This window comes from Brevibacterium sp. BDJS002 (genome assembly GCF_028201555.1).
Classification (GTDB): domain Bacteria; phylum Actinomycetota; class Actinomycetes; order Actinomycetales; family Brevibacteriaceae; genus Brevibacterium; species Brevibacterium aurantiacum.
Genome location: NZ_CP116392.1, coordinates 3334530 through 3446670 on the forward strand (window position 1 = coordinate 3334530; position 112141 = coordinate 3446670).

General features: G+C 63.4%; 109 protein-coding genes and 4 pseudogenes (2 of these 113 only partly in view). 63 read left to right on the plus strand and 50 right to left on the minus strand.

The features are described from left to right. Positions 1 to 1249, minus strand: the beginning of a protein-coding gene (locus PGC08_RS15450; RefSeq protein WP_114384882.1) for an ATP-dependent DNA ligase. Its footprint begins 1259 nt before the window's first position; only the first 1249 of its 2508 coding nucleotides appear in the window; its start codon is at positions 1247 to 1249; the stop codon falls past the left edge of the window. Between the two features lie 124 nt (positions 1250 to 1373). Here PGC08_RS15450 and ku point away from each other — a divergent pair, with 124 nt between their 5' ends. Together ku and PGC08_RS15460 are read left to right on the plus strand one after the other, a co-directional pair. Continuing rightward, entirely contained in the window at positions 1374 to 2258 is an 885-nt protein-coding gene (gene ku, locus PGC08_RS15455) for a non-homologous end joining protein Ku (protein WP_271708828.1), read from the plus strand. A gap of 66 nt (positions 2259 to 2324) precedes the next feature. After that, on the plus strand, positions 2325 to 2525 hold the full coding sequence (locus tag PGC08_RS15460; protein ID WP_193069702.1) for a CsbD family protein: 201 nt from the start codon (positions 2325 to 2327) through the stop codon (positions 2523 to 2525). 110 nt (positions 2526 to 2635) lie between these two features. On the opposite strand, the gene PGC08_RS15465 is transcribed toward PGC08_RS15460, so the two are convergent. After that, positions 2636 to 3151, minus strand: coding sequence for a MarR family winged helix-turn-helix transcriptional regulator (locus tag PGC08_RS15465; RefSeq protein ID WP_226823666.1), 516 nt, complete (start codon positions 3149 to 3151; stop codon positions 2636 to 2638). Between the two features lie 112 nt (positions 3152 to 3263). Between PGC08_RS15465 and idi the strand changes: the two genes are divergently transcribed. The 11 genes from idi to PGC08_RS15520 are packed head-to-tail and all read left to right on the plus strand — an operon-like array spanning position 3264 to position 11356. Continuing rightward, the gene (gene idi, locus PGC08_RS15470; protein WP_271708829.1) at positions 3264 to 3824 is read left to right on the plus strand and encodes an isopentenyl-diphosphate Delta-isomerase; all 561 of its coding nucleotides are present in this window, start codon (positions 3264 to 3266) and stop codon (positions 3822 to 3824) included. Next, positions 3817 to 4881 (plus strand): polyprenyl synthetase family protein, encoded by a 1065-nt coding sequence (locus PGC08_RS15475; protein WP_271708830.1) that lies wholly within the window; start codon positions 3817 to 3819, stop codon positions 4879 to 4881. The genes idi and PGC08_RS15475 overlap by 8 nt, the downstream gene beginning before the upstream one ends. Positions 4882 to 4892: 11 nt before the next feature. Next, a complete protein-coding gene (locus tag PGC08_RS15480) occupies positions 4893 to 5543 on the plus strand; it encodes a hypothetical protein (protein WP_271708831.1) in 651 nt (216 codons plus the stop codon). Next, a complete protein-coding gene (locus PGC08_RS15485; RefSeq protein WP_271708832.1) occupies positions 5540 to 6106 on the plus strand; it encodes a cytochrome P450 in 567 nt (188 codons plus the stop codon). Before PGC08_RS15480 ends, PGC08_RS15485 begins: the two co-directional genes overlap by 4 nt. Next, positions 6103 to 6456 (plus strand): lycopene cyclase domain-containing protein, encoded by a 354-nt coding sequence (locus tag PGC08_RS15490; RefSeq protein WP_193069700.1) that lies wholly within the window; start codon positions 6103 to 6105, stop codon positions 6454 to 6456. Before PGC08_RS15485 ends, PGC08_RS15490 begins: the two co-directional genes overlap by 4 nt. Beyond that, positions 6446 to 6769: a lycopene cyclase domain-containing protein gene (locus tag PGC08_RS15495; protein ID WP_096162948.1), complete on the plus strand. Its 324-nt coding sequence runs from the start codon at positions 6446 to 6448 to the stop codon at positions 6767 to 6769. Before PGC08_RS15490 ends, PGC08_RS15495 begins: the two co-directional genes overlap by 11 nt. Further along, positions 6766 to 8346, plus strand: a complete 1581-nt coding sequence (locus PGC08_RS15500; RefSeq protein WP_271708833.1) for an FAD-dependent oxidoreductase — start codon at positions 6766 to 6768, stop codon at positions 8344 to 8346. The genes PGC08_RS15495 and PGC08_RS15500 overlap by 4 nt, the downstream gene beginning before the upstream one ends. A gap of 30 nt (positions 8347 to 8376) precedes the next feature. Beyond that, a complete protein-coding gene (locus PGC08_RS15505; RefSeq protein ID WP_271708834.1) occupies positions 8377 to 8859 on the plus strand; it encodes a TspO/MBR family protein in 483 nt (160 codons plus the stop codon). Then, the gene (locus PGC08_RS15510; RefSeq protein ID WP_271708835.1) at positions 8859 to 10358 is read left to right on the plus strand and encodes a cryptochrome/photolyase family protein; all 1500 of its coding nucleotides are present in this window, start codon (positions 8859 to 8861) and stop codon (positions 10356 to 10358) included. Before PGC08_RS15505 ends, PGC08_RS15510 begins: the two co-directional genes overlap by 1 nt. Then, positions 10355 to 11182 (plus strand): SDR family oxidoreductase, encoded by an 828-nt coding sequence (locus tag PGC08_RS15515; RefSeq protein WP_009884240.1) that lies wholly within the window; start codon positions 10355 to 10357, stop codon positions 11180 to 11182. The genes PGC08_RS15510 and PGC08_RS15515 overlap by 4 nt, the downstream gene beginning before the upstream one ends. Before the next feature lie 3 nt (positions 11183 to 11185). Then, positions 11186 to 11356: a hypothetical protein gene (locus tag PGC08_RS15520; protein ID WP_009884241.1), complete on the plus strand. Its 171-nt coding sequence runs from the start codon at positions 11186 to 11188 to the stop codon at positions 11354 to 11356. Here the strand turns inward: PGC08_RS15520 and crtI are convergent. The 4 genes from crtI to PGC08_RS15540 form a co-directional block, all read right to left on the minus strand. After that, positions 11320 to 12954: a phytoene desaturase family protein gene (gene crtI / locus PGC08_RS15525; protein ID WP_193069698.1), complete on the minus strand. Its 1635-nt coding sequence runs from the start codon at positions 12952 to 12954 to the stop codon at positions 11320 to 11322. The genes PGC08_RS15520 and crtI overlap by 37 nt on opposite strands. After that, positions 12951 to 13838 carry a phytoene/squalene synthase family protein gene (locus PGC08_RS15530; RefSeq protein WP_096178707.1) on the minus strand — a complete coding sequence of 296 codons (888 nt, stop codon included), beginning with the start codon at positions 13836 to 13838 and terminating at the stop codon, positions 12951 to 12953. Before PGC08_RS15530 ends, crtI begins: the two co-directional genes overlap by 4 nt. 14 nt (positions 13839 to 13852) lie before the next feature. Further along, positions 13853 to 15388, minus strand: coding sequence for an SDR family oxidoreductase (locus tag PGC08_RS15535; protein WP_193069697.1), 1536 nt, complete (start codon positions 15386 to 15388; stop codon positions 13853 to 13855). Between the two features lie 137 nt (positions 15389 to 15525). Beyond that, complete coding sequence (locus tag PGC08_RS15540; protein WP_009884245.1) at positions 15526 to 15885, minus strand: hypothetical protein; 360 nt, start codon at positions 15883 to 15885, stop codon at positions 15526 to 15528. Positions 15886 to 16072: 187 nt separating this feature from the next. On the opposite strand from PGC08_RS15540, the gene PGC08_RS15545 reads away from it, so the two are divergent. The 6 genes from PGC08_RS15545 to PGC08_RS15570 are packed head-to-tail and all read left to right on the plus strand — an operon-like array spanning position 16073 to position 29776. Continuing rightward, a complete protein-coding gene (locus PGC08_RS15545; protein ID WP_009884246.1) occupies positions 16073 to 16297 on the plus strand; it encodes a hypothetical protein in 225 nt (74 codons plus the stop codon). Between the two features lie 56 nt (positions 16298 to 16353). After that, a complete protein-coding gene (locus tag PGC08_RS15550) occupies positions 16354 to 26982 on the plus strand; it encodes a non-ribosomal peptide synthetase (RefSeq protein WP_271708836.1) in 10629 nt (3542 codons plus the stop codon). Positions 26983 to 27022: 40 nt separating this feature from the next. Further along, complete coding sequence (locus PGC08_RS15555) at positions 27023 to 27229, plus strand: MbtH family protein (protein WP_231442584.1); 207 nt, start codon at positions 27023 to 27025, stop codon at positions 27227 to 27229. Then, positions 27229 to 28212, plus strand: a complete 984-nt coding sequence (locus tag PGC08_RS15560) for an ATP-binding cassette domain-containing protein (protein WP_271708837.1) — start codon at positions 27229 to 27231, stop codon at positions 28210 to 28212. Before PGC08_RS15555 ends, PGC08_RS15560 begins: the two co-directional genes overlap by 1 nt. Next, positions 28209 to 29009: an ABC transporter permease gene (locus tag PGC08_RS15565; RefSeq protein WP_271708838.1), complete on the plus strand. Its 801-nt coding sequence runs from the start codon at positions 28209 to 28211 to the stop codon at positions 29007 to 29009. The genes PGC08_RS15560 and PGC08_RS15565 overlap by 4 nt, the downstream gene beginning before the upstream one ends. After that, the gene (locus PGC08_RS15570; protein WP_271708839.1) at positions 29006 to 29776 is read left to right on the plus strand and encodes a 4'-phosphopantetheinyl transferase family protein; all 771 of its coding nucleotides are present in this window, start codon (positions 29006 to 29008) and stop codon (positions 29774 to 29776) included. The genes PGC08_RS15565 and PGC08_RS15570 overlap by 4 nt, the downstream gene beginning before the upstream one ends. A 148-nt stretch (positions 29777 to 29924) precedes the next feature. On the opposite strand, the gene PGC08_RS15575 is transcribed toward PGC08_RS15570, so the two are convergent. Continuing rightward, on the minus strand, positions 29925 to 31208 hold the full coding sequence (locus PGC08_RS15575) for an MFS transporter (protein WP_271708840.1): 1284 nt from the start codon (positions 31206 to 31208) through the stop codon (positions 29925 to 29927). Between the two features lie 123 nt (positions 31209 to 31331). Continuing rightward, the gene (locus tag PGC08_RS15580) at positions 31332 to 31682 is read right to left on the minus strand and encodes a hypothetical protein (RefSeq protein ID WP_271708841.1); all 351 of its coding nucleotides are present in this window, start codon (positions 31680 to 31682) and stop codon (positions 31332 to 31334) included. A gap of 420 nt (positions 31683 to 32102) precedes the next feature. On the opposite strand from PGC08_RS15580, the gene PGC08_RS15585 reads away from it, so the two are divergent. Beyond that, positions 32103 to 33509 (plus strand): MBL fold metallo-hydrolase, encoded by a 1407-nt coding sequence (locus tag PGC08_RS15585; protein ID WP_271708842.1) that lies wholly within the window; start codon positions 32103 to 32105, stop codon positions 33507 to 33509. A gap of 42 nt (positions 33510 to 33551) precedes the next feature. Here PGC08_RS15585 and fdhD read toward each other — a convergent pair whose 3' ends face one another. Then, entirely contained in the window at positions 33552 to 34439 is an 888-nt protein-coding gene (gene fdhD / locus PGC08_RS15590; RefSeq protein ID WP_271708843.1) for a formate dehydrogenase accessory sulfurtransferase FdhD, read from the minus strand. A 5-nt stretch (positions 34440 to 34444) separates the two neighbouring features. Then, complete coding sequence (locus PGC08_RS15595) at positions 34445 to 35014, minus strand: MogA/MoaB family molybdenum cofactor biosynthesis protein (RefSeq protein WP_271708844.1); 570 nt, start codon at positions 35012 to 35014, stop codon at positions 34445 to 34447. A 79-nt stretch (positions 35015 to 35093) separates the two neighbouring features. Between PGC08_RS15595 and PGC08_RS15600 the strand changes: the two genes are divergently transcribed. The 4 genes from PGC08_RS15600 to PGC08_RS15615 all read left to right on the plus strand — a co-directional run bounded on the left by PGC08_RS15600 (position 35094) and on the right by PGC08_RS15615 (position 37922). Continuing rightward, positions 35094 to 35543: a MarR family winged helix-turn-helix transcriptional regulator gene (locus tag PGC08_RS15600; RefSeq protein ID WP_009884884.1), complete on the plus strand. Its 450-nt coding sequence runs from the start codon at positions 35094 to 35096 to the stop codon at positions 35541 to 35543. A 60-nt stretch (positions 35544 to 35603) separates the two neighbouring features. Continuing rightward, on the plus strand, positions 35604 to 36791 hold the full coding sequence (locus PGC08_RS15605; RefSeq protein WP_009884883.1) for an LLM class flavin-dependent oxidoreductase: 1188 nt from the start codon (positions 35604 to 35606) through the stop codon (positions 36789 to 36791). Next, positions 36788 to 37354, plus strand: a complete 567-nt coding sequence (locus tag PGC08_RS15610; RefSeq protein WP_009884882.1) for an NADPH-dependent FMN reductase — start codon at positions 36788 to 36790, stop codon at positions 37352 to 37354. Before PGC08_RS15605 ends, PGC08_RS15610 begins: the two co-directional genes overlap by 4 nt. A gap of 103 nt (positions 37355 to 37457) precedes the next feature. Continuing rightward, positions 37458 to 37922, plus strand: a complete 465-nt coding sequence (locus PGC08_RS15615; RefSeq protein ID WP_009884881.1) for a DoxX family protein — start codon at positions 37458 to 37460, stop codon at positions 37920 to 37922. Here PGC08_RS15615 and PGC08_RS15620 read toward each other — a convergent pair. Then, entirely contained in the window at positions 37870 to 38826 is a 957-nt protein-coding gene (locus PGC08_RS15620; RefSeq protein WP_271708845.1) for a GlxA family transcriptional regulator, read from the minus strand. The genes PGC08_RS15615 and PGC08_RS15620 overlap by 53 nt on opposite strands. Positions 38827 to 38995: 169 nt before the next feature. Here PGC08_RS15620 and PGC08_RS15625 point away from each other — a divergent pair, with 169 nt between their 5' ends. Then, on the plus strand, positions 38996 to 39634 hold the full coding sequence (locus PGC08_RS15625; RefSeq protein WP_009884879.1) for an isochorismatase family protein: 639 nt from the start codon (positions 38996 to 38998) through the stop codon (positions 39632 to 39634). A gap of 1 nt (position 39635) precedes the next feature. On the opposite strand, the gene PGC08_RS15630 is transcribed toward PGC08_RS15625, so the two are convergent. The 4 genes from PGC08_RS15630 to arsB are packed head-to-tail and all read right to left on the minus strand — an operon-like array spanning position 39636 to position 43106. Then, positions 39636 to 40046, minus strand: coding sequence for an arsenate-mycothiol transferase ArsC (locus PGC08_RS15630; RefSeq protein ID WP_083248953.1), 411 nt, complete (start codon positions 40044 to 40046; stop codon positions 39636 to 39638). 17 nt (positions 40047 to 40063) lie between these two features. Then, on the minus strand, positions 40064 to 41578 hold the full coding sequence (locus PGC08_RS15635) for an NAD(P)-binding protein (protein WP_271708846.1): 1515 nt from the start codon (positions 41576 to 41578) through the stop codon (positions 40064 to 40066). Continuing rightward, positions 41575 to 41991, minus strand: a complete 417-nt coding sequence (locus tag PGC08_RS15640) for an arsenate reductase ArsC (RefSeq protein WP_096146391.1) — start codon at positions 41989 to 41991, stop codon at positions 41575 to 41577. Before PGC08_RS15640 ends, PGC08_RS15635 begins: the two co-directional genes overlap by 4 nt. Then, positions 41988 to 43106, minus strand: a complete 1119-nt coding sequence (gene arsB / locus PGC08_RS15645; RefSeq protein WP_271708847.1) for an ACR3 family arsenite efflux transporter — start codon at positions 43104 to 43106, stop codon at positions 41988 to 41990. The genes PGC08_RS15640 and arsB overlap by 4 nt, the downstream gene beginning before the upstream one ends. Positions 43107 to 43190: 84 nt before the next feature. On the opposite strand from arsB, the gene PGC08_RS15650 reads away from it, so the two are divergent. The 4 genes from PGC08_RS15650 (at position 43191) to PGC08_RS15665 (ending at position 47176) form a co-directional block, all read left to right on the plus strand. Continuing rightward, positions 43191 to 43541, plus strand: a complete 351-nt coding sequence (locus tag PGC08_RS15650) for an ArsR/SmtB family transcription factor (RefSeq protein WP_009884874.1) — start codon at positions 43191 to 43193, stop codon at positions 43539 to 43541. A 123-nt stretch (positions 43542 to 43664) separates the two neighbouring features. Next, on the plus strand, positions 43665 to 45272 hold the full coding sequence (gene mdlC / locus PGC08_RS15655; RefSeq protein WP_009884873.1) for a benzoylformate decarboxylase: 1608 nt from the start codon (positions 43665 to 43667) through the stop codon (positions 45270 to 45272). Positions 45273 to 45417: 145 nt separating this feature from the next. Then, positions 45418 to 45858, plus strand: a complete 441-nt coding sequence (locus PGC08_RS15660) for a MepB family protein (RefSeq protein ID WP_009884872.1) — start codon at positions 45418 to 45420, stop codon at positions 45856 to 45858. A 148-nt stretch (positions 45859 to 46006) separates the two neighbouring features. Beyond that, positions 46007 to 47176 (plus strand): calcium:proton antiporter, encoded by a 1170-nt coding sequence (locus PGC08_RS15665; RefSeq protein WP_069600803.1) that lies wholly within the window; start codon positions 46007 to 46009, stop codon positions 47174 to 47176. A gap of 58 nt (positions 47177 to 47234) precedes the next feature. Here the strand turns inward: PGC08_RS15665 and PGC08_RS15670 are convergent, their stop codons facing one another. Further along, the gene (locus tag PGC08_RS15670) at positions 47235 to 47756 is read right to left on the minus strand and encodes a winged helix-turn-helix transcriptional regulator (RefSeq protein WP_069600804.1); all 522 of its coding nucleotides are present in this window, start codon (positions 47754 to 47756) and stop codon (positions 47235 to 47237) included. Between the two features lie 75 nt (positions 47757 to 47831). On the opposite strand from PGC08_RS15670, the gene PGC08_RS15675 reads away from it, so the two are divergent. After that, complete coding sequence (locus PGC08_RS15675; RefSeq protein WP_009884869.1) at positions 47832 to 48266, plus strand: PaaI family thioesterase; 435 nt, start codon at positions 47832 to 47834, stop codon at positions 48264 to 48266. Position 48267: 1 nt separating this feature from the next. Then, complete coding sequence (locus tag PGC08_RS15680; RefSeq protein ID WP_009884868.1) at positions 48268 to 48777, plus strand: PaaI family thioesterase; 510 nt, start codon at positions 48268 to 48270, stop codon at positions 48775 to 48777. A gap of 426 nt (positions 48778 to 49203) precedes the next feature. Here the strand turns inward: PGC08_RS15680 and PGC08_RS19455 are convergent. Both PGC08_RS19455 and PGC08_RS15690 read right to left on the minus strand, forming a co-directional pair. Continuing rightward, positions 49204 to 50106, minus strand: a pseudogene (locus PGC08_RS19455) (GmrSD restriction endonuclease domain-containing protein); the annotation flags it as partial. 29 nt (positions 50107 to 50135) lie between these two features. After that, positions 50136 to 51284: a GmrSD restriction endonuclease domain-containing protein gene (locus PGC08_RS15690; RefSeq protein ID WP_009884866.1), complete on the minus strand. Its 1149-nt coding sequence runs from the start codon at positions 51282 to 51284 to the stop codon at positions 50136 to 50138. Between the two features lie 223 nt (positions 51285 to 51507). On the opposite strand from PGC08_RS15690, the gene PGC08_RS15695 reads away from it, so the two are divergent. Then, positions 51508 to 52161 (plus strand): hypothetical protein, encoded by a 654-nt coding sequence (locus PGC08_RS15695; RefSeq protein ID WP_271708848.1) that lies wholly within the window; start codon positions 51508 to 51510, stop codon positions 52159 to 52161. 48 nt (positions 52162 to 52209) lie between these two features. Here the strand turns inward: PGC08_RS15695 and PGC08_RS15700 are convergent, their stop codons facing one another. Genes PGC08_RS15700 through PGC08_RS15710 form a run of 3 tightly spaced genes read right to left on the minus strand, consistent with a single transcriptional unit; the run spans position 52210 to position 54668 of the window. Beyond that, on the minus strand, positions 52210 to 53007 hold the full coding sequence (locus tag PGC08_RS15700) for a sulfite exporter TauE/SafE family protein (protein WP_271708849.1): 798 nt from the start codon (positions 53005 to 53007) through the stop codon (positions 52210 to 52212). 54 nt (positions 53008 to 53061) lie between these two features. Next, on the minus strand, positions 53062 to 53778 hold the full coding sequence (locus tag PGC08_RS15705; RefSeq protein WP_271708850.1) for an enoyl-CoA hydratase/isomerase family protein: 717 nt from the start codon (positions 53776 to 53778) through the stop codon (positions 53062 to 53064). After that, a complete protein-coding gene (locus tag PGC08_RS15710; RefSeq protein WP_009884862.1) occupies positions 53778 to 54668 on the minus strand; it encodes a LysR family transcriptional regulator in 891 nt (296 codons plus the stop codon). Before PGC08_RS15710 ends, PGC08_RS15705 begins: the two co-directional genes overlap by 1 nt. A 79-nt stretch (positions 54669 to 54747) precedes the next feature. Between PGC08_RS15710 and PGC08_RS15715 the strand changes: the two genes are divergently transcribed. From PGC08_RS15715 to PGC08_RS15735, 5 genes are all read left to right on the plus strand, one after another. Continuing rightward, on the plus strand, positions 54748 to 55665 hold the full coding sequence (locus PGC08_RS15715; RefSeq protein ID WP_271708851.1) for an EamA family transporter: 918 nt from the start codon (positions 54748 to 54750) through the stop codon (positions 55663 to 55665). Beyond that, positions 55662 to 56312 carry an NAD(P)-dependent oxidoreductase gene (locus PGC08_RS15720; RefSeq protein ID WP_009884860.1) on the plus strand — a complete coding sequence of 217 codons (651 nt, stop codon included), beginning with the start codon at positions 55662 to 55664 and terminating at the stop codon, positions 56310 to 56312. The genes PGC08_RS15715 and PGC08_RS15720 overlap by 4 nt, the downstream gene beginning before the upstream one ends. A 71-nt stretch (positions 56313 to 56383) precedes the next feature. Further along, positions 56384 to 57700, plus strand: a complete 1317-nt coding sequence (locus tag PGC08_RS15725; RefSeq protein ID WP_271708852.1) for an MFS transporter — start codon at positions 56384 to 56386, stop codon at positions 57698 to 57700. A 115-nt stretch (positions 57701 to 57815) separates the two neighbouring features. Then, positions 57816 to 58508, plus strand: coding sequence for a GntR family transcriptional regulator (locus tag PGC08_RS15730; RefSeq protein ID WP_069600811.1), 693 nt, complete (start codon positions 57816 to 57818; stop codon positions 58506 to 58508). A 32-nt stretch (positions 58509 to 58540) separates the two neighbouring features. After that, positions 58541 to 59548: an aldo/keto reductase family protein gene (locus tag PGC08_RS15735; protein WP_096159656.1), complete on the plus strand. Its 1008-nt coding sequence runs from the start codon at positions 58541 to 58543 to the stop codon at positions 59546 to 59548. Here the strand turns inward: PGC08_RS15735 and PGC08_RS15740 are convergent. Continuing rightward, the gene (locus PGC08_RS15740) at positions 59540 to 60022 is read right to left on the minus strand and encodes a hypothetical protein (protein ID WP_271708853.1); all 483 of its coding nucleotides are present in this window, start codon (positions 60020 to 60022) and stop codon (positions 59540 to 59542) included. The genes PGC08_RS15735 and PGC08_RS15740 overlap by 9 nt on opposite strands. 41 nt (positions 60023 to 60063) lie before the next feature. Next, entirely contained in the window at positions 60064 to 60579 is a 516-nt protein-coding gene (locus tag PGC08_RS15745) for a hypothetical protein (protein WP_009884855.1), read from the minus strand. Positions 60580 to 60753: 174 nt separating this feature from the next. Between PGC08_RS15745 and PGC08_RS15750 the strand changes: the two genes are divergently transcribed. Both PGC08_RS15750 and PGC08_RS15755 read left to right on the plus strand, forming a co-directional pair. Further along, positions 60754 to 61119 (plus strand): VOC family protein, encoded by a 366-nt coding sequence (locus tag PGC08_RS15750; protein ID WP_096157516.1) that lies wholly within the window; start codon positions 60754 to 60756, stop codon positions 61117 to 61119. 198 nt (positions 61120 to 61317) lie between these two features. Further along, positions 61318 to 62745, plus strand: coding sequence for an MDR family MFS transporter (locus PGC08_RS15755; RefSeq protein ID WP_205676957.1), 1428 nt, complete (start codon positions 61318 to 61320; stop codon positions 62743 to 62745). On the opposite strand, the gene PGC08_RS15760 is transcribed toward PGC08_RS15755, so the two are convergent. After that, a complete protein-coding gene (locus PGC08_RS15760) occupies positions 62746 to 63234 on the minus strand; it encodes an SRPBCC domain-containing protein (protein ID WP_271708854.1) in 489 nt (162 codons plus the stop codon). A 16-nt stretch (positions 63235 to 63250) separates the two neighbouring features. Here PGC08_RS15760 and PGC08_RS15765 point away from each other — a divergent pair, with 16 nt between their 5' ends. After that, the gene (locus PGC08_RS15765; RefSeq protein ID WP_069600816.1) at positions 63251 to 63622 is read left to right on the plus strand and encodes an ArsR/SmtB family transcription factor; all 372 of its coding nucleotides are present in this window, start codon (positions 63251 to 63253) and stop codon (positions 63620 to 63622) included. Positions 63623 to 63656: 34 nt separating this feature from the next. On the opposite strand, the gene PGC08_RS15770 is transcribed toward PGC08_RS15765, so the two are convergent. After that, complete coding sequence (locus PGC08_RS15770; RefSeq protein ID WP_193084185.1) at positions 63657 to 64862, minus strand: MFS transporter; 1206 nt, start codon at positions 64860 to 64862, stop codon at positions 63657 to 63659. A gap of 91 nt (positions 64863 to 64953) precedes the next feature. Continuing rightward, on the minus strand, positions 64954 to 65892 hold the full coding sequence (locus PGC08_RS15775) for a YihY/virulence factor BrkB family protein (RefSeq protein WP_271708855.1): 939 nt from the start codon (positions 65890 to 65892) through the stop codon (positions 64954 to 64956). 163 nt (positions 65893 to 66055) lie between these two features. On the opposite strand from PGC08_RS15775, the gene PGC08_RS15780 reads away from it, so the two are divergent. Continuing rightward, positions 66056 to 66601 (plus strand): hypothetical protein, encoded by a 546-nt coding sequence (locus tag PGC08_RS15780; protein WP_113717842.1) that lies wholly within the window; start codon positions 66056 to 66058, stop codon positions 66599 to 66601. 60 nt (positions 66602 to 66661) lie between these two features. Here the strand turns inward: PGC08_RS15780 and PGC08_RS15785 are convergent, their stop codons facing one another. Next, on the minus strand, positions 66662 to 66886 hold the full coding sequence (locus PGC08_RS15785) for a hypothetical protein (RefSeq protein WP_096159668.1): 225 nt from the start codon (positions 66884 to 66886) through the stop codon (positions 66662 to 66664). A gap of 435 nt (positions 66887 to 67321) precedes the next feature. Further along, the gene (locus PGC08_RS15790) at positions 67322 to 68491 is read right to left on the minus strand and encodes a hypothetical protein (RefSeq protein ID WP_009884845.1); all 1170 of its coding nucleotides are present in this window, start codon (positions 68489 to 68491) and stop codon (positions 67322 to 67324) included. A 220-nt stretch (positions 68492 to 68711) separates the two neighbouring features. On the opposite strand from PGC08_RS15790, the gene PGC08_RS15795 reads away from it, so the two are divergent. The 3 genes from PGC08_RS15795 to PGC08_RS15805 all read left to right on the plus strand — a co-directional run bounded on the left by PGC08_RS15795 (position 68712) and on the right by PGC08_RS15805 (position 71208). Then, the gene (locus PGC08_RS15795) at positions 68712 to 69668 is read left to right on the plus strand and encodes a WYL domain-containing protein (RefSeq protein ID WP_009881949.1); all 957 of its coding nucleotides are present in this window, start codon (positions 68712 to 68714) and stop codon (positions 69666 to 69668) included. A gap of 354 nt (positions 69669 to 70022) precedes the next feature. Then, the gene (locus PGC08_RS15800; protein WP_271708856.1) at positions 70023 to 70691 is read left to right on the plus strand and encodes a hypothetical protein; all 669 of its coding nucleotides are present in this window, start codon (positions 70023 to 70025) and stop codon (positions 70689 to 70691) included. A gap of 37 nt (positions 70692 to 70728) precedes the next feature. Beyond that, the gene (locus PGC08_RS15805) at positions 70729 to 71208 is read left to right on the plus strand and encodes a hypothetical protein (protein ID WP_096157518.1); all 480 of its coding nucleotides are present in this window, start codon (positions 70729 to 70731) and stop codon (positions 71206 to 71208) included. Positions 71209 to 71239: 31 nt separating this feature from the next. On the opposite strand, the gene PGC08_RS15810 is transcribed toward PGC08_RS15805, so the two are convergent. Both PGC08_RS15810 and PGC08_RS15815 read right to left on the minus strand, forming a co-directional pair. Next, positions 71240 to 71683, minus strand: a complete 444-nt coding sequence (locus PGC08_RS15810) for an NUDIX hydrolase (RefSeq protein ID WP_271708857.1) — start codon at positions 71681 to 71683, stop codon at positions 71240 to 71242. Between the two features lie 12 nt (positions 71684 to 71695). Further along, positions 71696 to 72322: a DNA-3-methyladenine glycosylase I gene (locus PGC08_RS15815; protein ID WP_009881945.1), complete on the minus strand. Its 627-nt coding sequence runs from the start codon at positions 72320 to 72322 to the stop codon at positions 71696 to 71698. A gap of 102 nt (positions 72323 to 72424) precedes the next feature. On the opposite strand from PGC08_RS15815, the gene PGC08_RS15820 reads away from it, so the two are divergent. After that, complete coding sequence (locus tag PGC08_RS15820) at positions 72425 to 73309, plus strand: aspartate dehydrogenase domain-containing protein (protein WP_271708858.1); 885 nt, start codon at positions 72425 to 72427, stop codon at positions 73307 to 73309. 125 nt (positions 73310 to 73434) lie between these two features. Here PGC08_RS15820 and betT read toward each other — a convergent pair whose 3' ends face one another. The 3 genes from betT to PGC08_RS15835 form a co-directional block, all read right to left on the minus strand. Beyond that, positions 73435 to 75504, minus strand: coding sequence for a choline BCCT transporter BetT (gene betT, locus PGC08_RS15825; protein ID WP_271708859.1), 2070 nt, complete (start codon positions 75502 to 75504; stop codon positions 73435 to 73437). Positions 75505 to 75653: 149 nt separating this feature from the next. Next, a complete protein-coding gene (locus PGC08_RS15830; RefSeq protein ID WP_096178602.1) occupies positions 75654 to 77033 on the minus strand; it encodes a short-chain fatty acid transporter in 1380 nt (459 codons plus the stop codon). Positions 77034 to 77179: 146 nt separating this feature from the next. Further along, the gene (locus PGC08_RS15835) at positions 77180 to 78559 is read right to left on the minus strand and encodes an NAD-dependent succinate-semialdehyde dehydrogenase (RefSeq protein WP_009881941.1); all 1380 of its coding nucleotides are present in this window, start codon (positions 78557 to 78559) and stop codon (positions 77180 to 77182) included. A 177-nt stretch (positions 78560 to 78736) separates the two neighbouring features. Between PGC08_RS15835 and PGC08_RS15840 the strand changes: the two genes are divergently transcribed. Continuing rightward, positions 78737 to 79090 (plus strand): nuclear transport factor 2 family protein, encoded by a 354-nt coding sequence (locus PGC08_RS15840; protein WP_009881940.1) that lies wholly within the window; start codon positions 78737 to 78739, stop codon positions 79088 to 79090. 29 nt (positions 79091 to 79119) lie between these two features. On the opposite strand, the gene PGC08_RS15845 is transcribed toward PGC08_RS15840, so the two are convergent. Beyond that, complete coding sequence (locus PGC08_RS15845) at positions 79120 to 80001, minus strand: 3-hydroxyacyl-CoA dehydrogenase NAD-binding domain-containing protein (RefSeq protein ID WP_271708860.1); 882 nt, start codon at positions 79999 to 80001, stop codon at positions 79120 to 79122. Positions 80002 to 80173: 172 nt separating this feature from the next. Between PGC08_RS15845 and PGC08_RS15850 the strand changes: the two genes are divergently transcribed. Continuing rightward, positions 80174 to 80962, plus strand: a complete 789-nt coding sequence (locus tag PGC08_RS15850; protein WP_271708861.1) for a hypothetical protein — start codon at positions 80174 to 80176, stop codon at positions 80960 to 80962. 103 nt (positions 80963 to 81065) lie between these two features. Here PGC08_RS15850 and PGC08_RS15855 read toward each other — a convergent pair whose 3' ends face one another. Further along, positions 81066 to 81848, minus strand: coding sequence for an IclR family transcriptional regulator (locus tag PGC08_RS15855; protein ID WP_009881937.1), 783 nt, complete (start codon positions 81846 to 81848; stop codon positions 81066 to 81068). A 134-nt stretch (positions 81849 to 81982) separates the two neighbouring features. Here PGC08_RS15855 and PGC08_RS19460 point away from each other — a divergent pair. The 3 genes and pseudogenes from PGC08_RS19460 to PGC08_RS15865 form a co-directional block, all read left to right on the plus strand. Further along, positions 81983 to 82237: pseudogene (locus PGC08_RS19460) on the plus strand (FAD-dependent monooxygenase); the annotation flags it as partial. A gap of 154 nt (positions 82238 to 82391) precedes the next feature. Further along, positions 82392 to 83540, plus strand: a complete 1149-nt coding sequence (locus tag PGC08_RS15860; RefSeq protein WP_333937928.1) for an FAD-dependent monooxygenase — start codon at positions 82392 to 82394, stop codon at positions 83538 to 83540. Between the two features lie 445 nt (positions 83541 to 83985). After that, the gene (locus PGC08_RS15865; protein WP_125188224.1) at positions 83986 to 84939 is read left to right on the plus strand and encodes a hypothetical protein; all 954 of its coding nucleotides are present in this window, start codon (positions 83986 to 83988) and stop codon (positions 84937 to 84939) included. A 138-nt stretch (positions 84940 to 85077) separates the two neighbouring features. Here PGC08_RS15865 and PGC08_RS15870 read toward each other — a convergent pair whose 3' ends face one another. The 5 genes from PGC08_RS15870 to PGC08_RS15890 form a co-directional block, all read right to left on the minus strand. Beyond that, entirely contained in the window at positions 85078 to 86709 is a 1632-nt protein-coding gene (locus PGC08_RS15870) for a long-chain-fatty-acid--CoA ligase (RefSeq protein ID WP_271708862.1), read from the minus strand. 213 nt (positions 86710 to 86922) lie between these two features. Further along, complete coding sequence (locus PGC08_RS15875) at positions 86923 to 87681, minus strand: enoyl-CoA hydratase (RefSeq protein WP_096157523.1); 759 nt, start codon at positions 87679 to 87681, stop codon at positions 86923 to 86925. 156 nt (positions 87682 to 87837) lie between these two features. Beyond that, positions 87838 to 88407 (minus strand): GNAT family N-acetyltransferase, encoded by a 570-nt coding sequence (locus tag PGC08_RS15880; RefSeq protein ID WP_271708863.1) that lies wholly within the window; start codon positions 88405 to 88407, stop codon positions 87838 to 87840. After that, positions 88407 to 89564 carry a trans-sulfuration enzyme family protein gene (locus tag PGC08_RS15885; RefSeq protein ID WP_271708864.1) on the minus strand — a complete coding sequence of 386 codons (1158 nt, stop codon included), beginning with the start codon at positions 89562 to 89564 and terminating at the stop codon, positions 88407 to 88409. The genes PGC08_RS15880 and PGC08_RS15885 overlap by 1 nt, the downstream gene beginning before the upstream one ends. Before the next feature lie 43 nt (positions 89565 to 89607). Next, complete coding sequence (locus PGC08_RS15890; protein ID WP_271708865.1) at positions 89608 to 90525, minus strand: LysR family transcriptional regulator; 918 nt, start codon at positions 90523 to 90525, stop codon at positions 89608 to 89610. Between the two features lie 86 nt (positions 90526 to 90611). Between PGC08_RS15890 and PGC08_RS15895 the strand changes: the two genes are divergently transcribed. The 3 genes from PGC08_RS15895 (at position 90612) to PGC08_RS15905 (ending at position 94847) form a co-directional block, all read left to right on the plus strand. Next, positions 90612 to 91715, plus strand: a complete 1104-nt coding sequence (locus PGC08_RS15895) for a YeiH family protein (protein ID WP_271708866.1) — start codon at positions 90612 to 90614, stop codon at positions 91713 to 91715. A gap of 162 nt (positions 91716 to 91877) precedes the next feature. Then, on the plus strand, positions 91878 to 93281 hold the full coding sequence (locus PGC08_RS15900; RefSeq protein WP_009881929.1) for an NAD(P)/FAD-dependent oxidoreductase: 1404 nt from the start codon (positions 91878 to 91880) through the stop codon (positions 93279 to 93281). A 147-nt stretch (positions 93282 to 93428) separates the two neighbouring features. Beyond that, the gene (locus PGC08_RS15905; RefSeq protein WP_009881928.1) at positions 93429 to 94847 is read left to right on the plus strand and encodes an SLC13 family permease; all 1419 of its coding nucleotides are present in this window, start codon (positions 93429 to 93431) and stop codon (positions 94845 to 94847) included. A gap of 136 nt (positions 94848 to 94983) precedes the next feature. Here the strand turns inward: PGC08_RS15905 and PGC08_RS15910 are convergent, their stop codons facing one another. After that, positions 94984 to 95571, minus strand: coding sequence for a GNAT family N-acetyltransferase (locus tag PGC08_RS15910; RefSeq protein ID WP_069600831.1), 588 nt, complete (start codon positions 95569 to 95571; stop codon positions 94984 to 94986). 169 nt (positions 95572 to 95740) lie between these two features. On the opposite strand from PGC08_RS15910, the gene PGC08_RS15915 reads away from it, so the two are divergent. After that, positions 95741 to 96067 (plus strand): GNAT family N-acetyltransferase, encoded by a 327-nt coding sequence (locus tag PGC08_RS15915; RefSeq protein WP_009881926.1) that lies wholly within the window; start codon positions 95741 to 95743, stop codon positions 96065 to 96067. Here the strand turns inward: PGC08_RS15915 and PGC08_RS15920 are convergent. Next, on the minus strand, positions 96013 to 96519 hold the full coding sequence (locus PGC08_RS15920; protein WP_035278249.1) for a DUF2306 domain-containing protein: 507 nt from the start codon (positions 96517 to 96519) through the stop codon (positions 96013 to 96015). The two genes, PGC08_RS15915 and PGC08_RS15920, sit on opposite strands and share 55 nt — an antisense overlap. Before the next feature lie 119 nt (positions 96520 to 96638). Between PGC08_RS15920 and PGC08_RS15925 the strand changes: the two genes are divergently transcribed. Both PGC08_RS15925 and PGC08_RS15930 read left to right on the plus strand, forming a co-directional pair. After that, positions 96639 to 97319: a MerR family transcriptional regulator gene (locus PGC08_RS15925; RefSeq protein ID WP_271708867.1), complete on the plus strand. Its 681-nt coding sequence runs from the start codon at positions 96639 to 96641 to the stop codon at positions 97317 to 97319. A 114-nt stretch (positions 97320 to 97433) separates the two neighbouring features. After that, entirely contained in the window at positions 97434 to 98891 is a 1458-nt protein-coding gene (locus PGC08_RS15930; RefSeq protein ID WP_271708868.1) for an NAD-dependent succinate-semialdehyde dehydrogenase, read from the plus strand. A 39-nt stretch (positions 98892 to 98930) separates the two neighbouring features. Here PGC08_RS15930 and PGC08_RS15935 read toward each other — a convergent pair whose 3' ends face one another. Together PGC08_RS15935 and shiA are read right to left on the minus strand one after the other, a co-directional pair. Beyond that, positions 98931 to 99917 carry a zinc-dependent alcohol dehydrogenase gene (locus PGC08_RS15935; protein WP_009881921.1) on the minus strand — a complete coding sequence of 329 codons (987 nt, stop codon included), beginning with the start codon at positions 99915 to 99917 and terminating at the stop codon, positions 98931 to 98933. Beyond that, positions 99917 to 101281 (minus strand): shikimate transporter, encoded by a 1365-nt coding sequence (gene shiA / locus PGC08_RS15940; RefSeq protein ID WP_069600834.1) that lies wholly within the window; start codon positions 101279 to 101281, stop codon positions 99917 to 99919. The genes PGC08_RS15935 and shiA overlap by 1 nt, the downstream gene beginning before the upstream one ends. Before the next feature lie 214 nt (positions 101282 to 101495). Here shiA and PGC08_RS15945 point away from each other — a divergent pair. From PGC08_RS15945 to PGC08_RS15955, 3 genes and pseudogenes are all read left to right on the plus strand, one after another. Beyond that, positions 101496 to 101633: pseudogene (locus PGC08_RS15945) on the plus strand (IclR family transcriptional regulator); the annotation flags it as partial. 308 nt (positions 101634 to 101941) lie between these two features. Further along, complete coding sequence (locus PGC08_RS15950; protein WP_271708869.1) at positions 101942 to 102280, plus strand: IclR family transcriptional regulator domain-containing protein; 339 nt, start codon at positions 101942 to 101944, stop codon at positions 102278 to 102280. 87 nt (positions 102281 to 102367) lie between these two features. Continuing rightward, entirely contained in the window at positions 102368 to 102880 is a 513-nt protein-coding gene (locus tag PGC08_RS15955; protein WP_096146356.1) for a putative immunity protein, read from the plus strand. A 33-nt stretch (positions 102881 to 102913) separates the two neighbouring features. On the opposite strand, the gene PGC08_RS15960 is transcribed toward PGC08_RS15955, so the two are convergent. From PGC08_RS15960 to galU, 3 genes are all read right to left on the minus strand, one after another. Further along, positions 102914 to 104812 carry a hypothetical protein gene (locus PGC08_RS15960; RefSeq protein WP_271708870.1) on the minus strand — a complete coding sequence of 633 codons (1899 nt, stop codon included), beginning with the start codon at positions 104810 to 104812 and terminating at the stop codon, positions 102914 to 102916. Positions 104813 to 104885: 73 nt separating this feature from the next. Further along, complete coding sequence (locus PGC08_RS15965; protein WP_069600837.1) at positions 104886 to 105482, minus strand: GNAT family N-acetyltransferase; 597 nt, start codon at positions 105480 to 105482, stop codon at positions 104886 to 104888. 28 nt (positions 105483 to 105510) lie between these two features. Beyond that, complete coding sequence (galU, locus tag PGC08_RS15970; protein ID WP_096157533.1) at positions 105511 to 106413, minus strand: UTP--glucose-1-phosphate uridylyltransferase GalU; 903 nt, start codon at positions 106411 to 106413, stop codon at positions 105511 to 105513. 41 nt (positions 106414 to 106454) lie between these two features. On the opposite strand from galU, the gene PGC08_RS15975 reads away from it, so the two are divergent. Both PGC08_RS15975 and PGC08_RS19465 read left to right on the plus strand, forming a co-directional pair. Further along, a complete protein-coding gene (locus PGC08_RS15975; protein WP_271708871.1) occupies positions 106455 to 107189 on the plus strand; it encodes a 5-formyltetrahydrofolate cyclo-ligase in 735 nt (244 codons plus the stop codon). Positions 107190 to 107321: 132 nt separating this feature from the next. Further along, positions 107322 to 107414: pseudogene (locus tag PGC08_RS19465) on the plus strand (FmdB family zinc ribbon protein); the annotation flags it as partial. Positions 107415 to 107476: 62 nt separating this feature from the next. Here the strand turns inward: PGC08_RS19465 and PGC08_RS19470 are convergent. Further along, on the minus strand, positions 107477 to 107620 hold the full coding sequence (locus tag PGC08_RS19470) for a hypothetical protein (RefSeq protein WP_307722855.1): 144 nt from the start codon (positions 107618 to 107620) through the stop codon (positions 107477 to 107479). 164 nt (positions 107621 to 107784) lie between these two features. Here PGC08_RS19470 and PGC08_RS15985 point away from each other — a divergent pair, with 164 nt between their 5' ends. Both PGC08_RS15985 and mscL read left to right on the plus strand, forming a co-directional pair. Beyond that, positions 107785 to 108414, plus strand: a complete 630-nt coding sequence (locus PGC08_RS15985; protein WP_101582953.1) for an SAF domain-containing protein — start codon at positions 107785 to 107787, stop codon at positions 108412 to 108414. Positions 108415 to 108631: 217 nt separating this feature from the next. Then, complete coding sequence (gene mscL, locus PGC08_RS15990; protein WP_009881911.1) at positions 108632 to 109108, plus strand: large conductance mechanosensitive channel protein MscL; 477 nt, start codon at positions 108632 to 108634, stop codon at positions 109106 to 109108. A 139-nt stretch (positions 109109 to 109247) separates the two neighbouring features. Here mscL and PGC08_RS15995 read toward each other — a convergent pair whose 3' ends face one another. Both PGC08_RS15995 and PGC08_RS16000 read right to left on the minus strand, forming a co-directional pair. Beyond that, positions 109248 to 109427 (minus strand): hypothetical protein, encoded by a 180-nt coding sequence (locus PGC08_RS15995; protein WP_069600840.1) that lies wholly within the window; start codon positions 109425 to 109427, stop codon positions 109248 to 109250. Then, a protein-coding gene (locus PGC08_RS16000; protein ID WP_333937929.1) for a DUF4011 domain-containing protein crosses the window boundary here: on the minus strand, positions 109420 to 112141 show its 3' portion. Its footprint extends 2282 nt past the window's final position; only the last 2722 of its 5004 coding nucleotides appear in the window; its start codon lies beyond the right edge, outside the window; it ends in the stop codon at positions 109420 to 109422. The genes PGC08_RS15995 and PGC08_RS16000 overlap by 8 nt, the downstream gene beginning before the upstream one ends.

Sequence of the window (112141 nt, forward strand, 5' to 3'; positions counted from 1 at the left end):
CACCGTATTGGCCCTTCGCGATCGTGCCCTCGAAGCTTCCGTATTCGAGGGGGTGATCCTCGGTCTGGACCGCCAGGTGGTTGTGCTTCGGGTCGGTGGGAGGCCCTTTCGGCAGCGCCCAGGAGACCAGCACGCCTTCGTGTTCGAGCCGGAAGTCCCAGTGCAGCGAGCTGGCGTGGTGTTCTTGGATGACGAAGGTGAGCTCGTCCCCGCTGGCTCCGTGGCTGTCGGGAACCGGTTCACTGGTGCGCTTCGGGTCACGCTTCGATCGGTAGATGTCCAGGCGGTCGCGGGGTGCTGCCGAGGTGAGCGATGGGTTCGTCGACTCCCCCGAAGTTTTCGCCAACGGTTCGAGCAGGTCGCCGAGGTCGTCGATCCTGTCGAGCACCACTTCGAAGCGCAGCTGCTCGATGGTATCCGGGTCGTCGAGTTCGTCCCATGTGCGTGGTGCCGCCACGGTGGGAGTGAACCGGCCGCGCAGCGAATAGGGTGCGACCGTCGTCTTCGCTGCCGAATTCTGGGACCAGTCGATGAGCACCTTGTTCTCACGGAGCGTCTTCTTCATCGCTGAAACGACGAGGTCTTTGTGATCGGATTCGAGACTGCGTGCCAACTCGTGGGCGACATCTGAAATCTGCTGACTCGTTGCAGTGGCGTCGAGCGGCGCATAGAGGTGGATTCCTTTGGAGCCGCTGGTCACCGGGTAGACGTCCAAGTTCATTCCGGTCAACAGTTCTCTCACCAACTGGGCGACCTCGACGCAGTCAGCCAAACCACGTCCCGGACCGGGGTCGAGATCGAAGACCATGCGGTCCGGGTGCCGGCTCGTCGAGTCGATGGTGCCGGGGTCAGACGAGCCTTTCGCGACCTGCCATTGGGGAATGTGGATCTCGAGTGACGCCATCTGCGCAAGGTAGGTCAGAGTCGCACGATCCTGGACCAGCGGGTAGCTCTTGGACCCGGTGGAGTGACGGATGGAGCGGCAGGCGATCCACGAGGGGGCAGATTCGGGCAGGTTCTTTTCGAAGAACACCTTGCCCGGCTTCTTGGGGGTGCCGACGCCGTCGACCCAGCGTTTGCGGGTGGCGATGCGATCATGGGCGTGCCGGATCAGATGCTCATGGATGCGCGCGTAGTAGTCGAGCACCTCACCCTTGGTCGTGCCCGTCTCCGGATAGAAGACCTTGTCGAGATTGGTCAGTGTCAACCGATGCCCGTCGACGGTGACCTTCTGTTCATGACCTGACATGGATACCTCCTGTTCCGTGTACGCTACTCGCTCGCGACGGCGGGAACGAGAGAAGCGGAGGAAGAACCTCGGCGATGGAGCCCTGCGGGGGGCCAAGGTTCTGAGACTGGGCTTCAATGGAGGGATGAGAGCCATTTGGACCGGATCGATTGCGTTTGGGCTCGTCAACGTTCCGGTGAAGCTGTATTCGGCCACCGAGAGCCATGACGTCAACATGCACCAGGTACATGAGAAGGACGGCGGGCGCATCCGCAATCAGCACCGTTGTCAGGAGTGCGGGAAGGTCGTCGAGTACGAGGATATGGTCAAGGCCTACGACGATGGCGACAATCGCGTGATTCTCACGAAGGACGATTTCGAGGCCCTGCCCGCCGATGAGAATGACGACCTCGACGTCCTCCAGTTCGTGCCCAACGATCAGATCGATCCCATCATGCTGGAGAAGTCGTACTTCCTGGAGCCGACGTCGAAGACGCCGAAGGCCTACCTGCTGCTGCGCCAGACCCTTGAAGACACCGACCGCACAGCCATAGTGAAACTCACTCTGCGTACCCGCACACGGCTGGCGATCCTGCGAGTCAGCGGAAAAGTGCTCATGATCCAGACGCTGCGGTGGGCCGATGAGATCCGCGACGTGGATTTCAAGGGAGTGAACTCGCAGGCGAAGATCTCCAAGAAGGAACTGGAGATGTCGGCCAAACTCGTCGACTCGTATTCGGAGGACTTCACGCCGGAGGAGTTCAACGACGACTACCAGGACGAACTGCGCAAACTCATCGATGCCAAGATCGACAAGGGCGAGACCCTGGACCTGGAGAAGGCCTTTCCCGACGAAGACGAGGACGAAGAGCCTGGCGGTGACGTCATCGACCTGATGGAGGCTCTGCAGAAGTCCGTGGACAGTTCGCGCTCAAAGAAGAAGAGCTCGAGTGGTTCCGGGGCGAAGAAGGCCGGTTCGAAGAAGAGTTCGTCCTCCTTGAAGAAGGGCGAAACGAAGAAGACCGGCTAACAACGCTCAAAGTGGTGTTGCGCATCGCATGGGGCAGGACCTGCTGCCCAACCGAAAGGAAGATCAATGAGCAACGAGAACTCCCACAAGGCCGAAGAATTCAAGGGCAAGGCGAAAGCCGCTGCCGGCAAGGCCACCGATGACGAATCTCTCCAGGCTGAGGGAAAGGCCGACGTGGCCCAGGCCAAAGGCAAACAGGCTGGCGCGAAAGCCAAGGACGCCGTTCAAGGCGTCGCCAACTCGCTCAAGGACTCCCCTGAGCGCTGAGCCGCACATGGTCTGAGAATGGGAGCGGCAGTTCTTTGCCGCTCCCATTCCTATGTGTATCTCAAGCGGGGCGGTGGTGTCGTCGACGACGCAGTCGCTGTGTTACCAGCTCACTGCGCGGTCAGATCTCCCTGCGGTTCGTCGGCTTCGGCCAGTGCCGTGAGAAACCGGACGACGACCTCGCGTTCTTCGCTGCTCATGGCGGCAGCGGCAGCGAAGCGGCGCGAGTGTTGGCGGCCGATCGTCTCGCGTGCCGCTTGAGCTGTCTGTGGAGTCACATTGATGCAGATCGTTCGCTGATCCTCAGGATGCGGTGCGCGAGTCAGGTGGCCTGCCGCGACGAGTCGGTCGATGAGCTTCGTCGTCGACGCACTGGAGATTCCCACCTCATGAGCAATGTCCTTCGGCGTGATGACCAGCCCCTGCTTCTGCGCCTGCATGAGCATTCGGATGGCACGCATGTCGCTCTCGTTGAGACGCATGAACCGCCTGGACGCCTCCGACAGTGCCCGATCTGCTTCCCGCCAGTGGTGCAGCGCCTCCATGACGGACATGCACTGCGTGATTTCGGACTGCGAAAGCTGCGAACGATCGGAGAACTCGGGATCGTTCGAAAAGTACTTCAATTCTGAATCCTTGTGGATTCTTTGCTCTGCGCTCGACACGAAGACAGCATACCGTTGCTATGCTAGATTTAATCTCTCGCCTGGCTAACGAAAGTGGGTTCAAACAGTGGAAATGGTTGTTCTCGTCGACCACACCGGAGACCCCATCGGTGTCCGCGCCAAGGCCGAAGTCCACGGCCTCTCCACCCCACGACACCTGGCATTCTCCTGCCACGTCGTCGATGGACGCGGCCGACTTCTCGTCACGCGGCGCGCACTGTCGAAGAAGACGTGGCCGGGAGTGTGGACGAATTCCTTCTGCGGCCACCCCGCGCCCGACGAAACCCTTGAGGAAGCAGTCCGTCGCCGCTCCGAATTCGAGCTGGGACTGAGCATCGATCACATCACCTGCGCCATCCCCGACTTCGCCTACGTCGCCCGTGATGCCTCCGGAATCGAAGAGAACGAACACTGCCCCGTCTTCATCGCCCGAGCCACATCCTCACTGACACCCAATCCCGCCGAGGTGGCAGAGACTCAGTGGACAACGGTCGCGGAGCTGGCAGCGGCGATCGACTCGGCACCATGGGCATTCAGCCCGTGGCTGGTCGAGCACTTCCCCGAACTTGCACCCCGTGCCGCAGAGCACATCACCGAGTCGGGGTTCAAAGAGGGAGCGGGCCACAATGACTGATTCGATCACTTCACTCGACGACATCGCGTTCTCGTTCCAGGACCGACTCGTACAGGTGCTCACGGACGCACGACACCGGTCGCGCGGCGTCTCCGCACAGTACGGGCAGCTCTGGGAGTCGCTGACGCGAATGGCCACGGGCGGCAAGCTGATCCGACCGCGGCTGCTCATCGACGCACATCGCGGTCTGGGCGGAGGCGACCAGGCAGCCGCCGTCGACGCGGCGTGTGCCATGCAGCTCCTGCACATCGCACTCGTCATCCATGACGATGTCATCGACAACGACACCGTCCGCCGTGGTGAGGCGAACATCTCCGGAGAGTTCGCCTCCGATGCCATGCACCGCGGCGCCGGCCGGCGTGAGGCTCACACTTGGGGAGACGCAACAGCACTGCTGGGCGGTGACCTCATGCTCACCCTCGCCCATTCTCTGCTGGCCCGACTCGATATCGACGACGCCAAACGCCGCGCCATCCTCGACATCTTCGATGACACGCTGTTCCAGAGTGCCGCGGGAGAACACTCCGATGTGTGGCTGAGCCTCCATCTGGAAGAGACGTGTTCCCAGGAGGTCCTCGAGATGGCCGGGCAGAAGACCGCCGTGTACTCGTTCCAGGCGCCCCTGCTCATCGCGGCCGTTCTGGCCGGTGCCAGCAGCACCCTGACTGCCAAGCTGGCCGCCATCGCTGCACAGATCGGCGTGGTCTACCAGCTGCGCGACGACGTCCTCGGATTGTTCGGGGACGAACGGGTGACGGGAAAGTCCACGTTCAGCGACCTCCGCGAGGGCAAAGAGACACTGCTCATCGCATTCGCACGCTCTGATCCGTCCTGGGCCGAGGTCCGTGCCCTCTTCGGGGATAGGACGCTGAGCACCGCCGATGGTCATCGCCTGCGGAACGTCATCGAGGAATCAGGTGCACTCGTGTTCGTCGAATCCATCATCTCCGCACGCTGTGAGGACCTCCACCGACTCATCCGCGATGCGGGCCTGCCTACCGCCTTGAGCACTCAGCTCGTCGAGCTGAGCTCCGACTGCAACCGCCGCACCGCATGAACTCGATGCCCATGCGCAAAGCCGTCCGCGACGATGAGAAGACTGGACCGGGCATCGACTATGACCGAAACATGTGGAGAATCCGGTCATTCGAAGCGGCTCGACAGGTGCTGCGTGCCCGGCAGCAGACAACGCAGGCCGGTTTCACCGCCGAAAAGATCCCGCGGGGCTATTTTCGCCATCATCCGATCCTGATCTCCGATGGCGATGACCATGATGGGCAACGTAGGGAGGTCGCTCGGTTCTTCGCCCCTGCCGTGGTTTCGGCCAAGTATGGAGATTTCATCAGCGACCGTGCTCAGACAGTCGTCGACGGCGCCGTCGCGGAGGGCACATGCCGCGTGGACGACATTGCTCTGGCCTACTCGGTCGAGGTCACCGCCACGGTGGTGGGCCTGACCGAGTCATCCGTCGCCGGAATGTCCAAACGCCTCGTCGGATTCTTCAAACAGCCCCCGGTCGACCTCTCCGCCCCATCGATGGACGCACACCTCGGCAATGGATGCAGGCCGCCATCAACGGACTCGTCCCGATTGTGCGGTTCTACTCCGCCGATGTGCGCCCCGCGATCCGGGCCCGTCGTGCACAGCGACACGACGATGTCCTCTCGCATCTCCTTGATGCCGGATACGGCACTGCCGACATCCTGGTCGAATGCATGACCTATGGCACTGCCGGCATGGTCACCACTCGCGAATTCATCTCCATGGCGTGTTGGCATCTGCTGTCCAACGACGAGTTGGGCCGCACATATCGTGAGGCAACACAACCGGACAGGCTGGCGATATTGGAGGAGATCATCCGTCTCGACCCGGTGGTCGGCCACCTCTACCGGCGAGCACAGACCGATATAGACATCACCGACGACGGCCGCGTACACACCATCTCCCAAGGCGATCTCATCGACGTGTGCGTGCAGCAGACCAACGCCGATCCACTGGCAATGGGGGCGAACCCGGATACGGCATGCCCGGGACGGAAGCTGAAGCAGGGAACGCCCGCAGCAGGACTGAGCTTCAGCGACGGAGCACACAAATGCCCCGGCCAATCATTGGCACTCTTCGAGACCGATGCCCTCCTGCACCCGCTGCTGGCCCGTCGACCCCGCATCCTCCGTGAGCCCTCGATCAGCTGGGACAACCTCATCGAGGGGTATCGCCTGCGGGGCTTGGACCTGAGCCTGATGGACAGGTCGCGCCCAGCAACCACGAGAGAGCCGATATGAGCTCATTCGAATACCTGGCGCTGATGGGCGCCTGCCTGCTGATCACACTTCCCCTGGAGCTGGTCTTCTCCGCCAGGGTGTATCGACGCTGGAAGGTCCTGATCGGATCTCTCATTCCGCTCGTCCTCGTCTTCTCACTCTGGGACATCGTCGCCATTGCCCGCGATCACTGGACCTACAACCCGAAGTACGTCACCGGCATCCACCTCGGCGACCTTCCGTTGGAAGAGATCGTCTTCTTCATCGTCATTCCCATCTGCGCCCTGCTCAGCTACGAAGCGGTGGGCACCGTACTCGAATTCTTCGCGAAGAAGGCCAAGAGCCGGAAAGGAGGCCACGATGGTGCCTGAATACACGCTGATGACGATCATCGGGATGCTGGTCGTCATCGGGCTCGAGGCCTTCGTCTTTCGCAGCGGGATCTTCCGCCGCGCGAAGTACTGGGTCGCGCTCGCCATCTGTCTGGGATTCCAATGTCTGGTCGACGGTTGGCTGACCAAACTGAGCGATCCCATCGTCATCTACAACCCGTCCCACTTCCTGAATGTGCGCTTCCCCTGGGATATCCCGATCGAAGACTTCGGATTCGGGTTCGCCATGATCACCTCCGTGCTCATGGTGTGGCAATGGCAGCTCAATCGTTTGCAGAAGGGCACCGAATGACATCTGGACCACGACCCAGAGATCGACGTGCGCAGTACATTCCCGCACCGCAGGGACGTCTTCACCCCCTCAGACCCAAACGGGTCACGGTCATCGGCGGGGGCATCGCGGGATTGGCCGCGGCCACGATCCTCGCCGAACACGGCGTCAAGGTCACTGTGATTGAGGCCGAGGACCACCTCGGCGGGCGTGTGGGCGCATGGCCGGTCGGTGACGATCGGACCATGAGCCGAGGATTCCACGCATTCTTTCGGCAGTACTACAACCTTCGCGATCTGCTCAGTCGGGCAGATCCCGAGCTTCACCGCCTGCAGCCCGTCGACGACTACCCCCTCCGCCATCGCCGAGGCTCCACGGACACCTTCGCCTCGATCCCCCGGACTCCACCGTTCAATCTCCTCGGGTTCGTCTGGCAGAGTCCGACGTTTCCCCTCCGCCGGCTCCTCGATGTCGACATCCCGGCTGCGGTTGAACTCATCGACGTCGAGTTTCCCGCCACCTATCGACGTTACGATGGTGAGTCCGCCGCCGACTTCCTCGACCGGCTGCGCTTCCCCGACGAAGCCCGACATCTGGCTCTTGAGGTGTTCGCACGCTCCTTCTTCGCCGATCCGCAAGATTTCTCCGCCGGTGAGCTCATCGCCATGTTCCACACCTACTTCGCCGGATCGGCAGAGGGCCTGCTCTTCGACGTCCCCGTCGATGACTACGACACCGCACTCTGGGCCCCACTGGCCGACTATCTCACCGAAATCGGTGTGCAGATCCGCACCGGGGAGATGGTGACCTCGCTTGAAGCCACCTCGTCGGGTTGGATGGTGTCGACCGAGCGCCAGGAGGTCCACGGCGATGCAGTTGTCCTCGCCGCCGATCCCGCGCGAGCTCGTGAGCTGCTGACAGCCAGCCGCGACTCGATCGTACGCACCGCTCCAGCCGCGCAAGGGTGGCTGGAGAATGTCGACTCGCTGACCAACGCACCCGCCTTCGCGGTGCTTCGTCTCTGGCTCGGTGCACCCGTGGCTGACCATCGGCCGGAGTTTTTGGGCACCAGCGGATATGACGTCCTCGACAATGTCTCGGTGCTCGAACGCTTCGAGGACGGTGCCAGCCGGTGGGCGCAGTCCCACAACGGTTCGGTTCTGGAACTTCACGCCTACGCGCTCGACATCGGCGCTGACCCTTCTGAGCGGGACAGGGCAAGCATCGTGACCCGTCTGCTCTCGGACTTGCATCAGGTCTACCCCGAAACCGCCCATCTGCCCATCGTGGACCAGGAGCTGCTCATCGAAGCAGACTGCGCGTTGACGGACACCCGCCCCTGGGATGAGCGGCCCGAAGCTGCCACCCCGATTCCGGGTCTGGTCATCGCCGGTGACTATGTGCGCTGCGACTTGCCTGTGGCACTCATGGAACGGGCCGCGACGACCGGTTATATGGCGGCCAATCATCTTCTCGCCTCGTGGAGGGTCGAAGGAACCCCGCTGTGGTCACCACCGACTCGCGGACTGCTGAGACGCGGCGCGCTCAGGCGCCTGGTGCGCCTGGGGCGCGGGGTGCTGGGCAGGCTAGGTGGATGAGACATCACTGCGAATCACAGAGAGGAACTCATGAGCACTGACTGGAAACGCTTCATCCTTCCGTCGGCTGTCTGTGCCGGAGCAGCCACGCTCGGTGCACTCGGCACGAAGGTCGACTCTGATTGGTATTCGAACCTGAAGAAGCCTGCATGGCAACCACCGGGCCGGGTCTTCGGGCCCGCGTGGACAACCTTGTATTCGTTGACAGGATTAGCATCGGGCCGCGTTCTGAACCGCTTGCCGAACAGTCGGGACCGACGAGCGTATCTGGGTGAGTTGGGGGCGAACATGGCAGTCAATGTTGCATGGAGTTGGCTGTTCTTCTCCGCTCGGCGTTCGGATGCCTCTCTCCTCACCTCGGCCGTATTGGAAGCATCGACGCTGAGACTGCTGACGAAGGCTGCCAAAGTCGATCGGGTGTCGGCTGCAGCGCTCGCACCGTACGCGGCGTGGGTGGGATTCGCGACAGTTCTCAACGCGGAGATCCTGCGTCTCAATCCGAGCGGTCGCTGATGGGCACGACCGACGAGGACCTCACTCTGGTGTGGTTTCGTGATGACCTGCGCGTGAGTGACCACGGAGCACTCACTGCGGCGCGTGCCGATGGCCGCGTCATCGCCGTGTGGATTCGTGAGGCTCGCGACAGTCAGGGACTGGGGCCAAGACCACTGGGCGGGGCCAGCCGGTGGTGGGCGCACGAATCGTTGGCAATTCTCCACCAAGAACTCTCTGATCTGGGAATTCCTCTGCTCTTCGCTGCAGGAGAGGCGGCTGCGATCATTCCGCAGCTGACCGGCAGCCTCGGCGTCGGCGCGGTCCGGTGGTCGCGCCGTTACGCCCCCGCCTCCCGGGCTCTCGACAGCCAGATCAAGACCGTACTCCACGAGCAGGGCCTCGCTGTCCATTCCCACACCGGGTCTCTCCTCGTCGAACCTTGGACGGCCGCACCTCAAGGTGGTGACCACTACAAGGTCTTCACCCCGTTCTGGAAAGCCGTGTCAGGACGCGAGGTCGGTGACGTGCTGCCGACGCCCGAACCACAGTCACCAATCGACCGGTCCCTGGTGGAATCCGCGCGAGACTGCACAGCCGTAACCGACCTCGACGGACTGGGACTCCTCGACGGCACAGGGACCGGTTCAGGGCATTTCGCTGCAGTCCACGGCCCCCGATGGTGGCAGGACACCATCGCCTGCCACTGGCTGCCGGGAACCCGGGCCGCTGCCGACCAGCTTGACGATCTGGCGGTGGGCATCGACGGCTACAGCTCTACCAGGGATGTTCCCTCGGATGCCAACAGCACCTCTCGACTCTCGCCGAGGCTGCGGTTCGGAGAACTGTCACCGCGGCAGCTCCTCCACGCCGCCCAGACGACAAGGTCCGTCACCCCAGACGACCGCGCAGCATGGGTCCGTCAGCTCTACTGGCGCGAATTCTCCTGGCATCTGACCTATCACTACCCCGACATCGACTACACGCCGATCAGGCGTGAGTTCCGAAACTTCCCCTATGAAGACGACGATGAGGCTCTGGCCCATTGGAGGTCGGGGGCCACAGGCTATCCACTCATCGATGCCGGCATGGCCCAGCTGTGGGAGACCGGGTGGATGCACAATCGAGTTCGGATGGTCACGGCGAGCTTTCTCACCAAGAACCTCCTCCAGCATTGGTGGTGCGGTGAGCAGTGGTTCTGGGATGCTCTCGTCGACGCCGATGAGGCCAACAATCCGGTCTCCTGGCAGTGGGTCGCGGGAAGCGGAGCCGATGCCGCTCCCTATTTCCGAGTCTTCAATCCCGAACGCCAACGCGAACGCTTCGATCCCGATGGCGCCTACGTCGACGACTGGCTTCCGTATCCCCCAGCAGCGGCGCCTGCTCCCATCGTTGACCTCGCGGATTCCCGACAGGCCGCGTTGAGTGCCTACGATCGGATGAAGAATATGTCCGCAGGAGCTGTGTCCGCAGAAACTGTGTCCGCAGGCGATGACGATACGAAGGCGGTCCGATCATGAAGGTGCTTCTGGCAGGATGTGGTGATCTCGGAACTCGTCTGGGCCTGCGGCTGGTGCGAAGCGGCCATGAGGTCGTCGGTGCACGCCGGCACCCCGAGCAGCTTCCCGGCTCGTTCGAAACGCTTGCGGTGGACCTCGGCAACCCCGGTGACACCACCATCGACGGCATCGATGCAGTGGTCATCACGCTGACTCCCGATGACTATTCCGATGCGAGTTATGAGCAGACGTATCGCCGTGGAGTCGAGGGTCTGATCAGCATCCTGACGTCCCGGCCCAAGCGGGTGATCCTCGTGTCCTCGACTCGGGTCCTCGGCAGTGCGTCGCCTGGCGAGACCGCTGATGAGGACACTGTGCCCCGGCCTGAGTCGGGTCCTGCACGCTCTCTCTGGGAGACAGAGAATCTGATTCGCAGCACGTTCCCTTCCGCCTCGATCGTTCGGGCCGCCGGGATCTATGGTCGCGAGGGTTCTCGCCTCGTCGACGGAGTCCTCTCCGGCCGAGCAGTGAACTACCGACGGTGGACGAATCGCATTCACTACCGAGATCTCATCCGAGTCTTGGAAGCTCTCCTGTTCACTTCTGACCCGCCGCAGCTGTTACATGCTGCGGACTCGTGTCCAGTTCAGCTGGGCGAGGTCGTGGGATTCCTGGCCTCCTCGCTGAACGTCTCGCCTCCGCCAGACCTGACGGAAGAGTCCGAGGTGGGAAGACGGATTGAGAACACTCGGCTCCGTCACTTCATCGGATCGTTGGATTTTCCAACGTTTCGAGACGGATACCGGCACCAGTTACGCGATCCCGCGCCGGCGCGCCTAAACTGAGGTATGGCTGATTTCAACACAGGCGACACCGTGACGATCACCGGCGAACCCATGAATGGCAACACCGGCAAGGTCGAGGTCTTCGACGAGGAACGGGGCAAGTACCTCGTTCGGGTCAATGACCTGGCCCAGCACTACTACAGCGCAGACGAACTCGAGCAGTTCAACGGCTGAGACTCTGCTGCGTCGAAGGTGCCGCCCTCGACCGGCAAGGGGCCCGGGCTTGAGTCTCCTCGGATGTGTTTGAGAACCAGTTCAGCGCTGATCAGGCACATCGGCACACCGACACCGGGTGCCGTCGTTGCACCGGCGTAGAAGAGTCCCTCCACCTTCTTGGAGGCATTCTGCTGGCGGAACATCGCGCTCTGCCGCAGCGTATGGGCAGGCCCGAGCATCCCGCCCAGCCACGAATTGAAGGTGCTGGAGAAATCCGTCGGGCCCTGCGTCTGCCGAAATCTGATCCGAGCTCTCAGGTCAAGAATGCCTGCCCATTGCGCAATCTGATCGATGGCTCGATCCGCCGCACGCTCGATGCGCGGATCTCCCTGCCCATCGCTGCCACCTGCGCCCAGGCCTGCATCAGCGGGCACGGGTATGAGGATGAATAGATTCTCGTGATCGGGTGGTGCCACGCTGGGATCGGTGTGGCTGGGTTTGCACACATAGGCCGATGCCGGGGAGGAGATCTTCGGTCGAGGGCCGAAGATGTCGTCGAAGTTGGTCGACCAGTCGTCGGTGAAGAACAGCGAGTGATGGGGAAGCTGCGGGACTTCTCCCTCAATTCCGAGAAATACCAGAATGGCGCCCGGCCCGCTCGTCACCTTCTCCCACCAGCTTGCAGGGAAGCTCCGATCGACTGGATCGAGGAGCTGAGTCTCCGTGTGGTGGAGATCAGCGGCGGAGACGACGATGTCACAGCGGTGTTCGTGCTTTCGGCCCTCGTGATCCGTCCAGACGAGACCGGTGGCTTTCCTGCGTCGACCGCTGCGCGGGACGGCAGATATGTGCTCCACCGCGGCGTCGGTGTGCACGCGGACTCCGGACTTTTCGACGATGCGGGTCAATGCGTCGACGATGGTTCTGAATCCTCCCATCGGGTATCGGACCCCGTCGTCGAGATCCAAGGCACTCATCAGGTGGTAGATCGCAGGTGCCGTCCGCGGGTCCGTGCCGAGGAAGATTGCCGGGTATTGGAGGATCTGTCTCAGCACGGGATGCCTCACCGAGGCGGAGGAGAAGCGTTCAAGCGATGTGCCGAGCTGACGAACCAAGGTCGGGAGCGCGGTCATGATCTCTGGCCGAAGCATCGATATCGGTGAGGTGAAGGGATTGTAGAGAAAGTAGTCGATCGCCATGTTCTTGGTGCGGTCGGCCGATGCCAGGTATCGGCTCAGAGAACGGCCGCTGCCCCTCTCGACGCGTTCGAATACCTCGAGCACTCGAGCTCTGCCCTGCGGAATCGTGATCGTCTGCGCTGGTGGGGATGTCGAGCCGGGGCTGAATACGGTGTAGGCCGGGTCAAGACTGCGCAGATCCAATTCGGCACTCGCAGAGGTCCCGACGAGGTTGAAGAAATGTTCGTAGACCTCCGGCATCAGGTACCAGGAAGGCCCGGTGTCGAATCGATAGCCGTCCCGCTCGATCGAACCGATACGACCGCCGAGCGTGGAATTCTGCTCGAAGAGGTCGACGGTGTGTCCTTCGCGTGCCAACAGGGCTGCGGTGGCGAGGCCCGCCGCACCTCCACCGATGACACCGATGCGCTGTGTCATGGCCGTCCTTCCCTTGCAGTGGACAGGATGGCTCGCGATGCCAGACGCATCTTCACCACGTTGGGGATGCGCACACGCTCCTGATAGAGGCGATCTACGGGAGTGAGCGCGATCCTGTCGTTGAGAGAGGCGAAGAGTGCGGCAGCACTTCTCACTGCTGCTCTGGCGTCCTTCGGCAGCAGCGAGAACGTGGCCTGAGCGTCTGCGAGCTGTTGTCGGATGATGATCACCCACGCGGTCTTGTCGGAGTCTGAGAGTCGACTCTCAGTGGTGAGGTAGCTGCGATGGAGGCGCACACTGTCGTCGGCCAGATCGCGGAGGAAGTTGATGTTCTGAAACGCCGCCCCGAGCTGCCGCGCCCCGAATTCCAGCGTCTCAACCTCGGTGGGGGTGCGGTTCTGGTCGCTGAGGAAGACCTTGAGGCACATCAGGCCGACCACCTCGGCGGAACCGTAGACGTAATCCCGGTGTTCGTCCGCAGGGAGACTGCGGACGGGGGCACTCGGGGCGCTCAGATCTGCCCGCATTGAGGCGAAGAACGGCTCGATGAGATCAAACGTGATTCCGGTAGTCCTCGCCGTCTGCGCAAACGCGTGGATGACGAGGTTGTCGCTGATGCCGAAGTGCAGTGCGCTGCGGGTTGCGGCAGCGAAGTTGTCCAGCAGCTGCCGCTGCTCGCCTGCATCGAGTCCAGCATCAGCGGCAAGACCATCAACGATCTCATCGGCGATCCGCACAAGGGCGTAGATGTTGCGGATGTGGTGCCGATAGGTGGGCCCGAGGAGTCTGGTGGCCAGGCCGAAAGACGTCGAATAGTTCGAGATGACGACTTTGGCCGCCTGCTGGGCCGTGTGGCTGAACACTTCGTGCGTCTGCGGGAACATATTCGTTAGCTTAGCTAACGAATTCCTTTCTGACGTCGCCCGGGGTGAGATTTCTTCGCAGCCGCGGCAATGTTCTTCGCCATGGCAGGGAAGATGAGTCGATGAAATGGTGAGACGAAGGTCCAGTAGATCCGACCGCGAACTCCTTTGGGAATGAAGATCGCCCGCTGCCTGAAGTCGCAGCCTTGACCGGCATCGGTGGTGGTGAATTCGAGCCAGGCTCTGCCCGATACCCGCATCTCTGCCCGCAGGAGCAGTCGACGCTCAGGCTCGAGCTCTTCGACTCGCCACCAGTCGACCGGGTCACCGACCCGAAGCCGATCCGGAAGTCTCCGCCCGCGGTTCAGGCCGGCGCCGCCGACGATCTTGTCCCACACGCCCCGTACCCGCCATGCCAACGGCCACGAGTACCAGCCGTTCTTCCCACCGATGCCTTCGATGACCGGCCAGAGCTGTTCGGGAGTCAGATCAGGGAAGTGCAGTGTTCGATCATCGGTGAAGACGCGCTCTCCTGCCCATTCGGGGTCATTCGGCAGCGGCTTCGCCGCCTGGGCAAGCCCTCCGGCGTCGGCATCCCAATTGGTGTCGACGGCCCCTTCGGCTTCGCGCAGCAGAGCCAGACGCACGGACTGCTCGAAGTCGAGCATCCCTTCGGGCGGTGGAGCGATGACCTCGTCGACATCACGGTCCTTGGTCACCGCGTCCTCCTGCAGCGACTGGACGAGCGGCAGCGTCAGTGCGAACGGCAACGGGGTGACGAGTCCGACCCAGATGCCGGACAGTGTGGGTGCAGGCAGAGGCAGTGTGAGGACGTGCCGGGGTTTGAGTCCGGCAATCGCAGCGAATCTTCTCATGATCTCGGCGTACTTGAGAACATCATGGGATCCGATGTCGAAGGTACGGTTGACGTCGCCGCCGATGTCGACGGCCTTGAGGAGGTAGTAGAGCACATCACGGACCGCCAGCGGTTCGACGTGATTGCTGACCCACCTCGGCGCCGGCATCAGTCTAAGTGTCAGGGCGAGATGACGAACCATCTCGAATGATGCCGAGCCTGATCCGATGATGATGCCTGCCTGGAACGCGACGGCGGGCACAGGCGAATCGAGGAGAATCCGGCCGACCGCCGCTCGCGAGCGCATGTGCATGGACAGGTCCGTCTTGTCGGGGTGGAGTCCGCCGAGGTAGACGATACGTCGAACACCGGCGGCTTCTGCCGCTTCGGCTACCCGCCTGGCCGTTGCGGCCTCCTTGTCTTCGAAGTCACGCCCCGATCCCATCGAGTGGACAAGATGGTGGATGACCTCAGCTCCGGTTGCGGCCTCGAGGAGGCCGTCTCCATCGTCGAGATCGACGCGATGGATGTCGACCTCGTCGGCCCAGGGCACCTGTTCGAGCTTGTGCGGCGATCTCACGGCAACGCGAACGTGGTGGCCGGCCTGCAGAAGGCGAGGGACGAGCCTCCCCCCGATATAGCCGGTGGCCCCGAGCACAAGAACGGTTCGCGGGAGGGGCGAGGGGTCAATGGTTTCGGGTTGCGATTGCGCCATTCTGTCACCATAGGCAATATTCGCTAGCTTGGCTAGTAAAAGCCGGAACTGCCTTGGTTGGCAATCGACAGTAGCGGCTTCACGACCACGCGACGCCTCAGTGTGCGTGCACCCAGAGATCAGCTCGCGTCACCGGCTCACCAGGGATTCGCCAGCTGCCACTGCTCGAACCAGTATCTGTCGCCCTGATAGTGGGACTTGGAAGGCTTGCAGCCCTTGAGGTCCGAATGCTCGCCCAACCAGGTGCGCACCAGGCCAGGCACCTCTTCCATCCGGTGGCGCCAGTCGTCGAGCGGCAACAGCAGCACCGTACCGTCTTCTGCCGTGAGGCGGCACGAGTAGTTCGGCAGCCCCTCGGTGTTCTGGGAATGCGTATAGCTGATCTGCTCGCAGCCCGTGGTGAGGTAGAAGCGGATGTACTCCCCCGAAACGTCTGAGCACAGCGACTTGAAGTCCTGGTACCGACTGAGCCATTCCGGTCGCTGATATTCGTTCATACGTTCTATTATGCTCTGCTTTCGGTCAGGCGTGAAGCGTGCGCGTCAACGCGGCTCTCAGCAGCTGTCAGTCTGAGGATTCCGAGAAATTTCGCGAATCGTCAATCCAAACGCACGAACCCTCCGAACCAGTTCTGCTTGCCCGGTGCAGATGATCTGCACGCCGTGTCAGGAAAGGACAGGGACAATGTTGAGCCTCAAACGCACAGGTCTTCGGACCATCGGCGGTGCCGCAATCGCAGCTCTCGCCGTGATGGTCGGAGTCTTCGCCGCCCCCGGCGCAGCTTCGGCAGCTGAATCACCACAGACAGATTCTGCAGACACCTCCAGCTCACTGATCGAAGGACCGCTCATCGATCTCGGAGATCTGATGAACCTCATCGGCTCGATCAACATCGGACAGTTCCAGTAACCGTCCTTCTGCCGTTTCAGCAAGACCGCATCACACTCTCGCGTTCGAAAGACACAATGACTGAAGACTCCCCCCGCATCGAACTCACGTCCGCACAAAGAGGCATCTGGTATGCCCAGAAGATCGAACCCGACAACCCGACATTCCAGATCGGGCTGTACGTTGAAATTCTCGGGCCTCTGGACGTCGATGTCATGCGACGTGCCGTCGGCACCACCGTAGCCGAGGCCGATTCGCTCAACGTCGTCTTCGGCGAAGACGAGCAGGGAGTCTTCCAAAAGCACGGCTCGCCTCGCAGTCACCTACACTTCCATGATCTGCGAGGCGGGTCGGTCGACGAATCCATGGCAAAGGCCCAGGCCCTCATGGAAGCCGACCTCGCCACCGTTCACGATCTCGAGACCGGTGAGCTGCTCAGGTCTGAGCTGTTCCACCTCGGCGAGGACCATTGGATCTTCTACCAGCGAGCCCACCACCTCCTCGTCGACGGCTACTCTGCCGTGCTCATCCTGCGACGCGAGTCGCAGCTGTACGGCGAGCTGGCTGATCCTGCCGCACAGCCATCGGATTCGCCCTTCGGCAGCCTGGAGGCCCTGGTGGCCGAGGAGGCGGACTACCGGGTGTCACAGCGTTTCCGCACGGATGCCGACTTCTGGTCACAGACCATCGCCGAGTCGGAGACCGCCACGGGCTTGGCGGGACGTCCGCCTGCCTCGGCGAAACAGCTGGTCACGGCCAACGCCGACATACCCCCGGAGCTGGCCAGGCAATTGGCGAGTGCCCAGTCGGCACCGACGCTCATCCTCGCAGCGGCTGCGACCTATCTGCACAGGATGACAGGTCGGAAGACCGTCTCCGTGGGCCTGCCGGTGACGGCCCGGCGCAGCGCCCTGGCCAAATCAGTGCCGTCTATGATGTCGAAGATCCTGCCGCTGCAGCTGACCACTGCACCCGAGACCACCTTCCCCGAACTCCTTGAGAGCACGGGTTCTGCCCTGCGCTCGACACTCATCCACCAACGATTCCAATATCAGGAGCTCGATACCGACACGAGCTACATCGGGCCCTCAGTCAACATCTTCCCTGCCGTCGATGACATCAGCTTCGGTCAGGCTCAGGCCTCCCTTCATCTCCTGTCCACGGGGCCCGTCGATGATCTGTCGATCATCGTCCACGGCCTGGGAGCGGACCAGAACACCTCCGGCAGGGACTCACGAACTGCGATCGTTCGGCTGGAGGCCAATGCCGAGCTCTACTCCCAGGAGAGCCTCGCCGATCACCTCGGACGCTTCCTCTCCGTCCTCGCCCAACTGGATCCCGGTCACGCTCAGTTGGATCCCGGTCACGCTCAGCCTCTGGCGGGATTGTCTCTGCTCGACGACAGCGAAGCAGACGAGGTCATCGCCGGCGGACAGGGTCGAGTCCAGGACATCCCCCACCACACCGTGGTCGACGAATTCGTCAGCCATGCGCATCAGACCCCCTTCGCCTCCGCCGTGGTCGCCGATGACGGGCATCTCAGCTTCTGCGAACTCGATCGCCGTTCGACACAATTGGCCTGCCATCTTCGCCAGCAGGGCGCCGGCCCGGGCACACGCGTCGCCGCACGCATCGGACGGACCACGGCGATGCCGGTCGCTGTGCTCGGGGTCCTCAAGGCGGGAGCTGCATTCGTTCCTCTCGATCCCGATCATCCGGCGGCCCGAATCGAAGCCATGGTCGCCGACGCGGCCCCGGCCCTTGTACTCAATTCCTCACGCGTGCCCGGCCCTGACGGAGAGACCACGATTCTCACAGACCGACCTGTCATCGACCTGGATTCGGACGTGCTCGCCGCTGCACTGTCGTCCAGGACCTCGCAGGCGGCACCGGGGGCCACTCCGGCACCCGACGACCTCGCCTATGTGATCTTCACGTCCGGGTCGACCGGCCGACCCAAGGGCATCGGCGTCGAACACCAGTCGCTGCTCAATCTCTTCCTCAGCCACCAGGAGACCATCTTCGCTCCGGCCGCGGAACGCCTCGGTCGCGGGCTGCGGGTGGCACACACCGCAGGGATATCATTCGACGCCGCATGGGACCCGCTGCTGTGGCTCTTCGCCGGGCATGAACTCCACCTCATCGACTCGCTCACCCGCCGCGACCCAGAGGCCCTGACGGCCTACTTCACCACCCATGGCATCGACTCCATCGAGACGACGCCCTCTTTCATCAAGGCTCTGCTGGCTCACAGCAGCTTCGGCGCGGACGGCCACCCCAGCGTCGTCGCGTTGGGCGGAGAAGCAGTCGACAGCGGACTCTGGAAACAGCTGGCCGCGCGTGAAGGAATGACCGCCTACAACCTGTACGGACCGGCAGAGACCACCGTCGACAGTCTGACCGCAACCATCGCTGCCGATACGTCGCCGATCCTCGGCCAGTCCGTCACGAACACTCGGCACTACGTCCTCGATTCCCGGCTGGCCCCTGTGCCCGAACAGGCCACCGGAGAGCTCTACATCGCGGGGCTCAACCTGGCGCGCGGCTATGTGGACCGTCCCGGTACGACATCTGAGCGCTTCGTTGCCGACCCGTTCGCCGACGATGGTTCGAGGATGTACCGTACCGGAGACATCGTCCGCCGACCCCTGAACGGCGGCATCGAGTTTCTGGGCCGCGCCGATGAGCAGATCAAACTGCGCGGCTACCGAGTCGAACTCTCTGAGGTGGAACTCGCCCTGCAGTCTGATCCCAGGATCAGTTCGGCCATCGTCGAACTCAGGCAGAACCAGGCCGGCTATGCTCAGCTGCTCGGTTTCGTCACCTCTCCCTCGCAGCTCGATACCGCCGAGGTGCGCCGAAGCATAAAGACCCGTGTCCCGGACTACATGGTTCCCTCGTTCATCATGCAGATTGAGAGCATTCCACTCACAGTCAACGGCAAACTCGACCGCCAGGCCCTCCCCGAACCGGAATCGACTCGTTCCGAATCCGAAGCGCCGAGAGACTCCCAAGAACGGATCGTGGCCGAGGCCTTCAGCGACGTGTTGGGCATCGACTCCGTCGGCATCGACGATGACTTCTTCGAACTCGGCGGACACTCGCTGCTCGCGACCCAATTGGTCGCCAATCTGCGCACGAGCTTCGCCACTGCACCCGCCCTGCGCGAAGTCTTCCAACACCCCACCGTCCGCGAGCTCAGCGCCTGCTTCGACCCGAAGGCCACCACCGACGAAGCCGGTCATGAGCTCGTCGCCGCAGACCGACCCACCCAGGTACCACTTTCATATGCCCAGGCTCGTCTGTGGTTCATCAACCAGTTCGATACAAGCTCCGCGGCGTACAACATTCCGCTGACTCTGCGCATGCGCGGACGACTCGACGCCAATGCACTGCAATCGGCCATCAATGACGTCATCGTGCGGCATGAGAGCCTGCGCACCGTCTTCCCCTGGACGGCTGGGCAGCCCGAGCAGGTCATTCTCAACCCGGCCAACGCCCGCATCGCTATGTCCACGGTCGGCGTCAGTGAAGGGCTCGTCCACCACACCGTGGAAGCTGAGGCCACCCGAGGATTCGACGTCTCCATGGAACTTCCGATCAGGGCCCTCCTCATCAGGCTCAGCGAGGATGATCATGTGCTGATGCTGACTCTGCACCACATCGCCGCTGATGGCTGGTCACTCGGCCCCCTGGCCAGAGACCTCTCCACCGCCTATCGCGCTCGCGGGCAGGGTCGGGCCCCGGCCTTTCCCCCTCTTCCTGTGCAGTACGCCGACTACGCCCTGTGGCAGCGAGAGACCCTCGGAACCGAGGAGGATCCGAACAGTGCGCTCTCGCACCAACTGGCATTTTGGAAGGACACGCTGGCCGACGCGCCCTCTCAGCTGCGCCTTCCCACCGATCGGACCAGAAGCGCGGCGAACTCAGGATCTGTCTCCCGAGCAATTCCGGTCGACATCAGTCCCACGGTCCATGCCGAACTGCGCAGACTCTCCATCGAGCGCAACGCCAGCCTGTTCATGGTGCTGCAGGCGGCATTCGCCGTGCTGCTGGACAAGCTCGGTGCGGGCAGCGACATCCCCATCGGCACCCCCGTCGCAGGCAGAACCGAAACCAAGCTCGACGAACTCGTCGGGTTCTTCGTCAATACGCTCGTCCTGCGCACCGACACCTCAGGCAATCCGAGTGCTGCCGACCTCATCGACCGAGTCCGCGGATCCAACCTCGCGGCCTACGCCAATCAGGACGCCCCGTTCGAGCGCGTCGTCGACGAGCTCGACCCACCGCGTTCTGAAGGTCTTCACCCCCTCTTCCAGGTGATGCTGACACTGCAGAACACGGCGCCTGTCGATATCGACATGGGCGACCTCAACGTCGAGCCGGACTCCGGCCCGCGGGTCTCGGAGGCGAAGTTCGACTTACTCCTCGATCTAGCCGAACGCCGTGGTGAAGCGGCCGGGATCATCGGCTCCCTGGAATTCGACTCCGCACTCTTCGACGACTCCACTGCCCGCGAAATCGCCGCCAGGTTCGTGGCCGTGCTCGAACAGTTCGCCACCGACCCGAACCGTCTCCTCTCCGACGTCGAGGTGCTCAGCAATGCAGAGCTCGACACTATTCGGCAGGAGAGCCGCGGAGCCGATCGCGAGCGAGTCGAGACGACGATCATCGACGCGCTCGAAACAACTGTCAACCGTCACCCCGAGCGGACCGCGCTCGTGGCCGAAGGCACCACACTGAGCTTTGCCGAATTCGGGGACCGCGTGCACCGCTACGCCTGCGCGCTCAGCCAGCGAGGTATAGGTCCCGGTCAGCGCGTCGCAATCGCCCTGCCACGATCCGCCGATGCCGTCATCGTGCCCTTGGCGGTGCTGAGCATCGGAGCCATCGCCGTTCCCATCGACCTCAGCTACCCGCAGCAGCGGATCCGGCTGATCATCGACGTGAGCGACCCGGTCGCCGTCGTCATCGACTCCCCCGACGTGCCGGTGCGACCCGGCACAGCCATCTCCACCGCGGATCTGTATGCCGACCCAGCCTTCGCTCGCGGAGACGACTATCGTCCCAATCTCGATGACCGCGCCTATGAGATGTACACATCAGGGTCCACTGGAACGCCCAAGGGCGTGGCCGTGCCCCATCGCGGGCTGGCCAATCTCCTGGCCCACCACCAGGAGACGATCTTCGCCGAGGCAGGCCTGGGCGAAGAGTCGATCAGGGTCGCACACACCGCAGGTCTGGGTTTCGACGCCGCCTGGGACCCCGTGCTCTGGCTCGTGGCCGGAGCGAGCCTGCACATCGTCGACGAGGATGTGCGCCGAGATGCCGAGGCGCTCGTGGAGTTCTGTCGTGAGCAGCAGATCGACGCGCTCGAGACCACACCTTCATTTGTGCGTCAGCTGATTGCCTCCGGCCTCCTTGACCGCATCGGAACCATCGAATACGGCGCCGATTCCGTCGATCGCGGCAATTGCGGCGATCACGCCGATCACGCCGAGGGCCGTGTCGAGACGCAGCATCGCAGGGCCCCTGCGCTGACGATCGCCCTCGGCGGAGAACCCGTGCCCGATGACCTGTGGCGCGATCTGGCCCAGCACGCGGGTGTGCGAGCCTATAACTTCTACGGGCCCACCGAATTCACCGTCGACTCCATCACGGCGAAGGTCGAAGGAGAGCACACCACGATCGGCCAACCGATCAGGAACGTTCAGGCTCTGGTCCTGGACCAGCAACTTCGCGAAGTTGCCCACGGCGTCGTCGGCGAGCTCTATCTCGCAGGGGACGGAATCGCCAGCGGCTATGTCAACCGCATGGCAGAGACCTCACTGCGGTTCGTCGCGAACCCGTTCTGCGACGGCGAGCGCATGTACCGGACGGGTGACCTGGTCCGTCGAACCTCGGACGGGCGCCTCGACTTCATCTCCCGTGACGACGACCAGATCAAGCTGCGCGGATACCGGATCGAGCTCGGAGACGTCGAGAATGCGCTGACCGCCTGCCAGGGCGTCGAACAGGCTGCGGCCATCGTCGAGAACCTGCAAGACCCGCAATCGGCACGACTCATCGGCTACTATGCCGGCGACGTCGAGGAGGGCGCCATCCGCGACCATCTCGTCCGCTGGCTTCCGGCACCGATGGTCCCACCCGTGCTCATCCCGGTCGACTCGATTCCGCTGACATCTCACGGCAAACTCGACCGCAGTCGTCTGCCGGTTCCGAACCTGTCGGGAGTCCGGTCCTCACGCGCCGCCCAGACCCCGGACGAACGCACCATGTGTGAGCAGTTCTCGCTCGTGCTCGAGGCCGAGCACATCGGACTCGACGACGACTTCTTCGAGCTGGGCGGTCATTCGCTGCTCGCCGTCTCCCTCATCGGTCACATCCGTGAGGCATTCGACGCCGACCTTCCGCTGCGAACGATCTTCGATGCTCCCACCCCCGCGGCCCTGCTGCGCCGCCTCGATGCCTCGTCCCGCAGCCTGCCGACCGAACTGGACGAAGTGCCGACCCGGCTGGATGAAGGGCGATCAGCACACACCGAAGAGGCGCCCACCGCTGACCCAGGTCCCACTTCGGGGCTGCGCCTGTCCGAGTGGAAGCGCTCTTCCCAGGGTGCTCGCCCCCACGCAATCCCCTTGTCCTTCGGGCAGGCGAGGATGCACTTCCTCAATCAGCTCGACACCAGAGCCTCTGACTACACCATCTCTCTCGCGGCTCGTTTCGAAGGGGACCTGGACCCGGATATCCTCGGCCAGGCTCTGAACGAGGTCATCACGCGCCACGAGATCCTGCGCACCATCTATCCGACCGTCGATGGCAGTCCTGTCCAGCAGATCCTGCCACCAGATGCCGGTCACGGCCTCCTCGATCGCCGCACCACCTCGTCGCCGGCCGCAACCACGGAGGCGATGGCGAGGGAAGCCGCCCGAGGATTCGACCTCAGCACGGACCTGCCGCTGCGGGCGGTCCTCTTCACCGAAGGAAGCCAGTGGGTCCTTCATCTCGTTATGCACCACATCGCCACCGACGGAGCGTCCTTGAACCCGCTGACTCAGGACCTGGCCACCGCCTATGCCGCACTGTGCGGCTCCGCCCAACCGATGCGACGCAAACTCGACGTCCAGTACGCTGACTTCGCTCTGTGGCAGCGGCATGTGCTTGAAACACAGACTCTTGTCGGTGACGATCGTCCGCTCCTGGAGCACAGAACCCAGTTGTGGAGTGAGCAGTTGGCCGGAATTCCGTCCGAAACTCCGCTGCCCGCGGACCATCCTCGTCCGCATACCGCCCGTCAAGCCGGCCGTCACCATCACTTCCGCCTCGACGACCGCACGACGCAGCGACTGGCTGCCATCGCCGCCGAGGCGGGAGCCAGCCTGTTCATGGCCCTGCACGCAGTGCTCTCTGGGTTCCTCAGCAGAGTCGGTGGCAGTGAGGACGTCGTCATCGGCTCGCCCAGCGCCGGACGTTCGGACCCGGAGCTCGAGGACATGGTCGGGCTCTTCGTCAACACCGTCCCGATCCGCACCGATGTCTCCTCCCAACCGGATTTCCACACCCTGCTGGCGCGCACCCGAACCGCGGTGATCGACGCACTGGAGCTCGACGACGTACCATTCGAGCGGCTGGTTGAAGCCATCAATCCGCCTCGGGTGCTGGGCCGCCATCCTCTGTTCCAGACCATGCTCTCCCTGGAGAATACAGCCTCTCCTCTCCTCGACCTCCCGGGAGTCGACACGAGCATCGAGCCGGAGGTTGAGACCGGAGACGCGAAGTTCGACCTCTCCTTCACGTTCCGCAGAAACGCCTCAGGCAGGTCGACTCCCGAACCTGGCCTGGACGTCGTGCTCGACTACAACTCCTCGATGTTCGAGGCTGCGACGATCAGCGACATGTGTGAGAATCTGTCCCGGTTCGTCACCGAACTCGTGGCGAAGCCCGAGCGGCCGATCACCGACATCGGCCTCCTCGAGACCGCGGAGGTCACTGCCGCAATCGACCAACTCGCAGGTCCCGTCCCTCCGGGTTCCCTGCCGATGGTCCTCGATGTCTTCGCCACCACTGTGCGTCAGCTGCCCGAGTCCACCGCTGTGGACTCGGCCGACACCTCGTTGACGTTCCGGCAACTCGACGAGGCCTCCGATCTGCTGGCCCGCGAACTCCTCAGGTTCGGTGCCGGGCCAGGGTCCACGGTGTCCGTGCGGCTGAGCCGCGGCGTGGGCATCATCGTCGCCACTCTGGCCGTTCTCAAGTCCGGTGCTGCCTACAACCCGATCGACATCGACTACCCTGTGGCTCGCACCACTGCGATCATGGCCGATGCGACGCCGAGCATCGTCGTGGCCGAAACCGGAACCGCGGAGGAGCTGGCACCTGTCCTCGCCGAGGCTGGGATCGCCCCACCCGTCGTCGAGATCTCGGCCCTCGACGGCACGGTCGACGCTGCCCGCTCGGCCCGGACGTGGCCGGGCTCGATGGCTGCGGCACCGGAGCAGACGCCTCCGGCGGGGCAGCTCGTTCCTGTGGCCTATGTGACCTTCACCTCCGGCTCGACTGGACGGCCGAAGGGCGTTGAAGTCGGCCACGATGCGCTGGCGAACCTGCTCGCCTCCCACCGCGCCACCTATCTGCCGACCCCGGCCACCGGTGCCGAGCAGATCACGGTGGCCCACACCACAGGTATCGGCTTCGACGCCGCATGGGACCCTCTGCTGTGGATGATGGTCGGGCACCGCGTCCACATCACCTCCACACAGGTCCAGCGCGACCCACAGCAGCTGGCACGCCTGCTCCGCGATCTGCGAATCGGGTTCTGGGAGACCACTCCCAGCTACCTGCGTCAGCTCAGAACAGAGCCGGACTTCCTGGAGCTGATCGACCAAGCAGCCAGGGCAGACGCTCCTGTGACTCTCGCCCTCGGCGGTGAGGCGATCGATGAGGACCTCTGGGACTGGCTGCGCGAACGCCCGGGCATCAGTGCCTACAACCTCTATGGCCCCACCGAGACCACTGTCGACGCCTTTGCCGGGCCCGTCGAAGCCTCGGCGACTCCGGTTCTCGGCTCGGCAGTCCACCACATGCGTGGCTATGTGCTCGACGAGCGACTCCACCATGTGCCGGCCGGGACGATTGGAGAGCTCTATCTTGCCGGGCGCCAGTTGGCACACGGATACCGAGGCCGGCCCGGACTGAGCGCCGAACGCTTCGTCAGTGATCCCTACGGCGAGCCAGGTGAACGCATGTACCGGACCGGGGACCTCGTCGTTCGTCATCACAACGGCAACCTCAGCTTCCTCGGTCGCAGCGACAACCAGATCCAACTCCGCGGTTTCCGGGTCGAACTCGGTGAGGTCGAACGCGCACTGCGCTCGGCCCCGAACGTCAAGGACGCACTGGTGAGAGCATCCGGTGCTGATGCCGCCACCATGGCGCTGGTCGGCTATGTCGTGGCGGCTGGGACCGATGCCCCGGGAGCGAGAGGGTCGCGTGAAGACCTCGCCGATGGGGCTCGGCGACATGTGCGATCAATGGTGCCGAGCTATATGGTCCCGCCGCGGATCGTCGTCATCGACGAGGTCCCACTGACTGCGCACGGCAAGATCGATGAGTCGGCGCTTCCCGACCCATCACAGGCAGAGGTCGGGTCGCGTTCGGCACCTCGCACGCCTCATGAGGAGACTGTGGCCGCCATCTTCGCCGAGGTGCTCTCACTGCCCCGTGTCGGGATCGACGAGTCGTTCTTCGAACTCGGCGGTCACTCCTTCCTCGCCCGACCGCTCATCGCAGCCGTCAACGAGGCCCTCGGTGCCGAGCTCTCGGTCCAGTCCCTCTTCCGCTCACCGACCGTCGAGCAGTTAGTGGCCGAAGCCGGCCAGGAGACTGCTGATTCGATCGGCGACAGTCTGCAGCGTCTGCTTCCGCTGCGGACGACGGGCACGAAATCTCCTCTGTTCACGGTGCATCCGGCCACCGGCATCAGTTGGGGCTTCGCGACGATGCTCCACGGCCTCGACTCGCAGCGTCCGCTGATCGGCCTGCAGATGCCGGGGCTGGCACCACAGAACCCGGAGCAGATCACTGCTCACACGCTGACCGAGCTCGCCGACGATTACATCATGCAGATGAGGTCGGTGCAGCCGGAGGGACCGTATCACCTGCTGGGATGGTCCTTCGGCGGCATTCTGGCGCATCGCCTGGCCGCGCGGCTGCAGGAGCTCGGTGAGGACGTTGCCTTCCTCGGGATCCTCGACGCCTTCCCCGACGGGCAGGGTGCCGAGGAAATGGTCGTGGGTCCGGAACTGTGGGCCGACTACCTCGGCGCCAATCATCCCAGCGTTCGGGTCGGTACGGACGACCTCGAGGACGAACGGTTTTTGGAACTGCTGCGCGAACTCGGCGATCCGCTGGGCAACATCTCGACTGAGACCATGACGGCGATGACCGACGGGTTCTTCACCATGTCCCGGCTGATCCAAGAATCTCCGGCGGAGAGATTCGTCGGCGATGTCCTGGTCTTCACAGCAACCCAGGATGTTCCGCCTGGCACCCCCACTGCCGAAGCGTGGCGGCCCTATGTCTCTGGTCACATTCACGTCGCCGAAGTCCCGGCACGACACGCAGACATGCTCACGGTGCCTGCGCTTCGAGAAATTCTTCCCGTGATGGCAATCCACTTGGACGATGACGCCGAACCACAGATGTAAGCGTTACATCTCACCAGCAATCGACAGGAGATGAGGAAAAGTGCAAAACCCCTTTGATGACACCACCGCCACTTTCCGTGTACTCGTCAACGACCTCCAACAGCATTCCCTCTGGCCGACGTTCGCCGATGCGCCCGCTGGCTGGGTCATCGCCTTCGGTCCGGCCGACCGCGATGAATGCCTCGAATTCGTCGAGGCGAATTGGACGGACATCACTCCGCGCAGGCTCGCCGAGATCGCGTCATAGTGATCCGCATTGACCAACTGAGGAAGAACTACGGCAGCTTCAGAGCCTTGGACGGAATCGACCTGCAGGTCGAGCAGGGACAGATCTTCGGGTTGCTGGGGCCCAATGGGGCAGGCAAGACCACCACGGTCAAGGTCCTGTCCACGCTGATCCGGCCCGACTCCGGAGACGCGATAGTCGCGGGGAACTCGGTGAGCGCCGATCCCACCGCCGTGCGCCGCAGCATCGGACTGTCCGGACAGTATGCGGCGGTCGATGAGAAGCTCACCGGCTACGAGAACCTCCTCATGGTCGCCCGCCTCTACGGGATGAGCCGCGCCGAGTCGCGAGCTCGAGCTCGCGAACTGCTCAGGGACTTCGCCCTCGTCGACGTCAGAGACAAACGAGCAGGCGCCTATTCGGGTGGCATGCGACGGCGTCTCGACCTGGCCTCGGCTCTGGTCTACCGACCACCGGTGGTGATCCTCGACGAGCCCACCACCGGTCTAGACCCACGCGGCAGGCTGGACACCTGGGACGTCATCTCCACTCTTGTCGGCCAAGGGACCACCGTTCTGCTGACGACCCAATATCTGGAAGAAGCCGATCAGCTGGCGGACCGCATCGCCGTCATCGACTCCGGCCGAGTCATCGCAGAGGGGACCTCGAACGAACTCAAGGTCAGCCTCGGCGCCGAACGCATCGCACTGACACTGGCCAGCCCCGATTTCCTCGCCGAGACTCTGCGCATCGTCGAACGTATCCTCGGAGGCTCGGTCACACCGCAGCGCGATTCCACGGGGCAGCACGTCACAGTCCCGGCGCCGCAGGGGCAGAAGACTCTGCTGGAGGTGCTCGGCGCCCTGGACCGAGCCGGTGTCGTCGTCACCGAGGCGGCGCTGTGCCGTCCGACGCTCGACGATGTCTTCCTGGAGCTGACGGGAAGCCCGGCCACTGCGGAACCACCGCCTCAGCCGCAGTCGGACATCGAGGTGGGAGCATGAGCACCATCACCTCGGCGACGCGCGACAGCTCCGTCATCGCCTGGCGCAATCTCCTCAACGTGGGCCGCACCCCCGGAGCACTGGTCACCGGCGTCGTGCAGCCCGTGATCTTCGTGTTCCTGCTCGCGTTCGTCTTCGGCGGCAGCCTGGGTGGAGCGCCCTATCGGGAGTTCCTCATCGGGGGGATCCTGGCCCAGACGCTGACCTTCAACTCCTCGTTCACGGCCGTCTACCTCGCCAAGGACCTTCAACTGGGGCTCATCGACCGGTTCCGCTCGCTGCCGATGTCACGCGTGGCCGTCATCCTGGGGCGAACCACCTCCGATCTGGCCACCGGCTCGATCTCGATCGTCGTGACCATGGTCTGCGGACTCATCATCGGCTGGCGCATCACCGAAGGCTTCGGATCGGCAGTTCTGGCCATCCTTCTGCTGCTGCTCTTCGGCTTCGCCATGTCATGGATCGGCGCGGTCATCGCGTTGACAGCACGCAGTGTCGAGGTGGCTCAGAGTCTCGGTCTGATCTGGCTCTTCCCGGTCACTTTCCTCTCCGGGGCCTTCGTCTCCGTCGATTCACTGCCTGGACCGCTGCAGCCGATCGCCTCATGGAATCCCGTCACTGCAGTGGCGACCAGCGTCCGCGAATTGTTCGGCAATGTCTCTCCCGCTGGGTACACCTCGGGCACGGGATGGGCGGCAGACAACCCGATGCTCTACGCGGTGATCAGCTGCGTGGCAGTCATTGCGATCTTCTCCACGATCGCGGTGTCCCAGTACCGGAGGATCAGCCGGAGGTGACCGGCGCCGGGATCGAGTACCTGGTGTGCGACATCAGCAGGGTGCGCGAGGCTCAGACGGCCCACCCATGGCTCGCCTCTCTGCTCTCACCGGCTGAGGTGGAGCGTTCCGATCGCCTGCGCCACGCATCCGATCGGATCGCCTATCGCTGCGCACATCTCGTCCTGCGCCTCGTCGCTGCTCGTCGACTCGGCGCCGATGTTCGCAGTGCCGGTGACCTGGAGTTCACGCGTCGCTGCCGCAGCTGCGGGGGCCCACACGGCAAGCCGCAGGTCACGGACGCGGAAGTCAGCCTGTCGCGCTCGGGAACCATGGTGCTGGTCGGCTCGGCGCCGCCGTCCTCACCGATCGGCGTCGACATCGAATGTCTTCCGAGCGACGTCTTCCCCGGATTCGATGACTATGTGCTGGCCCCGAGCGAGCGCACTTCCAATTGCACGGGCTCAGATCGGAGGCGTCTCGAACTCTGGGTTGCCAAGGAAGCTGCGCTGAAGACGACTGGACATGGTCTGAGCGTGGAGCCCAACAAGCTCGAAGTGGTGCGAACCGAAGTGGTGCGGACCGAAATTGTGCGAACCAGTGAGGAAACGTCAGTTATCGACGGCAGCGGTGCTTGGGCATCAGCGATCAGAGCCCCCGACTATCCGGAAATCAACGGATTGAACCTGGCCTCCGTGCCCTGTCGTCCCTCTCATGCAGCGGCACTCAGCTGCGTCGACCGACTGCCGGTCACATCGCTGACTCTGTCCGACCTTCTCGGCCAGTGACGGGACGGCCCTCAGGTCGGGGTGCCGCCGAGCATACCGGCGATCAGACCAAGCACAGCGAGGGCGGCCAAGATGATGATGAGCACACGTTTACGCATGCGTCAGATTCTACTGTGGACGCCTGGACAGCAGCTCCGTAAGGAGCGAATCATTCGGCTCTCCTCGCCGCGCGAATGAGCACCACGGCCAGCAGCGCGCAGAGCAGGTAGATCACTCCGACGACAATCCAGCCCAACGAGAATCCACCGGGCGAACTCACCAACAGCCCCATGGCAACAGGACCGAGAGCGAACCCGGTGAACATGCCTGCTGTGACCATTCCACTGGCCGAGGCCATCGAAGCCGACGGGATGGAGCGCATGAGAGCGCTCATGAGAACCACAGAGACGCCGAGCGCCGAGGTGCCGTGCAGTGCCGCTGCGAGCCACAGCATCCATGCCCAGCCGCTGACACCCGCGCCGTAGAACATTGCCGCACCGAGAACGGCGATGAGAGCAAGAAGCAGCAGCACTCGTGGCCCCGATGCACCTCGAGCCATCTGCCTGGCCCAGCCCACCCGGGCAGCCACACCGATCGCCCCTGCCACCGCCGCGGTGACACCGCCGAGGACGAGTGAGAACCCCAGCTCACGCACGGAGAACAGCGGCATGTAGACATTGGTTGCCTGAACCCCGACCCCGTTGAGCAGGCCGAAGGCCGCCAGTGCCCACACCATGCCGGGGTGTCGCGACGAGGCGACGGGAACTGCACCGACCACCTCGGCGGGGGCAGCCCCAGCGGTGGCAGTTTCAGGTTCGGCAGCCTCGGATTCGGCAGCCTCGGTGGTGTCAACAGATCGCGACGCTGGATCCGTGAGCAGCGGTGCAACGCGCAGCGAATGCCACGATAGCACCATCAGAAGGAGAGGAACGAGAGCGATGAGCAGCGCCGCGCCCCGCCAGCCGGCAGCCGCCGCCAACAGTGGAAAGGTCAGACTCGCCGCCAGCTGGCTGACCTGGACTCCCGACTGCTTGATTCCCACCCAGTTGATGCGCTTCGACGCCGGGACGCGTTCGAGAAGAATCCGATTGGTGACCCCGTTGGGGAAGGACTGGGCAACACCCGAGATGCCTGCGGCGATCAACAGCATCCAAAACCCTGCCGGGATCGCGACCAACATCAGCCCAGCTGCGGCGAGCACGAAGACCACCGTCATCAGAGAGTTGTCCGAGTGCCGGTCCGCGACCCGGCCCAAGGTTGCATTGCCGATGGCCGCGCAGGCGAAGCAGGCTGTGGCCAGCAGTCCGAATTGGGCTTCCGAGATCCCGAGATCGATGATGATCGAGTCGCTGACGGCGCTGAGCCCGTAGAGCAGCAGCGGCCCGGCACCCACGGCACCCAAGAGGACCGTCAGCAGACTTCGGCTCGGCCCCCGCTGCTCTCGTCTTTCCACTCTTCACTCCCTAAAGCTCCCTCTCAGCATGGTATGCATCTGAGTAGCTGAAGTGGTTTGAGTCCGAGTGGTGACCAGACCCGACGGGTCCGCAGCGCTGCCGCCGACCGCGGCTGCGCACGTTCAGCTCTGAAGCTCAGCCTCCACCTCGGCGGCATTGGGGGTGGAGATGAGCAGTTCATCGAAACCCCCGCTTTCGGGGATGTCGGCCAAGCGGATGCGCAGCACCGGTTCACCGACCTTCATCGCCACGAGACGACGCGTTCCGTTCGGGTGCCGATAGGTGCCGAGCTTCCGGTAGCCGGAGATATTCAGGCCCGATCGCCATCCTAGGAATTCCGAAGTCCACCCGGTGACCTCGGAGGCGCGAATCGCATCGAGGGGAACGGAATGGAAACGACGCCCGGCCATCATTCGCTCCCACCCGGGAAAGATGATCGTCAGACGATTGTTGTTGACGGTGACTCCAGTCATGGCAGGTCCTTTGTCTCAGTTGAGCGAAGTAGCCCATGAAATCAGCGTAGGCGCGCACCTTCATGGGCCACTTCCCCCTCAAGGCCGATTTGCCGCTCCTTCCCGCGGCGGATTCACAACCGGCCCACACCGATGACTTCGTGTGACTCAGAGATGACCGCTGAGACCTGGTTCATGGCACCCGGGCGGCGTATTCTGAAAACGAGTCCCTGGCCATCAGTCGGGTAAGGCTGACCCTCGAAGTGCTCGCCCGGGGTCTGACTCAGTAGGTTCTTCACGATGCTCTGCGCCGATGCAGCAGCCTCACCCTGGCAGGCGGACAGGAGCCCCGTATCCTCTCACTTTCATCACCGTGCCTCTCCGCTGGCTGTCCCGCGGCGGATATCACCATCTCGACTCGCACTGCCCAGGAGAACCATCATGTTACTCGAACGCATCTACGATGAGGACCTCTCTCACGCGAGCTATTTCATCGGCTGCCAGGCCACCGGCGAGGCTATCGTCATCGACCCGAGCAGAGACATCAGCGCCTACCAGGAGCTGGCCGCGACCAATGGAATGCGCATCGCCCACGTCACGGAGACCCACATTCACGCCGATTTCCTCTCCGGCACCCGCGAATTGGCCACCGCCACCGAAGCGACGGTCCACCTGTCCGGCGAAGGTGGGACGGACTGGCAATACGGCTACGCCGGCGAGCGTCTGACTGACGGGGACACCATCACAGTCGGAAATCTCGTGTTGCAGGCGGTGCACACCCCGGGGCACACCCCCGAACACATGTCCTTCCTCCTGACCGATACAGTCACAGCAGATGAGCCGGGGTTCATGTTCACCGGTGACTTCGTCTTCGTCGGCGATCTGGGGCGACCCGACCTCCTCGACGAGGCCGCGGGTGGAGTCGATACCCGCTATGTGGGGGCGGCGCAGCTCTATCGCAGCTTGAGTGAGAAGCTGCTGCCTCTTCCCGACTATGTGCAGATCCTTCCCGCACATGGTGCCGGAAGTGCCTGTGGCAAGGCGCTGGGGTCCGTTCCGTCGACCACGGTCGGCTACGAACGCACCTTCTCATGGTGGGGTCGCCATCTCGCAGCAGGCGATGAGCAGGGCTTCGTCGGCGAGCTGCTCGCGGGCCAGCCGGACGCACCGTCCTACTTCGGTCGCATGAAACGACAGAACCGGGAGGGGCCCGTGGTTCTCGGTCCGCAACCCGAACTGCTTGAACTCGATGTCGACACAGTCCGCGAGGGTCTTCAGAACGCCGCGTTGACCTTCGTTGACACCAGGGATCAGCACGGTGTCCATGCGGGCACGGTCCAGGACGCGATCAACATTCCAGCCTGGAACAAGCCTGCCGTCCACGCGGGCTGGGTGCTTGATCCGGAGTCCGATCCTCGGCCACTCGTGCTTCTGGCCGATGGCCCGGACACCGCCAAGCATCTGCGAAACCACTTCATTCGGGTCGGCATCGACACCACCGAAGGCTATGTCACCAGCACCGACGGCCTCCCCACCGCTGTCCCCGATCTGGTGGGGCCGGAGGACCTCGACTCGACCGATTACGATCTCCTGCTCGACGTTCGCAACAGATCGGAGTTCGCGCAGGGCACGATTCCCGGCGCCGAGCAGCTGAGTGCAGGACGAGTCCTCTGGCATCAGGATCGACTGCCCGCCTCGGGCACGATCGTCAGCTTCTGCCAGAGCGGAGTGCGCAACTCGGTGGCCTCCAGTGCTCTGCGGCGAGCCGGGCACCGCGTCATCGAACTCGAGGGCAGCTATCTCGGTTGGCAGGCAGCCCTGAAGAGGCAGGGACTCCAGGTGCAGTGACCCGATGGGCCACAAACACCGTGCCCGGAATCAGGCCGGGGCTCAGGCCACCCGCTCCGGGTATGAGTAGACATTGAAACGGCCCCTGCGGTTGAAGCCGATGACGCTGACACCCACACTCTTGCCGTGATCGACGGCCAGGGCCGATGGTGCGCTCACGGCCGACATCATCGGGATGCCTGCCATCGCGGACTTCTGCACCAGTTCGAATGAGGCGCGCGCTGAGACCTGGAGGACCGTGCGGCTCAGCGGCAGACCGGGTCCGTGGTGTGACATCGCCCAGCCGATGACCTTATCGACGGCGTTGTGACGGCCCACGTCCTCACGCCCGACGAGGAGTTCCGGCTCATCGTTCGGATCATCGCCGACGGCGAAGAGTGCGGCGGCGTGGACTCCCCCGGTCTTGTCGAAGACGTCCTGCTGTGTGCGCAGCCGGTCGGGCAGTTCACCGATCCTGGCTGCTGAGAGCAGGGGCGAGAACCGGAACTCTTCGTCCAGGTCGACGGGGAAGGAGGCCGGGATCAGCGGGTAGGCGGAGGTCTTCGTGACCGCGTCGATCGCCGCGGTGCCACAGATCCCGCACGAGGACGAGGTGTAGACAGAGCGGGCGGGAGCCGCCTCGGCGCTCCAGATTCCTGGTCGCAGCCGCACAGCCGCGACGTTGTGGTTCCGGGTCCCGTCGGGAGCGAGCCCGGTGGAGAAGTCGATCTCCTCGATGTCAGCCATGGTCGTGATGATCGCCTCGGAGAGGAGATAGCCGGCCACGAGGTCGATATCGTTGCCGGGTGTGCGCATGGTGACGGAGAACTGCTCCCCGTTGAGGCGGACCTCCAGCGGCTCTTCCCCAGCCAGGGAGTCGGGGCCGGCGGAGAGCTCTCCGGTGGCGTCGAATTTGTGGACTCGGGCACGAACGGCCCTGCGCTGCACCATGGCGATCAGACCCGTGGTCCGTGGTCGGTGGTGTCCTCGATCGAGGTCTGGATGTGTTCGAGGAGGTCGTCGATGACGGTGATGCCGTCCTTGACCCCGCCCTTGGATCCGGGGAAGTTGATGACGAAGCTGCGGCCGGTCACGCCGGCGACTCCGCGGCTCATCACCGCCGAGGTGGTCGTCTCCAGTCCCTTGCGCCACATCGCGTAGATGAGTCCGGGTGACTGTCTCTCGAGGATTTCGGCCGTGAATTCCGGGGTGCGGTCATCGGGGGCCAGGCCTGTGCCGCCGCTGGTGACGATGATGCGGGGGCGCTCGGCCTCGGAGGTGTCGATTAGGAGGGCGCGCAGGGCTTGGCCGACGGGTTCGCCGTCGCGGACGACGATGGCCTCGGGAGTCTCGTATCCGCGTGTGCGCAGCCAGTCGACGAGAATCGGGCCGGTGGTGTCGGCCGCCTCTCCCCTGGCCGCCGAGGTGGAGGCGATGATGACGGCGGCAGTCCGTCCCGCGCCGAGGAGGTCATCGGCCTGGGATGTCGCCTGGGCTTGTGCTGCCCTATTCGTTTCACTGCTCACGATGCCATCGTACGTCGGACAGGCGCTGCGTTCGACTGGTACCCATTACAGTGAGAAAGGTCCACAGGGAGGAGGCGCGATGGAGGATCTGTCGCTGAGCACGCTGGTCTGGCTGCGCATGGTGCGCTTCGTCGAGAACAGCAATCAGCTGTCCAATGACCATCTGCGGCAGTTCGATCTCACCCTGGCCCAATTCGAAGCGCTGGCCCATATCCGCAATTTTCAGCCGATCACGCAGACCGACCTGGCCCGTGGTCTCACCGTCACGGGAGGTGGCATCTCCAGAATGCTCTCCCGTCTCGAATCCGAGGGGCTCATCTCGAGGCAGCAGGATTGGAAGACCAAGCACATCTCGCTGACCGACAAGGGCACCGAGCTCCTCGAGCGGGCCTATCCTTCCCAGCTTGAGCAGCAGGCTTCACTCTTCGACGAGGTCCTCGATGAGGACGAGAAGACGCAGCTGCATGCGCTGATGAAGAAGCTCTACGAGCACAGCATCACCCGTCGCGAGGACGATTCGCAGTCCTAGGGAATATTTCTCCGGCACTATCAGTTGACATGGCAAATGACATTTCACTGAGGAGAGAAATTGAGCGAAACCACCGGCCAGACTGCACCTCCTGAGCAGACAGCGCCCACTGAGCAGGCCCAAGCCACGAACATGATGGATCACCTCGGATTCACCTCCGGTCAGGGACTGCAGTTCGGGATGTACAGCCTCGGCGATCATCTGCCGAATCCGGCCGACGGGTCCAGGGTGGACGCCGGCGAGCGCATCCGCGAATTCATCGGCTACGCTCAGGCGGCCGAGGATGCCGGCTTCGATTTCTTCAGCGTCGGTGAGAGCCATCAGGAGTACTTCGCCTCGCAGGCCCATGCCGTCATCCTCGGCGCGATCGCCCAGGCCACAAGCACGATTCGCATCGGCAGCACCTCGACGATCCTGAGCACATCGGATCCGGTGCGCGTGTTCGAGAACTTCTCCACCATCGATCACATCTCAAACGGTCGCGCCGAACTCGTCGCCGGCCGCGCCTCCCGGATCGGCCTGTTCGAACTCCTCGGCTACGACCTGCGTGACTACGAAGAGCTGTTCGAGGAGAAGTTCGAGCTGCTGGGCCGGATCAATCGGGAGCAGCGGGTGACCTGGAGCGGGAAGTTCCGCGCCCCGCTCAACAGCGCCGAGGTGCTCCCCCGTCCCGCACAGGACCCGCTGCCGATCTGGCGGGCCGTGGGCGGCGCCCCGACAAGTGCGATCAAGGCGGGCCTGGCCGGAGTGCCCATGGTCATGGCCCACCTGGGCGGGACCACCTCGTCGTTCAAGCCGACGGTCGATGCCTACCGGGAAGCGGCACGTCACCGGGGCTTCGATCCCGCCACCCTGCCGATCGCGAACGCCGGATTCCTCCATGTCGCCGAAACCTCGCAGGAGGCGCTGCGCGGGCTCTACCCGCACATCAATGAGGGGATGAAGCGCTCGAATGGGCAGGGCATGCCCAAACAGCTCTTCGCCCAGGCCGTTGACCCGCACAGCATCGTCAACCTCGGCAGCCCGCAGCAGATCGTGGAGAAGGTCCTGCACCAGCACGAGGTCTTCGGTCATCAGCGCTACCTCGGTCAGATCGACTTCGGCGGCATGCCCTACGAGAAGGTGATGAAGCAGATCGAGATCCTCGGCTCTGAGGTCATTCCCGCCGTGAAGAAGTACACGGTCTCGTCGACTCCCCAGGCCACCTCGGCGATGAATGCGAACACAGCCGAGGAGGTTGCCCGATGAAGCTCGTCGCTCTATCCGGTTCGAACGTAGGCACGAAGACGCGCACGGTCATGGAACACCTCACCCAGACGGTGATGGTCCAGGACCCAAACGTCGAGGCCACACTCATCGACCTCGCCGAGGTCGACATGGTCTTCAGCGACGGCCGCAACTTCACCGAATACACCGGCGATACCGGTCGCGTGACCCGGGCTCTCATGGACGCTGATGTGATCATCATCGGCACCCCGATCTTCCAAGCCTCGATACCGGCGACTTTGAAGAACATCTTCGACCTGCTGCCGGTCAATGCCTTCCGGGACAAGGTCGTGGCCATGGTCGCGACCGCGGGTTCAGCCAAGCACTATATGGTTCCCCAACAGCAGCTGCAGCCGATCTTGACCTATATGAAGGCGCAGGTCGTCCAGCCCTATGTGTTCATCGAGGAGAAGGACCTGCTGCGGGGCCAGATCGTCAACAACGATGTCATCGCGCGCCTCGACCGGCTCGTCGAGGACACTCTCGTGCTCACGCAGACCTATGCCTCGATCCGGGAGGCCAAGGACGCCGCCTACGGGTTCTGAGCGCTCGCGATTGTCCCAGACGACAAGTGAGGCTGTTGCCAGGGTTCTGCCAAACGCGGCGAATACTCTGTAGTTGCAATTTCAACCAACTTTGGAGATCGCTGTGTACGCCACGACTGGATTCCCGACCATCGCCCGCGACATCATCACCGTCTTCGCCCGGATCACCCTCGGCGTCATCTTCATCGCCCACGGCTGGCAGAAGTTCAATGAGTGGACCGTCTCGGGTACCTCGCAGTCCTTCGCTCAGATGGGTGTGCCGCTGCCAGACATTGCGGCACCGTTCGCGACCTTCGTCGAGCTCATCGGCGGAGCGCTGCTCATCCTCGGCGCTCTGACTCCCATCGTCGGCATCCTGCTGGCCGCCAACCTCATCGGCGCATTGGTCATCGTCCACCTCACCCCTGTGCCGTTCGTCGATCAGGGCGGCTGGGAACTTGTCGCCGCTCTGGCCGCAGGCGCTCTGCTGCTGGCTGCCACGGGTCCGGGCCGCTTCAGCGTCGACCGGTTCCTATTCAAGGGGAAGACGGCTGCGCTTCGAAGCGACGTCGATACTCCGACGGCGTGACATTGAACGCGGCAGCGAAGTTCTGCCGCAGCGTGACCACGCTGCCGAAGCCGCAATTCACGGCGATCTGATCGATCGACAGGCTCGTAGCCTCCAGTGCCCGCCTGGCCTCATCGAGGCGGCGCATCCGCACCCATGAAGCAGGTGTCGCCCCAGTCGATGCCCGAAAGGTGCGGATGAAGGTCCGCAGGCTCATATGTGCGACCTCGGCCAATCTCTCGACCGACAGGTCTTCGTCCAGGTGGTGCGCCGCCCAATCGAGCACCGCCGAGATCGAATCATCATCGGCACGCTCAGGCAATGGTCGCTGGATGTACTGCGCCTGCCCACCGTCGCGATGCGGAGCAATGACCAGACTGCGCGCCACCTGGTTGGCCGCGGCGGCACCCAGTCGAGTCCGGACCATGTGCAGACAGGCATCCAGCGCCGAGGCGGTGCCAGCCGAGGTGATGACATCGCCGTGATCGATGTAGAGAACCGAATCATCGATCTCCAGATCCGGATGCCGAGCCGTGAGCTGGTCGAACCCTTGCCAGTGCGTCACCGCCTTGCGGCCGGCGAGCAGACCAGCATCCGCGATGGGGAACGTGCCCAGGCACAGTCCGGCAATGGAAGCACCCCGGTCATGGCTGGCAACCAGCAGCTCTCGCAGGGGTTGCCCAGCCGGGCGACCATCGTCGTACCAGGACGGGACCACGACCACCTCGGCGCCGGATGCCGCTTCCGGCCCACTCACCCCGGTGATCTGGTATCCCTCCGCCGTCGTGATCGGCTCGGCGTCGTCGGAGAACAGAATCGTCTTCCACGTGGCGAGGCCTTGGCGGGCAACCTCGTCGAAGACCATCTGCGGCACGGACAGGTGGAACATGGTGATGCCGGTGAAGGCGTAGATGGCGATGCGCACGGCAGGCTCCTCCCGATGACTGCTTACTGATTGGCTGGAATCAGTTTGGCGTAATTCCATCGTAGATGAGCATTTATGCTGCTGGCGGCCCTCGGTCGGCTCTTGCACACTGGAGATGTGCCGCGGATTCGCGCCACTTCTTCACTCATCACAACTTTGGAGCTTCGCTATGCCTACCGCGCGCCGTGCCCTTGTCCTCGTCGATGTGCAGCAGCAGTACTTCGACGGCCCGCTGGAGATCCAGTACCCGAGCCATGACCAGTCACTGCCGAAGATCACTGCGGCCATCGACGCCGCGGTTGCCGCGGACATCCCCGTCGCCGTCATTCAGCACACCATGGGCACTGAGGCGCCCGTGTTCAATCCGAACGAGCCCGGTTTCGCACTCCACCCCGAGGTCGCACAGCGCCAGACTGATTCCTGGAAGTCAGTGGTCAAGGAGTACGGCTCCGTCTATGCCGACACCGACCTGGAATCATGGCTGCGCGAGAAAGACGTCGACACCGTGACGCTGGTCGGGTACATGACGAACAACTGCATCCTCTCCTCAGCGGCGAGTGCCGAGGTGCTTGGCTTCACCACGGAAGTGCTCTCGGACGCGACCGGTGCTATCAACATCGCCAATGATGCCGGCTTCGCCGATGCCAAGACCGTGCATACAACCCTGATGGCGGTTCTGCATTCGAACTGGGCCGCCGTGGCGACGACTGATGCCTGGAGCCAAGCGCTCAGTGCTCAGGAGCCTCTGCCGAAGGGAGACCTGGGCAGCTCGGCCGTCACCGGTGCGCAGAAGGCAGGGCAGAGCTGAGCTATGACTGCAGGCGGCTCAGCAGGTCCTTGACGCGTTCGCTGATGTCATCGCGGACCAAACGCATGCGCTCGATTCCGTCAATGCCGCGCTCAGAAGGTTCGTCGGTGTCCCAGGTCTCGAGCCTGGTTCCGTCGGGCGCATGCACTTTCGCTTCTCGCCCCAAGGTGACGACGACATCGGCTGCTTCCAGATCGGCTGGGGTGACCGGCTTCGGGCTTCCTTCGCTGATGTCGATGCCCAATTCGGCCAGAGAATCCACCGAAAGCTGATTGAGCGAGGTGCCGGGCTTGGTGCCGCCGGAGGCGACATCGACCGAGTCGCCGGCGATGTTGTTCATGAGGCCGGCGGCCATCTGTGATTTTCCGCCGTTCTTCACACAGACGAAGAGGACGTGAGGTGGTGTTTTCATCGTGTCTCCCGGTGAGTTCATCGTGCATCCTGGTGTGCGCCGCGACCGTGTTCCAGCCCGGTGGGAATGCCCAGTGTGACCGGTTGCGGGGTCGAGCCGCAGCAGCCGGAGCCTTCAGCCGCAGGTTCAGCCTCGCCCACCGGCGCTGGTCCGCAGCATCCGCCATCATCGTCAGCCACAGAGGCAGCCGATGGAACGTCGCACGAGGAACCGATGTCAGCCGAGCAGACTCCGGTCTCCGGAAGCACGAGCTCGACCTTATCGGCGGCCGCCTGGTCACCGGCGATGGCGGCAACGATCGAACGAACCTGCTCGTAGCCGGTAGCCATGAGGAATGTGGGCGCTCGCCCGTAGGACTTCATCCCTGCGATGTAGAAATCCTTCTCTGGGTGGGACAGGAGGCGAGCGCCGTGTGGTGCGACGGTTCCGCAGCTGTGGTACTCCGGGTCGATCTGTGGCCCAAGACCCGTAGGCGCCTCGACGATCGAGTCGAGATCGAGTCGAATCTCGCGCAGGAAGCTGAGGTCTGGCCGGAAACCTGTGGTCGGAACGACCAGGTCCGCGTCGAGCGAGGCAGCGCCCGCCGAGGTGGTCCCGGTGATCGTGAGTGCGCTTGGGATATCCGTCGCCGAGGTGGTGCTGAAGTCAGAGTTCGTCTGCGCCGCGATGCGCAGTTCCGTAATGGTCGTCGAGGTGTGAACCTCGATGGCTCCGGCCTCAACGAGGTTGCGCAGTCGCGTGCCCAGCGCCCCACGTGCGGGCAACCCGTCTTGGTCGCCACCGCCGTAGACACTGGCAGGATCAGTTCCGCGAATGGCCCAGCTGATGCGAGTGGACGGTTCAGCCTCGCGGAGCTCCCCCAGTGCCAGCAGAGTATTGGCTGCCGAGTGGCCGGCCCCGACGACAAGTGCGTGCCGGCCAGCGAACTGTGCTCGATCTCGGCCGAGGACGTCGGGCAGCGGCGAGGTGACGAGCCCAGCTTCTCGGGCCGCTGGTTCCCCGATGGCTGGCAGTCCTGCTTGGCCGAGAGGGTTCGGGCTTTCCCAGGTGCCGGAGGTGTCGATGACGGCGCGTGCGAGGTGGTGGTCTTCAATCTCCCCTTGTACGTTCTGGGTGCGAACGAGGAACGGAGTATCACCACGGCCCGGGGTCCGCGTGCGATCTTTGCCTACGCGGCTGACTGCGATGACTCGTGTCTGAGTGCGAATCGTGTTGCTCAGTTGTGGCGTCGCGGCCAAGGGTGCGAGGTACTCGGCCACGAGTTCAGCCCCGGTCGGCAGGTAATCGCCATTGGGCTCGACCCATCCTGTCGGATCGAGTAGGGCGCGGGCGGCCTGGTCGATGTTGTACTTCCATGGTGAGAAGAGACCGATGTGGCCCCACTGACTCACCGCCGCGGCAGGCCTCGAACCAGCTTCGAAGATGAGCGGCTCCATATCGCGAGCGACGACGTGCGCTGCGGCGGCAAGCCCGACAGGGCCAGCACCGATGATGACAACCGGAAGTTCAGCCAGCGGCGTGGACTCAGTCATGATGCATCCTCCAGGCTGTTCAGCAGAGCCTTAATTCGAGCGCGAATGTCGTCGCGGATGATGCGCACGGTCTCGATTCCCTGACCTGCCGGGTCGTCGAGTTCCCAGTCTTCGTAGCGTTTGCCGGGGAAGATGGGGCAGGCATCGCCGCAGCCCATGGTGATCACCACATCCGAGGTCTTCACCGTGTCCGGGGTGAGAATCTTCGGCTGCTGGTCGGTGATGTCGATGCCGACCTCAGCCATCGCCTCGGCGGCGGTCGGGTTGATCATGTCCCTCGGCTCGCTGCCAGCGGAGCGGACCTCAACTCGATCGGCCCCGAGCTCGCGGAGGAAACCGGCAGCCATCTGTGACCGGCCGGCGTTGTGCACGCAGACGAAGAGGACGGTGGGTTTCATTTCGGTTGAGGTCATGAGTGCGACTCCTGTCGGTTCGGGGCCATCTGGCCTCCGGCGAATTCGGGGAAGAAGCGGCGTCGTGACCACAGGGCCACGTAGACGAGGGCGACGAGGATGGGGACCTCGATGAGGGGGCCGACGACACCGGCAAGAGCCTGCCCGGAGGCGACTCCGTAGGTGCCGATGGCCACGGCGATGGCGAGTTCGAAGTTGTTTCCGGCAGCGGTGAACGCAAGCGTGGTCGTCTTCTCGTAGCCGAGGTGCAGGGCACGTCCCACGATCATGCCGACGGCGAAGACGACAATGAAGTAGATGAGCAGTGGCAGCGCGATGCGGGCGACATTCAATGGATTCGAGGTGATCTCATCACCCTGGAGAGCGAAGAGCAGGACGATGGTGAACAGCAGACCGTAGAGTGCGAAGGGCCCGATCTTGGGCAGGAATCGGTCTTCGTACCAGGTGCGTCCCTTGGTCTTCTCACCGATGGTGCGGGTGAGAAAGCCGGCAAGCAGCGGGATGCCGAGGAAGACGAGGACGCTGAGGGTGATCGCCCAGAAGGAGAATTCGCCGCTGGTCGTCGGCAGTCCCAGCAGGTTCGGCAGCCACTGCAGGTAGAACCAACCGAGAAGACCGAAGGCGAGGACCTGGAACACCGAGTTGATCGCGACGAGGACTGCGGCGGCTTCGCGGTCACCACAGGCGAGGTCGTTCCAGATGAGGACCATGGCGATGCAGCGAGCGAGGCCGACGATGATCAGTCCCGTCCGATATTCGGGAAGGTCGGGCAGGAAGATCCAGGCAAGGGCGAACATGAATGCTGGTGCTGCCAGCCAGTTGATGAGCAGGGAGGTGATCATCAGCTTCTTATCGGCGAGCACCCGGCCGGTCTCGTTGTAGCGGACCTTGGCCAGCACCGGATACATCATCACCAGCAGCCCCAGAGCAATCGGCAGCGACACGTCGGCGATCTTGATCGAGTCCAACGCCGCACCAAGTCCCGGCACGAGGCGGCCAAGCAGCAGGCCGAGCACCATCGCTGCGATGATCCACACCGGCAGGAAACGGTCGAGGGTCGAGAGTTTGGCCTGGGCAGGCTCGCTGGTGGTGGCGGCTGGGGCGGGGGTGTTCATCGGACTCCTGAGACATCGATGGGTATCGATACGAATCCAACCACCACATATCGACAACTGTCAATATGTGGGCATAATGGAGAGGTGACTGCTGAACAGACATTGCCCGCACCCGCCTCGGCGGCCTGCTGCACTCCTCTGACCGCTGAGCCTTTGGGCCTGGACGAGGCACAGGACTTCGCGCGGATACTCAAGGCACTCGCCGACCCGACTCGCCTGCGCCTGGTCTCACTCATTGCCGCGCACGAGGACAATGAGGCCTGCGCGTGCGATCTCATCGACCCGGTCGGACTGGGCCAGCCCACGGTCTCACATCACCTCAAGATCCTCGTCGACGCCGGAGTCCTCCACCGGGAGAAGCGCGGCATCTGGTCGTATTACTCAATGGCAGAAGAGACTTTGGAGCGCATCGCGGCGTTCCTGTCCCCTGCATAGTTCCACCGTCTGGCGCCGTGCACACTGCGACCGCGCTTCGAGAGGCTTCGCACCGCCGGACAGGATCGGGGTACGCTCCGAAATGAGACCGCGCCACTCCCCCCGACGAAAGCAGTGAGGTCAATGACTGCGACTGGCAAGACTGTCCTGCAGGCAAGTCTGGATGTCTTCCGCACCCATGGAATGACGACGATCTTCGGCAATCCGGGATCGAACGAGCTGCCGTTCTTGGCAGGACTCGGCGATGACTTCCGCTTCGTCCTCGGCCTGCATGAACAGGTCGTCGTCGGCATGGCTGAAGGCTTTGCTCGCGCCACCGGACGTCCGGTCCTGGTCAACCTGCATGCCGCTTCCGGGTCCGGCAACGGGATGGGAGCGCTGACCAACGCTCACTACGGCCACGTTCCCCTGGTTGTCCTCGCCGGGCAGCAGGTCCGTCGGACGGTGGGTCAGGAGACCATGCTGGCCAGCGCCGATGCTGCCACCCTGCCGACACCGTTGGTGAAGTACTCCCACGAGCCCTTGTCTGCCACGGACGTCCCGCGAACTCTGTCCCAAGCCGCCTTCGAAGCGACCACTCAGCCCAGCGGACCTGTCTATGTCTCCGTTCCCTTGGATGATTGGGATGAGGAGGCGCTCGATGACGATGACCTGCTGACGACTCGGACAGTGTCGACCGGGCGTGGTCTCGACCCGCAGCTGCAGGAAGAGCTCCTCGCGTCTCTTGATGGGGCGAAGCGTCCCGCGCTCGTGGTCGGACCCCAGGTGGATGCCGCCGCTGTATCTGATCCCGAGGTCTTAGAAGCAGTGCAGGCATTGGCGGAGAAGCTCGATGCCTCTGTCTATGTCGCACCGTCTCCGACTCGCTGCCCCTTCCCCACGACCCACCCGAATTTCGAGGGTGTGATGGTCCCTGGGATCGGGTCGGTGCGTGACCGGTTGGCCGACCATGATGTCGTCCTCGTGTTGGGTGCTGCCGTGTTCAGGTATCACCGGTGGGAGCCTTCGAACTATCTGAGCCCCGGCACCGAGGTCATTCAGATCACCCAGGATCCGCGCGAGGCCACTCGGGCGCCGTTCGGCAGGGCCGTCATCACCGATGTCGCCAGCACCGCTGCGACTCTCGCTGATGGGGTCACCGATCGTGGCACCCGGCGCGGCGAGCGCGGTTCACGGATCATGAGCCCAGCGGCCACCTCGGCGGAAGGGATGACGGGTGGCGAAATTCTCGAGGTGCTCAATGAGCACGTCAACGACTCGGTGTCCTACGTCAACGAGACCACCACATTGGACCTTGACTACCTCGAACGGGTCGCGATCGACCGGCCTGGAATGTACAGCTTCCCTGCCTCTGGCGGCCTGGGCTTCGGGCTGCCTGTCGCCGTGGGAATGTCGATCGGTGCACCAGAGAATACGGTCGTGGCGACCGTCGGCGACGGCTCGGCCAACTACGGCATCACCGCACTGTACACGGCGGCCCAACTGCAGACGCGGACCGTGTTCGTCATCATCAACAACTCCGGCTATGGTGCCCTGGCCGGCTTCGCCCAGCGCATGGGCGTGCCCAAAGTTCCCGGACTGGCACTGGGCGGCATCGACTTCGTCTCCCTGGCCAAGGGGTACGGGGTCCCCGCAAAGCAGACGTCCACCCGTGCCGAGTTTGCGGCCGCCTATCGGGAGGCACTCGACGCGACCGGACCGGTGCTCATTGATGCTTCGATCGTCTCGTGATCACTGTCGTCTCGTGACTGTGGTTGAGGCATGACCGTTTGCACTGAGGTCGTGTCAAGGTCAATAACGACTCGCTTCGACCTGGCACGTATGCCGATGCACCCTCTTGCACGCACACATAAGGACATCGCCTACGCTGACACTCATGGGATTCGGGGCTTTGGAACACTACGCAGAAACCGTGGGCTTGACTGTGGCAGCGGTGGTCCCCGAGGAACAGAACAGCGACTATGAGTCGGGATGCGCCAAGCTCGAGGGAACCTGGTGGCGAGTCCGGACAGCACGCATCACACCGACCAAACCAGGTGCCTTCGTAGCCGTCTGGGAACGCACCCCAGAGGGGAGTACTGCGCCATTCTCCGGTGACGATACCTGTGCGGGGCTTCTCGTGTTCGTCTCAGACGAAGGGTTCTTCGGCCTCTTCAAGTTTCCCACCGCGGACCTGATCAAGTTGGGAATCTACTCGTCACAACGCTCGACAGGGAAGCGAGGCTTCCGTCTCTACCCGCCTTGGTCCACGTCGCTGAATCCCCAAGCGACTCGCACGCAGCGCAAGCAGACTCCGTTCTTCGAACAATTTCGTTGAGTCATTCGGACAAGCCGGGCCACTGTTTGTCCCCCATGAGCTCGGCCCGATATCCTGGGAAGTAAGCAACAGCAGCAAGAAACGCTCGGGACGACCCGAACGCAATCAGTCACGATGAGGACGGCCTCGAAGAACAGGAATTCCCGTCATGACTGCCGCCGTTCGCAGCATTCTCACTCCCACTGCCATCATTCGCCTGGTCCTCGGGTGGGGTGCCTTCGCAGCACTCCTCTTAGCAGGCTCTCTGCTGGCTCCGCCCGTTGCAGGCCCACTCCTCGTCACTGCCCTGATCGCCATCGTCGGCGTCATCCTCATCTGCGCCTTCGGAGTCGTCCACGAGGCCGAGCATCTGGCCCGCCGCCTCGGCGATCCCTATGGTTCGCTGGTGCTCACCCTCTCGATCGTGCTCATCGAGGTGGTGCTCATCGCCGCCGTCCTCTTAGGCCCGGGCGAGCACGCGACGATCGCCCGCGACTCGGTCATGGCCGTGTCGATGATCATCCTGGGCGCCGTCATCGGACTGTGCCTGCTGGTCGCGGGGCTGCGGCACGGGAGTCTCGCCCATAATCGCACGGGCGTCTCAACGTATCTGTCACTCATCATCGTCCTCGCCGCCCTCGCCTTCGCCCTGCCGGCACTCATCGGCACGAATGGCAGCTACCAAACGTGGCAGGAGATCCCGATCATCGTGCTGACGATCGGCATCTATGCCTTCTTCCTCTACCGTCAGATGGGTGCTCAGGCCGCCGATTTCCACGAGGTCGATCCGCGTCTGACCAAGCCCGCCGAGGTGGCTCCGGAGTCCGCTTCGACCACAGTCGCGACCACGCAGAAGCAGGGCATCGTTGCGATCATCTCCGCCCACCGCGCCGAGATCATCGTGCGTCTGGCTCTGCTCATCACCACGGTCACCCCGATCGTGCTGCTCAGCCACGATATGGCGTCGCTGCTCGATGACGGATTGGGCCGCCTCGGCGCTCCTGTGGCTCTGTCCGGTGTCGTCATCGCGCTCATCGTCTTCCTCCCGGAGACGATCACCTCGATCAGGGCCGCATGGCAGGGTGAGATCCAGCGGGTGAGCAATCTGTGTCACGGGGCGCAGGTGTCAACGGTGGGGCTGACGATTCCGACCGTGCTGCTCATCGGGCTGCTCACCGATCAGCCGATCGTGCTCGCGGAATCCCCAGCCAATCTGCTTCTGTTCGCGGTCACGCTGCTGCTGTCGGTGACGACGTTCGCGGCGAAGAAGGTCACAGCCGTCCACGGTGCGGCCCACCTCGTCGTGTTCGCGATCTTCGGGATCACGCTCTTCTCGTGAGGAGGGAGGGCGCTTCGGTGCCCTGACTCTTTCTCGGCCTTTTATGGTGGCGACTACCTCAGTCTCCGCGCGTCTTGGCTGAGGTATTTGCACGGGTCAGACTCTCCCGCGGTGAGGAGATGGCGTGGCCCGCGGCGCATTCGACGACAGCCTTGACCGGTTCGCCGCAGTCACGGTGCAGCACTTCGAGCGGCGGGCCGCTTGAGCCTAAGTCGTGGCCACCCGAACCGCCATCGGGGCCAGTGCCGCCGTCGGGGCCGGCGCCGTGCTTGTCGCCCCAGCGCAGCAGAGAGATCATCACCGGGTAGAGGTCGATCCCCTTGCCCGTGAGTCGATATTCCTTGCGTGCTCGCCGGCCGGGTTCGCGGTAGGGCGTGGCCTCAAGGACACCAGCGGCGACGAGCTTGCGCAGCCGGTCGGAGAGCACTGGGTCCGAGACTCCGACATGGTCACGGATCTGGTCGAACCGGCGCACTCCGTTGAACGCCTCTCGGAGGATGAGCACGGTCCACTTCTCCCCGATGACATCCATGGTCTTCTGGATCGAGCATTCGGCAGTGTCGAATCCCAACCAGTCCATATGCGCTCCTTCGTTTGACCGCCTGATCCATTGTAGGCTAACTTCAAATTATTCAGCCAGCTCGAAGGGGAACTCATGAATCCGCAGTCGGACGCACTTCCAGATGTCTCACTTGCCTCAGCCAGCAACTTCGTCGCCGCCTCGGGGCTCGTCATCGACGAGGTCACGAACACAAGCGTCCGCGGCCATGCCGATCTGGGCAGCGACCACCACACGCCTTGGGGCGTCGTCCACGGCGGCGTGTACACAACGCTCGTGGAGAGCACGGGAAGCATTGGTGCCAGCCACGCTGTGGGCGAGCGCGGCGAGTTCGCCGTCGGCATCCACAACGCCACCGACTTTCTGCGCCCGACCGCCGGCGCCCGCGTTGCAGTCGAGGGCACCGCCCTGCATCAGGGCCGGACCCAGCAGCTGTGGGAGGTCATCATCACCGACACCTCATCGGACAAGGTCCTGGCCCGCGGCCAGCTGCGCCTGCAGAACGTCCCCATGCCGAAGGAGGCCAACTGAGATGGGCACTGATTCGAGCACTCGCGAAACCACGGTGACCTGGAGCGACCCTTCAGAGGGGCTGGCGCTCCTGCCGACGTTGGACGGCATCGACTACCTGCGCAAGATCGCCGCCGGCGACATCCCCGGAGCACCCATCGGATCTCATATGGGTATGGAGATCGCCGAGGTGGGTGAGGGGACGGTCACGTTCCACTGCCATCCCGATGAGTCCCACTACAACCCGATCGGCATGGTCCACGGAGGGTTGGTCTGCACCCTCCTCGACTCGGTGCTCGGGTGCGCCGCACAGACCACCTTACCGAAGGGCACCGGCTATACCTCGATTGAGATCAAGGTCAATTACCTGCGCCCCGTCACCAAGGACAGCGGACCCCTTGTCGCCACAGGAAGAGTCGTCAAGCCTGGTCGCCGAGTGATCTTCTCCGAAGGCGAAGTCGTCGACAACAAGGGCAAGACGGTCGCCACCGCATCGGGCAGCCTGCTCGCCTTCCCATTGGAGACTAAGTAGGCGAGGTCCTGCGGCTGTGATCGACGACGTGATCGTCGGCTGCCCGGCGACCACCTCGGCGATTGTTCGCGGACTATTCCGTCGGTTCAGGCGACATGAGTCGCCGGTCGAGCCATCCTCGTCGCCGTCCGCCGAGTTGGTGTCGCCGTCCGCCGAGGTGGCGCCACCGTCAGTCGGGCTCGTGTCGCCGTCGTTCGGGCTCGTTGGGGTTTCTGATGAGTTGGTCTCCGAAGGTTCACCCGACGACTCCGTCGAGTTCTTCTCGGTGGCCGATTCGGCCCTGGCGGTCTCGCCCTCACCCGGTTCCGGCCAGGCGACATCCTCGGTGAAGGCTGGCTGATCCGCACACGTGCCGAGCACGGCCTCCATCGCGTCCTTCTCCGCGGAGGCCACCGCCAGCCCGTACTTGTGCTTGACGGCAATCTGCCTGGAGACGTATTCGCACTGGAAGGCTTCATTCGGCGGCAGCCATGCGGCCGCGTCACCGCCGCCCTTCTGCCGCATGACATTCGCACTCACGGTCAGCAGGTTGAGAGGGTCGTTTCCGAACTCGCGGAGTTCATCGACGGACATGTCTGAGGCCCCGGTCTGCCAGGCATTTGAGCTGGAGACGATCTGATCGACATCGACATTGGCGGATCCGCGCTCGAAGGCATACGACTCGCCAAGGTAGTCGTCATCGAGCTCCCCCGCGATGGCTACACACCCGTTGGTCTCCGCCTCGATCTCAAGGTCCTTGAGGTCACGCCTGAGCGCATCGTTGCGTGTATCGCAGCCGTTGTCATCGACATCGGCGCTCCAGTCGAAGAGTTCCGGGTCGTAACCGGTCCTGTGCTCTTTGACCTTGACCTCGAGTACGTCGAGCATCGACCGTGCCGCGCCCAATTCCGCGCCGTCTGCGCCGCGCTGTGGAGAATCGCTGCCGTCTTCACCGTCTGCTGCGGGCTTCGACTCGTTCTGCGTGGAGACATCAGGACCGGAATTTGCGGGCGCCTCCGAGTCGTTGTGCGATCGCGGTCCCGGGGCAGGTGCCGCCGAGGCTGACGGTCGTGAGGGTACCGGGTCGGAGTCCGCGGTTCCGCCTCCGCCGGTCGACCATGCCACATCGTTTCCGTTGATCTGGCTCGTGCCGTCGCTTCCGCATCCGGAGAGCAATGCGAAGACGATTATGGCGAGAAGGGACACTGCCCGAATTCGAGTGCTGCGAGTAGCGACTGCGGAGTTCATCGAATTGGGCACGCTTGAAATGTTAGGGCAGGTTGTCACTATAGGGAACGGGGCTGACCAATCGGTAATCGATTCGTTATAAGTTGAAAACGAAACTGTCATAAACCGTGGACGCTGAGCCACCTCGGCGACTATTCGCAGCCGATTCCGTCACCATCACGGTCGAGGTGAGACGCATACCCCGGGTCACCTCGGCGAACGGGTGCGGCTCCGGCGTCACGGACGGCGGTGCAGTTCTTGTAGTAGACCGAACCCGAGGACCCTGAGCCGGAAGACGTCGACTTCTGGCCCGAATCGCTCGTCGAACCGGAGCCCGACTTCGACCCCGACGACGACTCCGAACCGGAGCTCGACTTCTTCTTCATTGAGGTGTCCTCTGCCGTCTTCGCATTGTCGCCCTCACCGGGATCGGGCCATGCGACGTTCTTCGTGAACGCGGGCTGGTCATCGCACGCGCCGAGGATTCGCTTCATCGCGGACTTCTCCGCTGCCACGACCCACAGGTCGTACTTGTGCTTGATCGCGATCTGGCGGGAGACGTATTCGCAGCGGTAGCTCTTGGCCGGCGGCAGCCAGGTCGCGGCATCTCCGTCGCCCTTCTGCCGGTTGAGGCTCGAACTCACGGCAAGCAGGTTGAGCGGGTCGTTGCCGAATTCCTTGAGAGTGTCCTCGTCGAACTTCGCGGCACCGGTCTGCCAGGCGTTGGAGCGGGCAACGATGTGGTCGATGTCGATGTTGTTCGGGTCCCGGTCGAAGGCGTAGGTCTCGCCCTTGTATCTGTCGTCCAGGTCGCCGGCGATGACGGCGCAGCCCTTCGTCCCTGCCTTGAGGGTGATGTCGTTCAGGTCCCGGCGCAGCACGTCGTTGCGGGTGTCGCAGCCGTTGTGGTCGGCATCGGATCGCCATTTGAACAGGTCCGCGTCGTAGCCGGTCTTGGGTGCGCGCCCCTTGACCTCCAACTCCTCAAGCATCGCCAGAGCTGTACCGGCAGTCGCACCGCCAGCCCTGCCCTGCTCGGTTTCCCCCGACTCATTCTGGCCTTCGCTGCTCTCGGCATCCTCGCTCGGGGCCGTGGTCTTGGGCTCGGCTTCGGGTTGCGCAGTCTTTTCGGTTGCCGCCTTTGTCTCTGAGCTCCAGGAAGCATCGTCAGCACTGGCTTCGACATCTCCGCCGTCGGCGCAGGCAGAGAGGAGAGTGAGGCTGAGGAAGGCGATGAGGACGAAGACCATGCCTGCACGGAAACGTGTCGTGGCATGGTTGAGGAAGGCGGAATGAGTCATGGGTGTCCAGTCGTGCAAAAAGGGTGAGAACGTGGTCGTGGACCGTGCGCGGCCAAGATGCCGCGTCGCGATCCACTACAGTCATAATATGGTGGCGCCGCACCGAAAGCACGCTGGCTGGGGACAATGAGACGGATTCGTTATTGGCCCACGTCACTCAGCATTGACTCGTGCCATGGTGGAATAGAACGAATTCGTCGGTGACGAAGGAAGGGAGTTGATCGTGCGACACGATGCAGAACGTCCTGAGTCGAATCGTCTGATCACCGGTGCCCCAATCCCAGGTCTCTGGATCCAGGTATTGGCGACGATGCGCGCAAATGCCTTCACCTGCCTCAGTCTTGCCGAGGTCCGGGCCGAAGCGCCTCACATCCTCATAGTCTCCCCCACCGCCGAGGTGGCCCGCGCCTGCTTCGCCGATCTCCTTGACAGCGCTGACCCAGTCACCGGCACCCGTGCCACGGACGAGTTCATCACGATCATGACCGCGGAGGAGGTTGTGCCTGCCGACGTCGCCGCGGGGACGTGGGTCTTCCTCCCGCACCGACAGGACGGGTGGACGGAACTCGAGACCACCTCGGCGAGGGTGCGTGCGGCATTGGTCAAAGAGAACACGGTCCGGGAACGGGCTGAGAAGCTCACCCTCATCGAGTACGGGATCAACCTCTGGCTATGGGCCGAGCCTCCCTCGAGCGGCGGCGATCCCGTCTGCCACGCCGGCGAGCTCATCAGCTGGGAAAGCGCATGGGCACTCAGCGACACCTCTGACAACCTGAGCAAGACTGAAGCTCCACGCGATTCGGACAGTGCAGCAACCCGCCCGCCGATCTACTTCGGACTTCCAGACGTACTGCGCAGCCGTCGCCGGGACGCGTAAGACTCCGCAACCTGGTTAAGACGGCGGCCTAGTCAAGACGGCAACTGATCACGACACCGCGACGACGACTCCGGCGATGATGAGCAGGATGAAGTAGCCCCAGGCGTGGATGATCTCCGGGATCTTCGGCACTCGGCGACGCAGCAGCACGATCAGCGGGATCGCGCTGATGAGCAGGGCGAACGCCGAACGCAGGTCCACCGAGCCGACCATCCCCGGAACCGCAGTGGAGGCATGGGTCGTGATCGTGACGAGGACCGCTGGCAGCATGATCACCAAGGTCAGCGGGTTGGCCAGGGTGGTCGCCACGGTCATCGTCGACCCGGATCGGCGCATCATCGGCACCGTCATGACGCTGCCGCCGACGCCGAGGAATGACGCCAGGCCACCGATCGGGAATCCGAACAGGGCGGCGATGCCGCGACCGCCGTCGCTCAGGTTCTCATCGCGGACCTTCGCACCACCTCGGCGGAAGAAACCGGGACGGGCGAGCAGGTCGATGGCGGTCACTGCGATGTAGATGACGAAGCCCCACTTCAGCAGGGGCTCGGGAGCGAATTTGGCGCAGATTGCCCCGAAGGCCCCACCGGCGGCAAGGAGGATGAACAGCCACCACTCCCCTTTGAGGTGGGCCAGGGTTTCGCGCTTCGTGGAGAGCGTGGAGACGACGGCGTTGACGAGCATGACCAGCGCCGAGGTGGCTGCGGCCACCCGTGCCGTGTCACTGCCGAGGTCGGCGTGGACGAGGGTGATGATCGGGACGGTGACGAAGCCGCCGCCGAATCCGAACAGCACAGTGGTCAATCCGACCAGAACGCCGACGAGCACCAACCCCAGAAAGTCCACTCGCCTATCTCACCCCACCGTCACCTCGGCGGGCAACCCCTGGGGCCTCGTCGGTCAGTCGTTCTTCCGGGCGAAGGCGAGCGCGAACTCCTTGCGACTGTCGGCGAGCGCCTCGCGTTCGAAGCTGTTCTTCCACGTCCGGTGCAGGCGCTTCTGCTGGGCGATGACCGCGCGGTCGGCCTTCATCGTCTCGTGCAGGTACTCCAGCGCTCGGGCCTCGACCGCATTGTCCTCGACGACTGTGTTGAGGAAGCCGCATCGATCCATGTCAGCCGCGGTGAAACGGCTGCCGGTGAGGATGAGCTCGGTGGCCTTCGTCCACCCCATGAGTCGGTGCAGATTGACAGATTCGAGGACCGAGGGGATGCCGATGCGCACCTCGGGCATCGAGTACCAGGAGTTGGTGCCGCCGACCCGGAAGTCGGCTGCTGCAGCGATCTCGGCCGCTCCCCCGATGCGGTAGCCTTCGATGGCGACGGCCACGGGCAGATCGCAGTTCTTGATCGCCTCGCACACCTGCCCCAGCCGAGTGATCGTCACGTGGGCAAGAGAGGCATTCGCATGCTTGAACTGCGAGGTGTCCATTCCCGCGGAGAAGCCCTTGTGACCCGCCGAGGTGAGCAGAACTCCGCGCAGCTCCTGATTGTCCGATGCCGCTTCGAAGGCGTAGATGAGCGCGTCGAGCATGCCCGGGCGCAGCGCATTCGCACTGGTGGTGTTGTCGATCGTGATCGTGAGGATCCCATCGTCGCTGCGGGTGCGTCGGATCATCAAGGGCTCACTTTCTGCGCCGAGGTGGCGCGAAGGATGTCGAGGAAGGCCAGCGCCGCTGCACTCGGGTTGAATTCACTCCAAGCGAGATATTCTATCCGCGTCGGACCATCGGTGATCGGCACAGTCGAAAGCCCGCTGTCTTCGGGCACGACGTCCGGTGCCAGCAGGGCCACGGCCAGGTTCTGGGCCACGAGATCGAGCATCACCTCGGTCGACATGACATCGAAGGCCACGGATCGGCTCAGTCCGGCAGCGGCGAAGGCTCGATCGGATTGGGACCGGCCCGGACTGCTTGACGGGAAGTCGACGAAGGTCTCGGCAGCCAGGTCCTCCAAGCGAAGTCCGCGACGCGAGGCCAGCCGGTGTTCGGGTGACATCACTGCGCTGAGGCGCTCGTGCGCGAGCACCTCGGTCGACACCCCCGTCGGGGCTGTGGCATCGGGGAGTCCGAGCACCGCCACGTCCATGGATGACTCTCGGATCGCGGTGACGAAGTCGAGGCTGCCACCGGCCGTCAGTCCAATCTCCACGTTCGGGTGGGCGCGATGGAAGACCCCGAGCGCGGCGGTGACGTCCACGGTCGTCACGGTCGGGATGGCCCCGATGAGCAGCCGACCGCGGAGGTCGCCCATGGTCGAGGTCGCCTCGGCGATGGCACGCTGGGCCGCGTCGAGAGTGGCCCGGGCTGCGGGCAGGAAGGCCGCACCGGCTTCGGTGAGTTCGACGCGTCTGCTGGTTCGGGCGAAGAGCTGGACGCCGAGTTCGTGTTCGAGGGTCTTGATCTGGTGGCTGAGCGCGGACTGCACGACATGCGATTTCGCGGCCGCGCGGGTGAAGTTGCGTTCCTCGGCGACGGCGAGAACATAGCGCAGCTGCTGCAATTCCATTCATCTATCGTGACAGATGATCGTTGGGATGAAAACTATGTGTTGGACTCATAGACCTGCCGCGTTCGATGCTGGAGTCATGACAACGACACGCTCTCCTGCTCCGGTCACCGGCCAGGCCACAGGTGGGGCGGCCCTGGTGACTGCGGTGACGGCACTGGCCCCGGCCGTCTGGGGCACGACCTACTTTGTGACCACAGCGTTCCTGCCCGCCGATCATCCTCTGTTCGCAGCGCTCATGCGCGCCCTCCCCGCAGGGCTCCTGGGTCTGCTCATCGCCCGTCGACTGCCCCACGGAGATTGGTGGTGGAAGACCCTCGTGTTGGGCACCTTGAACATCGGGATCTTCTTCCCACTGCTCTTCATCGCCGCCGAGCGTCTGCCCGGTGGGGTCGCCGCCACCCTGGGCGCCACGCAGCCGATCCTCGTCACCTTCCTCGCAGTCATCGTCCTCGGCGAGGCCCTCTCTCGGTGGCGCCTGGTCTGGGGACTCGTCGGTGCGGTAGGCGTGGGCATGGTAGTGCTGGGTCCGGGTGCCGGCTTCGACCCGGTCGGGATCTTCGCAGGCATCGGCGGGGCGGCATCAATGGGCACCGGGGTCATCCTCATCAAACGCTGGGGTCGACCAGCCGGGGTCAGCGCGGTGGGCTTCGCCGGCTGGCAGCTCAGCGCCGGCGGCCTCGTCCTACTGGTCCCGACCCTGCTTATCGAGGGAGTTCCCGAGACCATCGACGGCGCCGGCCTCCTCGGCTACCTGTGGCTGGGCCTCATCGGCGGACTCCTGGCCTACACCCTGTGGTTTCGGGGGCTGGGCAGACTCCGCGTCACGGCAACGGCCCTGCTCGGCCTGCTCTCGCCCTTGGTCGCAGCCACCGTGGGCGTCGCCTTCGTTGGGGAGTCGCTCAACCTCGTCCAGCTCGCCGGATTCGCCCTCGCCCTGGCCGCCTTGTTCTGCGGTCAGCTGAGCCCACGCACTGAGAATGGAGAACGAAAATGAGAATCGCTGTCATCGGAGCCACCGGAATGGTCGGGTCTCGCATCGTCACCGAGGCGGCCGACCGTGACCATCACGTCATCGCAGCCTCACGCACAGCCCTTCACCAACCCCGAAGCGGGGTGACGTCGACGCAGGCAGATGCGAGCAATGCCACCGACCTCGACTCTGTGCTCGAGCGGGCCGATGCTGTCGTGCTCACCGTCCGCGTCGTGCCCGGTGAGGAGGATGCTTTCATCACCATCACCGAGGCGGTCCTTGCCGCCAGCGCTAGCGCCGACATCCCCCTCTTCGTCGTCGGAGGCGCCGGGCCGCTGCACTCACCCAAGGATCCTGATCGGCTCGTTGTCGACGACCCCGCCTTCGTTCCCGCAAGGTGGCGGACCACTGCCGCCGCCAGCGTCGCCCAACTTACGGCCTGCCGCGAACACTCGAATGAGAACTGGACCTATCTCAGTCCTCCAGCCGTTCTCGAACCCGGAGTTCGCACCGGCTCCTACCGACGCGGCACGACGACGCTGCTGACCGATCACGAGGGGCGATCGCACATCAGCGCCGAGGACCTCGCAGTGGCAGTCATCGACGAACTCGAGTCCCCGGGCACGGACCGCCACATCACGATCGCCTCGGAGCCACCTCGGCGGCCCTGAGATCATCTTGTATCCAAGATGGATCCAAGATACGTTGTGTGGGTACACGACTGAGATAACGGAAGGCGTCGATGAAGACCCGCACGCGTGCACAGGCCAAGCTGATCACCGCACAGCTGCTCTCCGGTGCCGGAATCGCCTCCGGCTACGCGGTCGGCGGTCTGCTGGCCGAGGAGATCACCGGCAAGACCTCGATGGCGGGCATCGCGCAGATGAGCGTCATCCTCGGCGCCGGTCTCATCGCCTACCCGCTGGCGGTGTTGGCTGGCAAAGCTGGCCGGCGAACTGCCCTGACCTTGGGATTCGGCATCGGCACAATCGGTGCGACGGTCGTCCTCCTCGGCGTCGCCCTGCAGTTCCTGCCGCTGTTCATGCTGGGCATGATGCTGTGTGGCTCCGCGACGGCCTCCGGCCTGCAGGCCCGCTACGCCGCAGTCGACCTCGTCGATCCCGCGAATGCCGGGCGGGCCATGTCGCTGGTCGTGTGGGCGACGACGGTCGGCTCCGTGCTCGGGCCCAGCTTCACGGCACCGGGCGCGCACCTCGGCGCGGCACTGGGCATGAACGAACTGGCCGGGCCATACCTGATCTCGATGACCGCCTTCGGGCTGGCGACCTTGGTCGCGTCGACGCTGACCAAGAAGATCAAACCCGGTGCCGCCGAGGCTGTCCCCGAGTCCACGGAGTCCGCTGAGTCCGGTGACTCCGCCGTCGAACCGCCGACGATGAAGCTGGGCCCGGCACTGCGCTTCGCGCTTGCCCGCCCGGTGCCGCTGTTCGCGATGGTCACGATCATCGCCGGGCAGATGATGATGACCAACGTCATGGTCATGACTCCCGTGCACATGGACCACCAGGAATTCTCCCTCGGGGCCATCGGCATCGTCGTCAGCGTCCACATCGCCGGCATGTACGCCCTCTCCCCCGTCTTCGGCTGGATGGCCGACCGGTGGGGACCGGGAACCGTGATCGCCGGTGGTGTCCTCGTCTTCGCTACGGCGATCATCCTCGGCGTCATCGATGCCACGGCCGAGGTCTCGTCCATGGTTCTGCTCAGCATTGCGCTGATCTTCCTCGGCATCGGCTGGTCCATGTTCCTCATCGGCGGATCGGCACTGCTGACCGCCTCGGTGCCGCAGCATGCGAAGGTCACTCTCCAAGGAGCCTCGGATGCGGCGATGAACCTCGGCGGTGCACTCATGGCCGCGATGGCCGGAACGGTGCTGCAGGCAGGCGGCTTCCTGTGGATCAATCTGATGGCGACCGTCGTCCTTCTCATCACCCTGGCGTTCTCGATCCGGGCCGTGCCGCTCATGCACTGGCCGGGCCGGCACCGCACACCAACGGCGACTAAGGATGACGCTGCGGAGACCTCGCAGGTGCGTTGAGTGAGATGATCGACCTGGTGGATCACGAGTTCATCTGTGGGCCGCGAGTCCAACTGCGGGCGACGAGTCCACCTGTGACATCAGGAAAGCTAAGTCAGGAGAGGAGCGTGCGATTATGACGAGCAGCAACGAGAAGACCAGCGCAGCCGAGCGTGCCTATCGGCTCATCCGCGCTCAGATCCTCAATGGGACTCACCAGCCGGGAACCATGCTGGGCGAAGCTGGCCTGGCAGCCGATCTCGACGTCAGCCGCACTCCGGTGCGAGTGGCTCTTGCCAGGCTGCAGGATGAGGGGTGGATCATCATCTACCCAAAGCGCGGAGCCATCGTCCAAGGAGTCGATGAGCGCACCGTCGCCGAGCTCGCCGATGCCCGGTTCGTGCTTGAGACCACCGCAGTCGACCGGGCCCCGGATGCACTGCGACAGAAGCTGGCCGATGCACTCGACACTTCGATTCATGCTCAGCGTGAGGCCTTTGACGCCGGTGACATCGCCGCCTTCATCGATCTGACCCTGCAGTTCCATCGCGGCTTCGTCGAAGCCGGTGACAACCAGGTGATGCTCGAACTGTACTCACAGCTCTCCGACCGACATCGCTTCATCCTCTTCGCCTCCGGCGACCGGCTCCTGGACCGGTGCGAGGAGATCATCGCCGAGCACGCCTCTCTGGTCGAACACCTGCGTACGGGAGACTCCACCGGGTTTGCAAACACCCTGCGCGGACACTTAGCGGAGAACGCACCGCCCACGGCTACCTCGGCGAGGACATCGACGGCATTCGAATCGACGATGCTCGGGAACCACTGACAGGGCTTGCCTCCCCGCAGTAGGCTGGGTCCATGGAGCACAGATATCTTGGAAACAGTGGCCTGAAGATCTCGGAAATCACGTACGGAAACTGGCTCACGCACGGCTCCCAGGTGGAGAACGACACCGCAACGAAGTGTGTGCATGCCGCCTTGGACAACGGCATCTCCACCTTCGACACCGCCGACGTGTACGCGAACACCGTGGCCGAGCAGGTCCTCGGCGATGCACTCAAGGGTCAGCGTCGCGAATCCCTGGAGATCTTCACCAAGGTGTACTTCCCGACAGGGCCCAAGGGTCACAACGACACTGGGCTGTCCCGCAAGCACATGATGGAGTCCATCAACGGCTCGCTGTCCCGCCTGGGCACCGACTACGTCGACCTCTACCAGGCGCATCGCTACGACTACGAGACTCCGCTGGAAGAGACCATGCAGGCCTTCGCGGACATCGTGCGCGCAGGCAAGGCGCTCTACATCGGCGTGAGCGAGTGGAACGCCGACCAGCTGCGTGCCGCACACCATCTGGCCCGCGACCTGGGCATCCAGCTCGTGTCGAACCAGCCGCAGTACAACATGCTCTGGCGCGTCATCGAGCCCAAAGTGATTCCGACGTCGAAGGAACTCGGCATCTCCCAAGTCGTCTGGTCCCCGATCGCCCAGGGTGTGCTCACCGGCAAATACAAGGTCGGCCAGCCCGCTCCCGCAGGCTCGCGTGCGACCGATGAGAACGGCGGCAAGGAGACGATCACCGACCGCTATCTCAACGACGAAACTCTCAACGCCGTCGCCAAGCTCGAGCCGATCGCGGCCGACCTGGGTCTGACCATGGCGCAGCTCGCCATCGCCTGGGTGCTGTCGAACGACAATGTGGCCACCGCACTTGTCGGCGCATCACGTCCCGAGCAGGTCGAGTCGAACGTCGCGGCATCGGGTGTGAAGCTCGACGCCGAGGTGCTTGCTCGTATCAATGAGGCGCTCGGCGATCTGCCGGAGACGAATCCGTCGAAGACCAAGTCCCCGGCGACGCGCCTAGTCTGAACTGCCGATGCTGGTCAGGTTCACGTCTTCGGCTGGTTCGACGATGCGGAACGATGCGAAAGCTGTCAGCGCTCCAGCGACCAGGACAGGACCCGCAATCGTCGCCACTACGCCCGACACTGAGTCGTAGGCATACGACGATGGCCCGCCGAACACCATGACGAATACGACGAATCCGAGAAGTGCGGAGACGGTACCGAGGACAAAGAAGAAGGCAAATGCAATAGTCCTCCCGGACAATGCGCGAAGGCAGAGACGAATGGCGGCATAGGCCGGTAGACCGATGGCCAGTCCCAACAGTGCACCAGGCAACGCGAAGAACGGCGAATAGCTGAAGCCTGTCAGCACATCGTGGAACCCATTGGGAGCCGTGTTGAACACCAGAAGGCTCACGCCAGCTATGGCTCCGATGCCAGCTGTCAGCAGCAGGAACCACCAGAACGAGCCCCACCTGCCGAGAACCATCTCACTCAACCCTTCGTCCCCAACAGCATACGTTGTCGCAATGGTCGTGCCTATCCGTTGACTTCAAGACCATTTCTTCTAGTCGCTTCTTCAGCGCTCGGGCCGCTCTCGCGGTGCAGCGACTCCGGGACCGGTCGGAGTACGAGCGGCGCGGTTGCTGCCGTGAGGACGCCTCCCAAAGTTGCGAACAGAGGAAGGTTCAGCAGGTCGTATGCCTCGTTGACAGTGAAGAGTGTCGCCAGGCCGCTTCCGTAGACAAGTGCCACGACCATCAAAGTCACCACCACCGAGGCGGCACCAAGGGTGAAGAAGAAGAGCACACATACTGCCCGAGAGGCTATCCACTGCACGCAGAGCCGCACTGCCCAATAGGCAGGGACTCCCATCACCAGCCCGAGTCCGCCTCCGACAGCGGCGAACAGTGGAAAGATCCTCAGATCATCGGCCGTTGCGTCCCATCCTCCGACAGCGATGAGGGCCAGATACCAGAGCACGCCGCTCAGCATGCCGACTACGGCCGCAAGCAGGAGGAACCGGCCGAACGTGCCCCATCGACCGAAGATCATGCCTCTCAACCTTTCAACACCTACAACATACCCTGTTTTTTCAGGTGGTGCTTCGCGGCCAACCGCGCGGCCATCTGCGCGGCCAGCTCAGATGTACTTCTCCGAATCCCGTGTCAGATGCGGGTGACAGCATGAAGAAGTCACACAGTCTTGCTGCGCTGAAGGAGAACGATCATGACCACGCCGAATCTGTTCCTCATCTATGTCACCAACGTCGAACGTGCGACGAAGTTCTACAGCGACCTCTTCGACATGGAACCCGATATGCTCACCCCGCGCTACGTGCCATTCACCGTAGCTTCCGGCGTCCTCTTCGCCCTCTGGAGCGGTCGCGCCGAGGTCGTCGGACAGAACCCGCCCCGCACCTCCGAGGTGGGACTGATGATCCCCGGCACAGCCTCGGCGGTGGACAGCCTCTTTGCCGAGTGGACAGCGAAGGGAGTGACCGTCATCGACGAACCACACGATGAGGTGTTCGGGCGCACCTTCGTCATCGCCGACCCCGATGGCAACCTCATCCGCGTCTCACCGATCGACTGAAGCCGACCGGTCGTTTCCGCGACACCTCCATGACACCTCACCCTTGACCTCTGCCGATACCCTGTCCCTAGAGTTCGCTTTGCCGGGGAGTAGACTCGCACGGCGCAGTTCGGCAACGACGTGGTGCGGACAGACGGATCTGCACTGCCGCCGACCGTGCCAGTGAAGACAGACGTTGAGGAGAAAGAGGGAATTTCAGTGACAAAAGAGGACGACGGGCAGTACACAACAGCCGATGGCAAGCCGATCAATCGGAATGTGGTCCTGGCAGTCCTCGTCTCTGGCGCCTTCGTCATCATCCTCAACCAGACGCTGCTCAACACTGCGCTGCCCGCGTTCATGCAGTCCTTCGACATCACGGCCAGCGCCGCGCAGTGGGTGACGACGAGCTTCATGCTGGTCAACGGGATCATGATTCCGATCACGGCCTTCCTGATCCAGAAATTCACCACGCGCGGGCTGTTCCTCACCGCGATGCTGCTGTTCATCGTGGGCACCTTGGTGTGTGCGTTGGCGCCGACCTATCCTGTTCTTCTCCTCGGACGAGTGATTCAGGCCTCGAGCGGCGGCATCATCATGCCGCTGATGCAGACCATCCTCTTCGCGATCTTCCCGGTGGAGAAACGCGGGACGGCGATGGGCACGTTCGGCCTCGTCATCGCATTCGCTCCGGCCATCGGTCCGAGCCTCTCCGGTTGGATCGTTGATCACCTGCCGTGGGAAGTCCTCTTCTACATGATGTTGCCGATCGCGGTCATCGACATCATCGTCGCCTATTTCATCCTCAAGAACGTCACCGAGCGCACCTACCCCAAGCTCGACGTGCTCTCGATCATCCTCTCCACCTTCGGCTTCGGTGGTCTGCTGTTCGGATTCGGAACCGCCGGTGATGCGGGCTGGCTGAGCCTCGAAGTGATCATCCCCCTCGCCGTCGGCGTGATCGCACTGGCCATCTTCATTCCGCGCCAGCTCAAACTGGACCAGCCGATGCTCGAGTTCCGGGTACTCCGCTACCGCATGTTCACCCTCAACACCGCTCTGGGTATGTGCGTGTTCATCGTCATGATCGGCGGCATGATGATCCTGCCGCTGTACATGCAGAACATGAACGATTTCACCGCCATGGAATCGGGCCTTGTGCTTCTGCCCGGTGCAGCTGTCATGGGACTCATGTCTCCGGTCACCGGTCGAGTCTTCGATGCCATCGGTGCCAAATGGCTGGCCGTTGCCGGGTTCACGCTGCTCACCGTCACCACATTCATGTTCGCCGACCTCGCGGCCGACACTTCGTTCATCTACCTCGCCGTGGTCAACACGATCCGCATGTTCGGGGTGGCCATGGTGATGATGCCGGTGACGACTGCGGCACTCAATCAGCTGCCGCAGAGACTCATTCCCCACGGAACGGCGCTGAACAATACCTTCCGCCAGATCGCCGCCTCGGTGGGTACCGCCGTCCTGGTCACCATCATGGTGTCCACAACACGCGACCCCGAAGTCTACGGAGTCGAAGGTCTGGTCCACGGTGCCGACGTCGCCTTCTTCGTAGCCGCGGTCATCGGCATCTTCGGCATCGTCGGGTCCTTCTTCATCAAGAACTCACACGGCGTGAACACGCCGGGCTGATCACTTGTAGAAGCCCTCGCGCAGGTCGATGCCGTATTCGATCCAGGCCTTGAGGGCTGCGAGCATTCCGGTCCAGCCCATGCAGTTGCCGAAGGCACCTTCGGCCCCACCGACGGTCGTCTTCCATGATTTCTCGGTCACCGTCACCAGAGTGCGAGCACCGTCGTCAACGGGCGAGAACTCGAAGGTCGTCGTCGTGCTCGGAGCTGTAGCGTGTTCGGAGCCCTCCCACGCGACGACGATCTTCTCGTCCTGAACGGATTCGATGACATCGACGGGAAACCGACCGGGGAAATCTGCGAAGTCCCAGGTCACCTCGGTGCCCGGTTCCAAACGTCCGCGAGCGCCTCCGGTGGTGAAGTACTTGGAGAGCTGCGCCGGGTCGGCGACAGCCTCATAGGTCTCATGCGGAGTCTTCGAAATGTAGCCCATGACTGTGAAAGACAGTTCTTCCAGTTGTGCACCTTTGTCGCTCTGCTCATCGTTCATGTGATATTTTTACCACATGTCGAACGAGAAGGGAATGGCCTTGTCTGCCGGTGACGACGATGCTCGTGATGATACGGTCTTCAAAGCGTTGGCGAATCCGACTCGTCGCCGAATTCTCGACCTGCTGCGAGACGAGCCGCGCACGACCGGAGAGGTCTGCGCCGCCTTTCCCGACCTGGACCGCACGACCGTCCTGCAGCACATCCGTGTCTTGGAGAAGGCCGAGCTGACCGCAGGACGCCGGATCGGTCGAACCCGTCAGCTGGCTCTGGCGCCTCTGCCGATCAAACGCATCCACGACCGCTGGATCGGAGAGTACACGCGTGCCGCGGTGGGTCTGCTCGCCGAACTCGATGGCCAAACCAGCCCGTCAGACCCGCCACGCTGAGCCTCGCTGACAACCGGCAGACGCGACGAAGGGGTCAGCGCGAACGGCGAATCGTGCGCAGAATCCAGGACACGACACCGGCAACGAGCAGCAGCAGTGCACAGACGAGGAACGTGGCGGAGTCGCCGAGGTAGGTGAAGCCGAGTCCGCCGAGGACGCCGGCAATGGCCAATCCGATGTCGAAGTTCATGTTCCAGGCCACGCTGGCCTTCCCCGGCGTGCTGACATTGGCGAAGGCCATGATCAGGCTCGCCGACTGCAGCGTGCCCAGTCCCAGCCCGATGATCATCATGGCGAGGAAGAGCATACCGCCGAAGACGAACACCGTGACGACCAGTCCGATGACCGCCAGGGCCAGGCCCAGAAGGTTGAGCGCGAACGGCGAGAACCGGTCAGCGATGGCTCCGGCGACGAATCGGCCGACCACCGCCGAGACCTGCATTGCGCCGATGTAGAGTGCAGCGCCGGCGATATCCTCGCCCGGACCGAACCCGACGATGAGACCGAAGACCACCATGCCGATGAGGAACGGGGAGAGCATGATGATCAGGTAGAGGGCATCGCCGAGGCTGCGGCCCGTCTTGCGTCGCGACTGGCCCTTGCCCGTCCGGGAGCGCACCGCGACTCCGGACTCGTCCGCAGGCTCTCTACTCGCCTTGCGTTCTCGACCGGGCAGGTACTTCACAACAGTCGGCACCGCGAGGAGGAGAGAGGCACATACGACCATCCGGAATGTCCACACCGGAACCGTGCCGACCAGCCACAGCCCGAGGGGTGCCCCGACTGCGGCGGCTAAGGACGTGATCCCGCCGAAGATCCCCAGCGCCTTGCCGATGCGCCCCGGGGAGGTGGTGGCCGGCACTGCGGCATTGGCAAGAACGACGAAGAGGCCGAAGCCCACTCCCCCGCACACACCGGCCAGCACGAGGCCGAGCAGCGGTATAGGCACCACCAACCCGAGGATCTGACCTGCAAGCTGGAGACCGAGGGCGAAGAACAGTGCGCCCTTGAGCCCGAGTACACGACCTACCCATGGGGCAAAAGGCTGCACTGCAATGACGCCGATCATCATCGTCGTCAGCACCGACCCGCCGGTGACTGCCGAGAGGCCGTGGACGGCGGCGATCGAGACCATCGTGGAATAGCTGAAGAAGAATGCTGAGAATCCGAACATCGCGGTCCAGACGAGACCCAGCAGAGCCGGGGTGAACGTCGAGGCATCGGACCGGTCAGAACTCATGATGTGACCATACGACACTTGGCATCGCGAGCCGAAGTCGGATCGAAGCAGGACTGACTTCGGGCTGGCTCAGACCGAAGGCCGGTCCGGGTCAGTCCGAGGGGCGGGACCTGCGGATCTCAGCGTCGAGCTCCGAGCCGAAGATCAAAGCCAGGTTCACCATCCACAGCCAGGCGAATCCGACGATCACACCACCGATGGCACCGTACGTAGCGTTGTAGTTGTCGAAATTGTTGATGTAGAGCACGAAGCCCAGAGAGACGACGATCAGTGTCATGAGCGCGACGAACGCCCCGATGCTCGACCAGCGGAACTTCGCCTTCTTGACGTTCGGAGTCGCATAGTAGAGAAGTGCGATGGCGAGCATGACGAAGAAGATCACGACTGGCCACCTGGCGATGCTCCAGATCATCACCGCCACCGGCCCCAGACCGACAAGCTTGCCGATAGATTCCGCGATGGGCCCTGAGACCACGAGCAGCAGCCCGAGTCCGGCCATCAGGAGCAGCAGCACCAGAGTGATGAGCAGCATCATCGGCTTGAGCTTCCACAGCGGCCGGGTCTCCTCAACAGCGTAGGCCCTGTTCGCTGCACGTCCGAAGGCGCCGACGTATTTCGACGATGACCAGATCGCGACTGCGACACTGACGATGAGAGTGAGACCGGCCGCCGGCGATGACACCAGCTCGGTGACGATCGGCCGGATCGCCTGGGCTGCTTCGGTCGACAGGTCCGAGGTCAGGCCCAGAACAGCCTCGGCGGTCGACTTCGCCTCACCGACCACGCCGAGCATTGAGACGAGGGCCAGAGTCGCCGGTGCCATCGACAGCAGCGCATAGAACGCCAGACCGGCGGCCAGATCGAGCCCCTGGTCACTGATCACGTGACGGATCGTGTTGGCGAGGATGCCGGTCTTGCCTCGATCGAGACGAGACAGCGCACCCGTCTCAGACGCTGGGCGGCTGCGAGGGGCCAGTGCTTCGAAACGGGTTGCGGGCGACTCGGCACGAGTGGGGATGTTCTCTGCCATGGAGTTCTCCTGACTGCGGGGACAGCCTGTAGGGGATGCTGCAATACGTTGACATCGTAGTCGTTGACAGCTTTCTCTCAGCTTTGCCATGCCGCCGACTGCTCTTCTCGAGTCGTTGTCAGGTGTTCATCTTCTGATCAACGCTCCTCTGTACAATCACGTCATGAACTCCACCTCTGAAAAACATTCCAGCGGCGTCATCGACACAGCATTCGTGCTGCAGTTCGAGCCTCAGTACACAGTCACGGACATCGAGGCTGAGATCTTCGATTCCATCGGACCCAAGGTCGTCAAACGCGAGTCATACAAGCGCAAGCACTTCCTCAAGGTCGCCGAGTGGAAGGCCGTCGCCGCGCAGGCGACCTTCGAGAGTCTCGACGCCGACGACATCGAATATGTGACTGCGGTGGCACTTGACGAGGACACTCCGAACCACCTGCGGTTGCCGTTCCTCAAGGTGCTGCCCGGAGTCGGCGGGCCACTGGCCAGCACCCTTCTCGCGGTGTTCGACTCGAAGAAGTTCTCCATCATGGACTCCCGTGCCACCGGTGTCCTGCACGAGTTCGGTCTGCTCGAATCGCCCAACCCCAATCAGACTGACTATCAGTCATACCGGAAACTGGTGAAGTCCCTGGCCAAGGGTGCCAATTGTGCGCCGATCGATCTGTACCGGGCGCTCATCGCCTACTCGCGCCAGCCCAACGACTGAAGCGAATCCGAGGCACATCGCGCTGACTTGCGCTGTCCAGGCTCTGACCTGGTGCGTGAGTCAGCGCGCCTGTCCCCATTCGGCCATCTGCCACATGCGCGACAATGCGCGGAAGATCAGGTAGACCACCAACAGAGGCCAGACGGGGACGAAGAACCCCATGCGGGCAGCATCTCTGCGATCGCGCCACGATCGCCCGTAATCAGCCTTGGACAGCAGCAGGATGATGATGAAGACGGCCACACCCGCATAGGCGATCATGCCGATGGCAACCGTTTGGATCATGAGTTCTCTCGCAGGCTAGGCTGCACCAGAGTTCCGCTCGCCCTCACCGTTTGCTCTCTTCCATCAGTGCACGCAATTCCATTGCCATCTCCCAAGACGCTCTTCTGACAACCGGTTCACCCGGTGCTCGAGGATGGCTTGGCTGCACACCGACATCCTCAGACGGTGGTCGACTCCGCCCTCGGTGGTACCCGGCCAGAGCACCGCATCCCGATCAAAAGGGCACGCTCCCAGCTCGGGTCGCACGTATCGTTGTGCCGGGCTTCGAAGGTTCGTCAGATCACAATCGGTCTATACTGTACCCGGAAGTAACGCGATTGTAATCCCCCAATAACGACTTGTCTCAAAGTCAGTCTCAGGGGTGGTTTGCGGCAGGGTCTCCTGCTACGATTGAAGCTTTTACCATCTGGTCGGCTGCCACCAGAGGCAGTCCATTCACCCTGCTGTCGCGGTGATCTCGGTGAGCCGTGTCTGCCACTGACTGATCTCTTCTGAAAGCCTTGCAGGGTTGAGACTGTTGCGGTAGGTGATCAGCTCCGCTTCCTGAACGGGCGACATCACGCCAGCGTCTCTCAACCGGGCCAGCGGTGTCGCAGGATCGTCGTAGATTCGCTTGCGGTGACCGGCAGAGTCCCTGGACCAGGCGACCGGCTTACGGATCGGTGTGAAGAAATTCAGCCGATCATTGACCGCTCTCCACAGGTGGTTGAGAGCCGATCTGGCCTCCTCGGTGTCATAGCGCTCGACGAACCCGTACTCATGGACAAGGTGCTGATGCTTTGACGCCTCCGGCAGCCGGTCTCGTCGATGGTCCTTGGGCACGGGGCTGTAGTGAATATCAAGCGCCCGAGCCCACGAGCCGACAGCTTCATGGACCCTCTCGCAAGCATTGCTCAGCTCGACGGCGTTGACCCAGAAGGGAATGCCCGTGATCTCGTCGAGCGCCCACTGCAGAATATCGGCGACACGGTCCGGAGCGTTGTCTGCCAGGCTGCGAGTGAACACCCATCCGGTGTGCAGGCATGTGGCGTTGAGAGTGATGACGGAATGCCCGCCCACGGTCGAACCCGCGTGGGCCACGGTATCGGCCATGAAGAAGCCGGGTTCATTCTCATTCTCTCCGCCGGCGAAGTCGAGGAACTCGGCACTGGGCGCATGGGAACGTCTCGTCGACACATTGCGAGTCGCAAAGTCACAGGTCCGAGCACACTGCAGGTAGCGGTCGATCGAGGCCGGACTGACGGACAGCAGCTCCTCCCGTATCTCCGGACCGTAGCCATCTTCACCGGGCTGCAAGGAGTCATGACGTTCCAAAGCATCGAGCAGCACAGGCATGGCCGCAGCCAGATACTTTCCACTCTGGCGACCGGACCAGTCCCAGACTTTCTCCAAGACCGCTCTGGCTTCGTGCGAGTATTTGCCCTCTCTGTGGCGCGGCTCGTCTGTGTCCTCGGGCAAGGGCTTCTGCCCTCGTGTTAACTGCGCCAAAAGCCTGCGGACATGGTCGCGTGACCACCCCGTCATAACGACGATCTCGTCGAGAATCCAGCCCTTGTCCTGCTTTCTCGCTGTCGTGTAGCGCTCAAGATAGTCATTGAGAATCATCCCGCGTTGTCTCCTCGAATCATAGTGAGGAGCTAATTGCGTATGCATGAATTCCTCTGTTCCTCCATTTCCGTCGCGGCTCCGCTGCCGCATGCAGCTCATTACGGATTCAGAACTCCGATGCTATTGTTCGAATAGGCAGGAGGTTTTCCTAAACCCAGGAAGACAACAGAAAATGTCACAAACAGCAGCGCGGCTACTCGGATTACTGTCATTGCTGATGGTTCCTCGCACATGGTCCGGCACAGATTTGGCGGAGCGTCTCAACGTCAGCTCGCGCACGGTCCGCAACGACATCGGCACTCTGCGCGACCTCGGCTACCCTGTCGAGGGGACCCGCGGCGGGGAGGGAGGATACCGCCTGGGATCCGGCGGATCGACCGTTCCACCACTGCTGCTCAACCCTGACGAAGCCGTCGCCGTCGCAGTGGGACTCCACTCGGGCCTGAGTTGCATCATCGGCGGGATGGAAGAGACTTCGGCGCAGGCTTTGGCAAAGCTAGAGCAGATACTGCCTGCAGGCGTGCGCAACAGGGTGAAGAACCTGGCTCACTTCACAGTTCCATTGGCCGGCAACCATCCGATGCCGATCGTCGACCCGAATCTGCTGACTCTGATCATCGAATACTGTCACAGCCACGAACGTTTCAGGTTCACCTACAACTCCGCGAGCGGCGCCTCCTCAAGCCCAGGAGTCACCCCGTCAGAGCAGGAACGGGGTAGGGAGTTCGAAGTTGAGCCCTACCGGCTGGTGAACCATCAGCATCGCTGGTTCCTCCTGACCTTCGACTCTGAGGAAGAGGATTGGGCGATCTTCCGTGTCGAACACATCGTCCCCAAGCTGCCCGGAGGTCGACGTTTCGAGCCCCGTGCTCTCCCGTCCGACGACATCGGTGCCTACGTCGAGCGCAACGTCTCGGCCAGCAGGTGGAAGCACGCGGCCACAGTCACCGTCGACGCTGCCGCACCCGAGGTCATGAAGATGCTGATGCCGGCTGAAGGCACTGTCGAAGCACTCGACGAACAACGCTCGACCGTGAAGATCGGGGCCGAGACCGTGAGCACCATGGCCCTGACACTGGCCCGGCTCAACGTCGAATTCGCTGTCGAGGACTCACCGGAGCTCACCGCGGAGCTCCGTGCGCTCTCGGATCGACTGCGGCGCGCGACGACATAGGCACAGCCGGAAGCTGCGGGCCGTCCCAGCTCCGTATAGCCTGCTGATCGAGGTTGAGTCCAACCCTCAACGATCCTCACCAGACATGTCCGGGAAAACCTTAGAGTCACGTGGTTTTTCGCGGGCATGACTCGTGAGTCTTGTCCTTTCCTTGTCTCCGGCAATCGTCGAACTGTAGCTTTTTTAGCAATCGCGAAGTAACACCGCGACTATTTCCGAGAAATCACCGCGGTCAAATACCACCACACTTCTCTTATCCCGAGGCAATGATCCAATTCAGTGCCTACGGACGAATTCAATCAGAATCCGATGACATCTGAACAAACACAATTGGCATTCGTTTGGAGAATACAAATGCGCCCACCGAAATGGCGAACCCCCTTGGCTGTCACAGCCGCCGCCTGCATTCTGGCAACCACTCTGCAACCTGGCCCGGCCACAGCTGACGAGTACGCAGATGGATTGCCGACAGTCGTCGACATCAGCCCAGGAGCGATCGCCACCACCGACTTCATCACCGACAACGATGCGGTGACCATCACCGTCGCCGGCTTCCTTCCAGGAGAGGAGGTGCGACTCGACATCGTGTCCACACCGAAAGGAATCGAGGCCATCCACGACAGCCAGCGAGCTCGAGCCGATGGAACCGTGACGTTCCCAGTCGGCGGGCCACCCGGTCGACCGGTCAATACCTATGCGGGTGGCTACCAGGTTGAGATCACCTCGGAGCAGAGCATGAATGAGGGGTATCTGAGTGAATCATTCTCGGTTCTGCCCGTCGTCCCGGCCAGCGGTACAGACCCCGGTGCCGACACAGGTGCAGGCGCCGGTGACGGCACAGCCGGGGCCACGAAGCCGGTGGGAAGTATCGGACCATTGGCGAAGAACGGACTGCAGAACCCACCGAGCCCGGGATTCTCGGTCATCGGGGTTGGCCTGAGCTTGCTCGTCCTTGTCTTCGCCTCAGCAGCGGCCGCCGCCGTGGCACGAAGGTCACAGAACTCGACGACCGATGACCGATGACCGATGACCGATGACCGACAGTAAGGACAGACAGCACATGACTCTGCCTGAACAGATGATCCGAGCTGAACTCCTCAACTCGCGGATCACGCGAACCAACGCCGTCTACGCACGCTTCTACGGACCGCTGTGCTTACTGGTCATCTCACTGACCTTCTTCCCCTATTACGAGTCAGAACCCGACAGTTCGATCAGCTACGGAAACCTGTGGCAGGAAGTGGTTCGGCTCGGACCCGGCTATGACCTGATGGCTCTGCTGGTCCTCCTCCTGACGGCGCTGCTGTTGGCCCTCGCCGCAGTGGGAAAGCTGTCGACGAGCGGTCTCATCGCAATCCTGGTGGGATCGACGGCAGTCGGTTCCACGCTGCTGCAGTCCCCCGGATACGTCGACCCGCCGCCCTACACGGATTTCGGTGTCTTCGACATCGCCCTCAGTTTCCTCACCGCTGGCCTGGTGCTTGCGCACGCCATCCACTTGTTCGTTCTCGAGCTGGCGTTCCAACGTGGAGGCATCTGAGTTACACTCCGCGATTCACACCGTGTGAGTCTCACTGCCGGAGCAGGCCCAGTTCGTTCAACGCCGGAACGACCTGCAGCCGGGTCAGCGGGGCGAACTGACGCTCAGCGGTATCCGCCGGCATCGGGTCGTAGGGAAACCATGCGGCCTCAGCGATTTCGGCCAGATGATTGATGCCATCGACGTTGAGTTCAGCAGGTAGACCCTCGTAGCAGAACACATCCCCGATCACCCTGTGGTCGGCTTCATTGGCCGCATCTGCGGCGAAGGTGCCCAGCGGGGACAGTCGCCCGTCCTCCAGGGTGAGGCCGAGTTCTTCGCTGATCTCCCTGATGATCGTCGCCTCGGCGGACTCACCGATTTCGGGCTTGCCGCCGGGAAGCATGAACGACGTCGTCCCTTCCTTGCGCACCATGAGGATCTGAGGTTCGTGAGGGTGCAGCAGAACGAGTGCGCTGACTCGGATATCGTTCATTCCAGCCTTTCGTCAGTCATTCCACACTCCGGAGGCACCTCGGCGATGGGATCCGAGAACGTGCGTGTCAACCATACCGACCGCCTCCATGAGCGCATACATGGTGGTCGGTCCCACGAACCGGAATCCCTTCTTCTTCAGCGCCTTCGACAGCGCCACCGATTCGGGACTCGTGGTCGGAATCTCGCTCAGTTTACTGGGGCGCGGGGTGGTCTCAGGCTGGAAGCTCCAGATGAAATCGGCGAGGCCACCGTCCTCACGCATCGCCAGTGTTGCTTTGGCATTGCCGATGCAGGCTTCGATCTTGCCGCGATGCCGAATGATTCCAGCGTCGTCGAGGAGCGCTTCGATCTCGGGCTCACCGAATTCGGCAACCACCTCGGCGTCGAAATTTTTGAAGACCTCGCGGAAGCGTTCGCGCTTCTTCAGAATCGTCAGCCAGGACAACCCTGCTTGGAAGCCTTCGAGGCTCATGCGCTCGAACATCCCGGATTCGTCACGGACGGGCACGCCCCATTCGGTGTCGTAGTAGGTTCGCAGCAGCGGATCGCCATAGGCCCACGGCGTTCGAGGCAGCCCGTCCTCGCCGACCACCGCACCATCAACGGCACTGCCCTGTTCAGCATTCGTCTCTGTCATCGGTGCCTCTTCCCTGCCTCGTCCATCCACACCGTCACGGTACCCCGGCGCACTGACATACGCGTACGGGCCCATGTCCGGACCGCTGTGTACCCTGATGTCATGAGTTCACAGCGGGAAGTGACGTCGGTGCTGCTGATCGGTTTCGGGGCGATCGGGCGACACGTCGCACGCTTGCTGCACCCGGAGATCTCGAGTGGCCGACTGCGGCTGACCGCACTGGTCCGGGACCTCGACAAGCACGCCGACCATCAGGGTCTGGGAGCCGAGCTCATTGAGGTCGAGAGTCCTCAGGACCCGCGGTGGACTGAGCTCCGTGCCGATGTCGTGGTCGAATGTGCGGGAGTTCCGGCTGCCCGAGCCTACGGTCCGGCCGTCATTGCCGCTGGTCTCCCGTTCGTCCTCACCAGCGTCGGCGCCCTCGCCGATCGGCCGATCAGGCAGTCACTTCTCACCGGACCGGGTGAGCTGCATGTGACGAGCGGGGCGATCGGCGGGCTCGACGTCCTCGAGGCCGCCGCTCAAGCACAGGGCCTTGACGAAGTGTCCATCAGGACCGCCAAGGCCCCAGCCGGACTCATCCAACCATGGATGGACGCCGAGGAGGTCCGCCGTCTCCGCTCACTGAACCCGGCCGATGGACCACTGACCATCTTCACCGGCTCCCCCGCCGAGGCGATCGTGAAGTTCCCGGCCAATGTCAACATCACCGTGGCGCTGGCCTGGGCGACGCGTGGGCTCGGATTCGATGCGGGCGCGGACGACGAACTCATGGAGCGGGCTCTGCAGCGAACACGTGTGGAGATCAGGGCTGATCCCCGCCAAGTGGACTCACACCATGAGATCACCGCGAGCGGGTCGGCAGGAGGCTTCGCATTCTCGATCTCGTCGACGCCGAGCCCGGAGAATCCGGCCACCAGCGGTCTGACAGCACTGTCGGTCACTCGCACCCTGCGGATATGTCTGGCGGACTTCAGGCGACGATGACCGGGGACCTGCTGTACTGAAATCTGCCCCGAGATGGACATCTGCACCCAGACAGACAGCTGCCCCCGGCACCGCCATCGGCCTTAATGGCAGATGGCTGCACCGGGGGCAGCGTGCAGACGATGTCAGTCGTCGGGGTGAGCGATGTTCTCCTGCATCTGCAGGAACTCCACGTGACGACCGTACTTGTCGAGGATGTCATCGATGAGCTGTTCTTTCGAGTAGCCCATGACGTCGTATCCCTGTCCGGTCCCGCCGTCGAGGTAGACCTCCATCCGGAAGTAGTCCTCGGTTCCGCGCGGGACGTGTCCGCCGAACGAAGGAACGCTGACCTTGTGCGGCCAGATCTGGTAGCGGAATGGGTATTCGCCCTTGCCGTCGACTTCGAGCTGGATCAGCTCGCCGTCTTCGACGAACACGCCTTCAGTGTCGACACGACCGCAATTGGCGTCGACTCCCCGCTCGACCATCTCTGCCACGACTTCTTCGAAGGTGGGCAGCAGGACGTCGCGTTCGAAGTCGCGTGCCTTGTTCCTGCTGGGGAAGGACAGGACTCGACCGAGCTGTCGCTGCCACGGCTCATGACCGTCGGCGGTGTGCGAGCGTCGTGCCAAGGAACCGGGCAGGCTCTGAGAGACGCTGTCGACTCGGTGTGCCTCGACCCGCAGTGCCTTGTACAGACCGACCATCACGAGGATGACGACGAAGGCGAATGGCAGACCCATCACGACGGTTGCGTTCTGCAATGCCCCGACACCGCCGACGATGAGCATGGCAATCGTCAGCGCACCGGTGGCCAGAGCCCAGAAGATGCGCAGTCCCGGCCGACCGTCGTCCTGCGGGGTCGGCAGGCGCGACGAGAGGTTGGCCATGACGAGTGAAGCGGAGTCGGCCGTGGTGACGTAGAACAGCAGCGCGGTGATCGTCGCGAGTGCTGCGATGACGACGAAGCCCGGGTAGTTCGAGAGCAGCTCATAGAACCCGCCCTCGGGGTTGAGCATCGTCTTCTCTCCGAACTCCTTGTCACCGTTGCGGATGAGGTCGAGGGCGGAGTTTCCGTAGATCGAGATCCACATGAAGATGTAGATGAACGGGATCGTCAGGGTGCCGAGGACGAACTGACGAATCGTGCGTCCGCGCGAGATGCGGGCAAGGAAGAGACCGACGAATGAGGCGAAGGCGATCCACCAGGCCCAGAAGAACAGAGTCCAGTCGGTCATCCACGTTCCGGTGTCTTCGAAGGCGAAGGTCTGTCCCGCCATGTTCGGGAACAGCCGCACGAAGTCGAAGACGTTGAGGACGAAGGCGTTGAGCAGGAATTTGGTGTTGCCTGCGACCAGGACCCAGAGGCTGAGTGCCACTGCCAGGAAGACGTTGAGGATCGAGAGGAACTTGATGCCCTTGTCGACGCCGGAGACGGCCGAGAGCGTCGCAACAGCGACGCCGACGACGACGATGCCGATCTGTGAGCCCACACCGATGGGGAGACCGAAGACCGTGTTGAGACCGACGTTGACCATGACCACGCCGATGCCCAAGGAGGTGGCCACGCCGAAGACGGTGCCCAGCAGTGCTGCGAAGTCAACAGTGTCGCCCAGTCCGCCGTTGACGCGTTTGCCGAAGAGCGGGGCGAGCGCGGAGCGGATCGCCAACGGCATATTCATCCGGTAGGCGAAGTAGGCCAGGGCAATGCCCATGAGGGCGTAGAGTCCCCAACCGCTGATGCCGTAGTGGAACAGGGTCCACACGGTGGCCTCACGGGCGGCCTCGACTGTTTCGGGTTCCGTGCTCGGCGGTGCCAGATATTGGGTGACTGGTTCGGCCACGGCGAAGAACATGAGGTCGGTGCTGATGCCTGCGGCGAAGAGCATCGAGGCCCAGGCCAGCAGCCCGTATTCGGGTTTCGAATGTTCGGGGCCGAGCTTCGTGTTTCCGTATTTGGACGCGGCGAGGTAGATGACGAAGACGAGGACGGCGGCCACGAGAAGGACGTAGAACCAACCGAACCAGTCCGACGTCCAGCCGACGACGGCACCGAGGACAGCCTCGGCGTTGGCCGGAGCGAAGAAGGCCCAGAGTGTGATGGCCAGAGTGCCGAGGGCTGCTGCGATGAAGACCGGCTTGTTCACCGGCGGCAGAACCTTCTTCACACCGCCCTTCGGCGACTTGGCGGGTTTGTCCACTGTGGCTGTCATCGGCTCACTCCTTCAGCGGACGACTTCGCGTCCACATCGATTTCCTTGTTTCTGCACACCGGATTCCCGGTGAAGACCAACCATGCAGGCTACCATATCGTAACCGTCGGTAACCGGGTAGGGGCCAAACTGTGACCTCCGGCTCCGGCTCACAGTGAGACGAGGAACAGAGCCAGAGCCATGACGACACCGGATCCGAGGAAGGTCACCGAGGTGTAGCCGAGGATGTCACGCATCTTCAGTCCTGCGATGGCCAGCACCGGCAGAGCCCAGAAGGGCTGGAGCATGTTCGTCCACTGATCGCCGTAGGAGACTGCCATGATCGCAATCGACGGATCGACTCCCAGCTGGTTGGCTGCATCGAGCATGATCGGACCCTGGACGGCAAATTGTCCGCCGCCCGAAGGGACGAAGAAGTTGACGAGACCAGCTGAAAGCAATGCGAGAACACCGAAGGAAGTCGGGTTCGCGATCGAAACGAGTGCGTCGGAGAACACAGCAATGAGCCCGGTGCCGGACATGATGCCCAAGATTCCTGCGTAGAGGGGGAACTGGAGCAGGATCTCTCCGACGTTCGAGGCGGCTTCCTTCGTCAGGTGGATGAGTTCGAAGGGGTTCTTCACGAGCAGGAAGATGAGTGCGAGGAAGGACCAATTGACGATGTCCAGCGTCAGTCCACCACCCTGGGCGAAGTGGATGATCAGGTAGATCACGAGCGCCAGACCGATGATGAGCGTGAGGACCCGCGAGGCATCGATGCGGTCGGCGGGCGTGACGACATCTTCGTCGAAGGCTGCCCGCGATTCGGAATTGACCGAGTCGGACAATTCGTAGACGGGCGCGTCCTTCTTCGGCGCAACGAAGAAGAACAGGAGCGCACAGACGACGATGACGGCAAGGATGGCGAGGAGATTCCAGGTCGAGAAGATGGTCTCGCTGACAGGAATGACCTCACCGCCCAACGACTCGGCGAGGAAGGAATCAGGGGTCGCCGCGGTCAGGGGGCCCGAACCCGAATACCCCATGTGCCAGACGACCATCCCCGAATAGCCGGCGGCCACGAGGAGAGGGAAGTGGACCTTGTACCCGCGCTCGCGGGCCTGAACAGCGATCTCGCGAGACAGCAGAGCGCCGACGACGAGGCCGAGGCCCCAGGTGATGAGACAGGCCACTGCGGCGATGACGAAGACGAAGACATAGGCGAAGGCCGGGTTGCCGGGAACTCGGGCTAGCCATGTCAGCAGCTTCTGCACGGGTCCGGTGTTCGCGAGGATGTGACCGAGCAACAGAATGAGGGCCATCTGGGTCATGAACTCGAGGAGCCCGGCCAGTCCCTCACCCCAGCCGGTGACAACGTCGACGGGACTGGCCCCGGTAAGGATGAACGCCAGGACGGCGACGATGAGGGTGAGAACGATGGCGAACGTCAGTGCTGACGGAATCCACTGTTCGAGGAAACGGTTGATCGGACGCATGAACCCTTTTGAGGCCGCGGCGTTGACCTGGGTCGACGGCTTCGGTGCCGACATGAGATCCTCCTGCTGAGAAAAGACTGTATGTATCCTCAGCTTACAATCAGAGCGCTGATCGACCATGCGATCAGCGCTCTGAGAGTTGCAGGCGGCTCCGTCGACGCAGTGCGTCTGAAGTGACGCAGTGCGTCGGGAGTTCAGCCTCAGTTGTTCTTGAACACCAGCTGCTTGTTGACGAATTCGTCCATCGCCAGCGGTCCGAGTTCCCGGCCGACGCCCGAGCGCTTCACGCCGCCGAAGGGCAGGTACTCGCGGCTGCCCTCTGGGGCGTTGAGGAAGACCATTCCCGAGTCGATCTGCGAGCCCACACGTTCAGCGCGCTCGATGTCGTTGGAGAACACTGCCGCGCCGAGGCCGAACGGAGTGTCATTGGCCAGCTCAACAGCTTCTTCCTCACTGCTGACCTTGTAGACGATGACAGCGGGACCGAAGAGCTCTTCGTAGTAGCCGCGCATGCCCTTCTCCACATCGGCGAGGACGACTGGCTGCACATAGGCGCCTCCACCGTCGTAGCGCTTGCCACCTGCGAGCAGAGTCGCACCGTCTTTGACTGTGTCCTGGACCTGCTCGATGAACCGGTCGGCTGCCGCGATCGACGACAGCGGGGACAGGCGTGAGCCCTCTGCATCGGGGGTCTCAGGTGTGAACTTCTTGGCCGCCTCGGTGATGGAGGTCAGGAACTCGTCGTAGACGTCGTCCATGACGATCATGCGCTTGGGCGAGTTGCAGGCCTGTCCGGTGTTGCCCATGCGGGTCTTGAAGAACGTGTTCGCGCTCTTCGACACATCGGCGGTGTCGAGGAGGATGTAGGGGTCGGAACCGCCGAGTTCGAGGACGACCTTCTTGAGGTTCTTGCCTGCTTCGGCGGCCACTGCCGCACCTGCACGCTCCGAACCGGTCAGGGACACACCGTGGTTGCGTGGGTCGGGCAGGATGATGTCTGCGACCTGCTCGTTGCTCGCGTAGATGTTGATGTAGGCACCCTCGGGAAGCCCGGCTTCGATGAAGATCTCTTCCATGATCTGAGCCGAGCGCGGGCACTGCGGGGCGTGCTTGAGCAGGATCGTGTTGCCCAGTGCCAGGTTGGGGGCTGCGAAGCGTGCGACCTGGTAGTAGGGGAAGTTCCAGGGCATGATGCCCAGGAGTGAGCCGACCGGCTTGCGGCGGATCATTGCGGTTCCATCTTCGGGTCCGCGCAGCGGCTCATCGGCCATGAATGCTTCGGCGTTGTCGGCGAAGTAGCGGTAGATGGCCGAGCTCAGTCCGACCTCGCCCTTGCCTTCGGGGACAGCCTTGCCCATCTCCAGCTGGATGACCTTCGCCAGCTCTTCGGCTCGCTCCGCGTAGATTTCGGAGACGCGAACGAGGATCGCTGCACGATCGGCGACGCTGGTCTGGCTCCATTCGGTGAATGTGGTGGCGGATCGGTCGAGTGCGGCCAGGATCTCCGAATCGGTGGCAGTGGCGAATTCTTCGGCCACTTCGCCGGTTGCCGGGTTGGTCACGCGATACATGGTGGACATGTCGAGCCTCATTTCTGCAGGGGTTGTTGACACCGATCCAACGGCGCGGGACCGAGCCTCCGGCACCGTTCGACGAGTGGATTCATCTCCCACGCTATGGCCCAATCACCTCGGCGGCAATTCCCTGTCCCACCCCTTGAACACAGCCTCGAATGTGATCGCTGTTACTGTGTTGCCATGAACAGTGTGACTGAACTCGTGAAGCGCTATTACTCCACCGTCGACGCTGGGGATGCCGGCGCCACCTCGGCGCTGTTCGCGGCCGAGGGCCACTACGATCGCCCCGGGTATCCGACCATGGTGGGCCAGCAGATCACCGATTTCTACCACGGTGAACGCGTCATCGAATCGGGTGCGCATTCCCTGACCGAGATCCTCGTCGACGGCGATCGCGCCTCCAGCCGCGGGGTCTTCACCGGCCGTCTCAAGGACGGCACCGAGACCTCCGTGGGCTTCGCCGACTTCTTCCTCTTCGACACCGAGGGCCTCATCGCCGAACGCACCACCTACTTCTACCAAGCCGCGGTCTGAGCGTCCGGAGTCTCAGTCAGGGTCCGGCTTCACTGCGGGGTGTGCCTGTCACGCTGCCTGCGCGCCTCGAGCACAGCCTGCTGGGCACGGTCCCGAGTCTGGGCACCCGCTCGGCTCGGCGTCTGACCGTAGGCCTGCTCCACCTGAGCATAGACATCGGCCATTCCCGCCTCGCTGAGATCGAGGGGAAGCTCGCCGATCTCAGCGAACGAGGTCCCGATGTGGTCCATGAAACCGCGGATGCCTTTGTCTCCCCCGCCGAGGTGCATCGCCTCGAACTGGCCCACCGCGGACCATCGCAGGCCCAGGGAATTCTTCATCACCGAATCGAGGTCGGGTGCCGAGATGACGCCGTTTTCGACCAGTGAGATCGCTTCCTTCATCAATGCGTTCTGCAGGCGGTTGCCGACGAAGCCGCGGACTTCACGATTGAGCGCCACGGGTTCACGTCCGCAGCTGCGGTAGAACTCGAGGGCGCGCTCAACGGTGTCCGAACTCGTCGCCGGAGCCGGAACCACCTCTACCAGGGGCATCAGGTGAGGTGGGTTGAACGGGTGTCCGACGATGACGCGGGCCGCGACTTCCGGCGGCAGATGCCGTGCGATCAATGAAGCGGGGATGGTCGACGACGAGGTCGCGAAGATGGCATCCTTCGGGGCCGCCGCAGCGATCTGGGCGAACAGCTTCGGCTTGGCCTGCGGATCCTCGGGCCCTGACTCCTGCACGAAGGAGGCTCCGGCCACGGCGGTCTCGACGGACTCGGCGAGGCTGATGGTTCCAAGCTCGGAGGCGAGCATGTCGTGGGCGGCAGCATCGGCACTGACCTCGGCCTGCAGCTCGGTGACCACCTCGGCAAGGTCGGGTCTGGGGTCGAAGACCTGGACCGGGTAGCCGATCGGGCGAACAGCCAAGCGAATGAACGGCCGATCGTCCCGGCCCCGATGACAGCAACGCAGAAGCTCATATTCTTAAGGCTATACCTGCCGATCGCTCCTCGATGCCGCACGCCGACACCAGCACTGATGCTCCAGATATCCACGTTCGGCCACGTCCAGACGCTCGGTTCGGTGGCACAATGTCACCATGACACCGCGAGAAGGATTGACCACAGTGGACTCGGAGATCATCGCCCTGGCCGAGGATGAGTACGCGGCCGCGGCCGAGTCAGCGCGGATCGAGGTGCGGGAGATCCACACCGCCGCCGAGGCCGCCGAAGCCGCCCTTCTGCTCGACGAGGTGTGGAGCGTCGACGAGACGGGCACCAATGTGCTCGAACCCGGACTCATCGTCGCCTTCGCCCACGCGGGCAACTACGTCTCGGCCGCCTACAGCCTCGACGAACCCGATGAGATGATCGGAGTGACGATCGGCTTCTTCGGACAGCCCCTGGGCACGGTCATGCACTCTCACATCGCCGGCGTGCGCCATCAGGTCATCGGTCGCGGAGCTGGGTCGGCGATGAAGCTGCACCAGCGCCTGTGGTGCCTCAACCTCGGCATCACGGAGATGACCTGGACCTTCGACCCGCTGGTGGCACGCAACGCCTACTTCAACTTCCAGCGCCTGGGCGTCGGAATGGTCGAATACCTCGAGGACTTCTACGGACAGATGCGCGACGGCGTCAACGCTGGTCAGGCCAGTGACCGTATGGTCGTCTCCTGGCCGCTCGACAAGCCGCCCGGGCCACCCTCGCCGAGGCGGACGATGCCTTCGAATGTCTGCGCAGTGACGACAACGGTGAACCGCTGGTCGCCGAGGTGCCCAAGGAGGCCAGTCTGGTCTCCCTCGACTTTCCCTCCGACATCGAGGCGCTGCGCGGCCACGATGCCGATCTCGCCTCACGGTGGCGGACGGCACTGCGTGACTCGCTGACCGCACTGGTCGCCGACGGCTGGGTCCTCGACACCTGCCTCAAGGGCGGAACGTACCTGCTCCACCACCCCTGAAGCCGGCGGCATCACTTTCTGGCTTCGAATCAACCACCCGCAAGGTCGGCGGCTCCTGCTTGGCAGGCAGAACTCAACGCCGATCGGATTCTCTCCGAGCCGAGGGCCTCATCCCGTGGACTGGGAACCGACACACTGATCGCGGCCACCATCGGACCTTCGGGTCCCCGCACCGGCATCCCCAGAGCGGAGACTCCACGTTCGGTGCGTTCCCGGTTGAGCGCCGAGCCCACCTTGCGAATGTGGTCGAGCTGGCGGCGAAAGCGAGCGAACGCCTCGGCGTCGAGGAATTCACCCGAGGTGCGGGCTGCGTTCGAGGTGTAGAGACCGGCAAGAACCTGCGGCGAGAGGTCGGCCAGCAGCACCTGCCCACCCGAGGTCAGGCGCGCAGGCAGGATCTCCCCTGCTCTGCTGCCGATCCGCAATCGATCGGAGCCCTCAGCACTGGCCAGGAAGCGCGTTGTGGTGCCGACGCGGACCAGGAGATTGCAGGTCTCTCCCGTCGTCTCTGACAGCGAGTCGAGATGCGGGCGCAGAATCTGCAGCAGACTGCGATGGGCCGATTGGGCCTCGACATTGGCCACGATCCCCGGCCCAGGGTGATAGATACGCGACTCGTCTTGGACGGCGAAGCCACGGTAGACGAGCATGCTCAGCAGTCGATGCGCGGTCGAGGGACTGACCTGCAGATCGGCTGCGGCATCGGTGATCGAGACGGCCCCTGTGTCTCGCAGCGTCTGCAGCAGACGCAGCGCGTTGTCGACCGAGCCGAGCAGATGAGCCGGCGCCTGGGCCACCACACGACGTTCCATTCCCTCATCGTAATGCCCCACCACGGCAGCTTTTCCACATAGCAGAATCTTTTTGCTCCTTGATGGTGACGGCGACCACAGTGGAAGCAGACACGTCACTGATCGATGACGATTCTGCAGACGACAGGAGCATCATGCAGTTATACCTCAATGGATTCCAGCCCGGCGACCCGGAGAAGGCTTCGCCGAGCACCCCGGCACAGTCACCTGAGCTCCCCGAGGAAGTCGATGTCCTCGTCGTCGGCTCGGGGCCGGCCGGAACCGTTCTCGCCGCACAGCTGGCCGAGTTCCCCGACATCACCACTCGCGTCATCGAACGCCGTGAGGGACCACTCGAGCTGGGTCATGCCGACGGGGTCGCCTGCCGGACGGTAGAGATGTTCGGCGCGTTCGGCCTGGCCGAACGCCTCGTGCGCGAAGCCTATTGGGTCAACGAAACGACCTTCTGGGGTCCGGCAGAGTCTGACCCGACACAGATCACTCGCACCGGGCGCATGGACGACGTCGGCGATCCAGTCCGCGTCCGGCGGCAGCGTTCTGCTCATCCCGCGCGAGGGCGGCTACATGGTCCGCCTCTACGTCGACCTCGGCGATCTCGATCCCAACGACTCCGGTGCCCGCAGTCGGTTCACCTCGGACATGATCATCGAAGCCGCGCAGCGGATCTTCCATCCCTACTCGCTCGAGGTCAAGGACATCGCCTGGTGGTCGGTCTACGAGGTGGGCCAGCGCATCGCTGACCGTTTCGATGACGTCGCCGAGGCGGAGCGCGGCACCCGTTCACCGCATGTGTTCATCGCCGGCGATGCCTGCCACACCCATTCGGCGAAGGCCGGCCAGGGGATGAACGTGTCCATGCAGGACGGGTTCAACCTGGGATGGAAGCTCGCCGCAGTGCTGCAGGGCCGCAGCCCGAGCACGCTCCTCGGCACCTACGCCCAGGAGCGTCAGGCCATTGCCCAGGAGCTCATCGACTTCGATCTCACCTGGTCAGAGGCCATGGCCGCGAAGCCAGCCGATCCAAATGATCCCGAAGCGGGTGGCATGAGCGCTGCCGAGCGGCAGGAGATCTTCACCGCGAGTGGACGCTTCACCGCCGGCTTCGCCACCGACTATCCGCCGAACCTGATCACCGGTGATGACACCCACGAGCACCTGGCCACTGGCTTCCCGATCGGCGAGCGCTTCCATTCGGCCCCCACCATCCGCCTCGCCGACGCCAAGCCCCTCGAAATCGGGCATCAGGCGCAGGCCGATGGTCGCTGGCGACTCTATGCCTTCGCCGACGACGCAGATCCGGCCTCGACGAATTCGGCGATCCGCCGACTCTGCGACTTCCTCGCCGAGTCACCCGAGTCCCCGGTTCGCCGCTACACGCCTGCCGGGGCAGACCCCGACGCGGTCTTCGACGTCCGCGCGATCTTCCAACAGGGCCATCGCGAATTGTCTGTCGATGCGATGCCGCAGTTCCTGCTGCCGCGCAAGGGACGCTTCGGCCTCATCGACTACGAGAAGATGTTCTGCGCGGACCTGCGGACAGGTCCGGACATCTTCGACGTCCGCGGCATCGACCGCAGTGCGGGTGCCCTGGTCATCGTCCGCCCGGATCAGTATGTTGCCCAGGTGCTGCCGCTCGATGCCCATGCCGAGCTCGTCGACTTCTTCTCCGGGATCATGGTGCCCTCGGCCTGACCCGATCAGCGGCAGCCGAGGGCAACCACTGACGACAGCCGCTCAGCGTTCGAGCAGGACAGAACCTGGCTAGAACCTGGGCCGAGGTCTCCCATATCCTTCATCTGTCGAGACAACGCTGGAGCGCCGAAGCCACCGTGCACACCAAGTGGTCTCGACGCTCCACCGTTGCCGCGGACGAACTGCTGGCCCGCAAAAGTGAGGCTGGACAGGACACCAACCTCCGTCGCCTGACAGCAGCGCTTCCACACGGGCAGTTACTCTCAAAAGCTGCGTCAGCCAAAGTGTCCAGTACTCCACCTTCAGCACTCAGGGCTCAGGGCTCAGGGCTCAGGGCTCATCTCACAGCATCCAGCCGTGTCACCCATTCTCCATTTATGTGCTTTGATGTAGTTTGATTGCGTTTGGATTCATATGATTGCATAATAGTCGCATGTTTCGGATCGTGACGAGAAGCGACCTCGCCGAACTCGATATGCCTCGCGCCGATCTCGCTGCGGCTCTGAAATGCTGCTTGCGCAGAGTACGCCGCGGCAAATACATCATCATGGCGGACTGCACCCACTCGCACTTTGAACTCATCCGGGCACTGGCACACGAACCCGGAATCACGTTTCCGCAGTTCCACGGCGACATCAGGGACGAGGTCGAGGAGCTGCGGATTCGCATCGCATCACGGAGAGACTCGGTGCTACCGAGCGATGTCTTCTCACATATTTCCGCCGCACTGATCCATGGACTCGATCCTGTTGTCGCAGGGACGAAAAAGGTCGAGGTCTCAAGGAGCGCATACTCTCGCAGTTACCCGGACCTGACTCTCTATGACCGCACAATCGCCGGCGAAGATGTCGACCGCAGCCTCAGCTACCCCGTGACTAGTCTGCCCAGAACGCTTGCGGACATCGCGCATGACCATTCGCTCGAGGTATCGGTTCCGCTGATATCGGAGGCAATGCGGGAGGGCCGCGCAACCAGAGAGATGATCAAGCTCCACTTCGCCGCAGGATCACGGGGTCTCAAGCGCGCTCAATTGGCGCTGACCTTGTCCAATGCAGCCTACGAGTCCAATGCGGAGGCATTCTGCGCGGTCAAATTCCGTCGCCACGGTGTCACTGGAATGACGCCCCAGGTCAATACCTATTCGCCGACAGGCAACTTCATCGGCAGGAATGACTTTCGACACGAAACGGCGCAGGTCATCGTCGAAGTTCATGGGGTGGGCAAGTACTACATGCATCCGAATGGCCCCAATGCCGCCGCCCGTGAGAATCACCAACGCAATATGAACCTCGTCAATGCAGGATTCAAGGTGTTCAACCTGACGTTTGGCGACCTCTTCCGGCCAAACATCTTCGCCCAGATCAAGTGGGCCATCGACTCAGCGATCAATGACTCATAGGAGATCCCGGCGAGACAACGCTGGAGCGCCGTGGCCACTGTGCGTGCACAGCCGCCTCGGCGCTCCAGCGTTGTTTCGATCTCGCAGCCAGCTCGAGCCAGGCCGCGCGGGCTTAAGCCCAACTTCTGGACTTGATTCTTACTTCTCTTCCCAGTTCTTGCGCAGCAGCTTCTTGTCGAGCTTGCCCACCGAGGTGCGAGGCATCTCGTCCACGACATAGACCTCATCGGGCATCTGCCACTTGGCGAAGCGCTCACTGAGCGTTTCGATGATGGTCTCTCGAGTCACCTCGGCGCCGTCATTGGCCACGACATACGCGATCGGGCGCTCATCCCACTTCTCGTCGGGAACGCCGATGACTGCGGCTTCCTTGACGTTCGGGTTGTCCAGGATCGTGTTCTCCATATCGATCGAGGAGATCCACTCACCACCGGACTTGATGACATCCTTGAGACGGTCAGTGATCTTGAGGTAACCGTGGGCATCGATGACGCCGACGTCACCCGAGCGCCACCAGCCGTCGAGGAAACGGTCTGCGTTGTCGGGCAGCTGGTAGTAGGACTCGGTGATCCAGGGACCGCGCATGACGATCTCGCCGACCGACTTGCCGTCGCGAGGCATCTCCTCACCGGTGGGGTCGACGATCTTGACCTCGACGCCGATAATCGGCAGGCCCTGGTAGCGCTTGAGGTCCCACTTCTCTTCGTCGCTGAGGTTCATGCCGGACTTGATGCGCCAGTTCGTCGTCGCCAGCGGTGTGGTCTCGGTGGCACCGTAGCCGTGGATCACCTCGGCGCCGGTGACCTCCTTGAAGCCGCGCATCATCGACAGCGGCGGCTCCGAAGAACCGGAGACCAGACGGACTCCGGTGAGGTCCGGCGGGGTCGGCATGCTCTTCATCATCGCCAGCATCGGGGTGAAGATCGCGGGCGCACCGTTGGCCAGCGTCACCTTCTCCTCGATGAAGGCCTGACCGATGGCGCCGAACTCCTCGGCGGCGAACTTGCCGGGCAGCACGAGTTTGGCGCCGGCTGCGACCGCGTTCTGCGGGAAGCCCCAGGACAGCACGTGGAACATCGGAGTGATGGGCATGACGCAGTCATCGAAGGTCGCCTGCAGTGCTGCCAGTCCGCCCATTGTGTGCAGGTAGATCGAGCGGTGGGAGTAGTAGACGCCTTTAGGCCGGCCTGTGGTTCCGGTCGTGTATCCGGCGTAGGCAGCGGTCTTCTCGTCAACGACGGGCCAGTCGTAGGTGTCGGGCTTGTCGGCGATGAGGTCTTCGTAGAAGACGACGTTGTTCAGGCTCGTCTCGATCTCGGATGCCGGCTTGTCGGTCATGACGACCCAGCCCTTGACGTCGAGTTTCGGGGCAAGTGCCTCGGCAACGTGGAGGAGGGACTCGTCGACGAAGATCCAGTCGGACTTCGAGTGGCTGACGACGTAGGCGAGGTCTTCAGGTGCCAGGCGCAGATTGAGCTGGAGCATGGTCGCGGCCACGCCGGGAACCGAGAAGTAGAGCTCGAGGTGACGACGGGAGTTCCAGTCGATGACGCCGACCATGGAGCCCGCGCCCACACCGAGTTCGTCGAGCCCGTGTGCCAACTGAGCCATCCGCTTGTACTCGTCGGCATAGTTCGATCGACCCCAGGAGCCATCGGACCGGCGGTAGACAACCTCTGATTCGCCGAAGACCGTCGCGGCATGGCGGATCAGACTTGTGGTGTTGAGCTGGTAGCTGTCACCGAGGGTGGATGGAATGCCTGTAAGCATGAGACTCCTTTGGTCATGATGGTCGTGCTGGGTGTATTCGTGCTGGGATGTGTTCGTGTTGCTGTATCAGAGGGGGTTTGCAGATATCCGGACTATTTTCATCGTCAGACTATCCCGGCAAGTGATGCCGCTCACAACTTTTGCCGCAACGTTACCAATTAGAAACACGTGGGCGCCGAGGTGAGGGTGGGCCGTGCGCTCACCGGCCATCGGTTATTCGCCGGTGAAGTTCGGGCCGCGCTTTTCCATGAACGCTGCAACGCCTTCGGCGAAGTCCTTGCTGGCTCGCAAGTCCGTCTGCCCCTTGAGTTCCCGATCGAATGCATCGTCGAGCTCGGTCAGCGTCGCGGTATTGATGGCTTCCTTCGAAGCAGCGAAGGCCAGAGGTGCACCCTGCGCCCATTGCGCCGCAATCTCCTGCGCCCGGTTCAGGTGCTCGCCCGCCGGCGTGACCAGGCTCGCCAGGCCCCAATCCGCAGCCTCCTTCGCCCAGACCTTCTGTGCCGTCAGCGCCATCTTCATGGCTCGATGCCGCCCCGCCGAGGCTGCGACGAGTGCCGTTGCTCCGCCGTCGGGCATGAGGCCGATCTTGGTGAAGGCCAGCATCAGGTAGGACTCTTCGCTCATCACGGTGTAGTCACAGGCCAGAGCCAGAGAGCAGCCGATGCCGGCGGCCGGCCCGGAGACCGCGGCGATGGTCGGAATCGGCAGGTCGATGATCGACCGGATGATCTCATTGGCCCGGTCAAGGCCGAGGCCCCCGTTCTGCACCGAGCCCTGCAGATCGGCTCCCGAGCTGAAGGAGCGATCATTGCCGGTGAGAATGAGCGCACGGGCCGTGGAAGCCGCCTCGGCGACGGATTCCCCGACCGCTTCGATGGCCTCCCTGGTCAGCGCGTTGAGGCTTTCGGGGCGATTGATCGTGATGGTCACGACCCCGTCTTGCAGATCGGTGAGAACACTCGAGGTCAAAGCGACTCCTCATAGTTGGCGCTGGGTGACTGATGTTTCACCCCAACCTTAACGCACGATAAGTTGATCTGGGTCACACGTCTCACCGGGCGCACGCAGCCGCTGAAGCGCCTCGTTCAACCCAGCCGTCTCACACTCAGGCCAACCGTCTCCCGCTCAGAGCAGGGCGGCCGCCAGCTGCGTCCCGGTCAGGGTGCGGTCAGCGAAGACCAGGCGCATGGCCTGCGGATCGGGGTTGCCGGCATCTGGAGCGCGATACTGCAGGCTCAGGCCGACTTTCTCGGCCACCTTTCGGGAGGCCTCATTGTGTTCGAGCAGGTAGGCGATGACCGGCAGTTCGGGCTTGACCTCTTGGGCTCGAGCGATGGCCAGACGAGAGATCTCGCTGGCATAGCCGCGACCCTGGACCTCGGGACGGAAGCGGTAGCCCAAGTTCCAATAGGCCTCAATCCGATCCGGGTTCCATTCATCGACCAAGGGCATGCGCCTGACACCGCAGCCGCACATTCCCAGCACCGGGCCGCCCTCGGATTCGCGGACGATCCATGATCCGAGCCCGTCGATCTCCCAATCAGCGATGCGCGTCAGCAGGTAGGCCTCGGCCTCTTCCCGCTTGATCATCCTGCCGCTGGGAAAGTGCGTCCACACGCGGGGGTCGCTGTAGATCTCGAAGATCTCATCCAGGTCCTCAAGACCCGGACGGTCAAGTACGAACGGCTCAGCCATCAGGCGCTGTGAGCGGCCTTGATAGCCGCGTCGAGATCGGCCCACAGATCCTCGGCATGCTCGATGCCCACGCTCAGACGCAGCAGCCCGTCGGGGACCGACTCCGGTTCCGAGGTATTGCGCCGGCGACGTTCGATGAGGGATTCCACCCCACCCAGGGACGTGGCCGGAGTCCATACCCGGACCGCCTCGGCGACGGCTGTGGCCTGTTCCGCGGTCTCCGTGCAGAAGGCGACGACCGCACCGAATCCCGAGAGCTGGGCTGCCGCACGCTTGTGGCCGGGGTCGGTGGGCAGCCCCGGGTAGCGGGTCTCGACGACGTTGGAGTGCGTGCTCAGGCGTTCGGCGATCAGCGCGGCATTGGCCTGGGCTCGTTCCATGCGCACCGACAGTGTCCGCAGGCCGCGCAGCGCCAACCAGACTTCGAAGGGTCCGGCGATCGCTCCTCGCAGTGAGCGTTCGCTGTGCAGCCGCTTGTGCAGATCTTCCCTGCTGGTCAGGGCAGCACCGAGTACGACGTCCGAGTGACCGGCGAGGTATTTGGTGACGGAGTGGACGACGACGTCGGCGCCCAGATCCAGTGGCGTCTGCAGGAGTGGGGTTGCGAAGGTGTTGTCGACGACGGTGAGGATGCCGCGTTCGCGTGCGGCGGAGATGAGCCCGGGGGTGTCCGCGACTTCGAGCATCGGGTTCGTCGGAGATTCGATCCACAGCACCGCCGAGGTGGCGCTCACGTCATCGAGTGCGCTGACGACGGCTTCTGTGTCGGCTATGTCGACGGTGGTGAGGGTGAATCCGCTGCGTTCGGCGACCTCAGCCGCGGATTCCAGGGACCCCTGGTAGCAGTGCCGGGGCATGATCAGAGTGCCCTCACGAGGGACCAGGCTGAGTGCCGCGGCGATCGCGGCCAGTCCCGAGCCGAAGACCAGTCCAGGCAGTTCGGCATGTTCGAGTTCAGCCAGCGCCTCTTCGAACGGAGTCCACGCCGGAGTCGAGAACCGACCGTAGACATAGTCGGAATGATCGATCTCGCCGCTGCCGACGAAGGTCGAGGACAGTTCGATGGGAGGGTTGACCGAGGACCCGTTCGAGCGTTGCGGACGACCCGCTTCGACGACGACGGTCTCTGGCGCGTGGGAGGAATCTCGTGTGGTCATTTTCCCAATATATGCCGAGCGCAAACGGCGGTGCATCGATGTCTCAGTCGTGCACGTTGACCATGTGCTCCAGCAGTGCTGTGGCTCCGGCTGAAAGCCGACGTCCGGGCGACCACACCGCGTGCAGTTCGCGGTCGAGGGCGACTCCCGACTCGACAGGCAGCGGCACCAGGCGGCGAGCGCTGAAGTCATCGCGCAGGGCCAGCTCCGAGAGAACGACCGGCGCGAGTCCGGTGGCCGCGGCGATCTTCAGCGCCGAGTTCGACCCGTACTCCCCCGCCACGCCCGCCCCTCCGAACTGTGCCAACGCGGCGTCGAGGACCTCCCGCGTTCCCGAACCGACCTCTCTGACCAGAAGCGGCACCGTCGCCAACTCCTCGGCGCTGATCGGGTGGGTCCAAGCCTCGGCGAAGGTGGGTGCGGAGGCGATCATGAGGCGATCATGACCGACCACCTCGGCGGGAAAGCCCTCCGGCAGGGACACGGATTCGATGAGCCCGAGGTCGCAGCGCTGCTCGCGCACGGCCGCGATGACTGCCGAGGAGTTCTCGACGGCCAGGCCCACATCGATGTCGGGATGCGTCGAGGTGAACGTCGTCAGATAACGCGGTAGCAGGTATTCGGCCACGGTCAGGGAGGCGGACACGCGCACGGTGCCGGCCCGGGCATCCTGGATGGCGCGGGTGCCCGCATTGAGATCGGCATAGGCGTCGATGACCTTCGAAGCCCATTGCGCAACCGCGTGGCCTTCGGCCGTGAGCTGAGTCCCTCGAGGCGAGCGCCGCAGCAGCGGCACCTTGAGATCCCGCTCGAGGTTGCGCAGACTGCGCGAGGCATTCGGCTGGGCAAGTCCCATCGCCTCGGCGGCCTGCCCGATGGATTGAGCGCTCGCGCTCAGCGTCACCAGCAGCCCCAGAGCCGGCAACTCGGGCCAATCCTGCATCCTGCTGAGATCCTGCATGGCCCGATTATGCCATATCATCCCGATATGGGTTGTTCGACTTTTAGCGGCTACCGCTTCCCGCGCCTGCTTGACAGACTGATTCCATGAAGCACATTGTCCGTCTCCTCCCCGGCCTGGGGGTTGCCGCAGCCGCCACCGCGATCGCGTGGCCCATCTCCCTGCTGGCACCCGTCCTCTCCCCGCTCCTCATCGCCATCGTCCTGGGGATCGTCGTGGGCAACGTCTTCCCCGAGCTGCCGCCGACCTTCCGACCCGGCCTCGACTTCGCAGCCAAGCCTCTCCTGCGTCTGGGCATCGTGGCCCTCGGCGCGCAGGTGGTTCTCGGTGACATCCTCGAACTCGGTTGGCTGGTTCTCGTCCTCGCCGCCGTGGTCGTCGGCGTCGGCATCGTCTCCGGACTGCTCCTGGCACGTCCGTTCCGTGTCGAGTCGAATCTGGCGCTGCTCATCGGGTGCGGGTTCGGCATCTGCGGTGCCGCCGCTGTCGCCGGTGTCGAGTCAACGCTGAAGGCGAAGAAGGAGGACGTGGCAGCGGCGATCGGCCTTGTGGTCCTCTTCGGCACGCTGATGATCGCCGTGATCCCGTCGCTGAGCATCGCCTTCGGGCTGGCCCCGGACACCGCCGGAATGTGGGGTGGGGCCTCGACGCACGAGGTCGCCCAGGTCGTCGCGATCGGCAGCATCATCGGCCCCGCCGCCCTGCAGGTCGCCGTCCTCGTCAAGCTCTCCCGCGTCATCATGCTCGCCCCGACCGTCGCCGTCCTCAGCATGGTGATGCGCCGCCGGGAGTGCCGGGCTCAGACCTCGGTGACGTCTCCCGCCGAGGTGGCCCCGCAGTCCTCGTCAACGGCTGAGTCAGCGTCGACTGCCCAGTCTTCCTCCGGGGAGTCAGTTTCGGGTGGGAAGCCACCGGCGCCAGCGACGAAACGTCCGCCCATCGTGCCGCTCTTCGTCGTGGGGTTCCTTCTCATGGCGGGCCTGCGCACCTTCGGCCTGTTGCCCGAGTTCGCAGTCTCCGGTCTGGGCTGGCTGCAGACCGTGTGCCTGGCCATGGCCATGTTCGCCCTTGGTCGCGGCGTCCAATGGCGTTCGCTGCGCAACCTCGGCGCCGGTCCCATCGGGCTGGCCGCGACGACGACTCTCATCGTTGCCGTGATCGGACTTGGCGGAGCCCTCCTGCTGACCTGAGCGAGCACTGACCTGAGCACACATGCTGGAAGCCTGCCCTGCCGACAGCCCGATCTCGATACGATGTGCAGAAGTCGGATCGGGAGACGATCCCGCGGACGGCTGAGATCAAAAGGTCGGCCGAGATCACGATCGACGCCTAGGTGAGCGAAGGATGCAGCAATGAGCGCAGACGCGGTAGTCATCGGCAGCGGCGTGATGGGGGCTTCGATCGCCTATTCACTGGCCAGACGCGGATACGCGGTCACCGTCGTCGACAAGAAATCGGGACCGGCCCAGGGATCGACCGGGGCCACGAGTGCGATCGTTCGCTTCACCTATTCACTGCGAGACTCCATCGCCATGGCCTGGGAGTCCAAGCATCTGTGGGAGAACCTCCGAGACCACCTCCAGGCACCGGAAGCGGAGCCGGTGGCAGACTTCATCCGCACCGGCATGGCCGTCATCGACATTCCCGGACTGCTTCCACCCACCCTCCGGTCCCACTTCGACGATCTCGCAATCCCCTACGCCGAATGGGACGCAGTCGAGCTCTCGCGGGAGCTGCCCGGAATCGACGTCTCGAACTACCACCCGCCCGTGCGTCCCGATGATCCGGCGTTCCTCGACGACAGTGCTGAGGAGGCGAATGCCCTGTACACACCGGACGGCGGGTACATCTCCGACCCCGTCCTGGCCACGGAGAATTTCGTCCGCGCCGCCCAACGACACGGCGCACAGTTCCTCTACAACGCCGAAGTCATCGCCCTAGACCACCGAGTCCTCGACCGACAGCAGACTGTCGGCAGCGCGCCCGAAGACGTGACCGAGGGCGTACCTAGCAAAGCAGGCGCACCTGACGAAGGAGGCGATTCCAGCGAGGGACGCGCCGCTTGGAGCATCGACCTTGCCGACGGCCGGGTCCTCGATGCCGCTGTGGTGGTGAACGCAGCCGGTCCTTGGTCCTCGAGACTCAACGAGCTCGCCGGCGTCGGATCGGACCACGGGGTCTCGCTGACTCCGCTGCGCCAGGAGGTCCACACTCTGCCGGCTGAATCGACCGTCATCCGCGCCGATGGCTCCCGCATCCCTGCACTCCTCGATGCCGGCATCGGCACCTATATGCGCGCCGAGGTAGGAGGGCAGCTGCTCATCGGAGGCTCAGAACCCGAGTGCGACGAACTCGAATGGGTGGATGACCCCGACGAGGTGTCGATGAGTGTTCGACCCGAGCAGTTCGAGACGCAGTCCCTGCGCGCAGCCAAACGATTCAACGACATCACGATCCCGAACCGAGCGCGCGGAGTTGTCGGCGTCTACGACGTCGCCGCGGACTGGACGCCCATCTACGATCAGTCAGAGGCAGATGGCTTCTATCAGGCCGTCGGCACCAGCGGCAATCAGTTCAAGAACGCACCGATGGTCGGTGAGCTCATGGCAGGCCTCATCGACGCCGTCGAAGCCGGCCACGATCACGACAATGATCCTGTCCGGATACCACTCAATCTCACGGGCGAAGAGTTGGACCTGGGCACCTTCTCCCGCCTGCGCACACCAGCAGGAACCAGCGGCAATGTGATGGGCTGATCTCGACTGAACACATGCGAGTGCCGGTAGATGAGAAATACTGAACATTCGGGCTGCGGCAACCGTTACTGACCCTGCCGAACTGGTAGTGTCACTCAGCGAGTCAACCAGTTTCGCTCAGCGAAATTTCAGCCTGAATGGGAAATTATGCTCGTACAAATCATTGCGTTGTTGATCTTCGTCGCCCTGTTCGCAATCGGCGCGATCCGGGGTGTGCAGATCGGCGTGCTCATGCTCGTCGGCGCCGCCGGAACCGGCCTGTTCCTGACAGATATGACCGTCGAAAAGATCATTGCGGAGTTCCCGCTGTCCATCATGATCCTGCTGGCCGGGGTCACCTACTTCTTCGCCATTGCGCAGGAGAACGGGACCGTCGACAAGATCATCGACTGGGCGCTGGAGAAGGTCGGATCCTCTGCTGTCCTCCTGCCGATCGTCTTCTTCGTCATCACGGCAGGCATCGCCTCCATGGGTGCACCCCTGGCCGGCCTCGTCATGATGCCGGTCGGCATGCAGGTGGCCCGCAAGTACGGAGTCGACTACGCACTGATGGGTCTCGCGATCTGCTTCGCCATCGGCGCCGGCGGGTTCGCCCCGACCAGCCTCTACGGCATCGTCACCTACAGCACCGCCCATGATGCGGGAATCGATCTGTCTCCCTTCCTGCTCTTCGGCATCGCGGTCGTCGTCTACCTCGTGATGCTCGCCGTCGCCTACTTCATGTTCGGCCGCAAACTCTTCGGCCGGAAGTCCGCCATGGCCGCTGCAGGATCAGTGAACTCCGGTACACACGCCACTGCGACGAACGAATTCGGAACCACCGGCGACGCTGCCGGTTCGACGATCTCCCGCGGATCCGCCTCGGCGACGAATGTGGCCTTCGGTGAGGATGACGAGGACGAAGCCCTGTTCGACTCCTCAAACTCCTCGGCAAGTGCCGAGTCGGGGCCCTTCACCTTCGTGCAGATCCTCACAGTGGTCCTCATGGTCGGCCTCATCGGTTCGGTCGTGGTTCTGGCCGCGTTCGGCAAAGAACCCGACATCGGTCTGCTCTGCTTCCTCTTCGGTGCGATCCTCTCGCTCGCCGATCCCAAGACAGGCAAGGCCGCTCTGCCCAAGATCGACTGGTCGACGGTTCTGCTCGTCGGCGGCATCATCACCTTCGTCGGTGTTCTGCAGAACATGGGCGCTGTCGACCTCCTCGGCGAGGGTGCCGAAGCGATCGGTTCGCCGCTCATCGCAGCCTTCGTTCTGTGCATCGTCGGCGGACTCGTCTCCGCCTTCGCCTCGACGACAGGCATCCTCGCGGCACTCGTGCCCTTGGCGCTGCCTCTCATCGCCGCCGGCGGAGTCCCCGGTTGGGCGCTCATCGCGGCACTCGGTGTGTGCTCGGCCGTCGTCGACGTCTCACCGTTCTCGACACTGGGTGCCACTGTCGTGGCCACCGCCCCGCAGGATCACAAGGCCAGGCTCACGCGCATCCTCGTGAAGTTCGGTATGTCGATGGTCATCATCGGACCCATCGTCCTCGTCGGCGGCCTCGTCGTCCCGGCCATGTTCTTCTGAGGAATCTGTGGTCCGGGCCCGTTGAGGCGCTCGGACCACAGAGCTTTCGTCACGTCAGCGCAGCAGCCGCCGACCGACATACGAATGGTGCCCAGCGAAATTCGCTGGGCACCATTTGTGTGTCGCTTCATTCAGGTCAGCGCAGTTCCTTGACCAGGACGACGAACTCGAGATCATCAACCAGCGGCACCCCGAACCGGTCGTCGCCGTAGGGGAAGGGTTCGATCTCGCCGGTGCGCTCGTAGCCGCGGCGCTCATAGTAGGCGATGAGTTCGGCACGCTTGTTGATGACGCTCATCCGCAGCCAGCGCGCGTTCCAGCGTTCGGCCACCCATGCCTCGGCGAGGTTCATCAGGGCCGATCCCACACCTTGTCCCTGACCTTCCGGGGACACTGCGAGCACGCCGAGGTAGGCGGTACCGTCAACGGGTTCGCGCAGGTAGACGCTGCCGACGGCCAAGCCCTCCGCCGAGCGCACCAAGATCATCGAGGAGTCGGATTCGGCGAGCATTTCGCGGGCCATATCGGCATCGAGTCGCTGACCGCTGAGCAGATCCGCTTCGGTCGTCCACCCCTGTTTCGAGGGTTCGCCACGGTACGCGGAGGCGACCAACGCGACATAGTCGTCGATATCGTCTGGGCCGAGTTCGCTGACATCGAAGCCTGTTTCGTTCAATATCAGAGTGTGAGCATCGACCATGGTGGCGGGGGCATGGGTGGACATAGGTCGGCTCCTTGAGGATGATTGACCGTCGCCGGGAACGGCCGAAAGAACGGGTTGCTCAACAGGTTAGTCGCTCGGGCGCGAACACAACTATAGTTTCACGTATCAGGACTGACACATTCGCCTGCCGGTATGAAATGACCGGCAGCTTCGCCTTTGAGGAGCGTGCATGGACCTCGTGATCTCGGATCAGACGTACACTTTCGCCCAGGATGAGGCGGCTGCCCGCTTCACGGTGAGCCACAACGGCAAGTCCATCGGTCACGTCGACTACATCGACCGCGAGGCCGGCCCGGACGACACGTCCGAATCCGCGGTGCGCACCTTCACCCACACCGAGGTGTCCCCCGCCTATGGTGGCCGCGGCATCGCCGCCCACCTGGTGCGTTATGCCCTGGAGACCAGCGCCGAGGCGGATCTGGCCTTCCGTACGACTTGTTCCTATGTCATGGACTTCTTCCGCAAGAACCCCGAGTTCGACGAGATGCGGGCCTGAGCAGGCACGAACCTGAGGACGTAGCCCACCCAGAGCGTCGCGGCGATGACGACGAAGGCGACGGCTCCCCACAGCAGACCGGGCTCGGCCACCGCCAGCTGCGGAATGTCGCGGCTGGGGATGATCGCAGCGAAGGTGCCCGCCGCCAACGCCCCAAGCCACGATCCGACCATCATCGACACGTGCCTGCGGACCTTGCCGAGGCGAATCGAGATGACGCCGATGGTCGTGGTTGCGAAGGTGAAGATCGCGAGCGCATGGAAGACCGTGAAGCTTCCGCTGAGGGTGTAGATGAACATGCCGCTTATGCATACGAAGTACATGAGGATGACCCATGACCGTCCGATCCATCTGTGTTTGCGGTCCTTGGTTCGTCGGATGAGCTGAACCGGCGCCAGAAGCACAACACCCGAGGCGGCCAGCGCGTGGATTGCTATGAACATCGTTGTCATAGACTTAAGATAGTTCCACTAACCAAGGTCGGCAACGTAGATAGCAGAGTCGGATCTGCTATCCGATTGAGTCGCCGAACCACTGGCGTTCCAACCCGTTCGAGGATGTGGGGATTCGCATGAAACTCAGCGCTCTGGCCGCAGAGTCCGGGGTCTCGACCGCCAGCATCAAGTATTACATCCACGTCGGCATCCTTCCCCCCGGCCGGAAGCGGAATGCGACCACGGCCGTCTACTCCCAGGCCCATCTCGATCGCCTTGCCCTCATCACCTGGCTGCGACGAGAGCTCGGGTCCCCGATCGAGTCCATCGCCGCACTGACTCGGTCCATCGATAACGAGTCCTTGGAGAACATCGAACTGATGGGCATCTGTCAGAGGCTGGCTCTGGAGGCGAGCAACGTCCTGAAGTCTGCTGACCCGGCTTCACCTCCCGCCCCTGAATCCTCATCCGTCGAAAACGATATTCGTGGGGTACTTCACGAACTGGGATGGCCGGACATCTCGCCGACCGCAGTGGCTTCGATGGCCGGTGTTCTCGATGAACTCAGCGCCTCGGGATACCAGGTGGGACCGGATACGATTCGTCGCCATATTCAATCCCTGGCCGAGGTCGCCAGCAAGAACACCAGCCCGATCACCGATGATCTGAGCAGAGATCGCATCTGCATCGAGGTGATGCGCGGCATTACGATGCACAACAGACTGCTCATCACGACCAGCGCACTCGTCCACGCCTCCCTGTCCGCCATGCCACGAAGCCCGCAGAATAGCGCACCTGAGACAACGAAATTCGAATGACTTGCAGCGGTTATCACCACTACACTGTGTGAAGACTGCTCTCTGCCGTGCCCATCGGCCACTCCGCAGTCATATCTTTTCAATAACCGAACGACAACCAAGGGAGGATCTGTCGTGGACATCGCCCCGATCATCGACAAGCTCAACACCGGACTGTTCATCAATGGCCAGTGGCGTGAGGCCGAGGGCGGAAAGACCATCGACGTCCTGAACCCCGCGACCGGTGACCTCATCACCACGGTCGCCGACGGAACCGCCGCCGATGCCGCCGAAGCCATCAAGGTCGCCGGCGACACCCAGGAATCCTGGGCCGCCACCCCACCACGCGAACGCGCCGAGATCCTGCGCCGCGCGTTCGAGCTCCTCATCGAACGTGCCGATGACATCGCTGCGGTCATGACCGCCGAGATGGGCAAACCCTTCGCCGAGTCCAAGGGTGAGGTCACCTACGGTGCCGAATTCTTCCGCTGGTTCTCCGAGGAGGCCGTGCGCGTGGGCGGCGAATACACTCAGTCCACCGACGGCAAGACCCGCGTCATGGTCTCTCGCGAACCGGTCGGGCCCTGCATCCTCATCACCCCCTGGAACTTCCCGCTGGCCATGGGCACCCGCAAGATCGGTCCCGCCATCGCCGCCGGATGCACCATGGTGTTCAAACCTGCGAAGCTGACGCCGCTGACCTCGCTCATGCTCGTCGACGTGCTCGTCGAGGCCGGCCTGCCCGCTGGTGTCCTCAACGTCGTCACCTCCGAATCCGCGCGCCGCGTGGTCACCCCGTGGATGGAGTCCGGAATCGCCCGCAAGGTCACCTTCACCGGCTCCACCGAGGTGGGCATCGGTCTGCTCAAGCAGGCTGCCGACAATGTCATGAAGACGTCGATGGAGCTCGGCGGCAACGCCCCGTTCGTCGTCTGCGATGATGCCGACATCGACAAGGCCGTCACCGGTGCGGTCCAGGCGAAGATGCGCAACGGCGGCGAGGCCTGCACCTCGGCGAACCGCCTGTTCGTCCATTCCTCGATCGCCGAGGAATTCTCAACGAAGCTGACCGAGCGCATCGGCTCGATGACCGTCGGCAACGGTCTCGACGAGGGCACCGAGGTGGGCCCGCTGGTCGATCAGGATTCTCTGGACAAGGTCGCCAGTCTCGTTGACGACGCCGTGTCCAAGGGTGCGAAGGTCCTCACCGGCGCGTCGAAGATCGAGGGCAAGGGCTTCTTCTACTCCCCGACCGTCATGACCGATGTGCCACTGGACTCCGAGATCCGCACCACCGAGATCTTCGGGCCCGTGGCCCCCATCGTCACCTTCGACACCGACGAAGAGGGCATCGCCTTAGCCAATGAGACCGAATTCGGCCTGGCCGGCTACCTGTTCAGCGAGAACGTCGAGCGGGCGCTGAACCTGGCCGACAAGATGCAGGTCGGCATGGTCGGCCTCAACACCGGCCTGGTCTCCAATCCTGCCGCGCCCTTCGGCGGCGTGAAGAAGTCCGGCCTGGGGCGCGAGGGCGGAAGCGTGGGCATCGAGGAGTTCCTCGAGGTCAAGTACGTGGCCCTGCCCCGCGCCTGAGACAACACCTCTACCAGGGCCGTCGGTGCTGTCGGCGGCTCACAGCCGCATATCGACCCACTGCTTGACGCCGGCCCGCGGCCGGGTGCCTGCGGTGAAGACCGTGGGCACCTCGTCGAGTGCCATCGCCGGACCCATGATCGCCTCCGTGGGCATCTCCTCAAGGAGATGCACGGCCGCTGCCATGTCCTGCGGGTGTTCGTAGATGAATGAGCCCTTGATGCGCAGCTGCCGCTGCACAATGCTGAAGCTGGAGGCGCCGAGGTGGTGGTGGTCCTCCCCCACCAGGGTCACGGCTGCGAATGGAGCCAGATGGTCAACGACGGCACCGAGTGCCTCCGGCACTCCGGCCGCGTCGATGACGACCTCGGGCGCAGGGCTCTGCCCCGGAGTGAAGACCTGCGCACCGAGTTCGACGGCTAACTGGCGACGCTCATCGTCGGGTTCGCTGACATACGGGTGATGTCCCTGCGCGACGAGGGTGAGGATCGACAGCAGCCCTTGGGCACCGGCCCCGAGCACGAGCACGGTCTCCGACCCTTGGAGGTCCGTGCGGCGAATCGCCGAGGCAGCGACGGCCAACGGTTCTGCGCACACCGCACGCTCGAGACTCATATGGGCATCGAGCCGGTGGCAGAACTCGCTGGGATGGTCGACCACCTCGGCGAGGAAGCCGGGCTGCGTCAGGACTCCCGCGCTCAATCGTGAGGTGCAGGCGGAGGTCATGCCGCGCCGGCAGTATTCGCACCGGCCGCAGGTGATGTTCGGCTCGAGGGCCACCCGGTCGCCGACGGCGAATCCGCAGGCACCGGGGCCCACCTCGGCGATTTCACCGATGCCTTCGTGGCCCAGCCGCCACGGAAGCTGCGGCGGTGTGCGCCGGCCGGTGGCCAGGGTCTGATCGGTCCCGCAGATGCCCACGGCGAGCATGCGGATGCGGAGATCGCCCCTGCCGACCAGGCCCTGCGGCAGGCTGCGGTCGACGATCTCGACGCGGCCGGGTGCTGTGATCTCCGCCGAGCGCATCAGAGCTGGGCTGCCGTCTTGGTGCTCGTCGCCGCGCGCTCGGCATCGCGCTCCACCCGCCACTGGTGGACGAGGTACATGGCGATGGCGATCGAGATGAGGCAGCCGCCGGCCAGGTAGGCGGCCACGAGGTACCAGGAGCCTCCGCCGACGCCGACGAGGAAGGTGGCGATGAACGGGGTGAAGCCGCCGGCGATGGCGCTGGCCAGCTGGTATCCGACTCCGGCACCGCTGTAGCGGAATTCGGGGCTGAACATCTCGGCGAACAGCGGCTGCTGCACGCTGACGACGGCATCGTGGGCGATGTTGATCAGCAGCACCGCGAAGATGACGATGGCCACGATATTGCCGCTCTCGAGGGCGAAGAAGAACGGGATTGCGCACACGAGGCCGACGATTCCGCCGGTGAGGTAGACGCGCAGGCGCCCGAACCGGTCGGAGAGGTAGGCGAACATGGGGATCGTGATGATGCCGAGCCCGCCGACGAGGAGGGTGATGTTGAGCATGATCTGGCGATCGAAGCCGAGCTCGTCGGTGGAGTAGGCCAGGGCGAAGGTCGTCACAATGTACATCGTCAGCAGCTCGATGAACCGCATGCCGATGATCTGGAAGATCTGTGCCGGGTAGCGCTTGAAAGCTTCGAGGATCGGCAGCTTCGCAACCTTGTCCTCCTTGGCGTTCTTGACGCGTTCAAGGTATTCCTCTGACTCTTCAACTCCCGAACGAATCCACAGCCCGACGAGAACGAGGACGGCGCTGAAGATGAAAGGGATTCGCCAGCCCCAGGCGAGGAAGGCCTCCTGTGAGAAGTTTCCGCTCAGAAAGGCCACGAGTCCGGTGGCCAGCAGAAGACCCACGGAGTATCCGATCTGGACGCCGCTGGAGAAGAAGGCCTTCAGCTTCGAGGGAGCGCTTTCGACGGCCATCAGTGCAGCTCCGCCCCATTCGCCGCCCACGGCGACTCCCTGGATGCAGCGCAGGAGCACGAGCAGGGCCGGAGCCCACCAGCCGATCGTTTCGTAGGTGGGGAGGATGCCGATGACGGCAGTGGCGACGCCCATGATCGTCATGGTCCAGATGAGCATGGCCTTGCGTCCGAGCTTGTCGCCGAAGTGTCCGAAGATGATTCCGCCCAGGGGCCGGAAGATGAAGCCGACTCCGAATGTGGCGAAGGCGGCCAAGGTGCCGGCGTGGGCGCTGTAGCCGGGGAAGAAGAGTTCACCGAAGACTAAAGCGGCAATGATTCCGTAGAGCAGGAAGTCGTACCATTCGACCACGGCTCCGACGAATGATCCCGCCGCTGCCCGGCGGGCGCGTTTCATGGCCTCGGGGCTCGCTGTCGTCTGGGGCTGCCCTGTGGACATGTCATTCTCCTTCGAATGGTGGAGCTGTCGGTCGTCGGCAGTGCTGTCGGTTCGGGTTAACGCAGATCACATTATCACGCTGTACGCTTATCGTACAGATGTGCACTATGCGCACACGAATATGATCGCTCGGCCGTTGTCTGAGTCGTCGCTGTCGTCTTCCATGGAGGATGCGCGTGGCTGCGACCGTTACCCTGGAGAGGTGAAGTCAGAGATGAGTCCCGCCGAAGAGCCGTCGCAGGGCGCCCACTATGTGAAGTCTGCGGAGAAGACCTTGGCCGTTCTCCTCGCCTTCACCGCCGAGACCCCCTATCGCACCGTCACCGAGGTGGCCGCCGCCACCCAGCTGACCCGGGCCGCGGCTCGACGCTTCCTCCTGACACTCGTCGATTTGGGCTACCTGTCGACGGAGGGCTCGCACTTCGCACTCACTCCTCGTGTACTCGACATCGGAGCGGGCTTCCTCGCTGGCCTCGATCTGCCCAAGGTCGCCCAACCGCACCTCAACGACCTGGCTCATGACCTCGACGAATCTGCGACGCTGAGCATCCTCGACGCCGACGACGTCGTCTATATCGCGCGGCCGCAGCGCCCCGACTTCATGCGGTCACCGTCAATCTGGGAAACCGGCTCCCTGCCTGGGCCACGTCCATGGGGAGGATGCTCATCGCCGAGCTGCCCGAGTCCTTCCAGGAGCAGTTCCTCGCCCGCGTCGAGATCTCGCCGTTCACCGATCACACCGTGTCATCGGCTCACGAACTCGGCCAGGAACTCAACCGAATCCGCAAGCAGGGCTGGTGCTTGGTGTCCCAGGAACTCGATGACGGCCTCCGCGGCCTAGCGGTTCCTATTCGCCGAGGTGGCAACACCCTTGCCGCGCTCAATGTCTCCCTGCATACGTCTCATCTGCGCGGGCGCTCCGTCGAAGACGACCTTGTCCCCCGTCTGCAGCGCGTTGCGGCCTCGATTGCGGAGGACTTCGGTGGCCGCGCCGACTGACGGCGTCAAAGGCACAGTGCTCGAGCCAGCCGGAGCCGGCACGACGCCTGAGCCGTTCGGGCTGTTCGAGCCGCTTGGGAAGCGACCATGATTCTGCCCGAGGTTCGCGACCCGGCGATGGTCACCGTGCGACGGGGTGGAACTCTCAGCGATGACGATCACCGACTGCTGGCGCTGTGGGCAGCCGGCTGCGCCGAGCACGTCATGCATCTCTTCGAATCCGAGGTCCCCGGGGATACACGTGTCCGCGATGCCCTCGCTGCCACACGTGCATGGGCGGGCGGCACCATGCCGATGATGCAGGCGCGCGCCGCCGGTGGGCATGCCATGGGTGCTGCCCGGCCTCTGCGAGGGGCTGCACGGTTCGCCGCCTATTCGGCAGGGCAGGCGGCATGCGTCGGACACGTTGCCGAACACGATCTCGGCGCGGCTGCCTACGCCATCAAGGCCGCCAGCAGTGCGAGTCCCGAGGACCCCGCTGCGGGAAACAAGGAACGTGGTTGGCAGAGAGCGCAGCTGCCCGATCAGGTCCGGCGTCTCGTGCTTGCCGATCAGCGCCGACGCAATTCCATCTGCTGGTTCGTCTTCGACACTGACTGAGTCTGGTGAGCGGCGAAGGACAGTTGTCGCTGCTCAGGCGCGGCGGCGAGCGAGAACGTCGTCGACGGCGCCCAGCTCGGGAGCCTTGTTGGTCCGGATCGCCTTGCGGCCATGTTCCAGCGGGCTGTCCTCGCGGGCGGAGTCGCTGAGCTCAGCACGGTAGCCGAGTTCGGCGGCGAACTGCGCGGCGATGTCCTCGCGGCTGCGGGCCTCGGTCTCGTAGGAGGACGCATCGGCGGCCTTCGCTTCGGGGACCGGGTGCTCAGCCTCTGGGGCGGCCACGTAGCTGGGGATCGGCAGGGGTGTCGGCGACCATGCGCCGCGTGCCTGCAGCCGCTGCATGAACGGATCGTTGACCTTCACGATGTCGACATTCGACGCGGCCGCCACAACCTCGGCGGTGGTGTCCGTGTCCTTGTCTGCGGAGTCGTCTTTGTCCGCAAACTCAGCCTCGGTCGCGGTTGCAGAGTCATCATCGGTCGCGGCTGAAGTCTCTGGTGCCGACTCGGCTGCCGATGCTGTTTCGGCAGAGTCGGTCTTGGCTGCGACTGCTTCCTCATCGCCAGTGTCTGTGCCCTCGGGTGAGGCCTCTTCGACGATGGGGATCGGTCCGGTGAGCAGCACCTGCCGGGTGGTGTGGCCCTCAGCGGCTTCGTTGCGGATGCGCACGATCGGGATCTCGCCGGTGTCGGCTTCTTCCCTGCTCTGCTTCACGCTCGCGTTGCGCTCCATGACAGCGCGCGCCCGGGCCGCCTTGGTCGACCCTGCCGACCGTGCCTCAGCAGTCCCGGATCCTGCGGTCTTCGAGGCCGTAGTCGCCGAGGTGGTGGCCGGCTTCGCAGCAGCCTTCGCCTGAGGCGCGTTGCTGGTCCGAGGCACGTTGCTGGTCCGAGGTGCTGCCTTCGCCCGTGGTACGGCCTTGGTCTGTGGTGCAGTGGTCCTGGTCTTCGCGGTCCGGCCCTCGATCTTCCGGAGGCGGGTCTTGAGTTCACGCCTGCGCAGGTTGAGGGTGCGCACGATGACCAGGGAGACGATCGCGAGCCCGAGGAAGACTCCGGCCAGGGCGATGTGGACGACGGAGAACATCGCGAGCACACTCGTCACCAGAACGCCGAGGGCAGAGGCGAGGAAGAGCAGGCCAAATCCTCGCGTCATTGTGCCCAGCGATTTCATCGACTCGCGCAGTGTCGTTGCTTTCTCAGTCATCGAATGGTCCTCATCGGCTCCGAAAGTCGGATTGGGAATCTGTGTACCTCGTTTGTCTGCTTCTGCTGTGCCTGTGGTGACGGCCTCGCCGGATCGGCGCTGCGGTGACCGGGGCTGGGGGCGTCCCGGCCGGATCGGAACCGTCCCGGAATGCCCGCCGAGGTGGCTGGAATTTCCGGTACCGCGTCCTGTCGAACCGTGGCCGCCCGATCCCTGCTGGGACTGGTTGAACACGGCGTGGACTGCCGGGTGGAGCATCCGAACGTTGTCGGCCATCGCCGAGGTGGAGGCCTCGTGACGGCTGTGACTGTCGAGATACGTGGAGCGGGTCTCACCGACCGCCACGGGAAGGGTGGCGCGCTGGTGGGTCTCGTCCACCTCGGCGCTGGTGGAGTCTGTGGTGGTCGAACCGGAGTCCGCGTGTCCGTCGATGACGGCGAATTCGGGAGCCTTGGCAGAGAGACTGAGCTTCGGCGCCTCGGTCATCGGTGCGATAGCGGGTCGGGGAACGCTCGCTTCGACGGTGGCAGAGGAGTGGAAGACTCTCGCTCGTTCAGTGTGGTCGTGGCCGGGGATCTGGGGGTCGGCGGCGATGACCTGTGCCCGATCCGGGACGGTGTCGATCTCGACGCGGGAGAGCTCCGTCGCTGATTTGCGGATCATTGTGGGCACGACAACGACGAAGACCACGATGATGGCGATAACGACGATGATGCTGGTGTCCACACTGCAACCCTAGAGTGCCCGGATCAGCAACGACGTGAAGGACGGTGGTGTGTCGGTCAAACAGGTGTCAAGTTCACGACTTTCTCAGGCTGTGTCGATAAGCGGCGAGGATTCCCTGTGGGACTTCCTCGGCGACCAGGGCGAACGTGCGGTGATCACACCACCTGCCGTCGATGTGCATGTACTTCTCACGCAGCCCTTCATCGCGGAACCCGAGCTTCTCGACGATCCGCAGGCTTGCCGTGTTCTCGGGGCGGATGTTGATCTCGATGCGGTGCAGGCCCAGGGCGAAAAGACAGTGGTCGACGGCCATGGCCACGGCGATGGGAGTGATGCCGCGGCCGGCGACGCGCGAATCGATCCAGTATCCGATCTGGCCGCTGAGGATGGACCCCCAGCTGATGCTGGAGACGGTGAGTTGGCCGCGGAAGGCACCGCCGACCTCGATCGCCAACGGCACGGACTGCCCCCGCTTGGCCTGCTTGTCATACATGCGGACCATGGTGCGGAAGCCCGGCAGCTGCTGGCCGGGAATCGGCAGCGTCGCATCCCAGGGGCGCAGCCAATCACGGTTGTGCCTGCGGACTTCTCGCCACTGATTCTCGTCGCGCCGGTGGAGCGGGCGCAGCACGATGTCGGACTGCTGATCAGTCAGGATGACTGGCCACAAACGGCTGCCTCCGCTCTTGGGTGCTCCATCAGGGAAGCGTCGCCACGTATTCCTTGAGCCAGCTGTTGAGGTCAGCCCCCAGATCTTCACGAGAGCTGGCGATCTGCACGACGGCCTTGAGGTAGTCGAGCTTGTCGCCCGTATCGTAGCGGGCGCCCTTGAAGATAACGCCGTAGACGCCGTTTCCGCCCTCTTGCTCGGCGAGGACCTGGAGGGCGTCGGTGAGCTGGATTTCATTGCCGCGGCCAGGTTCGGTCGTCTCCAGGACATCGAAGATCTCCGGGGCCAGGACGTAGCGGCCGATGATCGCCAGATTCGACGGGGCCTCCCCCGTCTCAGGCTTCTCGACCAGGCCGGTGACCTTGACGACCTCGTCATCGTCGGTCGCTTCGACGGCGGCGCAGCCGTAGAGGTGGATCGCCTCCGGTGGGACTTCCATGAGTGCGACGACGCTGCCGCCGGTCTTCTCGGCAACTTCGATCATCTTCGGCAGGATCGGGCTGCGTTCGTCGATGAGGTCGTCGCCGAGCAGCACCGCGAACGGCTCCTTACCCACATGCTGGCGGCCCTTGAGCACGGCGTGGCCCAGACCCTTGGGGTCTCCCTGGCGGACGTAGTGGATATCGGCGAGTTCGGAAGCGTGACGAACGGCGGCAAGCTTCTTGTCATCGCCCTTCTTGGCCAGTGCGGCTTCGAGCCCGTCGACCCGGTCGAAGTGATCCTCCAAGGGTCGCTTGTTGCGACCGGTGATCATGAGGAGGTCCTGCAGCCCGGCATCGGCGGCCTCTTCGACGACGTACTGGATGGCAGGCTTGTCGACGACTGGCAACATCTCCTTTGGAGTCGCCTTGGTGGCTGGGAGGAAACGGGTACCCAGGCCGGCCACGGGGATCACGGCCTTGCGCACTGTGCGCTGCGATTCATCACTCATGTCGTTCATCTTAACCATGGAAGGTGGCCCCGATTAGGCTTATGCGTGTGGATGCAGAATCTTCAAAGGCGCAATTGCGGAAGCGCATACGTTCCGAACGTGCGGCCCGAGCAGCGGCGGAGGCCGAATCGTCGGGCGCCGAGTACGTCTCGTCGATCGCCGAATCCGCGTGGCAGGTGGTCAAGAGCCTGCGACCGGACCTCGATCTCACAGGCTGTTCGATGCTCGCCTACGCCGCCCTGGCGGGCGAGCCCGATCTTGATCCGACCATCGACCGGTTCCTCGCCCACGGCGGCACCGTCTACCTACCCGTGGTCACGAGTGTCGGTCACGCACTCATGTTCGGTGCTGTCACCGGCTCCATGTCCACCCTCGAACCTCGCGGTAAGTGGGGCATCCGTGAACCGTCCCCTTCCCTGACCGCGTCTGCTCTTCTGGCCGCCGAGGTGGCCCCCGACCTGATATTCGTCCCCGCCCTCGGGTTCGGGCCCGGTGGTGCCCGACTGGGCAACGGCGGCGGATTCTACGACCGTACGTTCGGGCCCCAGGGCGAGGTGCCGCTGGTCGGAGCAGTGGGCGAAGAGCCGCTGGCCGGCCCCCAGGGCGAGGTGCCGCTAACAGACGGCACACGCACAGATGGTGAACGCACTGAGCCTGCCTCTGTCTACGGTGTCTGCTTCTCTTCCGAACTCAACCTCCCGGGCCTCACCATTGAGCCTTGGGATCTGCAGATCTCCCAAGCCGTCACCGATCACGGCGTCCACACTCTCGACTGAACCGAGCTCCTTGGGGTCACTGGCGCGTACGCACTTGTGGATGGGACGACGGTGTTGCGGGCACCTGACCCCGTGCGTTATCAGTGTGTGAGGGCAGTGGACTATAATCTTCTCGTCGAAGAAAGGTCTCGAATGCCCGTTTACTCCTACGCCTGCAAGAGCTGTGGTCATGCTTTTGATATTCACCAGGATTTCAGCGATGACTCGCTCACGGTCTGCCCCGAATGTCAGGGACGTCTGAAGAAGGTCTTCGGCACGGTGGGCATCAGCTTCAAAGGCTCAGGCTTCTACGCCACTGACTCCCGCGCGAGCAATTCGAGCACAGTGCCCTCCTCTTCGAGCTCGTCGAATTCCGACTCGTCATCGAGTTCTTCGAAGGAATCCTCGAGTTCATCGGATTCGTCCTCAAAGACTTCCAGCTCCCCGGCCAAGAGTGCCGCGGCAAGCAGCAGCGCCTCTTCCGACTGACTTCACCGCACTTCCCTGTGAACTCTGCGTTCACTCGTGTGCGATTCCCCTGTGGACACACACCGGCTATCCACATGCCAAATCCGTGCCCTTGGCCTAGGACTGTGAGCACAGCAAAGCTCTGGGCATGGGAATCATTCACCGCATCAGAGCCGGCATCTCCACCTGGTCGAAGTCCTCACGGGTCAAACCACAGCGCATCATCGCCGCTGTCTGCTTCGCGTGTGCATGCGCGCTCGTGGTGTGGGTGCTCACCCCTGATCCGGGTGGGACACCCATCGTCGTCGCCAACCGGAATCTGCCGCCGGGATCGCAGCTGCGAACTCAGGACCTGACCCTTGTCGAATTTCCGGCACGACTCGTGCCAGACAAGGCCTTCACCTCGGTCTCGGATGCCGATCACAAGCGCACGTCAGCAGGTTTGTCCAAAGGTTCGCCGCTGACACAATCGGCGGTCCTTGATCAGCAGGCTCTGCCCGACGGCAGTACGGACCTCCTCATGCCAGTGCGTCTGGCCGACGATGCGTCGGCGGCACTGCTGCAGCCGGGACAGAGAATTCGCCTGTTCAGCTCCCTGCCCGATGGAGGTTCTGACATCGTCGTGAAGGAAGTGACAATAGCCCGGCTGGTCGACAAAGGCGAAGGCATTTCAGCAGAATCAGGGCAGCTTGTTTCGGTGATATTGTCCTCGGGTGATGCAGCTCGGATCGCAGAATTCGCCGGGATGCCGATCAGCTTTGCGATTCTTCCGGACTGATTCTCTGGTGGGTCCCTGATGGCCCATCAATGACTTCTCGATGACGCGGGACTGACGTCGCAATGCCGGTTAGAGCCGTATTCGCCGGGATCTTTCGCGTCAGAATAGCGTGCATGTCTTCGGCGTGTAGACGAGTTACCTGTGTGTATCATGTAACGGTAATAGAAGATTTTCACATCGCATTATTGTTTACAAATACGCCGAAAGGGTGCCTCTAATGCTTAAAGGATTCAGAGACTTCATTCTCCAGGGGAATGTCGTCGAACTCGCAACTGCGGTGATCATCGGCGGCGCCTTCACAGCAATCGTGACGGCCTTCTCCGACAAGATCATCAACCCGCTCATCGCTGCCGTCGGCGGCGCGGAAGGACCTGCTCTGTCCTTCCAGATCAAGGAGAACGTCCCCGAAACGACCATTGATCTGGGCGCCGTGATCACAGCAGCGATCAACTTCCTGATCGTCGCCGCCATCGTCTACTTCATCATCATCGTCCCAATGAACAAGCTCAACGAACTGCGCAAGCGCGGAGCACCCGAGGAAGAAGTTCCTCCGACCACCGAGGACCTCCTCGGCGACATCCGCGAAATCCTCCGGACTCAGGCGGCCACCACCGCCGGTGGCCCGGGCGAAGGCCCTGCCAGCACGGCCGGCCCGTTCGACGACACCGAGTCGACCGAGCCCCCGCGCCACTGATTCGCACAAGCGTCACGAAGGCCCGTTTCCCCAGTGGGGAAGCGGGCCTTCGTCATGGTCGGGCGCAGTAGTTCAGGTCCCTCAGCCGCTCACTTCTCGAAGTGGGCACGCCTCAAGGTGGACGCACACTGCCGCCGGATCACCAGTGCGGAGGTTTCTGCGATCTGTAGTAGTCGGCGCTGAAGCCTCCGGCCTCGGTCTCGGCTTCATTGCGCAGCGTGGCCCGGTACTTGCGCAGCACTGCCTCAAGACGGGCTTTCTTCTGCTCAGCGGTTTCGTGCTCGCCCTCGGATGGTGTCTCGAGGTCGTCGTCACTCATCTCGCAGTGAGTCATCCTCGCGCGGCTCGACATCGGCCGCACGCGGACGCTTCCTCTCCGCATCCTGGTCACGAGTCGGCGTCGTGTGCGCATCGGCGGTGGGCTCGGAAGATTCCAGCGGGCTTGCCGTCGTGTCTGCGGACGCATGCTCGGTGTCTGCGGACGCCTGGGTCCTGTCTCCGAGGGCATCCCGTTCGACGGGGCCGGGCACCTGATCGTTGCTTGCGGTCTCGATCAGACCGGCCTGACGCAGCTCATCGGCCCGGATCTTTCCCGTGTCGAAGGTGGGCACGACCTCGTCCTCCATGGGACTGTGCTGCTGAGATTCGGGCACCAACACCTCGGCGCCGGTGACTCGCTTGGCCTGTGTATGCCGTTGACGGTAACGGTCAACGGCAGCCTGGAGCTGGGAGTCACCGCGGGTGGAGCTGCCCTTCTGCGCCAGTGCCGTGCGGAGCAGATCCTTGATCTCCCCGTCACCGCGGACGACGGAATCGGACTGAACCCAGTCGATCATTGCGTCAAGGCCGGAGTCCGAATACTTGTGCATGGGCAGGCCCGGCACCAGTTTGGGTCGGCTGCCGGTACGGCCGACGACCACGGAGGCCGCACGTGCCGCGTTGAGGACGGCCTGCGGGCTCATCTTCTCCACCGTGGACTTCCACGCACCGAAGATCTTCTCAGTCTCCGTCTGCGGATCGACGAAGGCATCGGTGGACCACACGCGCATGAACTTCCACCCGCGACGGGCCAGCTGCTCGGGCACGACGCGATCGCGCTGGCGCAGGCTTCGGACCGAAGCGTATTCGGGCCCGTCTCCGGCGACGGCGATGATCATGCCGTGTTCGTCCTCGGTCGAGTTCGCCACGGCCAGATCGATGCCGTTGTAATGTTCGTGAGCGACCACGCCGAGCTGCAGCAGACGGTCGGCGATGTCGTTGAAGAGAGGGTCGTAGATCTCACCGTGTGGCCCCGGCTGCCTCATGCCTCCGGCGGCGACCTCGTCGAGGATCCGTGGGAGCAGGACCGCTCCCCCGGTGAGCCGGTGCGTCTCGAAGTCATCGGATTCGATGCTCGAGACCACGGTGAGACGTTTGCGTGCCCGGGTCATCGTCGCTGCGAGGATCCGTTCGCCGTCGGGACCCGAGAGTGCCCCGAAGTCATGGATGACTCGGCCGTGGACGGTCCGTCCGTAGCCGAAGGTGAAGATCACGGCGTCGCGGGACATGCCCTGGACTCGCTCGGCATCGGTGACGACGAAGGGTTCTTTGCTCGAATCGTTGAAGAATGCCGCCACGTAGGGCAGGTCCTTCATGGCCCGGGAGATCGCGGTGGCCACGCGCTGGGCGTGATGTGCGGTGAGCGCGACGACGGCCAAGGACTCGCGGGATCGGTTGCGTGCGTGTCTGAGCACGAGCTCGACGACCCGTTTGACCTCGGCATCGGGGCTCTCGACACGGCCGGTGCCGATATCGGTTGGGCCTCTGCCGTCGGCGACATAGGAGAATTCGAGCCCGGTGCCCTCGCCTGTGTGGGCGGTCGGCATCGTCGTGATCGTCGAATCGTAGAAGTGCCGGTTCGCCAGATCGATGAGTCCGACCGGTGACTGCCGGTAGGAGTTCGACAGTTCCATACGAGGCAGGAACTCGCCGAGGCGCTCCTGGACTGAGCTCGGATGATTCCCATCGTCCATGCCCCAGCGATCGACCGCGATTGAGAACGGACGCGGTCCGAGCAGGCGGGAGTCGCCCAGGGATATGACCTGTCGGGCGCGGGTGATGGCCGGGACCACGTCGGGGACCGACAGACGTCCGGCATCGGCGATGACCACGGCATCGAAGAGCGGCAGTGCGGAGAAGAGCTCAGGCACGGTGTAGGGGCTGGCCATCCAGACCGGTGCCAGAGTGGTGAGCAGTTCTGGGGCCCGCGTCGACATGGTCTGCACCGAGGTGTGCGGGGACAGCAGCTCCTGCTTGATGACACCAGCGGAGATCGGGTCGTTGTCGATTCCCCGCTTCCATGCCTGTGCATGGTTGTAACGCAGGCGACCAGCGCCCGCTGCGACGAAGGCACGGTCGTTCTCACGGAAGCCTTCGGCCACCTGATGCAGTTCGGCACCGTCGTGGCGGCCCACCTGTGGATCTTCACTGGCCATCCGCTGCAGAACCGATGCCCAGTAGGCTAGGTCGAACTCAGGTCCGACCAAGGTGGTGTCGACCTTGCGACGACGCAGATCCGTGAGCAGATCAGACAGTCCCTCGTCGGTCAGCTCACGCTGGAGTCGGGACCGCTCCGGCAGTTCGGCCAGATTCTCCGAGTCACGACCCATGGCTTCGGTGCGTGCCTGCAGCTCCTCGATGAGCATGAGGCCCAGGTCGCCGCCGTCGGGGGTGGTCTCCAAAATCGGTGCGATCTTGGCAACGTCGGCCTCAACGGTCTGCAGGATCGCATCGGCCTCGAGGACGCCGCGCGGGATCTGCGGACGACCGTCGTGGCCAGCCAGATCCTCAAGCACGATGCGCTGGGAACGGACGTCGATCAGCGCCGCGTGCAGGTCGGAGACGTCAGCGCCTGGACGGAGGAACTCGTTCGCGGCCTTCTTCTGACGCTTGCGCTGGAGCATGCCCATCTCCACGCCGGCCTCGGCGCGGTATTCTGAGCTGCCTGTTGCTGCGATGAGATCATCGAGGCGGTGGTCGTAGATGTCGGGGGCG

Excerpts from the sequence above, each read along its gene's own strand:
- PGC08_RS15610 (WP_009884882.1), top strand. The coding sequence starts at position 36,788 with ATGAAGCTCGTCGCTCTATCCGGTTCGAACGTAGGCACGAAGACGCGC.
- PGC08_RS15715 (WP_271708851.1), top strand. The coding sequence starts at position 54,748 with ATGACAACGACACGCTCTCCTGCTCCGGTCACCGGCCAGGCCACAGGT.
- PGC08_RS15810 (WP_271708857.1), bottom strand. The coding sequence starts at position 71,683 with ATGAACGATATCCGAGTCAGCGCACTCGTTCTGCTGCACCCTCACGAA.
- ku (WP_271708828.1), top strand. The coding sequence starts at position 1,374 with ATGAGAGCCATTTGGACCGGATCGATTGCGTTTGGGCTCGTCAACGTT.
- PGC08_RS15905 (WP_009881928.1), top strand. The coding sequence starts at position 93,429 with ATGCTCGTACAAATCATTGCGTTGTTGATCTTCGTCGCCCTGTTCGCA.
- PGC08_RS15850 (WP_271708861.1), top strand. The coding sequence starts at position 80,174 with ATGACACCGCGAGAAGGATTGACCACAGTGGACTCGGAGATCATCGCC.
- PGC08_RS15730 (WP_069600811.1), top strand. The coding sequence starts at position 57,816 with ATGACGAGCAGCAACGAGAAGACCAGCGCAGCCGAGCGTGCCTATCGG.
- PGC08_RS15725 (WP_271708852.1), top strand. The coding sequence starts at position 56,384 with ATGAAGACCCGCACGCGTGCACAGGCCAAGCTGATCACCGCACAGCTG.
- PGC08_RS15630 (WP_083248953.1), bottom strand. The coding sequence starts at position 40,046 with ATGAAAACACCACCTCACGTCCTCTTCGTCTGTGTGAAGAACGGCGGA.
- PGC08_RS15460 (WP_193069702.1), top strand. The coding sequence starts at position 2,325 with ATGAGCAACGAGAACTCCCACAAGGCCGAAGAATTCAAGGGCAAGGCG.
- PGC08_RS15815 (WP_009881945.1), bottom strand. The coding sequence starts at position 72,322 with ATGACAGAGACGAATGCTGAACAGGGCAGTGCCGTTGATGGTGCGGTG.
- PGC08_RS15625 (WP_009884879.1), top strand. The coding sequence starts at position 38,996 with ATGCCTACCGCGCGCCGTGCCCTTGTCCTCGTCGATGTGCAGCAGCAG.
- PGC08_RS15535 (WP_193069697.1), bottom strand. The coding sequence starts at position 15,388 with ATGGCGCAATCGCAACCCGAAACCATTGACCCCTCGCCCCTCCCGCGA.
- PGC08_RS15515 (WP_009884240.1), top strand. The coding sequence starts at position 10,355 with ATGAAGGTGCTTCTGGCAGGATGTGGTGATCTCGGAACTCGTCTGGGC.
- PGC08_RS15795 (WP_009881949.1), top strand. The coding sequence starts at position 68,712 with ATGGTTCCTCGCACATGGTCCGGCACAGATTTGGCGGAGCGTCTCAAC.
- PGC08_RS15640 (WP_096146391.1), bottom strand. The coding sequence starts at position 41,991 with ATGACCTCAACCGAAATGAAACCCACCGTCCTCTTCGTCTGCGTGCAC.
- PGC08_RS15485 (WP_271708832.1), top strand. The coding sequence starts at position 5,540 with ATGACCTATGGCACTGCCGGCATGGTCACCACTCGCGAATTCATCTCC.
- PGC08_RS15925 (WP_271708867.1), top strand. The coding sequence starts at position 96,639 with ATGAAACTCAGCGCTCTGGCCGCAGAGTCCGGGGTCTCGACCGCCAGC.
- PGC08_RS15935 (WP_009881921.1), bottom strand. The coding sequence starts at position 99,917 with ATGCGCTCGGCGGAGATCACAGCACCCGGCCGCGTCGAGATCGTCGAC.
- crtI (WP_193069698.1), bottom strand. The coding sequence starts at position 12,954 with ATGACACAGCGCATCGGTGTCATCGGTGGAGGTGCGGCGGGCCTCGCC.
- PGC08_RS15690 (WP_009884866.1), bottom strand. The coding sequence starts at position 51,284 with ATGACTCATTCCGCCTTCCTCAACCATGCCACGACACGTTTCCGTGCA.
- PGC08_RS15545 (WP_009884246.1), top strand. The coding sequence starts at position 16,073 with ATGTTGAGCCTCAAACGCACAGGTCTTCGGACCATCGGCGGTGCCGCA.
- PGC08_RS15830 (WP_096178602.1), bottom strand. The coding sequence starts at position 77,033 with ATGTCGGCACCGAAGCCGTCGACCCAGGTCAACGCCGCGGCCTCAAAA.
- PGC08_RS15855 (WP_009881937.1), bottom strand. The coding sequence starts at position 81,848 with ATGGAACGTCGTGTGGTGGCCCAGGCGCCGGCTCATCTGCTCGGCTCG.
- PGC08_RS15705 (WP_271708850.1), bottom strand. The coding sequence starts at position 53,778 with ATGATCCGACGCACCCGCAGCGACGATGGGATCCTCACGATCACGATC.
- betT (WP_271708859.1), bottom strand. The coding sequence starts at position 75,504 with ATGACAGCCACAGTGGACAAACCCGCCAAGTCGCCGAAGGGCGGTGTG.
- PGC08_RS15975 (WP_271708871.1), top strand. The coding sequence starts at position 106,455 with ATGCGTGTGGATGCAGAATCTTCAAAGGCGCAATTGCGGAAGCGCATA.
- shiA (WP_069600834.1), bottom strand. The coding sequence starts at position 101,281 with ATGTCCACAGGGCAGCCCCAGACGACAGCGAGCCCCGAGGCCATGAAA.
- PGC08_RS15500 (WP_271708833.1), top strand. The coding sequence starts at position 6,766 with ATGACATCTGGACCACGACCCAGAGATCGACGTGCGCAGTACATTCCC.
- PGC08_RS15950 (WP_271708869.1), top strand. The coding sequence starts at position 101,942 with ATGCTCATCGCCGAGCTGCCCGAGTCCTTCCAGGAGCAGTTCCTCGCC.
- PGC08_RS15805 (WP_096157518.1), top strand. The coding sequence starts at position 70,729 with ATGACTCTGCCTGAACAGATGATCCGAGCTGAACTCCTCAACTCGCGG.
- PGC08_RS15550 (WP_271708836.1), top strand. The coding sequence starts at position 16,354 with ATGACTGAAGACTCCCCCCGCATCGAACTCACGTCCGCACAAAGAGGC.
- PGC08_RS15490 (WP_193069700.1), top strand. The coding sequence starts at position 6,103 with ATGAGCTCATTCGAATACCTGGCGCTGATGGGCGCCTGCCTGCTGATC.
- mdlC (WP_009884873.1), top strand. The coding sequence starts at position 43,665 with ATGACTGCGACTGGCAAGACTGTCCTGCAGGCAAGTCTGGATGTCTTC.
- PGC08_RS15680 (WP_009884868.1), top strand. The coding sequence starts at position 48,268 with ATGGGCACTGATTCGAGCACTCGCGAAACCACGGTGACCTGGAGCGAC.
- PGC08_RS15995 (WP_069600840.1), bottom strand. The coding sequence starts at position 109,427 with ATGAGTGACGACGACCTCGAGACACCATCCGAGGGCGAGCACGAAACC.
- arsB (WP_271708847.1), bottom strand. The coding sequence starts at position 43,106 with ATGAACACCCCCGCCCCAGCCGCCACCACCAGCGAGCCTGCCCAGGCC.
- PGC08_RS15580 (WP_271708841.1), bottom strand. The coding sequence starts at position 31,682 with ATGACTGGAGTCACCGTCAACAACAATCGTCTGACGATCATCTTTCCC.
- PGC08_RS15735 (WP_096159656.1), top strand. The coding sequence starts at position 58,541 with ATGGAGCACAGATATCTTGGAAACAGTGGCCTGAAGATCTCGGAAATC.
- PGC08_RS15765 (WP_069600816.1), top strand. The coding sequence starts at position 63,251 with ATGTCGAACGAGAAGGGAATGGCCTTGTCTGCCGGTGACGACGATGCT.
- PGC08_RS15915 (WP_009881926.1), top strand. The coding sequence starts at position 95,741 with ATGGACCTCGTGATCTCGGATCAGACGTACACTTTCGCCCAGGATGAG.
- PGC08_RS15585 (WP_271708842.1), top strand. The coding sequence starts at position 32,103 with ATGTTACTCGAACGCATCTACGATGAGGACCTCTCTCACGCGAGCTAT.
- PGC08_RS15635 (WP_271708846.1), bottom strand. The coding sequence starts at position 41,578 with ATGACTGAGTCCACGCCGCTGGCTGAACTTCCGGTTGTCATCATCGGT.
- PGC08_RS15565 (WP_271708838.1), top strand. The coding sequence starts at position 28,209 with ATGAGCACCATCACCTCGGCGACGCGCGACAGCTCCGTCATCGCCTGG.
- PGC08_RS15600 (WP_009884884.1), top strand. The coding sequence starts at position 35,094 with ATGGAGGATCTGTCGCTGAGCACGCTGGTCTGGCTGCGCATGGTGCGC.
- PGC08_RS15910 (WP_069600831.1), bottom strand. The coding sequence starts at position 95,571 with ATGTCCACCCATGCCCCCGCCACCATGGTCGATGCTCACACTCTGATA.
- PGC08_RS15675 (WP_009884869.1), top strand. The coding sequence starts at position 47,832 with ATGAATCCGCAGTCGGACGCACTTCCAGATGTCTCACTTGCCTCAGCC.
- PGC08_RS15745 (WP_009884855.1), bottom strand. The coding sequence starts at position 60,579 with ATGATCTTCGGTCGATGGGGCACGTTCGGCCGGTTCCTCCTGCTTGCG.
- PGC08_RS15820 (WP_271708858.1), top strand. The coding sequence starts at position 72,425 with ATGAGTTCACAGCGGGAAGTGACGTCGGTGCTGCTGATCGGTTTCGGG.
- PGC08_RS15785 (WP_096159668.1), bottom strand. The coding sequence starts at position 66,886 with ATGATCCAAACGGTTGCCATCGGCATGATCGCCTATGCGGGTGTGGCC.
- PGC08_RS15890 (WP_271708865.1), bottom strand. The coding sequence starts at position 90,525 with ATGCAGGATCTCAGCAGGATGCAGGATTGGCCCGAGTTGCCGGCTCTG.
- PGC08_RS15900 (WP_009881929.1), top strand. The coding sequence starts at position 91,878 with ATGAGCGCAGACGCGGTAGTCATCGGCAGCGGCGTGATGGGGGCTTCG.
- mscL (WP_009881911.1), top strand. The coding sequence starts at position 108,632 with ATGCTTAAAGGATTCAGAGACTTCATTCTCCAGGGGAATGTCGTCGAA.
- PGC08_RS15775 (WP_271708855.1), bottom strand. The coding sequence starts at position 65,892 with ATGGCAGAGAACATCCCCACTCGTGCCGAGTCGCCCGCAACCCGTTTC.
- galU (WP_096157533.1), bottom strand. The coding sequence starts at position 106,413 with ATGAGTGATGAATCGCAGCGCACAGTGCGCAAGGCCGTGATCCCCGTG.
- idi (WP_271708829.1), top strand. The coding sequence starts at position 3,264 with ATGGTTGTTCTCGTCGACCACACCGGAGACCCCATCGGTGTCCGCGCC.
- PGC08_RS15505 (WP_271708834.1), top strand. The coding sequence starts at position 8,377 with ATGAGCACTGACTGGAAACGCTTCATCCTTCCGTCGGCTGTCTGTGCC.
- PGC08_RS15880 (WP_271708863.1), bottom strand. The coding sequence starts at position 88,407 with ATGGCTGAGCCGTTCGTACTTGACCGTCCGGGTCTTGAGGACCTGGAT.
- PGC08_RS15955 (WP_096146356.1), top strand. The coding sequence starts at position 102,368 with ATGATTCTGCCCGAGGTTCGCGACCCGGCGATGGTCACCGTGCGACGG.
- PGC08_RS15540 (WP_009884245.1), bottom strand. The coding sequence starts at position 15,885 with ATGAACGAATATCAGCGACCGGAATGGCTCAGTCGGTACCAGGACTTC.
- PGC08_RS15530 (WP_096178707.1), bottom strand. The coding sequence starts at position 13,838 with ATGTTCCCGCAGACGCACGAAGTGTTCAGCCACACGGCCCAGCAGGCG.
- PGC08_RS15760 (WP_271708854.1), bottom strand. The coding sequence starts at position 63,234 with ATGAACGATGAGCAGAGCGACAAAGGTGCACAACTGGAAGAACTGTCT.
- PGC08_RS15840 (WP_009881940.1), top strand. The coding sequence starts at position 78,737 with ATGAACAGTGTGACTGAACTCGTGAAGCGCTATTACTCCACCGTCGAC.
- PGC08_RS15895 (WP_271708866.1), top strand. The coding sequence starts at position 90,612 with ATGAAGCACATTGTCCGTCTCCTCCCCGGCCTGGGGGTTGCCGCAGCC.
- PGC08_RS15750 (WP_096157516.1), top strand. The coding sequence starts at position 60,754 with ATGACCACGCCGAATCTGTTCCTCATCTATGTCACCAACGTCGAACGT.
- PGC08_RS15510 (WP_271708835.1), top strand. The coding sequence starts at position 8,859 with ATGGGCACGACCGACGAGGACCTCACTCTGGTGTGGTTTCGTGATGAC.
- PGC08_RS15480 (WP_271708831.1), top strand. The coding sequence starts at position 4,893 with ATGCGCAAAGCCGTCCGCGACGATGAGAAGACTGGACCGGGCATCGAC.
- PGC08_RS15800 (WP_271708856.1), top strand. The coding sequence starts at position 70,023 with ATGCGCCCACCGAAATGGCGAACCCCCTTGGCTGTCACAGCCGCCGCC.
- PGC08_RS15660 (WP_009884872.1), top strand. The coding sequence starts at position 45,418 with ATGGGATTCGGGGCTTTGGAACACTACGCAGAAACCGTGGGCTTGACT.
- PGC08_RS15885 (WP_271708864.1), bottom strand. The coding sequence starts at position 89,564 with ATGACCACACGAGATTCCTCCCACGCGCCAGAGACCGTCGTCGTCGAA.
- PGC08_RS15720 (WP_009884860.1), top strand. The coding sequence starts at position 55,662 with ATGAGAATCGCTGTCATCGGAGCCACCGGAATGGTCGGGTCTCGCATC.
- PGC08_RS15790 (WP_009884845.1), bottom strand. The coding sequence starts at position 68,491 with ATGATTCTCAATGACTATCTTGAGCGCTACACGACAGCGAGAAAGCAG.
- PGC08_RS15870 (WP_271708862.1), bottom strand. The coding sequence starts at position 86,709 with ATGCTTACAGGCATTCCATCCACCCTCGGTGACAGCTACCAGCTCAAC.
- PGC08_RS15770 (WP_193084185.1), bottom strand. The coding sequence starts at position 64,862 with ATGAGTTCTGACCGGTCCGATGCCTCGACGTTCACCCCGGCTCTGCTG.
- PGC08_RS15835 (WP_009881941.1), bottom strand. The coding sequence starts at position 78,559 with ATGTCCACCATGTATCGCGTGACCAACCCGGCAACCGGCGAAGTGGCC.
- fdhD (WP_271708843.1), bottom strand. The coding sequence starts at position 34,439 with ATGGTGCAGCGCAGGGCCGTTCGTGCCCGAGTCCACAAATTCGACGCC.
- PGC08_RS15495 (WP_096162948.1), top strand. The coding sequence starts at position 6,446 with ATGGTGCCTGAATACACGCTGATGACGATCATCGGGATGCTGGTCGTC.
- PGC08_RS15710 (WP_009884862.1), bottom strand. The coding sequence starts at position 54,668 with ATGGAATTGCAGCAGCTGCGCTATGTTCTCGCCGTCGCCGAGGAACGC.
- PGC08_RS15665 (WP_069600803.1), top strand. The coding sequence starts at position 46,007 with ATGACTGCCGCCGTTCGCAGCATTCTCACTCCCACTGCCATCATTCGC.
- PGC08_RS15920 (WP_035278249.1), bottom strand. The coding sequence starts at position 96,519 with ATGACAACGATGTTCATAGCAATCCACGCGCTGGCCGCCTCGGGTGTT.
- PGC08_RS15780 (WP_113717842.1), top strand. The coding sequence starts at position 66,056 with ATGAACTCCACCTCTGAAAAACATTCCAGCGGCGTCATCGACACAGCA.
- PGC08_RS15670 (WP_069600804.1), bottom strand. The coding sequence starts at position 47,756 with ATGGACTGGTTGGGATTCGACACTGCCGAATGCTCGATCCAGAAGACC.
- PGC08_RS15475 (WP_271708830.1), top strand. The coding sequence starts at position 3,817 with ATGACTGATTCGATCACTTCACTCGACGACATCGCGTTCTCGTTCCAG.
- PGC08_RS15985 (WP_101582953.1), top strand. The coding sequence starts at position 107,785 with ATGGGAATCATTCACCGCATCAGAGCCGGCATCTCCACCTGGTCGAAG.
- PGC08_RS15520 (WP_009884241.1), top strand. The coding sequence starts at position 11,186 with ATGGCTGATTTCAACACAGGCGACACCGTGACGATCACCGGCGAACCC.